Source organism: Methylolobus aquaticus, from assembly GCF_054172105.1.
Map to the genome: position 1 here is coordinate 1 of NZ_JBSYXP010000017.1, position 92,958 is coordinate 92,958.

67 protein-coding genes and 3 pseudogenes are annotated in these 92,958 nt (G+C 62.9%); 31 read left to right on the forward strand and 39 right to left on the reverse strand.

The features are described 5' to 3' along the window. From ACW73L_RS18560 to bla, 3 genes are all read left to right on the forward strand, one after another. The coding region (locus tag ACW73L_RS18560) for a hypothetical protein (protein ID WP_498924068.1) at positions 1–462 on the forward strand (462 nt) is incomplete at its 5' end. Between the two features lie 201 nt (positions 463–663). Next, positions 664–2,334, forward strand: coding sequence for a choice-of-anchor tandem repeat GloVer-containing protein (locus ACW73L_RS18565; protein WP_498924069.1), 1,671 nt, complete (start codon positions 664–666; stop codon positions 2,332–2,334). 632 nt (positions 2,335–2,966) lie between these two features. Then, the gene (bla, locus tag ACW73L_RS18570; RefSeq protein ID WP_498924070.1) at positions 2,967–3,869 is read left to right on the forward strand and encodes a class A beta-lactamase; all 903 of its coding nucleotides are present in this window, start codon (positions 2,967–2,969) and stop codon (positions 3,867–3,869) included. Positions 3,870–4,118: 249 nt separating this feature from the next. Here bla and ACW73L_RS18575 read toward each other — a convergent pair whose 3' ends face one another. From ACW73L_RS18575 to ACW73L_RS18600, 6 genes are all read right to left on the reverse strand, one after another. Further along, positions 4,119–5,174 (reverse strand): NAD-dependent epimerase/dehydratase family protein, encoded by a 1,056-nt coding sequence (locus ACW73L_RS18575; protein ID WP_498924071.1) that lies wholly within the window; start codon positions 5,172–5,174, stop codon positions 4,119–4,121. Beyond that, positions 5,171–6,379, reverse strand: coding sequence for an L-2-hydroxyglutarate oxidase (gene lhgO, locus ACW73L_RS18580; protein WP_498924072.1), 1,209 nt, complete (start codon positions 6,377–6,379; stop codon positions 5,171–5,173). The genes ACW73L_RS18575 and lhgO overlap by 4 nt, the downstream gene beginning before the upstream one ends. 67 nt (positions 6,380–6,446) lie before the next feature. Beyond that, the gene (locus ACW73L_RS18585) at positions 6,447–7,103 is read right to left on the reverse strand and encodes a PIG-L deacetylase family protein (RefSeq protein WP_498924073.1); all 657 of its coding nucleotides are present in this window, start codon (positions 7,101–7,103) and stop codon (positions 6,447–6,449) included. Positions 7,104–7,225: 122 nt separating this feature from the next. Then, positions 7,226–7,624: a hypothetical protein gene (locus ACW73L_RS18590; RefSeq protein ID WP_498924074.1), complete on the reverse strand. Its 399-nt coding sequence runs from the start codon at positions 7,622–7,624 to the stop codon at positions 7,226–7,228. A gap of 69 nt (positions 7,625–7,693) precedes the next feature. Continuing rightward, positions 7,694–9,757, reverse strand: a complete 2,064-nt coding sequence (locus ACW73L_RS18595; protein WP_498924075.1) for a sensor histidine kinase — start codon at positions 9,755–9,757, stop codon at positions 7,694–7,696. Between the two features lie 2 nt (positions 9,758–9,759). Further along, positions 9,760–10,461: a response regulator transcription factor gene (locus ACW73L_RS18600; RefSeq protein WP_498924076.1), complete on the reverse strand. Its 702-nt coding sequence runs from the start codon at positions 10,459–10,461 to the stop codon at positions 9,760–9,762. A 151-nt stretch (positions 10,462–10,612) separates the two neighbouring features. On the opposite strand from ACW73L_RS18600, the gene ACW73L_RS18605 reads away from it, so the two are divergent. After that, the gene (locus ACW73L_RS18605; RefSeq protein ID WP_498924077.1) at positions 10,613–10,918 is read left to right on the forward strand and encodes a hypothetical protein; all 306 of its coding nucleotides are present in this window, start codon (positions 10,613–10,615) and stop codon (positions 10,916–10,918) included. Between the two features lie 99 nt (positions 10,919–11,017). On the opposite strand, the gene ACW73L_RS18610 is transcribed toward ACW73L_RS18605, so the two are convergent. Further along, positions 11,018–12,208: an ammonium transporter gene (locus ACW73L_RS18610; protein ID WP_139559242.1), complete on the reverse strand. Its 1,191-nt coding sequence runs from the start codon at positions 12,206–12,208 to the stop codon at positions 11,018–11,020. A gap of 731 nt (positions 12,209–12,939) precedes the next feature. On the opposite strand from ACW73L_RS18610, the gene ACW73L_RS18615 reads away from it, so the two are divergent. The 3 genes from ACW73L_RS18615 (at position 12,940) to ACW73L_RS18625 (ending at position 21,019) form a co-directional block, all read left to right on the forward strand. After that, positions 12,940–16,500 carry a PAS domain S-box protein gene (locus ACW73L_RS18615; protein ID WP_498924078.1) on the forward strand — a complete coding sequence of 1,187 codons (3,561 nt, stop codon included), beginning with the start codon at positions 12,940–12,942 and terminating at the stop codon, positions 16,498–16,500. Between the two features lie 49 nt (positions 16,501–16,549). Then, complete coding sequence (locus ACW73L_RS18620; protein WP_498924079.1) at positions 16,550–18,025, forward strand: ATP-binding response regulator; 1,476 nt, start codon at positions 16,550–16,552, stop codon at positions 18,023–18,025. A gap of 2,244 nt (positions 18,026–20,269) precedes the next feature. Further along, a complete protein-coding gene (locus tag ACW73L_RS18625; RefSeq protein ID WP_498924080.1) occupies positions 20,270–21,019 on the forward strand; it encodes a LuxR C-terminal-related transcriptional regulator in 750 nt (249 codons plus the stop codon). 869 nt (positions 21,020–21,888) lie between these two features. On the opposite strand, the gene ACW73L_RS18630 is transcribed toward ACW73L_RS18625, so the two are convergent. The 5 genes from ACW73L_RS18630 to ACW73L_RS18650 all read right to left on the reverse strand — a co-directional run bounded on the left by ACW73L_RS18630 (position 21,889) and on the right by ACW73L_RS18650 (position 28,170). Beyond that, on the reverse strand, positions 21,889–22,989 hold the full coding sequence (locus ACW73L_RS18630) for a DUF937 domain-containing protein (protein WP_498924081.1): 1,101 nt from the start codon (positions 22,987–22,989) through the stop codon (positions 21,889–21,891). 83 nt (positions 22,990–23,072) lie between these two features. Then, positions 23,073–23,780, reverse strand: coding sequence for an aquaporin Z (gene aqpZ, locus ACW73L_RS18635; protein ID WP_498924082.1), 708 nt, complete (start codon positions 23,778–23,780; stop codon positions 23,073–23,075). Between the two features lie 665 nt (positions 23,781–24,445). Then, the gene (locus ACW73L_RS18640; protein WP_498924083.1) at positions 24,446–25,456 is read right to left on the reverse strand and encodes a hypothetical protein; all 1,011 of its coding nucleotides are present in this window, start codon (positions 25,454–25,456) and stop codon (positions 24,446–24,448) included. 660 nt (positions 25,457–26,116) lie between these two features. Beyond that, positions 26,117–26,632 (reverse strand): hydrogenase maturation protease, encoded by a 516-nt coding sequence (locus tag ACW73L_RS18645; protein ID WP_498924084.1) that lies wholly within the window; start codon positions 26,630–26,632, stop codon positions 26,117–26,119. A 50-nt stretch (positions 26,633–26,682) separates the two neighbouring features. Beyond that, positions 26,683–28,170: a Ni/Fe hydrogenase subunit alpha gene (locus tag ACW73L_RS18650; RefSeq protein WP_498924085.1), complete on the reverse strand. Its 1,488-nt coding sequence runs from the start codon at positions 28,168–28,170 to the stop codon at positions 26,683–26,685. A gap of 197 nt (positions 28,171–28,367) precedes the next feature. Here ACW73L_RS18650 and ACW73L_RS18655 point away from each other — a divergent pair, with 197 nt between their 5' ends. Next, entirely contained in the window at positions 28,368–28,592 is a 225-nt protein-coding gene (locus ACW73L_RS18655; protein ID WP_498924086.1) for an acetyltransferase, read from the forward strand. A 122-nt stretch (positions 28,593–28,714) separates the two neighbouring features. On the opposite strand, the gene mazG is transcribed toward ACW73L_RS18655, so the two are convergent. From mazG to ACW73L_RS18680, 5 genes are all read right to left on the reverse strand, one after another. Further along, complete coding sequence (gene mazG, locus ACW73L_RS18660; RefSeq protein ID WP_498924087.1) at positions 28,715–29,506, reverse strand: nucleoside triphosphate pyrophosphohydrolase; 792 nt, start codon at positions 29,504–29,506, stop codon at positions 28,715–28,717. Positions 29,507–29,518: 12 nt separating this feature from the next. Further along, positions 29,519–30,451 (reverse strand): carbohydrate kinase family protein, encoded by a 933-nt coding sequence (locus ACW73L_RS18665; RefSeq protein WP_498924088.1) that lies wholly within the window; start codon positions 30,449–30,451, stop codon positions 29,519–29,521. 10 nt (positions 30,452–30,461) lie between these two features. Then, positions 30,462–30,824, reverse strand: coding sequence for a diacylglycerol kinase (locus ACW73L_RS18670; RefSeq protein ID WP_498924089.1), 363 nt, complete (start codon positions 30,822–30,824; stop codon positions 30,462–30,464). A gap of 380 nt (positions 30,825–31,204) precedes the next feature. Continuing rightward, positions 31,205–31,594: a glycine cleavage system protein GcvH gene (gcvH, locus tag ACW73L_RS18675; protein WP_498924090.1), complete on the reverse strand. Its 390-nt coding sequence runs from the start codon at positions 31,592–31,594 to the stop codon at positions 31,205–31,207. A gap of 102 nt (positions 31,595–31,696) precedes the next feature. Beyond that, positions 31,697–32,971, reverse strand: coding sequence for a D-alanyl-D-alanine carboxypeptidase/D-alanyl-D-alanine-endopeptidase (locus ACW73L_RS18680; RefSeq protein WP_498924091.1), 1,275 nt, complete (start codon positions 32,969–32,971; stop codon positions 31,697–31,699). Positions 32,972–33,206: 235 nt separating this feature from the next. On the opposite strand from ACW73L_RS18680, the gene ACW73L_RS18685 reads away from it, so the two are divergent. Together ACW73L_RS18685 and ACW73L_RS18690 are read left to right on the forward strand one after the other, a co-directional pair. Continuing rightward, on the forward strand, positions 33,207–34,742 hold the full coding sequence (locus ACW73L_RS18685; RefSeq protein ID WP_498924092.1) for a hypothetical protein: 1,536 nt from the start codon (positions 33,207–33,209) through the stop codon (positions 34,740–34,742). Between the two features lie 46 nt (positions 34,743–34,788). Next, complete coding sequence (locus tag ACW73L_RS18690; protein ID WP_498924093.1) at positions 34,789–36,954, forward strand: alpha-amylase family glycosyl hydrolase; 2,166 nt, start codon at positions 34,789–34,791, stop codon at positions 36,952–36,954. A gap of 28 nt (positions 36,955–36,982) precedes the next feature. On the opposite strand, the gene ACW73L_RS18695 is transcribed toward ACW73L_RS18690, so the two are convergent. From ACW73L_RS18695 to ACW73L_RS18715, 5 genes are read right to left on the reverse strand one after another with little or no spacing between them, the layout of a single operon-like run. Continuing rightward, positions 36,983–37,297, reverse strand: coding sequence for a YfhL family 4Fe-4S dicluster ferredoxin (locus ACW73L_RS18695; protein ID WP_498924094.1), 315 nt, complete (start codon positions 37,295–37,297; stop codon positions 36,983–36,985). Between the two features lie 4 nt (positions 37,298–37,301). Continuing rightward, positions 37,302–37,805, reverse strand: coding sequence for a pantetheine-phosphate adenylyltransferase (gene coaD, locus ACW73L_RS18700; protein ID WP_498924095.1), 504 nt, complete (start codon positions 37,803–37,805; stop codon positions 37,302–37,304). Between the two features lie 6 nt (positions 37,806–37,811). Further along, on the reverse strand, positions 37,812–38,369 hold the full coding sequence (gene rsmD / locus ACW73L_RS18705) for a 16S rRNA (guanine(966)-N(2))-methyltransferase RsmD (protein WP_498924096.1): 558 nt from the start codon (positions 38,367–38,369) through the stop codon (positions 37,812–37,814). Continuing rightward, a complete protein-coding gene (locus tag ACW73L_RS18710; protein ID WP_498924097.1) occupies positions 38,359–39,678 on the reverse strand; it encodes a M16 family metallopeptidase in 1,320 nt (439 codons plus the stop codon). Before ACW73L_RS18710 ends, rsmD begins: the two co-directional genes overlap by 11 nt. Next, a complete protein-coding gene (locus ACW73L_RS18715) occupies positions 39,668–41,047 on the reverse strand; it encodes a M16 family metallopeptidase (protein ID WP_498924098.1) in 1,380 nt (459 codons plus the stop codon). The genes ACW73L_RS18710 and ACW73L_RS18715 overlap by 11 nt, the downstream gene beginning before the upstream one ends. Positions 41,048–41,137: 90 nt before the next feature. Here ACW73L_RS18715 and cyoE point away from each other — a divergent pair. From cyoE to ACW73L_RS18730, 3 genes and pseudogenes are all read left to right on the forward strand, one after another. After that, positions 41,138–42,028, forward strand: a pseudogene (cyoE, locus tag ACW73L_RS18720) (heme o synthase); the annotation flags it as partial. 218 nt (positions 42,029–42,246) lie between these two features. After that, positions 42,247–43,743, forward strand: coding sequence for a PQQ-dependent sugar dehydrogenase (locus tag ACW73L_RS18725; protein WP_498924099.1), 1,497 nt, complete (start codon positions 42,247–42,249; stop codon positions 43,741–43,743). 185 nt (positions 43,744–43,928) lie between these two features. Continuing rightward, a complete protein-coding gene (locus tag ACW73L_RS18730) occupies positions 43,929–44,243 on the forward strand; it encodes a c-type cytochrome (RefSeq protein WP_498924100.1) in 315 nt (104 codons plus the stop codon). 112 nt (positions 44,244–44,355) lie between these two features. Here ACW73L_RS18730 and ACW73L_RS18735 read toward each other — a convergent pair whose 3' ends face one another. The 3 genes from ACW73L_RS18735 to ACW73L_RS18745 form a co-directional block, all read right to left on the reverse strand. Beyond that, complete coding sequence (locus tag ACW73L_RS18735; protein ID WP_498924101.1) at positions 44,356–47,469, reverse strand: efflux RND transporter permease subunit; 3,114 nt, start codon at positions 47,467–47,469, stop codon at positions 44,356–44,358. Beyond that, positions 47,469–48,554: an efflux RND transporter periplasmic adaptor subunit gene (locus ACW73L_RS18740; protein ID WP_498924102.1), complete on the reverse strand. Its 1,086-nt coding sequence runs from the start codon at positions 48,552–48,554 to the stop codon at positions 47,469–47,471. The genes ACW73L_RS18735 and ACW73L_RS18740 overlap by 1 nt, the downstream gene beginning before the upstream one ends. A 73-nt stretch (positions 48,555–48,627) precedes the next feature. Then, entirely contained in the window at positions 48,628–49,587 is a 960-nt protein-coding gene (locus ACW73L_RS18745; protein WP_498924103.1) for a LysR family transcriptional regulator, read from the reverse strand. A gap of 268 nt (positions 49,588–49,855) precedes the next feature. Between ACW73L_RS18745 and ACW73L_RS18750 the strand changes: the two genes are divergently transcribed. From ACW73L_RS18750 to ACW73L_RS18760, 3 genes are read left to right on the forward strand one after another with little or no spacing between them, the layout of a single operon-like run. Continuing rightward, complete coding sequence (locus tag ACW73L_RS18750) at positions 49,856–50,824, forward strand: phosphoribulokinase (RefSeq protein ID WP_498924104.1); 969 nt, start codon at positions 49,856–49,858, stop codon at positions 50,822–50,824. A gap of 10 nt (positions 50,825–50,834) precedes the next feature. Further along, complete coding sequence (gene ubiD / locus ACW73L_RS18755; RefSeq protein ID WP_498924105.1) at positions 50,835–52,310, forward strand: 4-hydroxy-3-polyprenylbenzoate decarboxylase; 1,476 nt, start codon at positions 50,835–50,837, stop codon at positions 52,308–52,310. Positions 52,311–52,332: 22 nt separating this feature from the next. After that, positions 52,333–53,031 (forward strand): hypothetical protein, encoded by a 699-nt coding sequence (locus ACW73L_RS18760; RefSeq protein WP_498924106.1) that lies wholly within the window; start codon positions 52,333–52,335, stop codon positions 53,029–53,031. A 174-nt stretch (positions 53,032–53,205) separates the two neighbouring features. On the opposite strand, the gene ACW73L_RS18765 is transcribed toward ACW73L_RS18760, so the two are convergent. Beyond that, on the reverse strand, positions 53,206–54,042 hold the full coding sequence (locus tag ACW73L_RS18765) for a Crp/Fnr family transcriptional regulator (protein ID WP_498924107.1): 837 nt from the start codon (positions 54,040–54,042) through the stop codon (positions 53,206–53,208). A gap of 727 nt (positions 54,043–54,769) precedes the next feature. Here ACW73L_RS18765 and ACW73L_RS18770 point away from each other — a divergent pair. Together ACW73L_RS18770 and ACW73L_RS18775 are read left to right on the forward strand one after the other, a co-directional pair. Further along, complete coding sequence (locus ACW73L_RS18770; protein WP_498924108.1) at positions 54,770–55,645, forward strand: hypothetical protein; 876 nt, start codon at positions 54,770–54,772, stop codon at positions 55,643–55,645. Positions 55,646–55,865: 220 nt separating this feature from the next. Next, complete coding sequence (locus ACW73L_RS18775; RefSeq protein ID WP_498924109.1) at positions 55,866–57,593, forward strand: hypothetical protein; 1,728 nt, start codon at positions 55,866–55,868, stop codon at positions 57,591–57,593. 154 nt (positions 57,594–57,747) lie between these two features. Here the strand turns inward: ACW73L_RS18775 and ACW73L_RS18780 are convergent, their stop codons facing one another. Both ACW73L_RS18780 and ACW73L_RS18785 read right to left on the reverse strand, forming a co-directional pair. After that, positions 57,748–57,921, reverse strand: coding sequence for a hypothetical protein (locus ACW73L_RS18780; protein WP_498924110.1), 174 nt, complete (start codon positions 57,919–57,921; stop codon positions 57,748–57,750). A gap of 234 nt (positions 57,922–58,155) precedes the next feature. Continuing rightward, the gene (locus ACW73L_RS18785) at positions 58,156–58,875 is read right to left on the reverse strand and encodes a pirin family protein (RefSeq protein WP_498924111.1); all 720 of its coding nucleotides are present in this window, start codon (positions 58,873–58,875) and stop codon (positions 58,156–58,158) included. A gap of 453 nt (positions 58,876–59,328) precedes the next feature. Between ACW73L_RS18785 and ACW73L_RS18790 the strand changes: the two genes are divergently transcribed. Next, on the forward strand, positions 59,329–60,384 hold the full coding sequence (locus tag ACW73L_RS18790) for a Rieske 2Fe-2S domain-containing protein (RefSeq protein WP_498924112.1): 1,056 nt from the start codon (positions 59,329–59,331) through the stop codon (positions 60,382–60,384). Between the two features lie 5 nt (positions 60,385–60,389). On the opposite strand, the gene ACW73L_RS18795 is transcribed toward ACW73L_RS18790, so the two are convergent. The 3 genes from ACW73L_RS18795 to ACW73L_RS18805 form a co-directional block, all read right to left on the reverse strand. Beyond that, positions 60,390–61,841, reverse strand: coding sequence for a patatin-like phospholipase family protein (locus ACW73L_RS18795; protein ID WP_498924113.1), 1,452 nt, complete (start codon positions 61,839–61,841; stop codon positions 60,390–60,392). Positions 61,842–61,919: 78 nt separating this feature from the next. Beyond that, on the reverse strand, positions 61,920–65,276 hold the full coding sequence (locus ACW73L_RS18800) for a PAS domain S-box protein (RefSeq protein ID WP_498924114.1): 3,357 nt from the start codon (positions 65,274–65,276) through the stop codon (positions 61,920–61,922). Between the two features lie 87 nt (positions 65,277–65,363). Next, positions 65,364–67,007 carry a sigma 54-interacting transcriptional regulator gene (locus tag ACW73L_RS18805; protein WP_498924115.1) on the reverse strand — a complete coding sequence of 548 codons (1,644 nt, stop codon included), beginning with the start codon at positions 67,005–67,007 and terminating at the stop codon, positions 65,364–65,366. A gap of 333 nt (positions 67,008–67,340) precedes the next feature. Between ACW73L_RS18805 and ACW73L_RS18810 the strand changes: the two genes are divergently transcribed. Beyond that, complete coding sequence (locus tag ACW73L_RS18810) at positions 67,341–67,919, forward strand: beta-class carbonic anhydrase (RefSeq protein WP_498924116.1); 579 nt, start codon at positions 67,341–67,343, stop codon at positions 67,917–67,919. Positions 67,920–68,163: 244 nt separating this feature from the next. Here ACW73L_RS18810 and ACW73L_RS18815 read toward each other — a convergent pair whose 3' ends face one another. Then, positions 68,164–68,847, reverse strand: coding sequence for a TMEM175 family protein (locus tag ACW73L_RS18815; protein ID WP_498924117.1), 684 nt, complete (start codon positions 68,845–68,847; stop codon positions 68,164–68,166). A 287-nt stretch (positions 68,848–69,134) separates the two neighbouring features. Between ACW73L_RS18815 and ACW73L_RS18820 the strand changes: the two genes are divergently transcribed. From ACW73L_RS18820 to ACW73L_RS18830, 3 genes are all read left to right on the forward strand, one after another. Beyond that, entirely contained in the window at positions 69,135–70,358 is a 1,224-nt protein-coding gene (locus ACW73L_RS18820) for a molybdopterin-dependent oxidoreductase (RefSeq protein ID WP_498924118.1), read from the forward strand. Positions 70,359–70,369: 11 nt separating this feature from the next. Beyond that, positions 70,370–70,642, forward strand: a complete 273-nt coding sequence (locus ACW73L_RS18825; protein ID WP_498924119.1) for a cytochrome c — start codon at positions 70,370–70,372, stop codon at positions 70,640–70,642. A gap of 142 nt (positions 70,643–70,784) precedes the next feature. Continuing rightward, a complete protein-coding gene (locus ACW73L_RS18830; protein WP_498924120.1) occupies positions 70,785–71,984 on the forward strand; it encodes a hypothetical protein in 1,200 nt (399 codons plus the stop codon). Here ACW73L_RS18830 and ACW73L_RS18835 read toward each other — a convergent pair. The 4 genes and pseudogenes from ACW73L_RS18835 to ACW73L_RS18850 form a co-directional block, all read right to left on the reverse strand. Beyond that, positions 71,981–72,631, reverse strand: a complete 651-nt coding sequence (locus ACW73L_RS18835) for a transmembrane-type terpene cyclase (protein ID WP_498924121.1) — start codon at positions 72,629–72,631, stop codon at positions 71,981–71,983. The genes ACW73L_RS18830 and ACW73L_RS18835 overlap by 4 nt on opposite strands. Before the next feature lie 36 nt (positions 72,632–72,667). Beyond that, entirely contained in the window at positions 72,668–73,630 is a 963-nt protein-coding gene (locus ACW73L_RS18840; RefSeq protein ID WP_498924122.1) for a UbiA prenyltransferase family protein, read from the reverse strand. Between the two features lie 789 nt (positions 73,631–74,419). Then, positions 74,420–74,617, reverse strand: a pseudogene (locus ACW73L_RS18845) (transposase domain-containing protein); the annotation flags it as partial. A gap of 266 nt (positions 74,618–74,883) precedes the next feature. Next, positions 74,884–75,756 carry an EamA family transporter gene (locus ACW73L_RS18850; protein WP_498924123.1) on the reverse strand — a complete coding sequence of 291 codons (873 nt, stop codon included), beginning with the start codon at positions 75,754–75,756 and terminating at the stop codon, positions 74,884–74,886. A gap of 1,089 nt (positions 75,757–76,845) precedes the next feature. Here ACW73L_RS18850 and ACW73L_RS18855 point away from each other — a divergent pair. Together ACW73L_RS18855 and ACW73L_RS18860 are read left to right on the forward strand one after the other, a co-directional pair. Further along, a complete protein-coding gene (locus tag ACW73L_RS18855) occupies positions 76,846–78,363 on the forward strand; it encodes a M10 family metallopeptidase C-terminal domain-containing protein (protein ID WP_498924124.1) in 1,518 nt (505 codons plus the stop codon). Between the two features lie 497 nt (positions 78,364–78,860). Beyond that, positions 78,861–80,063, forward strand: coding sequence for an alkaline phosphatase PhoX (locus tag ACW73L_RS18860; RefSeq protein ID WP_498924125.1), 1,203 nt, complete (start codon positions 78,861–78,863; stop codon positions 80,061–80,063). Positions 80,064–80,172: 109 nt separating this feature from the next. On the opposite strand, the gene ACW73L_RS18865 is transcribed toward ACW73L_RS18860, so the two are convergent. Continuing rightward, complete coding sequence (locus tag ACW73L_RS18865) at positions 80,173–81,444, reverse strand: outer membrane protein assembly factor BamB family protein (protein ID WP_498924126.1); 1,272 nt, start codon at positions 81,442–81,444, stop codon at positions 80,173–80,175. A 1,174-nt stretch (positions 81,445–82,618) separates the two neighbouring features. On the opposite strand from ACW73L_RS18865, the gene ACW73L_RS18870 reads away from it, so the two are divergent. From ACW73L_RS18870 to ACW73L_RS18890, 5 genes and pseudogenes are all read left to right on the forward strand, one after another. Beyond that, on the forward strand, positions 82,619–83,401 hold the full coding sequence (locus tag ACW73L_RS18870) for a ZIP family metal transporter (protein ID WP_498924127.1): 783 nt from the start codon (positions 82,619–82,621) through the stop codon (positions 83,399–83,401). A 271-nt stretch (positions 83,402–83,672) separates the two neighbouring features. Continuing rightward, positions 83,673–85,376: a formylmethanofuran dehydrogenase subunit A gene (locus ACW73L_RS18875; protein WP_498924128.1), complete on the forward strand. Its 1,704-nt coding sequence runs from the start codon at positions 83,673–83,675 to the stop codon at positions 85,374–85,376. A 202-nt stretch (positions 85,377–85,578) separates the two neighbouring features. After that, positions 85,579–85,959, forward strand: a pseudogene (locus tag ACW73L_RS18880) (GTP cyclohydrolase I FolE2); the annotation flags it as partial. A 22-nt stretch (positions 85,960–85,981) separates the two neighbouring features. Next, positions 85,982–87,334: a CobW family GTP-binding protein gene (locus tag ACW73L_RS18885; RefSeq protein ID WP_498924129.1), complete on the forward strand. Its 1,353-nt coding sequence runs from the start codon at positions 85,982–85,984 to the stop codon at positions 87,332–87,334. After that, the gene (locus tag ACW73L_RS18890) at positions 87,322–88,362 is read left to right on the forward strand and encodes a WD40 repeat domain-containing protein (RefSeq protein WP_498924130.1); all 1,041 of its coding nucleotides are present in this window, start codon (positions 87,322–87,324) and stop codon (positions 88,360–88,362) included. Before ACW73L_RS18885 ends, ACW73L_RS18890 begins: the two co-directional genes overlap by 13 nt. Positions 88,363–88,905: 543 nt before the next feature. Here the strand turns inward: ACW73L_RS18890 and ACW73L_RS18895 are convergent. Then, positions 88,906–89,268, reverse strand: coding sequence for a hypothetical protein (locus ACW73L_RS18895; RefSeq protein ID WP_498924131.1), 363 nt, complete (start codon positions 89,266–89,268; stop codon positions 88,906–88,908). A 117-nt stretch (positions 89,269–89,385) separates the two neighbouring features. Here ACW73L_RS18895 and ACW73L_RS18900 point away from each other — a divergent pair, with 117 nt between their 5' ends. Further along, positions 89,386–90,546, forward strand: a complete 1,161-nt coding sequence (locus ACW73L_RS18900) for a sigma-70 family RNA polymerase sigma factor (RefSeq protein WP_498924132.1) — start codon at positions 89,386–89,388, stop codon at positions 90,544–90,546. Positions 90,547–91,281: 735 nt separating this feature from the next. Here the strand turns inward: ACW73L_RS18900 and ACW73L_RS18905 are convergent. Next, positions 91,282–92,637 carry a linear amide C-N hydrolase gene (locus tag ACW73L_RS18905; RefSeq protein ID WP_498924133.1) on the reverse strand — a complete coding sequence of 452 codons (1,356 nt, stop codon included), beginning with the start codon at positions 92,635–92,637 and terminating at the stop codon, positions 91,282–91,284. Positions 92,638–92,958 lie beyond the last annotated feature (321 nt).

The following is a 92,958-nucleotide window of genomic DNA, read 5'->3' on the forward strand; positions in this document are numbered from 1 at the left end:
CAACCGAATTGTCAGCAGGGTACGCCACCCGCTCAAGCCATCACCCCACGCTCGTACACCAGTTCCGACTTTAGCTCTTCGCTGACCGAGCAACAAGCGATAAAGCTTGAAGCTGAACTGATCGCGGCATTTGCAACTGTGGATACGGGTGGCCTGCTCACCAATTCAGTTCTTCCGTCCGGGCTTGGCAGGAAGGAACGCTCATCTGTGGTGCTTCCGTCGGGCGCAAAGGAAAAGGCGCAAATTGGCCTCGCCCTACTCAAGGAAGCCGTGCTAGAACTAGCGAAGGCTAATCCGAAGGGAATTTCTAACTCTGATGCTGCAAGTCTGCTCGGCCTTCGCAGCGACTACGGCGGAGGCTCAAAGGATTATCTGTCCTACAGCGTGATCGGCCTGCTCATGCGCGAAGGGAAGCTTGAGCGAGACAAGTCATCGAGAAAGCACATCGCACGTGTTGCGTAGTTGCTCCGAACCATCGGTGACCCAGGCCGACGGTAAGCGGCACCAGCGGTTTCCCTTACGCCTCGCGCTCCGACAACGACTCCTGAATGCGAAACTTGTGCGTCATGAAGCCCGCGTAGGTCCGATTAGCGCAGCGTAATCGGACGGATGCTGCGCTAGTCGGACCGACCACGCCAATGGCCAGGATTCGCCATAACCGACATGAAACAAATGAAAGAAAAGCGATCTTCAATCTTCGACTTGGCGTGCGCGATGCTTGCGCTCGTAGGCTCGGGCGCGGTGAATTCGGCAACGCTGAGCGCCGTACACACCTTCAAACTCGCTGAGGGAAGCCACGCCAGGGAGTTCAGCATCCTTGCGCAGGGACGTGACGGAAACATCTACGGGACGACGCCCGAGGGTGGCATCTATGGCTACGGAACGGCTTTCAAGCTGACACCGGAGGGCGCCTTCACCAAGCTGCACGACTTCGATGGCATCAGTGATGGACGGCGTCCCGACGGGGGATTGACGCTGGGTAAAGACGGCGATTTTTATGGAACGAGCTCTCGCGGAGGCGCTTTCGATGAAGGCGTCGTGTTCAAGATGACGCCTGTGGGTGCAATTACGGTTTTGCATCACTTTGGTCCTATCGCTCCTAGTGGCCGCGGAGATGGCCGCTTCCCTGCAAGCGCCCCAATCCAAGGGCGGGACGGTAATCTTTATGGGACGACGTTCGGCGGTGGCGCCTATGGTAGCGGGACCATATATAAAATCAGCCGTGATGGCACCTTCGCATTGCTGTTCAGCTTCTTGAACGACCCGTCGGCGGGGCTGGCCCCGCTTGGCTACTATCCAAGGGCGCCGCTGCTTCAGGGCAGGGATGGGGCGCTGTACGGGACCACTACCTATGGCACCAATGCCACGGGCCTTGGAGCGGTGTTCAGAGTCACTACAGGCGGTGCAGCATCAACGCTCTACGCCTTTCGCGGCTCCGACGGAGCCTATCCGCATGGACCATTGGTTGAGGGTACCGACGGCAACCTTTACGGGACCACGTCGAGTGGGGGCTCACTCGGCGGCGGCACTGTCTATAAGCTCACCAAAGCCGGTATGCTGACGACGCTTCACGAATTTGCCAGTTTTTCGATCGCTGGCTACTCGACTTACGCGGGGTTGGTTCAGGCGAGCAACGGTAACTTCTACGGAGTAACCAGTACCAACAGCAAATCAGGCGCAGGGAAGTTATTCGAGGTGACACCGAGCGGAGGCTACACGCAGCAAGCGAGCTTCGGCTACCAGTCCGGGGCCACCCCTTACGCTACGCCCTTTCTGCACACGAATGGCAAGATTTACGGCCTGACTTATGCTGGCAGCAGCTTCGGGCATGGAGCTGTCTACAGTGTTGACCTCGGTGCCCCGGGGTTAATCAACGCGGTCCCGAGCGCCGCCAAGGCAGGAGCCACGGTCGTCTTGTTGGGCGCCGTTGCCGATGCTACGGGGGTGTCCTTTGGCGGGGAGAACGCGACATTCTCCGGCACGGGTAGCACTTATCGCACGGCGGTAGTGCCCAAGGGGGCCGCCACCGGTCACATCACGTTGATGACGCCGACAGGTTCGGTGCAGACGCTGAAGCCATTCCTGCAGTTGCCGACCTTGAGCGCGTTCAGTCCAGCGGGCGGTACGAGTGGTAGCTCGGTCCTGTTGACCGGAACCGGCCTGATGCAGACCACGAAGGTCACATTTGGCGGTGGCAAGGTCGCCACTTTCGTGGTCAACACGGACACCCAGGTCACGGTCACTGTTCCGGCGGGTGCTGCCACCGGGAAGATCAGATTGACCACCCTGGGCGGAACGGTTGGTACGGCAACCGCTTTTGCGGTAACGCCATAGCCCGCGTGGGTCCGATTAGCGCAGCTTGATCGGAGGCAGGCCGCCCATGATTTCATCCTGACATCAAGGAAGATCCGGGGAGTCGGAATCATTGTGGCGAATTGGCCGTCGGTGGCACGGTAACCATTCACCCTGCTGCCTTGTTTAGGTAGTGGGAGCGGGTCGGGACGCCGAGACCGTCTGCGGGACGGAACCCGCAGCCGAGCCTCCAGGGACGGATTCACGGCGTGTCTCGGCCTCCCGGACCGCTCCCGCAAGAGGGGCATGAACGGATACGGTGGCACGAGCCTCATCGCGGTGAGCCGGCTGCAGCGGCGACCAGACAATGGGCTGGAGCCCGGAAACGCTTCCTTTAGTAAAACCACCCGGCGCTTTCGCATACGCCACTGGTTTCTGTTTTACATCGACACTCGGGTCGCCTTGCCTGATCATCTGCGTTTTGTCTTGACGCCGCCGCACTCGCTTGGCGTTGGGGATACGAAGTTTTTCGGGCGGCCAAGCGTATGTCGTGTGACTGGCAAGGCCGAGAGGTGGCGCCGGTCTCCTGTGAATTCCGATGTCTGCCCGGAAATGGGACACGCGCCGAATTCGGGGCTGGTTTTCCGGCGAGTGCCGACCTGGAGGAAGCGCTGATGTCATCGAGCAAGCTGCCTCAGCCATTCATCCACTGCACGCGACGACAGTTCCTGGTCACCGCGGCCGCGTTTTTGACATCGGCACCCGTTCTGTCGCGTGTCAGGCCGCGTGCTCACCCTCCCTCACTGGTCGCGATCGAGGCGAAGGTCGGCGGGCGGGTCGGTGTATTCGCGTTGGACACCGGTACTGGCCGTTCCCTGGCGAACCGGCCGGACGAGCGTTTCGCCCTGTGCTCGACGTTCAAGTGGGTGCTGGCCGCGGCCATCCTCGCGCAAACCGACCGTGTGCGGATGTCCCTGAGCGACCGGATCGCTTACGGTCCGGATGATTTGATCGATCATTCGCCGATCACGAAGGCGAACATCGCCAAGGGTTCCATGACCCTCGATGCGCTCGCGGCGGCTGCTGTCACCGATAGCGACAACACGGCGGCCAACCTGTTGCTGGAGAAACTGGGCGGTCCGGCAGCCCTGACGGCATTCGTGAGGTCGGTCGGCGACCCCGTGACGCGCCTGGACCGCAACGAGCCCGCTCTCAACAGCAACGAGGCCGGCGATGCGCGCGACACCACGTCACCGCGCGCGATGGTAGGGCTGGTGAACACGCTGCTTTGCGGACAGACACTTGCGCCAAACTCCAGGGATTTGTTGCTGGGCTGGTTGCGCGCCTGCAAAACCGGTGGTGACCGACTCCGCGCGGGTCTTCCCCGAGACTGGGTCGTCGGCGACAAGACCGGGAGCGGTCGACGTGGGGCGGTCAACGATGTCGCGATCGCCTTCCCGCCCCATCGCGCGCCCATCCTCATTGCGGCGTACCTGAGCGGTAGCTCCGCCAGGCTCCCGGCCCTGGCGGCTGCGCACGCGGATATCGGTCGGTGGGTGGCACACGAGCTCGCGTGAGCGTTCGGCCGTGGGGCCGCAGATGCCCCCGTCTCCGAACGGCTCCTGACGGTGCGCTCCGGTCTTTGCAGCGGCTCAAGGGAATCGGGGCCCGTTTGCCGATGATGCGGGGGTGGTACGACGCACCGGCGCGTTCACTTCAGGCCTGAGTGTCGTCGAATGCCCGGTCGGCTGCTCGGAGAATGAGGTGCCAACTAAAGCGTGAAGGAAACGGCAGCGAATTCGGATGAGTCCGCTGCCGGGTTGGCGTTATCTGGTGGCAAAGGACCAGCGCAACTGATCGTTGAGTTGTCCACTCTCGCGCAGCCGGTTCAGCGTGTTCAGCCGCATCAGGTGCGACTTGCGGAAATCGGGATCGTCGAAGCCCATTTCACGTAGCCCGATCTCGATGTTTTTCACGGCGGCCGAGAGCGTCACCTGCGGCTGGAAGTCCGGCGCGAGCGACTTGAACAACGTGAAATCGACGCGATAGGAACGCCGGTCTGGCGCGGCCGACGGGTTGACGGAAACTTCGACGCCGGGAATCGCATCGGCCACGGCCATCGCCAGATCCCTGACCTGATAATTCCAGCCGTCGGAGCCTGCATTGACGATCAGACAGTGTCCGCCCTTCGACGTGTCGCGGCGGATCGCCCATTCCACGGCCCGGGCCATGTCCTGAACATGGATAAGCGGCCGCCACGGCGTGCCGTCGCTGAGGATGGAAATCTTGCCACCGGCGATCGCGCCCGCGACGAAGTCGTTCAGCACCAGATCCAGCCGAATCCGGTCGCTCATGCCGCAAGCGGTCGCGAAGCGCAGGCAGGTTACCTGGAAGTCGGGGCCGGCCAGCGGTGCGAGGTCCACTTCGGACTGCACCTTGCTGCGCGCGTAGGCGGTCAGGGGATCGAGCGGTGAGCTTTCGATCCGTGCGCCATCCTCGGCATAGCCGTAGACACTGCAACTCGACAGGAACACGAAGTTCGGCACGCCGGCCGCCTTGGCCTTGCGGGCCAGTTCGACACAGGCGGCATGGTTGATGTCCAGCGTGACCTGTTCGAAGTTGTTGCCCATGGGGTCGTTCGAGATGGCGGCCAGATTCACGACCGCATCGACCCCTTCGAGCAGTTCCTTCGGAAAGTTGCGGATATCCCCGAAATGCTGGGCGTCCAGGCAGACTTCCGGCAGCCGCGACGCATTCGTCAGGCAGTGCGCGAAATAGCCGATGTCGTAGCCGATCAGGGTGGCATTGGGGAACGAGGCTCGCAGCCGGGATTCGACCAGCGGGCCGACGTAACCGAGATTGCCGACGATCAGGATCTTCATGGGAGTGTCCCTAGGTGGTTGTCGATTTGGTCACAGACATGCCGGGCGAACGGCATGGAACAGGTGAAGGCGGGCGAGACGGCATTCAGGATATGCATCGAGCGGGCGTCGCCCTCGAGCACGAAGTCCATTTCCAGTTTGCGGGTGCGGATGTCCATCAACTGCGCGCGCAGTCCCGGCTGTCCCCAGCTCCGATACTGCTTCAGTTGCACGCCGTCGGCCAGCTTCGACGCGAGGGCGACCATGCGCCGCCGCGAATACTTCATCATCTCCTCGACGGCGAGCCGCTTGAAGTCGAAGTTGGCCGAGGCGACGAGTCCGAGTTCCCGCCAGATCAATTCAGCGAACTCGGACAGGTTGAAGTTTTCGAAACCGGTGTAGTGCTCGCGCCAGAAGGCAGGGATGGCCGTCGGACCGATCTTGATCCGGCCATCGGTGCGGATCGTGAAATGCACGCCGAGGAAGGGATTCTTGAGGTCCGGTACCGGGTAGATGTTGGTCTTCAGGGCGCCGGCCGGCTCGTCCGAATACAGGTAGAGACCCTTGAAGGGCAGGATGCGGTAGTGTTCCGAGAACCCAAATTCGCGCGCGACCTTGTCGGCATACAGTCCGGCCGCGTTGACGACGTAGCCGGCCTGGAATTCGCCGCCGCCGGTCCTGATCGTGTCGCCATCGCGCTTCAGGAAGGGCGCGCCGGTCAGGATCTCGATGCCTTCGCGCCCGGCATCCTCCAACAGGGCGGCCATCACGGCCGAGGGGTCGACGGTGGCGGTAGCGGGGGAAAACAGGGCCCGCTCGTAGGTCTTGACGCGGGGTTCGATCGCCCGCGCTTCCTCGGCTGTCATCGGCTGCAACTCGACGCCGTTCGCCGCGCCGCGGCGCAGCAGCTCGTCCATCTGCGGCAGATCGGCCGCATCGCGCGCGACGACCAGCTTGCCGCACTGATTGATCGGAATCGACCGCCGCGTGCAGTAGGCCCGCAGTAGGCGATTGCCCTCCAGCGTGAAGCGCGCCTTCAGACTGTCCGCCGTGTAATAGAAACCGGCATGCAGCACGCCGCTGTTGCGCCCGCTGCCGTGAAGGCCGCAGCGCGCGTCCTTCTCGATCAGCGTCACGCTCGCTTTGGGTCGTCGGGCTTTCAGCTCCCGCGCGACCGAAAGCCCGACGACGCCGCCGCCGACAATCAGGAAATCGACCTTTTTCATGGTGAGTGAGGTGTGGTTTGGGTCTTGGCGCGTGCGCGCGGCGCTCGCTGCGGGCGGCGGTTCTCGCTCACAGGCCCAGCACCGCCTTACGGCAGTGGAAGGCCTCGGCGAAGCCTTCGGCCGCGTTGGACTCGATGCCCCGCAGGCGGGCGATGGCCTCGAAAGTGTTCCGGGTAAACCACTGTTTGTCGTGCTGGCTCGGAAAGCACTCCATCAGCACATCGATCTTGCGGGTCAGACAGGCTCGCGATACCGGCACGAAGACGTTGGGTATGCCGATGTCGCCGTCGTACTTGGGGATCTCGTACTCGAAGATGCAGTGATTCCGGAACGTGTTCCAGGTCAGTTCGTTGGTGATCCGATGGTCCTGATGCAGATCCTGCCGGTAATGCGTGAAAACTACATCGGGGTTGCCGTGCTGCTTCAAGGTCTCGAAGAAACTCTTGATCGACGCGCCTTCGTAAGGGAAGTAACTGCCCTTGAAACGCTCCACCAACACCGTGCTGCGCTGCGCTCCCGCCAGCAGCCGAGCGGCGGCGGCACGTGTCTCGCGTTCGCGGACGTCGTCCGAGCTCAGTGTGGCCCATACGAAATGCGTTTCCGGATAGCGCTCGACCAGCCTGATCACGGTGGCACCCATGCCGATTTCAATGTCGTCACAGTGGGCGCCAAGGAACAGCACCGTTTCGGGGCGCCGACCCCGTGAGAAATCGAGTTCGAGCATTGGACAGACTCCGTCTGTGTAGCAGGTGATCGGAACCGTAGCGCATCCCTCGTCGTTTCGCACCCACGGCGGCGGGGCCGCTGCGTGGCCAACCCCACTCCGTTCTGTTCCGTACTCTACCCTTAGCGGGCAAGAAAGGCCGCGAGGACCAGACCCGCAATCACATTTCCGGCCACGCTGACGACGAGTTCTCGCGAGAAATAAGCGCCGGGCAACATCTTGCTGACCCGAGGGTTGCGGTGCTTGGCCGTGGTCGGAATCTCGCCCTCAGCGATGCGTCCCGCCGTCGCCCTGACCAGGTCGACGACACGTGTCTGAGTTTGCAGTGACGGGTGGAACTTGATCAGCAGCGAACCGGTGACCACGTTGGCTTCGGCATGGTAGATCCCGTGGGCATCGGGGTCCTTCAACAGGCTGTGCTTGAGCACTTCGGCCAAAGTCGCGCGGTGCTTGATCAGGGCGACGTGCAGCCGAATGCGGTCGGGAACCCGGTCGTGCAGGATACGGACACTATCATTCATCGCGCTTCGCATGCCGCGAAGAATAAGGAAACTCGCGCCGGTTTTCAAAGGCGCGCGCGACGCTTGCCGTCAGATGTTCGCGCCTGGCATTCCGGTCACGGTCGCGGCAGCTGTCTCGCTCACGCTGGCGTCGCAGGGTGTGAACCAGACACGGAACTCCGCGCCCGGTTCATGGTTGACCACATCGACGCGGGCCTGCATGGCGGTGGCGAGTTGCTCGACGAGCGCCAGGCCAATACCCGTGCCGGCCGTTTCGCGCACGCTCTCGTTCTCGCCCCGGTAGAAAAGACGAAAGATCTTCTTCATGCGTTCCTTGGGAACGCCCGGTCCGAAGTCGCGCACGCTGAAGACGAGCGCCTCGGGCCCGTGACGGTAGCAGCAGAGTTCGATCCGCTTTACGTCGGTTCCGGCGGCGAACTTGATCGCGTTGTCGACCAGATTGATCGCGATTTGCGCAAAGCAGTCCTCATCGGCGCGGATGGTCGTCTGCCCGGCGGGCTCGTCGCAGAGCACGTGCAGAACGAAACCGGCCTGCTGAATCTGTGCGGCGAGTCGCGGCCGGATCACCTCCAGCAAACGTGCCGCAGTCAACGGCTGCAACTCGATTTCCAGGCCATGGCGCGAGACCCGGGCCAGTTGCAGCACGTTCGTGATCAGCCGCGTCAGCCGTTCACTTTCCGTGCAGATGAAGTCGTAGCAGCTCGCCCGCCGCTCCTCGGACACCCAGCCTTCGCGCAGCATCTCGCCATACATCCGGATGGAGGTCAGCGGCGTCTTCAATTCGTGACTGACCGCCGCGACGAAATTCTGTTGCTGCTGCGCGGCGGCGATCTGGCGCAAGCCCAGCCGGTACAACAGCCAGCAGCCGCCGATCAACACGACGCAGAGGATGGCGCCCAGCCAGCTGACGACTGCGGCGCCGGGTCCGGCGGGCAAATCATCGATCGTGAACACGAGTTCGATGTCGCTCAGGGGTGGCGACAGGCGCGTCCGGTAGAGTGTGTCGCCGCGCCAGCGCCCCGTGTCGGCCAAGTCGCTGGATGAACTCGCGCCGCTGGATTCCAGCAATACCGTGCCGCGGTATTCCACGGCCAAGGCGCTCATGCGCGACAGGGCCGTGTGCCGGAAATCGCGCTCGATCAACACGGCCATGAATCGCTCGGGTTCGATCAACGCCCCTTGTACGGCGCGGTGCCCCTGCTGCCACACGGTGCGCGACAACACCAGGTGGCCCGTATCGAGGCGGTCGAAGTCCATCGGCGCGCGGCGAACCGGCTCGGCCAATCTCTGCAACCGCAGTGCCGGGTGCCCCGGTGCCGGCCCGTCAAGGTCGGGTTCGTCATCGGCGGGGAGTTCGCGTGTGTTGCCGGGCGCGGGATTTCTTCCTTTCGAAGACGCTGGGGCCGGCCGCCCGTCCGAGTCTGCGCTGCGAGCCTCTCCTTCTGCAGGGGTGGCTGGAGCTTCATTCGGGCGCGATTCCGACATCCATGGCTCGTTGGGGCCGTTAGTCCACGGTGGCCGGCCCGGTATTTCCGGCGTCTCCTCGATGGGCCAGGGTCTGGGGCTGCCATAGGGCAGGACGCTCACCGGAGCGCCATAGCGCAGTACGGGACTGAAGGGGAGCGCGGCTCTCCGGCCCAGTTCGGCAAGGGTTTGCCCGCGGGTCAGGATGTCCCGGATGCGCGTCTGTAGTTCCCGCCGGGCCCTGAGCTCCGCGGCCCGGATGCCGAAATGCACCGGGTTTGCCTGCGTGGGCGGGAGTAGCGGTGTCGTCAGCATGCCGCGGTCGTCGATCTGAAAGTATCCGATCACGCCGGGTATGGCCGAGCGGACCGGGTAGCCCGACAAGGGCGACCGCACGACGAAGTTCGCGGACGGATCGCCGCCGAGCGCCAGAAAACCATAATCGGATTTCGGTCGGGCTTCTTCCGATACGATCAACTGCCGCAGCCGGCTGTCGATGCGAGCCCCGAGTTCCTCGGCCAGCACGCGGTGCTGGTGGAAGGATTCCCACTGCAGTTCCTTGTAAGTTTGCCGCAGCAGGATACCGGTCGGCAGCGCCAGCGCCAGGAAAAACGAACCGAGCGCCCAACGCAGCCGCGCGCGGTTGAGTCCGATCCAGGACTCGGCCACGTTCAATCCGCGAGGAGGCGGTAGCCGGCTCCTCGCACCGTCACCAGATAGCGCGGCTCGCTGGGGTTCGGTTCGATCTTGCGGCGCAGCTTCGCAATGTGGATATCCACGGTTCGAGTCTCGATTTCCAGGTGACGGGCGTAGCCCCAGATCTTCGCCAGCAGTTCCTCGCGTGCCACCGGGTGATCCGAATTCGCGTGCAGGTAACGCAGGATTTCCACCTCGCGGCGGGTGAAGGTCAGTGTTTCGGACCCGCGTGTGCCGCACAGGTTGCGTGTGTCGATCGAAATGGAGTCGCCGATACTGATGCAGTCCTCCTGCGCTGCACCAATCCGCGAGCGGCGCAGAACCGCCTGGACGCGCAGCACCAGCTGAGCGACCGAGAACGGCTTGGCGACATAGTCATCGGCGCCCAGGCTCAGCCCCTGGACGATGTCGTTATCGCTGGTGCGCGCCGTCAGCATGATGATGGGCTGGTCACGGTCACGTTCGCGAATGCGCTCGCAGACTTCGAATCCGTCCATCCCCGGCAACATGATGTCGAGCAGGATCAGATCGAACAGACCGCTCAGCGCCTTCGAGAGGCCCTCGGGCCCGGTCGTGGCCGTCTCGACCTCATAGCCATGGAACACGAAGACGTCCGTGAGCCCGGCGCGAATGGCGGGCTCATCCTCGACGATCAGTAGTCGGATCTTGCGGCTCATGGCGCAAGGGTAACAACGCCTCCCGGCCGGGACACGTAAATTTTGCGTAAATCGAGCGGCTCCCGTTTTACCGGTTGCGGCCTGATATCGCCGTTTCGATCGCCCTAGACTGTGCCCACACCTATCCTTGATCAGACGGGAGACTGCAGCCATGAGCCACTTTCGATTCGTACCACGAGCCGCCCTGTGGCGCCACCCGACCGCGACCGGCGTCCGACAGCCGCGCTGGCGCTCGCGGAAGCCGCCGGTCCGGCCGGGCTGGCTGGATTTGCTCCCCACTCGCTGTAGCGGCTGGGTGGAAGCGCCGTATGCCGGTTTGAACAGCGCGGAACTGCCGCTCGAAGAGCCGGTGGAACTCGCGCCCGTCCATCTGGACGCCGACCGGAGCCGGGTCAAGCGTCGCCTCGATCATTTGATCAAGACCTACAACCGGGCGCATCCGGGACAGGTCTGGTGATCGCCCGCTCCCGCCCGGGGTCGAGGGGGCGCGCCGCCCACTGCCGGCGGCGCGCGTGGGCAGCACTGCTTGGGAGCAGGGTTCCGCCAGCAATGCCGGCTACCAGCCGGCTTCCTTCTCCGGCGTTGCCGAGATACGGTGTATCGTCAGGTCGGCGCCATTGAACTCCTCCTCCGGGGTCAATCGGAGACCTACCGCGTAGCGCAGCGGCAAGTAAACCAGCGCGGCGCCGATCAGCGCCACTGCAATACCCAGTCCGGTGCCGAGCAGCTGCGCGACGAAGCTGACATTGCCGAGGCCGCCCAGGGCAGTCTGACCGAAAATGCCCGCGGCGATACCGCCCCAGGCGCCGCAAAGTCCATGCAGCGGCCATACACCAAGCACGTCGTCGATCTTCCAGCGGTTCTGCGTCAGCGTGAACAGCGTTACGAAGAGACCGCCGGCGACGACGCCCACCGCCAGGGCGCCGATCGGATGCATCAGGTCTGAACCCGCGCAAACGGCCACCAGTCCGGCCAGCGGACCGTTGTGAACGAAGCCTGGGTCATTCCGGCCCATCAGCAAGGCTGACAAGGTTCCTCCCACCATCGCCATCAGCGAGTTGAGCGCCACCAGACCGCTGACGGCGTCCAGCGTCTGCGCCGACATCACGTTGAAGCCGAACCAGCCTACCGTAAGCACCCAGGCGCCGAGTGCCAGAAACGGAATGCTCGACGGGGGATGCGCGGCGATCAACCCATCCTTGTGGTAGCGCCCGCGGCGCGGCCCAAGCATCAATACGGCCACCAGACCGATCCATCCGCCGACAGCATGCACCACGATGGAGCCGGCGAAATCATGAAATGCGTAGCCGAAGGTCTGCTCCAGCCAGCCCTGGAAGCCATAGTTCTTGTTCCAGGCAATGCCCTCGAAGAAGGGATAGACGAAGGCCACCAGCAGGAATGTCGCAGTGAGCTGTGGTGCGAAGCGTGCGCGTTCCGCAATCCCGCCCGACACGATCGCCGGGATGGCTGCCGCAAAGGTCAGGAGAAAGAAGAACTTGACAAGGTCGTAGCCGCTATTGGCGGCGAGTTGGTCGGCGCCGCGAAAGAACTCGACGCCATAGGCCAGGTAGTAGCCAATGAAGAAATAGGCGATCGTCGAAACGGCGAAATCGCTGAGAATCTTGACCAGTGCGTTGACCTGGTTCTTGCGCCGGACCGTGCCGAGTTCGAGGAAGGCGAACCCGGAGTGCATCGCCAGCACCATGATTGCACCCAGCAGCACGAACAAGACGTCATTACTTTTCATGATTGCATCCTTGTTGTGGAAGTTTTTTTGGACTTGCACCATAAGCAAGAAGAATGCCTTGTGATGGTGCCTTAATGCCGCGGCACGCGGGCCTCGATGTTGATTTTCTGGTCAGACTGTATCAGCGTGGTGCAATTACGGGGTATCTGTGTCCCTATTTGGTGCGTCCGGGCGGCTTGGGGCTGCTGGTCCGGTACTGACGGTCGGCCCCCTGCGTTAAGGCTCCGATCGTCACTGCGCCGAGACCGCCCGACGTTCCCGGACTGCACAAAACTGTCGGCGAAGGAGGAAACGCAAGGTTTCCGTTTCCGGTGAGACCTCGACTCCCCGCGCGCCGAACCCGTGCCCGAATGGATCGTGTCCTGGGGCTTGCACCCGTGTGACGGGAAGTTCGCACCGGCCCGGAAACCGTCATGCTCGAGTTCCGATCGGCGGGTCCACTTGATTCGAGCGGAGAGCATTCTGGAACGAAATCACAAGGCATAGCCCGGAGTCGATAGGCAAACGTACCTATTCCTCGGCGAGGGCGCGGTAGGCATTATGCCTGCCGGGGGTATCCGAACGATCTGATTCAACTGTGCCTGACCGCCTGAGTTGGTCCAACGAATGAGGGTGGATTCTTGATGCCCCGAACGCGCCCGTCACGTCGATCGCCGGCCGTCCCCGGCCGACCGCAACACTCAGATGGCGCAATGGCCTTTGGTTGTGCGGCCGGGAGCGGCGAGGCTGCCATGCGCCGGGCCCCCGCCGAGTTGCGCGAACAGAAGCAGCCGATCCACGGAACCCCAGCGCTTTGCTACGGCCTTGCTGCAGAGACCGACTCCGTGCCGCGCGACTGCCTAGGCACTGCCCGGTCGAACCCTGGTAGTAAAGCCCGGATCTTGATCATCGACGATTCCCCTGAGGACCGCGCGGTTCTGCGCGCTCGGCTCGGACCGGAATACGACATATTGGAGGCGGTTAGTGCCGCGCAGGGGCTGGCATTGGTGGACGCAGCCCGCCCGGCGTGCGTGCTGATCGACCGACGCCTGCCCGACATGGACGGTCTCGAGTTGCTTGCCGCGCTGCGGGCCAGACCGTCGCAGTTCAGGCCAGCCCTGGTCGTGATGACGGGCCATGCCGACACCGCCACGGTCGTCGCGGCGATGCGGAGTGGCGCGGAGAACTTCCTTGAGAAGGAGCATGCGACGGTCGTCACGCTGCGGCTGGCCGTGGCGAGTGCCATCGAAAAGACCCGGTTGGCAACAGAGGTCGATCAGAAGCGTCAATGGCTGGACGCGACCCTGGCCAGTATGACCGAGGGACTCGTCGCGGTGGATGCGTCCGGGGCGATCAAATTCATGAACGCGGCAGCCCTTGCGTTGGGGGGATGGAACCTCGATGCCGTGGAGGGCAAACCCGTGACCGAGGTCCTTGCCCTGCAAGGCGGTGCCGAAGGGAAGGACTGGCGGCGCCAACTTGTCGGGATTCTTAACGGTACCGAGGCTTCTCAACGGGACCCACAGCCCGCGTCGCTGGTGGCGGCGGACGGCGCTGGTCGAGAGGTCGAATACACACTGACCGCGGTGCAGCGGGACCCCGGGACCGCCGCCGGCGCTGTGATCGTACTGCGTGACCTGAGCGAGCGCAGAACAGCCGAGCAGACGATCCGTGACAGCCGGGCAATGTTCTCGGAGTCGCAACGGATTGCTCGGGTGGGCAGTTGGACTTATCGGCGCGAGGGCGGTGTCTTCTGGTCTGAGGAGAGCTACCGCATTCTGGGTGTGTCGGCGGACGACTTCGAGCCCTCGGTCGAGAACCTGCTGCAACTGATCCACCCGGACGATCAGCCGTCGCTGCGCGCGTGGTTCGAGGATTGCTGGGCCTCGGCGTATTCGGGAGAAGTGTCGTTTCGCCGTCGGTTGTCCACGGGTGAGATGCGCTTTCTGGTCGCCAATGCCGCCCCGCGAAGCGGCCCTGAGGGTGTCGTGACCCGGGTCGAGGGGACGTTTCAGGATGTCACGCTGCGCTGGCTCCACGACCAGCGTCGACGCGAAAACGCCCAGCGACTGCAGACGGCGGTCCGCGCCGGCGGAGTCGGCCTCTGGGAATGGGATATCCGCACCGATCGCGTGCATTATTCGAGCGAATGGAAAGCCCAGCTTGGCTACGAAGACCACGAGATCTCCGATTCCTTCGACGAATGGCGCAGCCGTGCGCATGCGGAAGACGTCGAACGCGTGCTGCGGGATGTGCGCGAATTCATCGCTCACCCCCGACAACATCTGACCGTCGAGTATCGTCTGCGTCACAGGGACGGCTCCTACCGGTGGATGAGGGATCAGGCGGCGTTGGCGCCGGACGACGATGGTCGGATGACCCGCATGTTCGGGGCCCATATCGATATTACCGAGAGCCGGCGAGCAGCGGAGTCATTGCGCGAGAGCGAGCAGCGTCTCAGCCTGTTCATACAGCACGCTCCGGCGGCCATCGCGATGCTCGATCGCCAACTGTGTTACGTCGCGACCAGCCGCCGCTGGTGCTCCGATTACGAACTCGGGGACGTCGACCTGACCGGGCGCTGCCACTACGATGTGTTCCCGGACATACCCGATCACTGGAAGGCCGTGCACCGTCGCGCACTGGAGGGCGAAGTCGTCCGGGCCGACGAGGACCGCTTCGCGCGCCGGGACGGGACCGATCAGTGGCTACGCTGGGAGGTGCGTCCCTGGTACACGGCGGCGCAGGAGGTCGGCGGCATCGTGATCTTTACCGAGAACATCACCGAGCTCCATAACGCGCATCTGAAGCTGGAACAGGTGAATCAGGACCTGCAGGCTCGAACCCGGGAGGCCGAAGCGGCGAATCGGGCGAAGGGACAGTTCCTGGCCAACATGAGTCATGAGATCAGGACGCCGATGAACGCGATCATCGGGCTGATGCAACATGTCCTGGACGGCCAACTCGAAGCGCGACAGCGCCACTATCTGGGAAAGGTGCACTCCGCATCGCAGGCGCTGCTGCGTCTTTTGAACGACCTTCTCGATTTTTCCAAGATCGAAGCGGGTGGGCTGGAACTCGAGCAGGCACCCTTCGAACTGGATCAGGTCGTGCAATCCGTCGCGGATCTGTTCCTGGTGCGGTTGGAACAGAAGGGGCTGGAATGGCGGGTGCAACGCGATCCGCGCCTGCCCCGCTACCTGTTGGGCGATGCCTTTCGGCTGAACCAGATACTGGTCAATCTGGTCGGCAATGCGGTCAAGTTCACGGAACGCGGAAGCATTTCGTTGGCGCTTGAATGGGCGGGAGAGAAGGGTTCCGTCATCAGCGTGCGGACCACGGTGCGAGACACCGGTATCGGGATAACGCCCGAACAGACGCAGCGGCTGTTCAACACTTTCGCGCAGGGCGACAGCTCCACCACCCGCAAATACGGTGGGACGGGCCTCGGGCTGTCGATTGCCCGGCGCCTGGTCAACCTGATGGGCGGTGAGATCACGGTGTACAGCGTCCCGGCGGAAGGCAGCACCTTTGTGTTTACCGCGAATTTTCAGCGTCTCGGGAGGGACGAGGTGCCGCTGCCCGAAGGTCGTGCGCAGCGCGACAGGGAGGCACTGGACCAGATCCAGCGCGCCAGACCGATACAAGGCAAGCGGATCCTTTGGGTGGGCCATGAACCGGAGGCGGTTGCGATGCCCGACTGGCTGGCCGCTCTCGGCCTCAGCGTAACTCAGGTCGCGACGTCGCGCGAGGCTGTGGCGAAAGCCGCGCAGAATGGCTTTGATCTCGCTCTTCTCGCGCTGAACCTGCCAGATCGGCAGGTCGAACGGGTAGCCCAGCAGCTCTGCGAGCGTTCGGGTCGTGCGAAGCCGATCGTCATCGCCCTGGCGAAATCTCCGCCCGCCGACCGCGGGCCGCTGCCCGCGGAAGCCGGGGTGAAAGAATGGATCGTTGCCCCTCAGTCGCCGCCGGTGTTCCTTGACAGCCTGTTGCGGTGGCTCGCCCCGGCGGCAGGCAGTCGCGGCAGCCGCATGCCGGTTGAGCGCCTGCACGGCGCCCAGCGTGATCGTCTGAAGTCCCTGCTTAAAGAGCTCGAGCGGGCGCTGCGAGGCAATCGCCTGTCGGCCAGACAGCTTGCCGAGCAGATCCAGTCGCTATTGGCCGAAACCTCGGCCGCCGAGTCGTTCCAGCCCGTGATGACGGCGGTCTGCAGGCTGAAAACGCGCGAGGCGCAGGCTGCCCTGTCCGTCTTCAAGCGTGCCGTGCCCACGTTGACTGGCTTAACGCAGGCCACGGACCTCCCGCCGGAGTGAGACGGCGCGGATCCGTGGCTGCCGCTTTTCCCACAGAGTGCCCTAGTCCATGAGCCAACACCCGCAGCTCCTAATCGTTGACGATCAAGCTGACAACATTCAGGTACTCGGCGAGTTCCTCGATGACGACCACGAGATCCAGTACGCGTTATCCGGTGAGGAGGCCCTGACCCTGCTCACTGAGAGTTTACCGGACCTGATACTTCTGGATGTGATGATGCCTGACATGGACGGTTATGCCGTGTGTCAGGCGCTGAAGGGCGATCCCCGGACGCGGGAGATCCCGGTCGTGTTCGTTACGGCGAGAAACGATGTCGATAGCGAATCCCGGGCGCTGGCCGCCGGTGCCGTCGATTTCATCCATAAGCCAGTGAGTCGCGCAATCGTGCGAGCCCGTGTCCGGTTGCATCTGACCTTGAAGTCGCGCGACAAGGAGTTGCGGCAACTGAATGCCGAGCTCAGTGCGCGCGTCGCCGAACGCACTCAGGCGCTTCGCGATGCGCTCGTCAGGGAGGAGTCGGCGCACCGCGCCAAGACTCTGTTTCTGGCGAACGTCAACCACGAGTTGCGCACGCCAATGAATGCGATCCTCGGTTTTGCTGGCCTGCTGGCTGGCGAGGTGAACGACCCGCGCGTCCGCGCGCGGGTTTCCAGGATCGAGAAGGCCGGCCGGCAGCTGCTCGGCATCGTCGATGAGATCATCGACATGGCAGACCTGCAGGCGGGCAAAGTGCAGATCGAACCCGCGCCCTTCGACTTGTGCGCGGTGCTCGACAAGGCAGAGTCCTTGTGGCGTGCCCGCGCCGAGGAAAAAGGGTTAGGCTGGCTTCGGGAGAGCGATCCATCCCTGCCGCCGATCTTGTACGGCGACTCCTCGCGGCTCGAGCAGTTGTTGGGGAACCTGCTGAGCAATGCCGTGAAGTTTTCTGAACAGGGCACCTGCACGCTGCGCGTGCGTCTGGGCGACAGCACGCCGGATGGTGTCGTGGTGCGTTTCGAAATCGATGATCAGGGGATCGGTATTGGTGCCGAGCGGCAAGCGGACATATTCAAGGCTTTTGAACAGGCCGACAACTCGCGGTCGAGGCGCTTCGGCGGTGCGGGGCTCGGTCTCGCGATCTGCCGACAACTCGTGGAGCTCATGGGCGGCACCATCGGATTTCGCAGCACGCTTGGTCGCGGCAGCCGATTCTGGGTAGCGATCCCGTTCGGCTGTAGCGACGCAACGGCCATGACGGGAAGGACAAGCTCGGTTCCCGCACCACCTCCGGCCGTCGAGCTGGACTTCTTCCAGTTACTCCAGATCTTCACACCATTGACCCATCAACTGGCGGCAGAGGACGTGCAGGCTTACTTGACGTGGCAGCATGGGCGCGAGGTTCTGGATGCCGTGCTCGGCGACCATGCTGACGATTTTGCGACGGCGATGAAGACGCTCGACTTCCCGAATGCACTCCGTTATTTGAGAGCAGCACGCAACGCCTATCCTGAACTGGCAAGCTCCGATATCGATTCGGCGCGCTGAACCCAAGCTGCCGGCAAGGCCACCACCGTCCCCATCCGCCAGCGCGCTATTTCGGAGTGGCTGACGGGGTAGCGCTGTCATTCCGACAGGCCCCCCTCAGCAAATGGCGTACCGGAATAAGACAAATCGCATACGTTGGCCCCCTCAAGGCAGGCGCATGTGTCCAATTATTCTATGGATGGGCTATATGATTTCTGTTCCCGCCAGTTTATATAGGTTTTACGACTATATAGTGGATTATATAGGGAATAATGCTTAGGAATTCTTACGGATTAAAAATGGTATTCTCCACATCTATAGTTGAACATTAATGGGGTTTTTGAAATATTCTATTGTCGTGCTTGACGTGGCGATATGGTATTCATAATACTATTGCGCGACCATTGCTTTGACCTATGGCATGTTGCCGTCTTCAGATTGCTGGAGCATGTGGAGTATTGGGTTTATAATTGACATTTGTGAAGTAATCGCGATACGGCGGAGAAATAAACTTTTCGTCTTAGTAGGTTCTTCGCGACCGCACGGTAAGGCTTCGTGGGATGAAGGTCCAGGAGTTGATTCGGTTTGTGCCACTGACTTCGTTAGATAATTTCTGAAGGCGGCCCAGGATTGACGATATCCCCGCCGACGACGATGGATAACATCGGCAACAAGATGGATAGGTCGCTTTCTCGTGCCGCTGTTGGATGGTGCGGGAACTGCGTGAATCGATGCCCGACATAGATGTCAGTTTTGGTGGGTCGGTCGGCGTGTATTTGCCCCGCTGGCCGTATCCGCTACATTGGCCGGGAGCGAATCCCCGTCTCGCTCCCGGCATTTTTTTGCTGATCAGATTGTTGGGCCACAATGTTGCAGTGGCTGCCCGGCGCTGAGAGGTCGCGTTCGGTGTTTCAAGACATATGTCATGGCCGAAGGCTCGCGCAACCCTGCTTTCGATGGCGGGCCTGGCTGATCCACCTTGTCGCGGCATCTGCGATGAACTCGCGCTCGGACCCCTTGTTCGGGCCGTTTCCAAGGAAGCATTCGACGGACATGGCGGGTAGTGTGCGTGATGGACGGGCTCGCGGCGCGCGATCGAAGCGTCCGATGTCCCCCGGGTGCATGGCTCGAGGTGACGATCGGCTCCGATCAGGCATCCGTGGCTGTTGCCGGGACAGGGCAGGAAGGGGCATCCGACCGCTGATCGGGCGCTCGCCGTCACCTTGGATGGGAATGGCCATTCCCTCACCGCTTTCGGCACCTCGTCCCAAAAATAAAGGACGGGGTTCGCTGGCGCGCGATGATCGCCTCGCCGGCCTTCGCGCCGTAATGCGGTCGTGGCCCGGCGCTGTCGAGCATGCCTGTCGGTTTTCGATCGAGTCGGCCGGCATGTCCCCGCGCGGCTCTTGAACGAGGCAATTTCGATGCCGTTCGTGACCGGGATGGCCGCCTACATTGTCCTCTGACGCAATCACTCAATAAATCCTTGGTATGTATCGAGATAGCCTTGCAAGACGCGCATGGCCCTGCTGAGCGGGGTATAGTGCTTGTGTGTCGGTTTTGTTTAGTCAGTTGGCGGCAGCTGGTCGAGGTGTGGTCTACCGTGTTTGGTGTCCGCTTCGGTTGGCCGATTTCTTCGCTTGATTTTCTTCCGGAGTAGCCTCCCGATGCCCAGCTGACACCGGAAACAAGCTGGTGGCTGGCAATCCTTAGCCTTTAGTGGAACCTTCAAGAAAAGCTATTTCAACGGCTTGGGGTCAGTTGGTAATGCGGGAATACGGTGTGGTTGGCCTAAGAGGCTTTCTCGCCGACAGCGATGGTGGTATAGGAAAAAGTGCCTATTGATCATTCGATTCTAGCGGTATAGTCTTTGCTGATCGTAATCTAATTAATCATAATTTTGTCAAATTAGGTCGGGAGCCATATTTCTCCTCTGATTTTCCGTTTTTATGAAGTATTCTCCCGGAACTCTCTCTGTATCCTGTCTGCTTTTCTGGGTTATTTCCGGGCTTGGTAGCGGTTGCAGAGCAGGGGGATATAGGGTCGATGCGGTGATTAAGTAGACGATTTTATGATACTGTTTGTGGGTGTCTGTTGCGCTATGGCAGACTTTTCTCCGGCTTGTGGATCTGGATGCCAAAGACGGGCCGGATGGCATGAGCAAAAGAGCGACCCGAATGTAAGCTCGATTGGCTGGTGTTCTGGGTCGATTCAATTTGCCGATATAAAGCTAAGCGCTGAGAACAAGGCGCGGAGGCGACATTCATGAGTATGGAACACAACATTGCCGTTGTTGATCGCCGGCCACTGATCCTGGAATGCGTAACCCGAATGTTTGCAGAACTTGTGAACACCGGACACCAGGCAGACATTGCATTCACGGTTCTGCCGTTCCTGAGTTGCGAGGAACTCTGCCGCAGGATTGCCGCGTCCGATGCCGCTCAGGGCCATATCGATGTGGTGATTTTCGGCATCAGTTCGTCGACGCATGTGCAGGCCGAGATCGACGAAATGCTCAACCAGTTCCAGGACTACCGATGGGACATCCCTGTCGTGATTCTGTCGGAGTGCGATAACCGTAGGGAGATCTTCGAGGCGTTTCGCCGCGGTGTGCGTGGCTACATCCACGCGTCCATGAACGCCGAGCAGGCAATGGACGCCTTGCGTCTGGTGCTCCACGGCGGCACGTATATCCCGGAATGCATCCTGTCCGGTGAGGACGCTGAAGCCGAGAGCCCTATTCTGAGCGGCAGCCTGGGACGTGTCGCGACCGAGGTTATCGACGTCGCGCCCACAACGCGGCTGACGCCACGGCAGCGAGACGTGCTAAACCTGTTGCGCAAGGGCCTGTCGAATCGGGTGATCGCCGAGGAACTGAGCATGCGTGAAGGAACCGTCAAGGTGCATGTTGCGCACATTATGCGTAAGCTGCACGCGCGCAATCGGACGCATGCGGCGTTTCTTGCCGATCAGATTGCGCTGCTCAGCAGCACTGAGGGCGTAATGGCGAGATGATGCCATCTGGCGTGGGTGTTGCCTCAGTGGCGTTTCTGTAGTCGGCAAAGGCTTTGCGCGCGGGGAAGGATGTTCCCCGGAGACTCACGATGTGCCGGTTCGGCGAGCGCTTCGTGATCCCGGGTATCGCCAGCCGATCCCGCGGATGGATGTCATCTCAGGCGCTGTCGGGGCTGGGTGAGGGATCGCATTGAGGTGGACTCGTTCCCTGCCGCACTTCAATCGGGCCAGGGAGTGCTGAAATGCTTTTCACCGCAGCCTGCGCCGTGATTTTCGGTGCGGAGGAAGGTGAGCGTAGACATTGCAATCGCCATCGAACCCGGCGCTTACGGGAATCGACCTTGATCGACCGAGGTGGCGTATTCCGGGGGCTAACAGTAGTCACGAGCTTTGAGGCCAGCGTCCGATCGGGCGGTTGTCTGAGAGTCCCATGGTCGCCTCGAAGGCGGGGGTGTCGGGCGCTTTCAAGGTGATGACGGATCCCGTGGGGCGGCGGAGCGGAACGGTCGGGGGAACGGGCCATACCCGGGTCCGATCTGGCAGGTTGTTGATGATACTGCGAACGGCGCGTCGAAGGGGTGGCAGCGATGGCCGCCTCAGGGGCCTTGCAACGTCGTGCGGCGGCCGTGCCGACCCCGTCTCCCAGAGCTCATTAGAGTGGCTTCGGGGGTCTACTCCGCGCGGTGACCGGATGGGCCCCAAAGCGCAGTGCAGCCCCCCGCCTTGTCCATTGCGATTCGCCCCAGGCCTTTCCTTATGGACTCTTGCCAACACACCGAGCGGGCTTTGCCGGAGCGGGGCGACATTCCATGAGTCGCGATCGCAAAGCCCTCGCCGCGGGGTACATCCTCGCGACGGGCTTTTTGACTTCAATCCACCGGTGAAATATCAACCCGCCGGGCTTCCTCATCCGAACCGCTACCCGTCGTTCCAAGCGACAGCGGCGGCTTCATCTGAATCTGTTCTTCAGCAACGCCCGCGCGAATCAACGCGGCCTGAACGGCCGACGCGCGCTGTTTCGCCAACTCGATGTTTTCGGCGGCGTTGCCGGTCCGATCCGTATAGCCCGTGACGGTCACGCTCAGCGACTGCGTCCGAATAGCGAATATGGCATTGGATATCGTCTGTTGAGCTGTGTCATCGATCGCAGCACTGCCCACCTCGAAGTAGATTCTGGCAGGCAACGGTTCCTGATCCGGAAGGGTTTCAGCTGGAGTGTCACTCGCCCCCTGCATCGGGTCCGAACCTGCCACTTCGGGGCCACGGCCGTCTCGAAACAAAGTGCTAGCGGCCACCAATGCGGCCAACAACGCGAGCCAGGGCCACGGTCTGGATAAGGGTGATGAGGTATTAGCCGCGCCGCGAACGGCGGTCGCCTGGGTCTCACGAGCGGCTGCTTGCGGGTCTGCCAACGGTGAATTGATGAACCGGGGATCCAGTCCGAGGGGGCCGGCAAGTTGGGCATCGACTTTACCCGTCAGGTGTTCCTTCTGATCCTCGAGCAAGTGCGCCAGGCCTGTCGCGTCCAACCCGAGTTCGCTGACGAGCTTCTTCAGGTATCCAAAGATGAGAGGGGTGACCATGTAAAGAAGCGTAGAGACGGAAGATGCCCTGATTCCGCTCAGCGTTGTCACCGTGTCGAGCAAGGGGGCCAGCTCTTCGCCGAATGCAGGTCCGGCGAGACGGGGACCCAGTGCCAGCAGAGCGTCGGTGCGCTCGCCTCCCGAGAACAACTCGGTTAGCTTGTGCGGCAGATAACTGTCTATGTCCGGTCCCGACAGTGTGTTGAGCAAAGCTGATGCGCCATCGGGTGTTGATCCATGCGTCGCAACCCCCCCCAGCAATGCGGGCAACAGCATTCCGAGAGCGGATTCCGTGCCGCTTTCCGATTCCCCGAGAAGCGGCGACGCTTGCTCTACGATCTCATTGCTGAAGGCGGCGGCCATGGTTTCCAACAGATTCGTCGACATCCCCGATCCTCCTCAGATCATTCGTTGAAACTGGACATTTTTCTGGGGTCCACTCGAAGGCCCTTTTCTTCCCGGAGCCTGCGCTAAATCCGATGAGAGTCCGCGTCGAAGACCTTTCGGTAGACGGTGCCGGCCACAATTGCTCCGGTGATCGGCGCCACCCAAAAAGCCCAAAGCTGCCTGACAGCCCAGTCCCCGACGATCAGCGCAGGACCGGTGCTGCGGGCAGGATTGACTGACAGGTTGTCGACGGGGATGGCGATCAGGTGGATCAGCGTCAGCCCGAGGCCGATCGCGATCGGTGCGAAGCCGGCAGGCGCGCGACGGTCGGTTGCGCCGAGAATGACCATCAGGAACATGAAGGTCAGGACGCCTTCGCACATCAGCACTGCGCCCAGGCTGTAGCCGCCGGGGGAGTGCTCGCCGAATCCATTGGAAGCGAAACCGCTAGCCGGATCGAAACCGGGCGTCCCACTGGCGATGCCGAACAGCAACATGGCGCCGAGAATCGCGCCGCTCACTTGTGCGGCGATGTATTGGGGTAAATGTTTGCGGTGAAAGCGTCCTGCAACCCAGAGGCCGATGGACACCGCCGGGTTCAAGTGGCATCCGGAGATATGTCCAATCGCATAGGCCATCGTAAGAACGGTGAGGCCGAAGGCGAAAGCAACACCGAGCAGACCGATCCCACCTGGGGAAAAACTCGCCGAGAGTACCGCACTGCCGCAGCCACCGAATACCAACCAGAACGTACCCACTAACTCCGCCCAATAGGCTTTCGAGCCGATCATTTTTCGTTACCCCTCTCGGTTTCACGTGAATGTTGTTCTTATGGAATGATCCCGTTACCCGGCGGACGGCCGAAGAGGCGAGGCGAAACCCGGTTGTGTCTCGAAGGCCGGCCCGCCAGCGTTCGCCAAGAACGTTGGGCGATGCCCCGACGGCACAGACTTTGGGTCCGACCAGGGTGAGTCAGGTTCATACGTTGGTTTCGCCGAAACCGGAAACGCGGCCCGTCACGCTGGTCATGCCTTCGGCACGGGAGCAGGTTGAGACCTGAATTCGTCATCCTTGGCCTCGTGACGGCAACGAACGGAAGGCCACTCGAAGCGGACACCCAGCAACAAAAGGAGCTAGCCGCTCCCCTGACTTGGCATTAGGGGGGATGTCGTTGCAAGGCTGAGGAAGTGATGCGCTGTATGACATACAGGGCGCCGAACAGGTCGATCTTGGAAAACAACCAACCGGTTTTTGGTGATGGATTGAGCTGCCTTGACTGCCCATGCGGGTATGGCAGCTTATTGGTAGGAAAAAATGGGCCGCTTCGCTATACGCTGCGGCCCAGGTTACAGCGGGACTGGGAGTTTCGGACGCCTATGTCGCAATAACGCGAATCCTTCGCTGAGGTCCTCGATTCCGTTCGAAATTCCCAATGCCCCGCTGCTTCAGAGCGATGCTAATACTCTCCGACTTCCTCGGACTTCGTCGGACCCTCTTCGACTCCGGCGATGGCGAAAGCGTCGGTCTTAGCCACCGTGGCGCAAGCGAGCTTCACGTCTGCGTCGCCCGACAGGTTGAATTGCTCGGTCTTGTAGCCCTTTTTGTGGCCGAATCCACCCATGTTGTATTCCGCCTTCAAGGTGACATAGATGCTGCCTTTTGCCAAAGCGGCAGCAAAGGCATTCGCCAGGGCGTCGGCCGCTGCCAAGTCATAGTCAGCCGACACGTCGACGTGCTTGTCCCCATAGACGCGGTAATACGTCATGGCGGCAGCAAACGTCTTGGCCAGCGCCGTGGCGAAGGCTTCGGCTTCCGCTGTGCTAGCGGCGTAAGTATGGTTACCCATAAACAAGCCGGTTTTGAACTGCCTGATGCCGAAGCTGTTCACCGAGACGTTGCTTAGCGCTTGGGTCAGGGATCCGGCGATGGAACCGGCCGCTGCGCTGCCCGTTGCAGCAGATTCACTTTCCGCGTAGCCAGTGCCGACTGCCTTCGCTTTCGGATACCAGGGGTTTCCCTTGACGCTCACAGCGTAAGAAGCGGAATCGCCCAACCCGACCGCCTCTGCCGTACCCTCAGCCAGGGCCAGCGTCATCGTGCTGGAACTGATAGCCCCATTGAAGTTCACGTTCTTGACGAGCCCTTTCGGCACGTTCCGATAGATCGCGAAATCCGCTTCGGCTTTAGCCTGGACCTTGACCAGTGCCAACGCCGCCGCCCATGCGTTGGCATAGGCCTCCGCCTGCGGTGATCCCCATGGGCCGCCCCAAGTCTGCTCATCGGCATTGGCCAACGAGTAAGCACCTGATGCGCAGTGCGCGACCGCACCGCCTTTCCACTCCTTTTCGTACTTGACGATCAAATGGTCCGTGCCCGCCCAGGTATTGGCGGAAACGGTCGCTGCGATCGCAAACAACATAGTCTTGTTCATAACAACTGCCTCATATAGCCTGCTACTGTTGATCAAACGGTAGGTATCGAGTCGGGCTTTATCCCGCTTTCCTGATACTTGTCCCGTTCGCCTCCGAGGTCATCCTGGAATCCGTATATCCAGGATTCGGGCGAAAGTTTGTTCCCGGTGGTAGGTGCGGTCAATAGGTGCAGTTGCGTATGAAGAAAGAACTATTTCTTAGTAAACAGTGGGTAGTGAAATGGGATTATGGCACAGGAATTATGTGGTCAAATAGGCGCGAAGGTTTCCTGGTTGCCGCATGTTTTAAGGTGAATTTAACTGTCTATAATTCAACTCGATGGCGGATGGAAAATCTCGGTGATCATGGTGTCCGTTGCAGTCCATAATCTCTGGAGGAGGTCGAGCCTGGAGATTGATCCGAATACAAGAGTCGGATGTTTGACCTACCGCGAAATGCGTCGATGATTGAAGTCAGCTTACTCGATCGCGCTAGGTTGTGGGCGGCCCGGGCACGCTGTGTTGTTGTAGGGACTTAGCGCCCCCGTACGATGCTGACCGCTCGGAAGTCGTAGTGCGGGGTTCTTGGCCTGCACCGCTACGCGATGTCCGGTATAGTCAGAGAGCACGATGCGAGTGCGGGGGCGGGGACGGACGTGGTGAGCGCGTCCTTCGATGTCACGCAGATCAGGGGCGCGGCGCATCCAGCCGCGATTCTCAACCGCTGCCGGCCAGTGTCTGCCAGCGAGCGGGCGTCGTGTCGGACAGCAGATCCCTTGCAAACGCGACTGCCGCTTCGAGGTGGTCGCGCGCTTCATCGCCGAGGGGTTCCCCCAACTCGAACTGCTGTCCCCGAATACTGAGCAGGTAGCACGGGGGAGGTGCCCGACCGCACACTTGCCGATAAACGTGCAGCACCGCCGCGGGGCTCATCGCATGGGTGGTGTAGCTGTCGTCGCGAGCCTCCGAGAGGCGGGTGAATGTGAACGGCGCGGGGCAGCTGACGTGTGCGTCGGCAAAGAGCACGACACTGCGCTCCGCAAGGTCGAGCGCGTGCTCGACCTGCAACTGGAAGTCAGTCAGGAATTCGACCTGATCGGACGCTCCCGCGAGCCTGTCGTCCGACCGGAGCGCCTGCAGGAGGAGCGGTGCCAGCGCATCGTCTCCCCGGCTCGGGTTGCCATAACCGAAGACGAGAACAGGGGCTTGGATAGCGGCAGCGATCATCGACATCGGGGCGAGGCGCGTTCCACGGCGGCCGTGGAACGCGTAGGGGCGGCGCGTCAGGCGCGCTGGATGGCGCCGCTGGAATCCTTGGTCAGGCAGTCCACGGGTGTACCGGTCGCGTCAATCAGTTCGATCTGCAGCGGCATCTTGCCGAGCGCGTGGGTCGCGCAGGACAGGCACGGGTCATAGGCGCGGATCGCGACTTCGATATTGTTCAGCAAGCCTTCGGTCAACTCCCGGCCATCGAAATAGCGGTCCGCCACCGAACGGATCGACTCGTTCATGGCCTGGTTGTTGTTGGTGGTCGAGACGATCAGGTTGGCCTTGACGACCAGGTCGTCGTCATTGATCCGGTAGTGATGGAACAGGGTGCCGCGCGGGGCCTCGATGACACCCACGCCCTCGGACCGCCGCTCGCCCTTGGTCACGAGGTCGGTGCCGAGGATCTCGGGGTCGAGCAGCAGGTTCTTGATCTCCTCGGCCGAATGCAGCGCTTCGATCATGCGCGCCCAGTGGAAGGCCAGGGAACCGTGCACCGGCGAGCCGGCGCCGTAGGCGAGGAAAGCCTGTCGGGCTTCTTCGGCGAGCGGCGTCGAGATGAAATCGCAGTTGTTGACGCGCGCCAGCGGGCCGACCCGGTACCAGCCGTCCTGCTTGCCGAGTGAGACGATGTACGGGAACTTCATGTAGGACCAGGGTCTGACTTCCTCGCGCAGATAGTCCGTGTAGTTCCGATAGTCGACGTGATCGAAGATCGTGTTGCCGAACTGATCGCGGGCGCGGAGCCCGCCGTGATACAGCTCCAGAGCGCCGTCGGCCCGCGACAGGCTCATGAAGTTGGTCCGGATGAACGCGAAATGCTGGTGGTACTCCTCCGACGACAGGAAGACCCCCTTGATCAAATCGACCGCTTTCTGCGCCCAGTTGGTCACGGCGTCGATGTCTTCCAGCAGGTAATCGCGATCGGCGACGCTCAACGGCTTGTTCATGCCGCCCGGTATCGCGGCGCTGCCGTGGACGCGTTTGCCGGAGATCATCCGGATGACTTCCTGACCGTATTTGCGCATTCGCACGCCTTCCAGCCCGACCTCGGGGTAGGCTTGTAGCACGGCGACGATGTTGCGGCGCGCCGCGTCGCTCTCGAAGCCGAACAGCAGATCGGGGGTCGCCAGGTGGAAGAAATGCAGGGCGTGGGATTGCAGTGTCTGACCCAGGTGCATCAGGCGCCGCAGCTTCTCCGCGGTCGGGGTGAGCTGATCGACGCCGACGAGTTGGTCGACTGCCTTGGCGGCAGCCAGATGGTGGCTGACCGGACAGATGCCGCAGAGGCGCTGCACGAGTACCGGCAGCTCCCAGTAGGGCCGGCCCTGGATGAAGCGCTCGAAGCCACGGAATTCGACGATATGCAGCCGCGCCTGCTCGACGCGGTTCTGCTCGTTCATCAGCAGTGTGACCTTGCCGTGGCCCTCGACGCGCGTGACCGGATCGATCACGACGCGGCGAAGATTCTCCGGGTTTTGCGCGGTTTCAAGATGTTCGTACATGGTGGGATTCCCGATTCTGGCAGCGGTGTTCCGCCGGCTCTGCAACTATTGTCGCATCTTGTAGGTGAATGCGGCTCGGATGTAAAGTGGATCGAGGTTGACAGTGAATTCCGCACCGCTCCTGTGCGCTCACGTCAACCCGGGACCCCGATCGCCAAGGGGCCCAACAAGAACGTTTAGCCAAGAGGATCGACGCCATGTACCTGAAACGCAAAAGCGATGGTCATCTGATCGAAGTCCTCGGACTGGTCGATCTGTTCAATCCGACGCATCCGCATGTCGTCGGGCGACTCCACTACGGCGAGGAAATTCAGGACGCCGAGAAATTTCCCAAGGGCGACCTGCTGTTCCCCTCCGGCGAGACGCTGCCCCGCTGCTGGGTCGACGTCCACTATCGAGACAAGGAACTGCGGCATTCCTAGGGCATGACCCCCATGTCGCGTAAGGCGGTAACGGCCGGGACTCCAGCCCCCGATTTCTCTTCAGGGCTGCGCAGCCCCGGCCGCCGGGTGCGTGCGGATGCAGTGCGGACGATCTCCCGGTCTCAACCTTCCCGGCGCTTCGCCTCATCCCACAGGCCGTCCAGCGTGTCGAGCGAGGCCTCCTCCAGGCTGCGGCCCTGCGCGGCCAGTTGCTCCTCGATGTAGCGAAACCGCCGGGTAAACTTGCGGCTCCCCGATTTCAACGCCGTTTCGGCGTCGATGTCGAGCTTCCGGGCGAGATTGACGACGGCGAACAGCAGGTCGCCCACCTCGTCCTTGATCCGCTCCGGATTGGCGTCGGCGTGCGCCTGACGCAATTCTGCCAATTCTTCTTCAACCTTTGCGAACACCGGTTCGGCGTCCGGCCAGTCGAAGCCGTAACGCTCGGCGCGTTGCTGCAGCTTTTGCGCTTCCATCAGCGCCGGGAAGCTGGTCGCGATGCCGTCCAGGATGCTGGCCCTTTCGGCTTCCTTACCTTTTTTTTCGCGTTCGAGGCGCTTCGAGTCTTCCCAGTAGCGCAGGCGCTCGGCATCGTCGGCGAAATCGACGCCCTCGAACACATGAGGATGCCGCCGGACCAGTTTGGCTCCGATAGCGGCCGCAACGGCCTCGAAATCGAACAGGTTCTGTTCCTTGGCGAGTTGGGAATGAAAGACGATCTGTAGCAGCAGGTCGCCCAATTCCTCTCGCAAGTCGTCGAAGTCCTCGCGATGCAGGGCATCGACGACCTCGTAGGCCTCTTCCAGCGTATACGGCGCAAGACTCGAGAAGGTCTGCTCCAGATCCCAGGGGCAACCCCGCTCGGCATCCCGAAGCCGGGCCATGATCTCGAGGAGGCGGCGCGTTTGCTCCATGACCGGTTCGGCTCAGAACTCCATGTCGAAGTTTTCGCGGAAGCGCTCGCGGAAGCCGGTCATCGTCAGGCTGTGGTTCTGGGTCCCGTAGGTCTCGATCTTGATGGCGCCCATCAGTGAGGCGACACGCCCCGTGATTTCCCAATCGAGCCCTTCGAGCAGACCAAAAATCAATCCAGCGCGGTAGGCGTCGCCGCATCCGGTGGGATCGAGCACATCTTTGGGCTGCGCGCTGGGAATCTGCAGCACCGAGCCGCCGGTATAGATCAGCGAGCCGCTGGCGCCCTTCGTGACAATAAGCGCATCGACGCGCGCCGCGATCTGTTCCGGTGTCAGCCCGGTGCGGTCCTGCATCAGTTCCGCTTCGTAGTCGTTCACCGTGACCCACTGCGCCGAATCGATGAATTCGAGCAGTTCTTTGCCATCGAACATGGGCATGCCCTGGCCAGGATCGAAGATGAACGGGATGCCGGCGGCAGCGAATTGCGCCGCATGTTGCAGCATGCCGTCCTTGCCGTCGGGGGCGACGATGCCGAGGCGGATTCCCTTGTCGGTAGGGATCGTATTCAGGTGCGAGTGCGACATCGCGCCGGGATGGAACGCCGTGATCTGGTTGTCATCCATGTCGGTCGTGATGTACGCCTGCGCGGTGTAGGTGTCTTCGACGACGCGGATGTAGGTCTGGTCGATGCCGCAGTACGACAGCCATTGTGTGTAGGGCTGGAAGTCCTTGCCGACCGTCGCCATCGGCAGCGGGTGGGCGCCAAGCAGTTTGAGGTTGTAGGCGATATTGCCGGCGCAGCCCCCGTATTCGCGGCGCATTTGCGGGACCAGGAATGACACGTTCAGGATGTGGACCTGCTCCGGCAGGATGTGGTTCTTGAACCGGTCCTGAAAGACCATGATGGTGTCGTAGGCCATCGACCCACAGATGATCGCCGTCATTTGCAATTCCTCAATCGAGCAGAATCAGCAGCCAGACCACGCTGGCCAAAGCCAGCGAGGTTAACACGGCGGCCGAGCCGATGTCTTTAGCGCGCGCGGACAGTTCGTGACGATCGAAGCTGATCCGGTCGACGGTCACCTCGACCGCGGTATTCAGCAATTCGACGATGATCACGATGAACAGAACGCCGACCAGCAGGCTGCGTTCGATGCCGTCCTGGCCCAGCCATAGACCGAGGGGTACCCCGACGAGAAACAGCAGGCATTCCTGGCGAAACGCCTCCTCGTGCTGCCAGGTGGCCTTGAACCCGGCCATGGAATTGAAGAATGCCGCGTACATCCGCGCGATGCCCCGCAGGTTTTGTCCCGCCATCGTTCGCTGTCCTGGAAGAGTGAAGAATCGGAGAAGAGCCCGACGCGTCTGCGCCGGCCGAAGCGTTCCGGGATGGCCGGATGGCAGGCGTCAGCGTTAACTTTTCACGTCCCCGTCGCGGGAGCGGGCCGGGAGGTCGAGACACGCCGTGAATCCGTCCCTGGAGGCTCGACTGCCGGTTCCCTCCCGCAGACGGTCTTTCCCTCCCGGCCCGCTCCCACTAAGAGCAAAGGCTGGGTGAATAGTTACGCGTCAGCGGCCGTGGCTAGCCGGCGGCCGCGCCGAGCGGACATTCGTTCCGACGAGAATAACGGGGCCTGATTGCAAGCGTGTGACGGTAGCCCGCGCGCGGGAGAGCACGGGGGGCGGGGAGAGCGCTGTCAGGCAGCGCCTTCGGCCAGTGCCTGGTAACCCGCGGCATCCAGCAGTGCGTCCAGTTCGGCGGTGTCCGTGCATTTGACGCTGAACAACCACGCGCCATAAGCGTCCTGATTGATCTGTTCCGGCGCATCGCCGAGGGCGGCATTGACGGCGACGATCTCGCCGCTAACCGGACTGTAGATATCGGAGGCGGCCTTGACCGACTCGACGACCGCGCACGCCTCTCCGGCGCGCACCTGGCGACCGACCTCGGGGAGTTCGACGTAGACGACGTCGCCGAGCTGCTCCTGGGCGTGGTCGGAGATGCCGACCTTGGCGGCGTCGGGCTCGCTGGCCTGCACCCACTCGTGAGTCTTGGCATATTTCAGATCGGACGGAATCGTGCTCATTGGGTGAATCCTCAGCGTGTGTTCGTCGGTTCGTGAAGTGTGTCCGCGGCCACGCGCCGGCGCCGCCGCAGAAGATGGCCGGATGATAGCAGAGGCGTGGAATCAGCAGGATGCGCCGGCGCAGACCTGCGACAAGTCTTCCGAATGCGCCAGCGCGTCGGCCACGCGGTGCCGGAAGTCGGGTGCCACTGGCTGGTTGATCATCAGGCTGAAGGGCTCCCAGCGACCATGGCGATGGACGAAGCCGGCATAGCAGCTGACGCCGGTCAGCGTACCGGTCTTCGCCAGCACATCGGCGCCGTGTTCGGGCAGCAAGCTGCGATAAGGGGCGAAGGCCTTCACCGCCTGCAGCAGTTGATGCGCGCTCAGTTGGTTTTCGCGCGACAAACCGGCGCCGTCCTCGATATGGAATCCGTGCCAACCGAAGCTGCGCTGTGCCCATGCAGCGGCGTAGGACTGTGCCCCAGCCATGCTGACGGGCCGTCCGTCACCCCGGTCGCCCAGCAGCAGGAACAGATCGTTGGCGATGAAATTGTTCGAATACTTCAGCATGGCCGACAGCACGGCGCGGAGATCCCGGCTGTTGTGATGCCGATGGACGCGCTCGGCCCCGGTCGGCAACGGGCCGTTGCGCAGTCCGCTGCCGACCTCGATGCCGGCTTCGGTCAGTTTGGCGGCCAGCAATTCGCCGAAGTAGCGCACGCCGAGTTCACGGTCCTTCAGGTTGATGCGGCTTTCCTTGGGTGCCAGCTGGCTGACCAGGCTCCGAGCCAGCGGCGTCAAGGGAGTCTGCGGTTCCGCGCTGTGCAGTTCACCGCCGGCGCGCACGACATTAACGGTGTTGAAGTTGGCCGCCAGGGCGGTTACCGGCGCGTCGTAGGGATTGTTGCTGGCCGAGCGGCCGCTAATCTCCACATCCGGGCCGAAGAACCCGTCGTCGGTGCCTATGCCGGCCACCGAGCGGATCCCATGCTGTTTCAGCGCGGCGACGATGGCTTCCAGTTCCTGTGATACCAGGTAGGGATCGCCATACCCTTTGACCCAAAGCCAGCCGTCCTGGCTGCGGTAGAAATCCGTGTGGAAACGGTGGTCCAGCCCCCAGCGCTGGATGGACGCCAGTGCAGTCAGGATCTTCATCGTCGACGCCGGAATCATCGGCCGTTCTGACTGGTGGGCAATCACCGTCCGCCCACCGTCTTCGGCCACCAGGCTCGCCTTCGGCATGGCCACTGCGGTGCGCAGGGTTTCCGTCGTCGCGGCGACGGCAGCAGGGACGAAGAACAGCGACGTCAGTGCCAGAGCGGGTGACAGGAAGCGTTGTGCGGACACTCGCGCCGACCGGCAGAGATGGCTGAGGGCGTTCGGGTTCCGGGTCATCGTGGGTTCCGGGAAACTGTGGGCGGGATTGAACTGGACGGACCATCGGGGTCCGTACGGCTTCAGTTCCGCTCGCGGGTTGGGCGGCGCCGACCGCAGCCCGTGGAGCGTTGAAGGGCTCGCCTATCGCGCGGCGATGGGCCATGATACCGGCTCCATGATTTATCGGCAAAATGGGCCGTTTCCTGGCGAGTCGACCCGTCTTGCGCCGCTAGCGAACAACAAGGAGAAGACCGTGAACAAGCCGTTATGGCTGACCCTCCTGATCGGCTGGGGAACTGCCTGGGGCGGCGTCCCGGCGACGCCCGTGATGACATTTTACAAATTCAATGGCCCGCTCGACGTGCCCTATTACGACGCGGACAGCGTGGGCCGCGATGGGGCGGGGCTGCCGGCCGGCCGGCTCGCGCAGGGTTCGTCGGTCATCCCGTGCCTGGTCATGCGGGGCGGGCAGCCGCTGACCGATGCCAAAGGGACGCCTTACGTCGGCTTCGATGTCGTCGTCGATGCGCGAACTGCGACAGCGGCCGCCACGGACCGTTTCAAGAGCACGGTGGCGCAGCGCCGCGCGATGACCGTCGAGAACCATCACTGCGCGCCGGGTATGGACCGCGTCATCGACGTGCGTAATCTCTATCCGCTGGACAAGGCGCCGTACTTCGATCCCCCGCCGGCCCGGCTGCCACCAGCGAGTACCACGGCGGGGCGCAGTCAACTGGACCAGATCGTCCGGGCGTTTCACAACTCCCCCGACTGCCGGGACGCCAATGCGGAGCTGATGGGGCGCCGCTACGCCCTGCAGCGTTCGTGGGAGGTGTTCGCTCAGGGTAACCGTGGACGCTGGCCAGCCTCGGCAATCGAACTGGCTAAGCATCTGGACTACACGATGCGCACGGCGATCTTCGAAGGGCACCTGGACCGAGGTTGCAACGCCTATGGCGGCTGCGAGCGCAACATCATCGCGCTGTCGATCCGCAACCGTGGCCGGGAGTCGTGCTCGCGTGGCCAGGGTTGCCGCAGCCCCGGCGATTTCCAGGGGGTTTCATCCGACGTATCGCAGTACAACATCTGGGACGAGTACCTGACCCAGGTGTCGGGTCTGACCAGCTGCTTCCTGCGTGACGATCTGGCGCCCGGCAGGGCGCCGCCCGGCGCAGAGCGCTATGCCAAGCTGCAGGGGATGTACGAGCAGAACGTCGGCGATATCGAACGGATCCTGTTCGGCACCGATGCGGATCTGGAAGCCGTCTTTCCGGACAATGCGCTGAGCGCACTGAGGAGTGTCAAGCACTACTACCATGCGCCCGCGATGGGCAAGTGTTTTCCGCGGCACGATCGCATGGAGTACATCTCGGGCGCGGTCGCGAACCGGGGGGCGAATTTCATTTTGTTGGCCAACACCCGTATCCATGTGGACGAACGCGCCGGCTCAGGCTACTACTTCCGCGACTTCGTGCTGGACGCCCAGGAGGAAGAGGACGTCATCGATCTGGTCGACCGCTACCCCGGCTTCGTCGTCGACGGACGCAAGGTCGATCTGAAACCGTCCGCGGGCTGTCCGCCTTACGGCATACCCCGCGGCTGCAGCTTCGGCGGCGGCGTGGGGCGTTACCGCAAGACGCCGTCCTGGCTGGACGAGGGACGACCGATCGAAATCACCTGCCGTCTGAAGGATCGGGGGGCAAGCTGCCAGGGCAGCGGAACGCCGGCGACGGCGCGGGTCGGTGGCCTTTGCGACACGCAGATGCGGCCGGTCGCGGGTGTCCGGTAGACTGGCCGAACGCGAAAACTTGAACGGAACAGCAGGAGACGTCGGCATGGGCGGCTTTACCGTCTACTTCGAGAGGCCCGCCGCGTGGGCGGAAACGGTCCACGTCCATTTCTGGAACGACGCCACCGGCTCGGTGCATACGGTCTGGCCGGGACTGCCGATGCAGCGGCACGACGGACGCTGGTTCGTCCATCGGTTCACCGAGCCCGTCACCCATCTCGTGTTCAATGACGGTCACGGGCGCCAGACTGCGGATCTGCACCGGTCCCGGGACGGCTGGCTGACGGCCGATCAGCGCTGGCACGACCGGGAGCCTGCTGCCGGCACGGCACCGGCTGCGGTGACTCAGGCCAGGCCAAGCCACGCCCGAGCCGTGCCGGCTTCCTTAAGGCCCGTCTCCGAGCGCACGGACTTCCGCGAAGAGACGATCTACTTCCTGCTGACCACCCGCTTCAACGACGGCGATCCCGGCAACAACTTCTTCTGCCGCGACCGCATCAAGTTCAATGCCACGACCGGGCAGCCGGAGGACCCGCACTGGCGCGGTGACTTCAAGGGGCTGATCGAGCGGCTGGACTACATCCGCGACCTCGGTTTCACGGCCATCTGGATCACGCCGCCGGTCGAAAACCGTTCCGGTCTGGATTACCACGGCTACCACGCCTATGACTGGACGCGGATCGATCCGCGGCTGGAATCGCCCGGCGCGACCTATCAGGATCTGATCGACGCGGCGCATGCCAAGGGCATCAAGGTCATCCAGGATGTCGTGGTCAACCATTCCTGCCAGTGGGGCATACGCGGGCAGGTCCACATCGACCATCTGCCGATCAAGTACTACGTGCCGCAGGGCTCGGAGTCCGGCCGCGTCGACAATGGGCCTTATCGCGGGCATCTCGGCAATTACGCCTGGCCGAATGGCGACGACATCGACAATCCGGTCGCACCCGACTGGTACCGGGAAAGGCATGCCACCGATCCGCAGGGTATCGAGCCGCTGGTGGACCCGAGAACCGGCGAGACCGTGCCCAAGCCTGGCTACAACCCGTGCCGCTTCTTCGGCATCGATGCCAACACGCTCGATCCCGACTGGTATCACCAGGAGGGGTTTATCAGCGGGGGCGACTGGGAGAGCGCCCACCCGCTGCAGCACAAGCATCTGGCCGGCGACTGCATCGATCTGGCGACCGGGCGGCAGAACGTCAAGGATTACGTGATCGGCGCGATCAACCGTTATCTCGACATGGGGGTCGATGCGCTGCGCATCGACACGGTCAAGCACATCGAGCGGGACAACCTGCTCGAATACGTGAACGCCTGGAAGGCGCACAAGCCGGGGCTGTTCGTGTTCGGCGAGAACCTCGTCAAGGGCTACGGCTGGGGCGATCTCGGCGGCGGCGACAACGGACCGTCGGAGATCCGGCCCTGGTGGTACACGCGCCTCGGCCACGATCCGCGAAATCCGCTGTCAGGCGGCGATTCCGGCTTTCCGCAGCTCGATTTCGGCCTGTTTTCGACCTTTCGCGATACCGTCAGCAAGGGTACCTATGGGGGCACCGCGCAGATCCTGACCATGGACTGGATCTACGGCGACGTCACGCAGATGGTGACCTTCCTGCAGAACCACGACGTTGGGCCGGACAACGACTTCAAATACCGCTTTAAGGGCGAGCAATGGATGGCCGCGGCCGCCTACAACCTGATCTGGACCGCGCGCGGCATTCCCTGCCTGTACTACGGTGAAGAGATCGAGTTCATGAAGGGCGCACCGCAGGACGTCTCGGAAGCCAACGACACGTTGGACCGGACCGGGCGCGCGTATTTCGGGGATCATCTGACCGACGATCGCCTGGCCGAGACGCAGTCACATCCGCTGTACCGGCATATCCAGCGGCTGAACCGGATCCGGCAGGCCGTCCCGGCGCTGCAGAAGGCGCGGATGACCCAGGTTGCGGAGTGGGGCAGCGGCATGAGCTTCGTACGGGACTATGCCGAGGGCGGCAGCTATGCCGTGGTAGGCCTGGCGATCGGCAGCGACCAGAGCATACACGTCGGCGGCGTCCGGCCGGGCCTCTACCGCGATGCCGTCACCGGGGCGGAAAGCCACGCGCCTGACGGCACGCTCTCCTTCCACGTGCGCGCCAATTCGGCAGGCATTTACGTGTTGGACGGGCCGGGGAAAATTGGTGAGGACGGGCCTTACCTGCACTGAAGGCCGTAGGGTGATGCTGGCGGTGTCTCTATCCGAATGGAACGCGCATGGGGTCAGCAGTTCCTGATTCAGCCAGGACGGATGCGGTCTGCACGGCATTTTCGGCCAAGCGACGATACTTTCGTTCCAGCGCCTCCCGGTCCTCGACGCGGTCCGGATCCAACGTGATGCAATCCACCGGGCAGACTTCCATGCACTGCGGTTTGTCGAAATGGCCGACGCACTCGGTGCACTTGTCAGGGTCGATCACGTAGATCTCCGGTCCCTCGGAAATCGCGCCATTGGGGCACTCGGGCTCGCAGACATCGCAGTTGATGCAGGCGTCGTGAATGATCAGCGCCATGGAATCAGCAGGTGGTGGTGGATGAGGGGTGTTGGAAAACGCGGGCCAGCGCGATCCGTACCGGGTCCGGTACGAAGCCGGAGACGTCACCCCCCAGCTTGGCGATCTCCCGGATGACCGAGGACGACACGAAGGCGTACTTCTCGGCCGGGGTCAGGAACAGGGTTTCGATCTCGGGGCCCAGGTAACGGTTCATGCCGGCGAGCTGGAACTCGAACTCGAAGTCCGACACCGCGCGCAGGCCGCGCAGGATCACGTTGGCGCCGTGGGTGCGCGCGCATTCGACCAGCAGGTTGTCGAAGCTAATCACATCGACGTTAGACAGTTCCGCAACGGACTCGCGGGCCAGCGCCAGCCGCTCCGCCACCGTGAACAGCGGGCCCTTCGCCTTGCTCTCGGCAATGGCCAGAATCACGCGGTCGAAGATCCGACTGGCTCGAGCGAGCAGATCGATGTGTCCGTTCGTGATCGGGTCGAAGGTGCCCGGATAGATCGCGGTATTCTTCATGCCATGTCATTGCACGCTGCGCTGGCATAGATGGTAGCCGACGTCGCCGGACTTCTGGCTGCGCAGCACCTGCCAGGAGCCGGATACCGTTTCGATCGGCAATTCGGCTTCGGCTTCCAGATAAATCCAGGCCCGCTCGGCCAGCCACCCACGCGTTTCGAGCAGCCGGCAGCAGCGGATCAGATGTCCGCGCCGATAGGGCGGGTCGAGAAAGACGATGTCGAAGGGGCTTCCGGATCCCGCAAGGAAACGGGTGGCTTCGGCCTGTATGATCTCGACCTGCGTCGCGCCCAGAGCGGCGCAGCTTTGTCGCAGGGCGGCACAGACCCGCGCCTCGCGTTCCACGGTCACGATGCGCGCGGCGCCGCGCGAGGCCGCTTCGAATCCCAGCGCACCGCTGCCGGCGTAGAGATCCAGGCAGCGGGACCCTTCGATTTCACCCTGCAGCCAGTTGAACAGCGTTTCGCGGACCCGGTCGGGCGTGGGACGCAGCTGATCGGCCGAAGGAAAACGAATCCGGCGGCTCCGCCACTGGCCGGCGATGATGCGGACTTCATTGCTCACGCTGACCGGCGCCGACCACGATCGTTTGCAGCGCGTCCGGGCGGATGCGCGCCTGGAATACCCTCTGGATGTCGGCCTTGGTGACGGCCTCGACGCGCGGGATGTAGGTGTTCAGCCAATCCAGCGGCAGGTCATAGAATGCAATCGACGCGATTTGCTCGGTGAGCTTGCTGTTGCTGTCAAGCTTCAGCACATAGCCGCCGGTGATGTTTTTCTTGGAGGCCGTCAGCTCCTCGTCGGTCGGTCCCTTCGCGATGAAGTCGCGCAAGGTTTGCTGCAGCACCTCGATGGCCTGCGCGGCCTGGTCGTTGCGGGTCTGAAGGCCCATCATGAACGGACCCGATTGTCGAAACGGGAAGAAATAGCTGTAGGCGCTGTAGGACAGGCCCCGCTTCTCGCGGATCTCCTTGACCACGCGCGAGGCGAAGCCGCTGCCGCCCAGGATATGGTTGCCGACGTATAGGGGGAAGAAGTCGGGATCGCCCATACGCATGCCGATCTGACCGGCAAAGACGTGCGTCTGCTCGGACGCAAAGTTTCGGCGTACCGTCTTCCCAGTGGGTGCGGGTTCGACGGGCGCTAGGGTCGGCGGGACGTTGCCTTCCGGCATGCTGCCGACCAGTTCGTCGGCAATCCCCTCGGCCTGCGACCATTTCAGGTCGCCCACGATGATGACGCGAGCGTTGCGCGCGACGTAGTGTTGTTTGAAGAATCCGACCAGATCCTCGCGCGTGAGCTTCGCAACCGTGTCGGCATTGCCTTCTTTCGGGTGCGCGTAGGGGTGGTTGCCGTACAGCGTTTCGAAGAACAGGATGCCGCCGACGTCGTCCGGGCCTTCCTCGCGCTGCTGGATTGCCAGCAGCGTTCGCTTCTTGTCGCGCTCGAAATCCTGCTCGGCAAAGCGCGGCTGGAGCAGGATCGCCTTGGTCACCGCGAGCGCGGTGCGCAGCAGCTCGGGCTGGGTCAGACTGCGCAGGGAAACCGAAGCCGAGTCGCGTGACGCCCCGGTGCTCAGGATGGCGCCCACGCCTTCGAGCCGCTGGGCGATCGCATCGGCATCCAGGTCGGCGGCACCGCTGTCGAGCAGCGTCGAGGTCAGGGTTGCCAGGCCAAACTTGTCGCCATCACGCGCGCTGCCGGCGTCGAACAGTACACGGATGTCGACCAGCGGCAGGCCCTCGGTCTGTGCGAAATAGACTCTCGCGCCGTTCGTCGTGACCCAGGTCTTGATTTCCGGTACGGCCTGAGCGGCGCCGCAGGCCAGCGCCCAGCACAGCGCGAGGGACAGTCGAAAAATCTTAGCGTACATGGTGGCCTCCATTGCCCGTGCTCTCGTCGCTGACGTGGGCGCCCTCCGGCAAGGGCTGCGGGTCGAGGTGGGCCACCGTGGAATGGTCTTCCGTCAGGTATTTGCGCGCGACCTGCTGGATTTGCTCGGGCGTGACCTGGCCGATCCGGTCGACATACTCGTCGACGACCTTCCAGCTGAGCCCCACGGTTTCGGCGAGCCCCAATTGCATGGCCTGGTAAAAGATCGAGTCGCGCTGATAGATCTTGCTGGCCATGACCTGAGCCTTGACGCGGGCCAATTCGTCGGCAGTCACGGGCTCATCCCGCAGTTGCGCCACTTCCCGATAGAAAGCGGTTTCGAGTTCGGCCAGCGATTTGCCCTCGACCGGTGTGCCTTCCAGCGTAAACAGCGTGCTCATGCGCGAATATAAGTCGTAGCCGGCGCTGGCCGAGGCGGCGAGTTGTTGTCCGCGGATCAGTCGGGACGAAAAACGGGCGCTGTTGCCGCCGTCCAGGATGCCCGCGGCGACTTCGAGCGCGTAGGCTTCGGAAGGGTCGGCCAGGGTCTTCAGTGCGGGCACCTTGTAGCCGAGCACCAGATACGGCAGCTTGGCCGGGATCTTGGCGGTCATCCGGCGCTGCCCGAACTGCTCGACTTCGGCGCGGGACTTCAGCGGGGGCAGTTGACTCGCTTTCAGCGGACCGAAGTGGCGCTTGACGAGTTCGAAGGTCGCCTTCGGGTCGACGTCGCCGACGACGACCAGCGTGGCATTGTTCGGCGCGTACCAGAGCCCGTACCACGCGTTGAGGTCAGCGACCGTCAGCCCGGCGATGTCGTCGGGCCAGCCGATCACCGGATTCTGGTAGGGACTGTTGGTGAAGGCCACGGCCTGGAAGTGCTCTTCCATTTTCGCGTGGGGCTGGTCATCGGTGCGCATGCGCCGCTCTTCGATGACGACCTGCTGTTCCTTGGTGAATTCAGTCGGCGAAAGCTGCAGGTTGCGCATCCGGTCGGCTTCGAGCTCGAAGCTGACCGGCAGCCGGGAGCGCTCCAGGGTCTGGAAGTAGGCTGTATAGTCCTGACCGGTAAAAGCGTTTTCACTCCCCCCGTTTGCTGCAATAATACGGGAAAACTCACCAGCCGGATGTTTCTTCGTCCCCTTGAACATCATGTGTTCGAGCATGTGCGAAACCCCGGTGATCCCGCCGTATTCGTAACTCGATCCGACCTTGTACCAGACCTGCGAAACCGCCACGGGAGCGCGGTGGTCCTCCTGAATCAGGACCTTGAGGCCGTTGTCGAGGCGAAACTCGTGAACCTTCGTTTCGGCCCCGTGAACAGCGATCGGTATGGCCGCGAACCACAGCGCAATTCGGGACAGCGACATTGATGACTTCTCCACTTCGAATGACCTCCCCGCGAGACCCGGTGCCGGCGGTCGGCCGCCCGCATTGTAACCCAAGGGCCTGACGAAGCCATGGCACTCGAAAGTACGGGCGGGGTCGCCCGGCCGCTACCGTGGAGGGCTTACCTTGGCGTCTGCAAGCTGAAGGTGGTGGGGCACATCGTATTCACCGCAGTGATCGGCATGTTTCTGGCCGTGCCCGGCTTTCCGCCGCTCTCCGCACTGATCTGGGGCTCGCTGGGCATCGGGCTGGCCGCGGCTTCGGCGGCGGCGCTGAACCATGTGCTCGACCGTGAGGCCGACGCCGAGATGAAGCGGACCCAGAACCGGCCGTTGCCCACGGGCCAGTTGTCGCCGCGCAAGGTCGTCGTCTTCGCGATCGTGCTGGGCGTGCTGTCGATGCTGATCCTGTTCGGGCTGGTCAACTCGCTGACCGCGGTACTGACGCTGTTGTCCCTGATCGGCTATGCGGTCATCTACACTGTCTACCTGAAGCGGGCCACGCCGCAGAACATCGTGATCGGCGGCGCGGCCGGCGCGGCACCCCCGGTGTTGGGCTGGTGCGCGGTCACGGCCAACATCCACCCGTATTCCCTGCTGCTTTTCCTGCTGATCTTCATCTGGACCCCGCCGCACTTCTGGGCGTATGCGATCGCCAAGAAGGACGACTACGCGAAGGTCAACATCCCGATGCTGCCGGTCACGCACGGCGTCGAGGTCACCCAGTTGCACGTACTGCTCTACACGGTCCTGCTGCTGATCGTCAGCCTGCTGCCGTATCTGACCGGCATGTCGGGCTGGTTGTACCTGCTGGCGGCGCTGGGGTTCGGCCTCGTCTTCCTGTACCACGCGTTCCGCCTCAAGCGGTCGCCCACGGCGAAGGTGGCCATGGCCACCTTCGGTTACTCGCTGGTCTATCTGGTGGGTATCTTCAGCGCCTTGTTGATCGATCACTACGTCGTGCCGGATCGCTTCCATGTGGTGCCGGTCCACGAATCACCCAGCCTGTCCCAATCGTCGCCGCCAGGCGTCTGATCGCAAGGATGGGCTTGTCGGCCCGATCCAGGACGGCCGGTGCGCCGACCGTCGCCACTCGCACCGAGATGCGATTGGTCAATTCAGAGTAATGCGCGTAGCCTCCCGGCAGGTGGAGATCAGCCTCCCGGCCGGAGGTGCTACCCATGATCATGCTCAAACGCCTGTTTGTCCCGCTCCTGATCGGCGCGGGCGTCTTTATTCCGGACTTGCGGGCCGCCGAGGTGTTCTCGGCCAAGCGGGTCATCAACCAGCTCGATACGCTGCCCCAGACCGCGCGCTATCGCCTGGAATATCCGTTCGAGCTCGTTTACGGCCCCGACGATTTCCTGTACGTCACCGAGAGAATCGGTCGCGTCTCCCGCGTCAACCCGGCGACCGGTGCACGCCGTGTGTTGCTGACCATTCCCGATGTCGCTCTGACCCTCAAGCGCAACCCGGCAGGAACGGTGACCCAGGTCGGTCAGGACGGACTGATGGGGCTGGCGCTGCACCCCCAGTTCCGGCAGGGTGTCGGGCAGGATTTCATCTTTCTGGCCTACGTCTACGATAACGATCCCGGCCCCGTCGTCGACCGCCGGGCGCGCATCGTGCGCTACTGGTATTCGGGTGGCACGGCGCCCAGCTTGCGCAACCCGAAGGTGGTGCTGCAGGGACTTCCGGCCAACAGCGATCACAGTTCCGGGCGTCTGGTGTTCGGGCCCGATGCCAAGCTCTACTACACGGTCGGAGACCTGGGCGGCAACCAGTTCGAGAACAAATGCCATGGCGTCCGCTCGCAAACCACGCCCACGGCCGCCCAGATCGCGGCCGGAGACTACGCCGATTACAGCGGGAAGATTCTGCGCATCAACCAGAACGGTTCGGTGCCGGCCAATAACCCGGTGTTCCAGGGCGTGCGCTCGCACGTATACAGGATCGGTCACCGCAACGCCCAGGGTCTGGCATTCCAGACCGCACCGGTCGACGGGTATCCAGCGCCGGTTGCGGGCGGCAAGCTGTACAGCAGCGAGCACGGGCCGCGGGTGGATGACGAGATCAACCTGATCCGGGCGGGACGCAACTACGGCTGGCCGCGGATTTCTGGTTTTGCTGAGGACGGGAGCTACACGTATTACAACTACTCATCAACCGGGTCGGCCTGCAACCCGGCCTGGGACGACAACATCGATCCGGCGGGGCTGGGTATTACCGGACAGCCTGAAACGGGCGTGTTGTTGCCCAACTTCCAGCCTCCGCTCCGTTCGCTGTATCCCGATTGCGCGAGCAGCGCGATCAGTGTGTGCGATCTGACCCAGTCCCGCTCGCTGTATTGGCCCACGATTGCGCCGTCGAGCATCGACTTCTATGGTGGTTCGACGATCCCGGACTGGAGCAATTCGCTGCTGGTGCCGACGCTGAAGAACGGAAGCCTCTATCGCTTCAAGCTGAACGCAACGAACGACGGCATCGTCGGAGACGGTATTCCTTATTTCGTCGACGTGAACCGCTACCGCGATGTAGCCATCAGCAGGACGGGCGATCGGCTGTATCTGTTGACCGATACCATCGGTGCGACCTCGGGGCCAACGGGAGGAGGCAGCAGCAGCGCACTGAACGATCCCGGATCCATACTGGAGTTCACGTATCTCGGGGGGCTGTGAGGGAACGCTCCCGGTCGCGCGCCGGTCCGGGCAGTCGAGGCACCCGGGTCGCCGGGGCAGTGACCCGGAGCGTGCCGGTTGCGCTTTGCCTCGCCCGGACGTTCTGGTACAAAGGGCGCGGCACGGACGTTGTTCTTCGCCCGTGTGCCAGACCTGAAGAATACCGAAACAGAGGAGTGAGTGCTGTGTCCAGATTTCTGCTGTCTATCGTTGGTGCCGCCGCCCTGGTGTTGACTTACGGAACGGCGTCGGCGGGCGATGCCGCGGCCGGCAAGGCCAAATATGCGACCTGCGCGGGTTGTCATGGCGAGAACGGCGTCAGCAAGATGCCGAACGCTCCGTCGCTGGCCGGGAAGGACGAGGCCTACATCAAGGAAGCGCTCAACGCGTACAAGACCGGTGCGAAAGACAACGCCACGATGAAGGCGATGGCCGGCGCACTGAGCGATGCGGACGTCGACAACGTCGCCGCGTACGTGGCCAGCTTCTCCAAGCCCTGATCCTCCGTTCGCAAGCATGCCGCGGAGCCGCCTCGAGCGGCTACGCGGTTTGAGTTCATGCCCCGCTCTTGCCGCCTACCCCCGATGCCGTTCGTTCCGGCATGGTTGGCGGTCAGTCCTCCGTCAACAGGCCCCCGTTCGGGTCGAAGTGTCCCCAGCGGCGCAGCACGGTCGGCAGAACCAGCAGGTTCAGTAGCGTCGACGACACCAGGCCACCGACGATGATCGAAGCCATCGGTCCCATGATCTCCCGCCCGGGATTGTCGCTGGCGATGGCGATCGGCAGCATCGCCAGGGCCGTCACCAGAGCTGTCATCAAGATCGAGGGCAGCCGCTCCTGAGCGCCGCGCAGTGCCGTGGCGGCGTCCCAGGGCAGCCCTTCGACCCCGACCAGATGACGATAATGCGAGATCAGCATGATCGAGTTGCGTACGGTGATCCCGAACAGGGTCACGAAGCCGATCATGCTGCCGACCGACAGCGTCCCCCCGGTCAGATAGGCCGCGGCGATACCGCCGGCCAACGCAAACGGCAGGTTCAGCAGCGTGATCGCGACATGCCTAACGCTGCCGATCGAGATGTACACCAGCAGCAGCACGCCAAGGCCTGCCAGCAACGAGTGCGCCAGCAGTTCGCGTCGCGCGGCCGCCTGTTCGACCGCCGAACCGGTGAATTCGGGATAGGTGTCCGGCGGGAAGCGGAGTTCGGACAGCACGCGGTCGCGCAGTTCGGTCACGAAGGACTGCGCGTCGCGGCCCTGGACGGCGCAGGTGACCGTCTGTACCCGCTGCGCGCTCTGATGCAGAACATTGTACCGGCCACCGTTCTCGCGGACTTCGGCCACCTGGCGCAAGGGGATCAGTGTCCCGTCGGCCGTGGACAGCGGTAGCTCCCGCAAATCCTCGAGGCGGCTGCGCTTGCCCGGAGCCAGGATGGTCGTGATGTCGTAGGCGCGGGCCCCCTCGAAAAAGCGCCCCACGGTCGTGCCGGCAAAGGCCGTCTGCAGGGCGTCCAGCACTTCCTTGGGCTGTAGGCCCACGCTTGCCAGTTGGTCCGGATGCAACTGCACCTCGGCCAACGGGGTGCCGGGTTGGGACCGCAGCTGCACATCCACCGCTCCGGGAATGGAACCGATCAGTGCGGCGAGCTCTCGCGCCTTGTCATCGAGCTGCGAGAGTTCGGTGCCGTAGAGGTTGACGACGACCGGTGCGGTATAGCCGCTGATGGTTTCGTCGATCCGTTCGGTCAGAAAGCTGTTCGCCTCGAACACGATACCGGGAAAGTCAGCCAGCACGGCGCGGAGTCCCTCCAGGATCGTCTGCTGACGGGCCCCGGACGCGCGAACCTCGGGGTTCAGCCGCACTTCGTATTCGCTGTAATGCGTGCCGTAGGTGTCGGCACCGCGTTCCGCCCGGCCCGCCCATTGCGAGGTCGACTCCACGCCCGGCAACGAGCGGAAGCGTTCGGTCAGTCGGCTGCCGATCCGGATCGACTCGGCCAGTGCCGTGCCGGGCAGGCTGGCCGTGTGCACAATGTAATGGCCTTCGCGCAGTTTCGGCAGGAACTCGCCGCCGAAGCCCGGGGTCAGTGCCAGCAGGCCGACGCAGGCCGCCAGGCTGCCGAGTGCGGTGGCTTTCGGATGGAGCATGACCCGGCCGAGGAGGCGGCGATAAAGCGACTGCAGGGCCCGCATCAAGGGGGGAGGGCGGCGATCGAGCCGCTCCGGGTCCAGCAACAGGTAACACAGCGCCGGAGTGACGGTCAGGGCCGTCAGCAGCGACATCAGCACGGCCAGGATGTAGGTGTAGCCCAGCGGGGCGAACAGCCGGCCGGCGACGCCGCCAAAGGTCAGCAGCGGCACGAAGACCAGGGCGATGATGAAGCTGGCATAGACTACGGAACTGCGCACTTCGAGCGAAGCGCGGTAGACGACCTGCCAGGTGGGCAGTGGGGAGGATGTCTGCCGATTCTCCCTAAGCCGGCGAAAGATGTTCTCGGTGTCGATGATCGCGTCGTCGACCACCTCGCCGAGGGCGATCGTCAGTCCGCCGAGCACCATGATGTTGAGATTGATGCCGGCATCGAGCAGCACCGTCACGGCGCTCAGCAGCGACAGCGGGATGGCCAGCGCGGCGATGGCGGCGGCGCGGAGGTCGAACAGGAAGGTGCCCAAAACCGCGATCACCAGCACGGCACCGATCGCCAGATGCCCCGCCAGATTGCTGACCGAACGTTGTATGTAGTCGGCGGGCCGGAACAGCCGCGGGTGCAATGCAATGCCCTGCCGGGCCAGCATCGGCTCGAACTCCGCCAGTACGGCGTCGACCAGCCCCGAGACCCGCAGGGTGTTCGCCCCGTGCTGACCGATGACCATCATCAGGACCGCCGGCGTCTCGCCGATCTGGGCCGCGCTGAAACGCGGCTTGGGGGCTGCGTTGACCTTGGCGATGTCGCCCAGGGTGACGTTGCCCTGCGGGCTGCGCAGCAGCACGATGTGGGCGAGCGAGCGAATCACGTCGGCGCCCGAAGACAGTTGCAAGCTGAGCCGCTGATTGGTGTTCTCGACGAAGCCCAGCCCGACCGGCGAGGCGGCCTGGCGCGCGCTGCGCTCGAGTCCGTTGATGCCGATCCCGTAGCGCCACAGCTTGTCCGGATCGACCTGGATTTGCAGTTGCCGCTGCTCGGCCCCGAAGACGTTGACATCGGCGACGCCTGGCACCGCGAGCAGCCGCGGTGCCAGGGTCCATTGCACGAGGTCCGAAAGTTCCATCAACGGCCGGGTGGCCGAGGTCAGCCCGAGTGTCATGATGGTCGCCGACGAGGACGACAGCGGCACCAGGATCGGCGGGCCGGCGCCTGCGGGCAACTGTCCGGTTACCGTGGCGAGACGTTCGCCGACCAACTGCCGGTTGCGGTACAGGTCGGTCCGGTCATCGAAGACCGCGACAATCACCGAAAGCCCCTGGATCGATTCGGAGCGAAGGTGCCGCAAGCCGACCAGTCCGGCCAGGGCGCGCTCGACCGGGAAGGTCACGAGGTTCTCGACCAGTTCCGCGGCGAGACCGGGCGCCTCGGTCTGGACCACGATCCGTTTGCCGGCGAATTCGGGAAAGATGTCGAGACTGCTCAGCGTGATCCGGTACAGGCCATAGAGCGAGAACAACAGCGCCAGCGCGATCACGAGGCCGCGCCTTCGGACGGCGAAGCGGACGATGGCGTCGAGCACTAATCGTCGTCCTCGCGGGGGATCTGACGCTGCATTTCCTCGGACAACAACAGTTGCCCGCCGACCGTCACGATGTGCTCACCTCCCTGGAAGCCCGTGCGCACGAACCAGTCGCTGCCGTATTCGACGGCGTCGCGCAGCGGTCGGCGCTCGAAGGTGCCCGGCCGGATTTCCACGTAAACCCAGGCCGAGCCGCCATGCCACAGCACCGCCGCGGCCGGTATGAAGACGCCGGCGGCCGCGCCGCCGCGGCTGGCGATCCAGGCATCGACGCGCATGCCGGTCCGGAGCCGCAGTGCGTTGACGTGGAAGAAGTAGGTTTCGCCCTGGACGACGCTATCGGTGTTCGGTGCCGGTGCCAGGAAGTCGGCTACGACGGCGTGCTGACGATCCCGATTGCGGGCGACGTAGACCTGGCGGGTGCCGGCCGGCAGTTCCACATTGGCGGGTAACGCGATCAGCAGCAGTGCTTCACGCCGCGTCAGCAGGCGGTTCCACAACTCGGAGTCCTCTTCGATCGCCAGCCGGAACAGCTCGGGGCCCCAGCTATGCAAGGCCTCTTCGCGGATTTCGCCGAGGCGTTGGCGAGTGGTCGCGGAGCGGACCTGCGCCGAGGTCAGCTCTGAGTCGGCACGGACCAGCTCCTTGTTGGCGATGATGGCCTCCTGGTTGAGCTTCGCCAGACGGTCGCGATTTTCACGGGCGAGGATGCTCGACGCTTCGGCGATCTTGAATTCGGACAATGCGGCCCGGTAGCGGGCGCGCAGTTCGAGCAGCGGGCTGAGGTCGACGATCTTGCCCAGCACAGCCATCTCAGGCTGGATCTCGGCGCGCCGCGCGACGATGATTGCGATGCCCGCCGTTCGCCGCTGAGCCTCGGTCAATTGCACGCTTTGCGGGCTTTCCTGCGGGCCGGGGTCGCGGGAGACGGCGGCCGATGGAGTGGCCGACGGGGTTTCGTCGCGGTCGTCGTCGGCCGCCGCGCCCGCCGGGGTCGGCATGCTCGCGGCCAGCGCCAGGCACAGGACGGCGGACGCGAACTCGCCGCGTCGCCGGCGCGGAGCGCTCGTGGCGACGCGGGTCATCCGGGGAAGCGGAGGTTTGCGACAGGTCCCGAGAGCGGAAATCGCCCTCCGTCAACTGCGGTCGGACAGCCGGTCACGCGGGGCTCGCACCGGGTGCAGCGGTGGGATCAACGCTCTCGCGCGGAGGCATCGCGACCCGGACGAAGCGTCCGGCTTCCTGGCGCACGAACTGCTCGAAGGCCCGCCCGGCGGCCGACAGGCGCTTGCCGCTGCGATGGACGATGTACCACTGGCGCATGATCGGGAAGCTCTCGACATCCAGCGTGACGATCCGGCCGGCGGACAGTTCCAGCTCCACGGTGTGCAGCGAAACGATCCCCAGTCCAAGGCCCACCTCTACGCCCTGTTTGATTGCGCCGTTGGTGTTCATTTCCATGCTGGCATTGATGGCCAGCCCGCGTTCCGCAAAGAACCGCTCGACCGAGCTCCGCGTGCCGGAGCCTTGTTCCCGCATCAGGAAAGTTTCCTGCCGCAGTTCTTCGAGTGGGATGCCCTTCCGGGCCGCCATCGGATGATGCGGTGGGGCGATGACGACCAGGGGGTTGTCCATGAAGGCTTCGGCGACCAGATCGCCGTCCTCGGGCGGTTGTCCCATCAGCACGATGTCCGCTTCATTGTCGTCCAGCATGACCAGCAGACCCTTGCGGTTCGTGACCTTGAAATTGACCCGCACCTTGGGATACCGGGCGCAGAAATCGGCGAGCAGCCGGATGGCGAAATAGTGCACCGTGCTGGCGACGGCCACGACCAGGCGTCCGGCGTCGGTGCCCTTCAATTCCTCGACGATCTGATCGGCTTCCTCGAGTTGCTGCGAGATCGTCCGGCTGAGCCGGTAAAGCTCTTCGCCGGCCCGCGTCAGATAAATCTTCTTGCCCAGGCGTTCGAACAACGGCAGTCCGACGGCCTCCTCGAACTGCTTGATCTGCATCGATACGGCCGGTTGCGTCAGATACAGCTCCTCGGCCGCACGGGTGAAACTGAGGCGCCGGGCGACGCGTTCGAAGACTTTGAGTTGGCGCAGCGTGATGTTCATCGTGGCGCTAGGATAACGATCCCTTATCGGTGACGGTCTGTTTGCCCTGTCGACTTATGTTACCAAAGCCGCCCCGCCGTGGAGCAGAGCCGGTTGGCATCCGGATTCGGTGTTGGCCACCCGGCCAGCGCCGTGACAAGTCCTACCGCGGTAGTGGATAATTCGGAGGCCACTCGGGCGAACCGCTGAGACTTTGCAAAGGTTTATCCCGCTTTGGCGTGCGATGCGTTCGATGAGTGCGCGTCAGAGCGGGACGGGTGACAGGATTGTGGCTTCCTCGTCCCCTGCCCGGCAGCCGGTCGCGACGGAACTCTCCGCACAGCAGAGCGAACGAATCACCGCGGGCAACACGGCCGTCATGTCGAAGAAGCATCCGATCATCGTGACGACCGGCTCCTCCGGGGCCGGGACCACGACGGTCAAAACGGCGTTCGAGCATTTGTTCATGCGGCTGAACATCAAGGCCGCCATCATCGAGGGCGATAGCTACCATCGCTACGACCGCACGGAAATGCGTCGCCGGATCGCCAGGGCGAATGCCTTGCAGGAGCATTTCAGCCACTTCTCGATTCAGGCGAACGTGCTCGATGAACTTGAGGCGCTGTTTCGTCAGTACGGTAAGGACGGTACCGGCCGACGCCGGCACTATATCCACGACGATGAAGAGGGCGCGCGCTTCGGGGGCTTGAAGCCCGGTACCTTCACCGAATGGGAGGATTTGCCGCCGGACACCGATTTGCTGTTCTACGAGGGACTGCACGGTGCCGTGGTGACCGACACGCTGAATCTGCCGCAATACGCGGATCTGCTGATCGGCGTCGTGCCCATCCTGAACCTCGAGTGGATCCAGAAAATCCATCGCGATACGGCCGAACGCGGCTACAAGCCCGAAGACGTGACCGACACCATCCTGCGCCGCATGCCCGATTACGTCACCGTCATCACGCCGCAGTTTGCGCTGACCGATATCAACTTCCAGCGCGTGCCGACGGTCGATACGTCCAACCCGTTCATTGCGCGCGACATACCGACGGCGGACGAGAGTCTCGTGATCATCAGGATCAACGATCCCGAAAAATTCGGCGTGGATTTCCCCGGTCTGCTGTCGATGGTGCAGAACTCCTTCATGTCACGCTGGAATACCGTGGTCGTGCCCGGCGGCAAGGTCGGCATGGCGATGGAAATCATCTTCCGGCCCATCCTCGAACGCATGATGGAGCAGCGTCGCGCGGCATGAGAACGACGGCATGAAATACCGTGATTTGCGGGAGTTCATCTCCCAGCTGGAAGAACAGGGTGAACTCAGGCGCATCGGCATCGAGGTCGATCCCTACCTGGAAATCACCGAAATCTGCGACCGTACCCTGCGGCGCGCCGGGCCGGCGCTGCTGTTCGAACGCTGCCGCGGCTCGGATGTGCCGCTGCTGGGCAACTTGTTCGGGACGCCGCAGCGCGTCGCACTCGGCATGGGCGAGAGCAGCGTCGAAGCCCTGCGCGAGGTCGGCAAACTGCTGGCCTTCCTGAAGGAGCCGGATCCGCCCAAGGGCGTGCGCGACATGTTCGACAAGCTGCCGCTGTTCAGGCAGGTGTTGAACATGCCGGTCAAGGAACTGCGCCACGCGCCCTGTCAGGAGTTGATTCTGTCGGGCAGCGATATCGACCTCGGCCGCTATCCCGTCCAGACCTGCTGGCCGGGCGATGTCGGCCCGCTGATCACCTGGGCGCTGGTCATCACGCGCGGCCCGCACAAGGAGCGGCAGAATCTCGGGATCTACCGGCTGCAGGTGCTGGAACGCAACAAGGTGATCATGCGCTGGCTGGCCCACCGCGGTGGCGCGCTGGATTTTCGCGACTGGCAGGCGGCCCATCCCGGTGAGCCGTTCCCGATCGCGGTGGCGCTGGGCGCCGATCCGGCGACGATCCTTGGTGCGGTCACGCCGGTACCCGACACGCTGTCGGAATACGCCTTTGCCGGTTTGCTGCGCGGTTCCAAGACCGAAGTGGCCAAGGCGCAGCTCAGCGAACTGCGGGTGCCGGCCAGCGCCGAAATCGTCCTCGAAGGGTTTCTGTATCCGGACGACAATGCGCCCGAGGGCCCATTCGGCGACCATACCGGGTACTACAACGAGGTCGAGAGCTTCCCGGTGTTCACGATCGAGCGGATCACGCAACGGCAGGCGCCGATCTATCACAGCACCTATACCGGCCGCCCACCCGACGAGCCGGCGATCCTCGGCGTCGCGCTGAACGAGGTCTTCGTGCCCATTCTGCAGAAGCAGTTTCCCGAGATCGTCGATTTCTATCTGCCGCCCGAGGGCTGTTCCTACCGGCTGGCGGTCGTCAGCATGAAGAAGCAATACCCGGGGCATGCGAAGCGGGTTATGTTCGGGGTATGGTCCTTCCTGCGGCAGTTCATGTACACGAAGTTCGTCATCGTCGTCGACGACGACGTCGACGTGCGCGAGTGGAAGGACGTCGTGTGGGCCATCACGACGCGGATGGATCCCGCGCGCGACCTGACCCTGATCGAGAACACGCCGATCGATTACCTCGATTTCGCGTCGCCGGTGTCCGGACTCGGGTCGAAGGCCGGCTTCGATGCCACGAACAAATGGCCGGGAGAAACCAGCCGCGAATGGGGTGTGCCGATCCGGATGCGTGACGATGTTCGGGAGCGGGTCGATGCCTTGTGGGGCAGCCTGGGCATCGACCCGGCCCCGTAAGCACCTCGAGGATCACCCAGCGATGTGGCGACACCTTCATTCGTTCAGTCGACGGTTAGCGGCGCTTGCGTTCGCCGCGGCGCTTGCGGGTTGTGCCGCAACCCCGGACAAGCCCGCCTGGCCTGACTCCTTCGTGTCGCGCCTCGCGGCCCAGGCGCTGATTCAGCAGCTCAATGCCGAACTCCTCGCCAGCCGTACGGCGACTGCGACGCTCGAAGCCTGGTGCGGCTCCCATCGTCTCGCCGACCCTCCGCGCGTCTTTGTCCATCGCGTCAGGTCGGGCGACGCCGCGCCCACTCCCGAGCAGCGCGAGCGGCTGCGCGTCGAGCCGGAAACCGAGATAAAGTATCGCCGCGTCCAGCTGCGCTGCGGGGACCGGGTGCTGTCGGAGGCCGAGAACTGGTACGTGCCCAGCCGGCTCGAGCCGGAGATGAACGGGCTGCTGGAAACCACCGACATCCCATTCGGCAAGGTCGTCAAGCCGCTGGACCCGTCCCGCCGAACCTTCGCGTCGAAAATGCTGTGGTCGCCGCTGCCTGCCGGCTGGGAACTCGAGCCGCAGCTGACCGACCGGGATTCCGAGCAGCCTCTGATTATGCCCGCGGCCTTGTTCGAGCACCGCGCACTGCTATTCGACCGTGCCTACCGCCCCCTGGCTGAGTTGCATGAAGTCTATCGACGCGATCTGCTCGATTTCCCGCTGATGCCGAGCGAGGACTGAGCACGCGCACCTCCCTGCGCCGCTCTCTGCAGCGCAGGCCGTCGGCCACAGGCGAGGCCGAGCGTATTACCTGCCAAGTTCGTGGTGGGGCGGTGTCGAGTGCCTGCCCGGCGCATCCATCGCGACCTTCGGCGTGCCGCCCGTCACCCGTGCGGACCAAGCCCCTCAGGACGATCATGAAGGAGCCCGTATCCGAGCCTTCGTGACCCTTCCTTTGCCTGTTTCGTTATCAGCCTGGATCGCCAGCGTCTTGACCAGATTCCTGAGCTGCTTCAGGTCACAACGGTAAACATCCCGCTTCACCTTGCGCAGCAGCTTTTTGCGCCGAAATTCCGCGATGGCTCTGGATATGTTCTCCGGAGCCACTCCCATCACGGCCGCCATGTCCTGCCGCCGCAACAAGTTGATCTCGAAATTGTCGTTCGTGGGTTCTGTGGATACCTGGTCGGCAATCAGCCGCAGTATGCGCAGCGCAATCGGACCGCTGGAGTAGCGCGACAGGCTCCGGTCGGCAAATTCGAGATTGGCTTGCCACAGGGACATCAGTTGCCGGTAGACACCGGGATCAGTGCTTGCCAAGGTCGTTAGGACAGCGACGGGAATCCGGCAGATCTGGGCGGATCGGATGGCGACCGCGCCGTAACGCATAGGCTGCCCAATTACTGCCTCCAGACCGACCGCGCTGCCGCGGCCTGCCAGCAGCACGATCCGTTCCGTACCGCCTTCCGAATAGTCGACCAGTTTCACCAGACCCGAGCGAATGATCACGATCGCCTTCGGGTTGTCGGTGGAACGAAAGATGGGCTCTCCCGAAGTGACTTCCCGATGCTTGAGCGTCCCTATCGGGTTGATCAACTCGGAGCGGCAACGGCTGGCAGCCGAAGGATCCAGCAGACACTGCAGGCGGCAGCAGCCAGGACAACACTCGGGGTGTGCCCGCGCTCCGCCTATCCCATGGAGTACCGCTCGAGAGTCTTTTGGGAGGATTGCCGGACCGGTCGTCGCATCCATCTGTTGCCCTCACGTCAGGAGTGCCATATCAGTCTTCGCTGATGTGTAGTCTGCGGTCCACTCATCCGGCAGAAAATCGGCAGAAGTACCTAGGACAGAAGCCTTACCTCTCGTTAAGGCAGTGGTTTTGTAGCTCACGCCAGGCGGGACTCCGGCGCCCAGTGACGGGGATGCTTCGGCTTCGCCATCCCTGGGCTTCTCGGTTCCGGGTTCCGACCCGGAACGACGGATTAGCGACACGGGTTGCTTTACGCACCTCAATTGACGCGGTACCCGTGGTCACTGCCTCGCGGAAGCCCAGAGCGCACAGGGCTTGGAGGGCGATCAGGACCCGGAAGGCGGAAATGCGCCAAGGCGGGTTCACCATGGTTATTCCAGCCATCACCCGCGCAGTCCCTTACCCCGGTTTTCTCTTTCATGGGGAGGACGTTGCAGTCGCACGCGTCAACGCTCTCATCCATCGTCGGTCGATGTCGGGCTCGGCCCTCGCTGCCTCCTGTGCCAGACCAAGGCCCCGTACGTTGTTCGATAGCGGTTGTTCCAAAGAAGTGACGAACGTCAGTTACAGGCTGCTTTCCACTGACATACAGTTGCGCTGAGTCTTGTGTGGGGGTAGAGCGAAACCGGCTGTTTCTGAGGGCAGGAAACCTCCTCGCGGACACAAGGCGATAACGGGTAGACAAAAAAACAGCGAAGGGACTTCGCGATTCAACGAAGGAAAGCAGTCATGAAAACCAAGACACTCAATCGAACCATCGCGCTCATTCTGAGCGGTGCGATGGCCACATCGGTCGCTTTTGCCGCACGGCCGCCGGGTGTTGGCGGCGGCGGAGGTGGCGGTGGCGAGGAGACGGCCGCCCAGAACCTGTCGGTTCCGGCCATCCTGGTCGGTTCCCTGGGGACTCTGGTCTGCGGCCCATCAGACTCGGCACCGTCCGACTTGGTACCGCCCACCGGGACCCCGCAGACCGGGTATGAGCTCCCGGGCTATTACTGGGTCCAGAAGGTGAACACCTGGCAGGCGCAGTGCTTCAACGCAGCCGCAGCATCGGTATACGGCAACTGGGGCGACAACCTCACGGGCGACGCGAAGCTGAGCACGGGCAGCCCGATCCGGGTCGAGCTCGTCCTCACGAACATGACCGACTTTACGGCGACAATTTCGGACGGGACCTTGCAAGGCTACAACGTCGTCAAGCTGCAGCCCAGCACGCTCGACCGGCTTTCCGCCTATGGGCACCTGGCCGGCGGTGACGCCATCACCGGCTGGAACGACATCCCGGTCGACGTAGGACAGGCGTCGTGGGTGGTGCATGACGCCGGCATGCAGATCAGCGTGCAGAACCTGGGAACCGGCGCGTTTGCCGTACCGCTCCAGCCGATCGCGCCCGAGATCAACGCCACCGGCAAGATCGTGTACGGCTACAACCTGCGCGTCACCGCGGCGGGAGACTACCAGATCCGGTTCAACAGCACACCCGCTGTCACGTTCACGGGTTGTGACGCTGGAACCTGCACAGCGAATGGCAACGACGCCTACCTCAATATCAAAGTGACCGCGAAGGCGAGCGGCGGTGGCAAGACAGGCGGGAAGCCAAAGTAGTTCTCGCGACGAGCATCGACGCACATCATCGAGGGCTGACGAAGACAAGTCGATTCCCCTCGTCACCGGCCGGCCAGGGCAGCGCCTTGGCCGGCCCGAGCCGGGCCCCTTTCCCGCGCCGCGCGCGTCATCGCTGAAACGTTCCACCTGTTTTGTGTCCCACGTGCAGCGCAGAAATAGGCGAAGCGCAAGGACCCCAACTCGCCCCAGGAGAACAATAATGAAACGACTCCGCTATCCAATGGCCTTGGGCTGCCTGGCCGCTGCCGCATTATGGTCAGTCGACACGACGCCCCTAGCCGACCCGTTACCCCCACCGAAACTCAACTGGCAGACGGTCGTCAACAACAACGACCCGATACCCGATGCCGGGGGAAGAACGTTCAACAGCTACAACCAGCCCTCGGTCAATCTCCGCGGGACGGTGGTGATCCGGGCGCGCAGCCGGGGTGGTCCGCCACTGGGTCCGGCGACGCACGGTATCTACATGCGCGAAATGGCTCGGCGCGGTGGCTCCATCGTCAAGATCCTCGATCGGAATACGGTCGTCCCGCAGCCGAACAACCTCGGCAGTCTGTTTGCCGAAACGCCGTCCTTTCCGCGGATCGACGCATATTCGAATACGATCGCGACCCGCGGGAACCATCAGCCTGTGTGGCGGTATTTGGCGGCCGATGGCTCCGAAACCCGCGCTGGGACGACGGGTATCTACACGAATCCCTATGGCGCCCTGATCACTGGCGCTGCCAAGCTTGGCGTCGTCCCCGACTTCGGGTTCTTTGCGGTGCCCGGTTCACCCGGGATGTCCTTCGACGTGTTCCCCGGTTCACCCTCCGTCACGGATCGCGATACCGTCGTCTTCAAAGGCAACTCGCCCGACGGGAGGACCGGAATTTATTTCCGCAAACTGCGCAATGAGCCGATTCCGTTGGCGGAGGGCGCCGCCCTGGCGCCGGCGGGCGGCAGCAGCCCGGTGATCGCGATTGCGACCAGCCGGGAGACTCTGATCCCGGGCACGATGACGCCCTTTGGATCCACGGCACCGCCCAGCGCTGCGGGGCGCCTAGTGGTGTTCGCGGGCTTCGACAACGAGGAAGCCCCGACGCTGGGGGGGCTCTTTCTGGCGCCGGTCAGCCCGAATCCGCGCCTCCGCTCACTGATTGCGGTGGGTGCCCAGGGTACGCCGGTCGTGGACGAACAGGGTGTCCCGCTCGCCGGCCAGCCCAGGTTCGCAAGGATAGGCGAGGCCGTGTCGTTCGACGGGCGTTTCGTGGGGTTCTGGGGTTCCTGGGGCACGGAATCGGCGACGAAGACGCTGCAGTGCCCGACGGAAGGCAACCAATGTCGGATCGCTTACTGCCGTAGCTTCGCCAACGATACGACAGTCAATGTGCCAAGGAATCAGGGGATCTTCGTCCTCGACACCCAGGCGCGGAAGAATGGGCTGCGTCTGGTTGCCCGGACCGGGACGGAAAGCTCGCCCTTCGACGATTTCGTGTACTGGAACTACTCGGGGGCGCCTCCGGTGGAATGGTGCGCAGCCAACGGCATTCCGACTGGCGGAGAAGGCGAGGGCGATTCCGATGATGGCGAACCGCCTCGCTGGCGATCGACAGCTTTCGTTTCGGCTTCGGCGCTGGGTAGCGGCGCTTCGGTACGGACGGTGTTCAAGGCGACGACACTCGCAGGAACAACGGGCATCTATTTGGCCAGCAACCCGGGCCGTGCGGTCATCACAACGTTGCTGGATACGTCGATGCCCGGTCGAACGCTCGATCCCGAGGCGCCTGAAGCTTCGATCATCTCGGAGCTCGGTCTGGAACGTGAAGGGTTGCGGGGCGGCTGGTTGGCGGTCAGCGCAAAAATGAGCGCAACAGGCACCGTGGCCGCGGAAGAAGAGGATGATGATATGGCTGGCGTCTATATCACGCGCCTCCCGGGGCTCTAACGCGATATTTCGGTGACGTTCAGATCTAGCCTAGAGCCGTGAACGACGCCGGTTGACAGTCGGCTTGCAGAGGCAAGGGGAGGATAGGGTCATGGGTCGAGGGAAACTCGTCCCGGTAACGCTTGCTATGTTGGTGACGTTGTTCACTGCGGGATCAGCCGCAGTCGTCCTGGCCGACACGCAACGCCCGCAGGAACAGCAACAGGAACGCGAGCGCGTCACTGTAGAGCAACGAGATCAGGCAAGACTTCGGGAACGCGACCGGCAGCAATTGGAACAGCAGCAACAAATGGAACAGCGCCGCCGACAACAGACCGAGTTTGGGCAAGGGATGGGCGGTGGTGGCTACCCTGGCGGAGCGGGACGAGGCAGCGGTCGGCGCGGCGGCCGGTAGACTGCGGCTCGTCAGAGACGGAGAGCCAGGGCGCGGGCGCGGCGGGTCCTTAACGATGATGATGAACAAGGCTTGCGAGCCTGGTACTGCTGGCGGCTGAGTCCGTTGCACATCGGACGTGCAACGGCTCTCCCCGCGTCTCTGGAAGACGGATTCCTTGTCCCGCCCTCAAGTTTCCGGAAGTTCCCGCGGCCGCAGATCGAACAGCAGCACTTCGGCCGCGACGCCGCGGCGGAAAGTGAGATTCCGTTCGTCCCGGATGCGCACACCGTCGCCTGCGGCGAAGTCCACCCCGTTGACCTGCAGCGAACCTCGCGCCACGTGAACGTAGGCGTAGCGGGAGGGCGGTAGCGCATGGGTTGCCTCTTCGTCGCCGTCGAACAGCCCGGCGTAGACCCGGGTGTCCTGATAGACCGACAGCGATCTCTCGGCACCATCCGGCGAGATGATCAGGCGCAGCCGCCCGCGCTTTTCCTGGTCGCCGAAATGCTCCTGTTGATACCGCGGCGTCACGTCCTTGCGGTTCGGCACGATCCAGATCTGCAGGAAGTGCACGATGTCCTGCGGCGAAGGGTTGAACTCGCTGTGGGTGATCCCCGTACCCGCGCTCATCATCTGTACGTCGCCGGGCCGGATCACCGAGCCGGTGCCCATCGAATCCTTGTGCTCCAGCGCACCGGACAGCACATACGAGAAGATCTCCATGTCGCGATGGGGGTGTGTCCCGAAGCCGCGGCCCGGTTGGACCTTGTCCTCGTTGATCACGAGCAGATCTGAGAAGCCCTGCTGCTCCGGGTCGAAGTAATGGCCGAACGAGAAGGTGTGGCGGGATTCGAGCCAGCCCAGTTGAGCCGTGCCGCGTTGCGATGATTGCCTGGGTTCCAGCATGGGATGACCCCCTTTTGGTGTCGTGGAGCATATTCCGGTACGGCGGGACGCCGAGCGCGTCGTCTGGCGCCTGCCGCGATCGAGCGAGTGACCTGCGTCGCGGTGCGGGTTCGTAAGACTTCGACCGACCATGTCCCCGATTCCCGCATGCAGCGCGGTGGTGGTGGGTGGCAGTCGGACGGATGGATATCGGTGGCACTGGTGTCGGCGACCGGTCTCCTCGCTCGCGACAGCATAACCGGTCGCCCCGGTTTCGCGGTACCCGTATGGCACGGATCGTACCTGAGGGCCGCTGCGGTGACGGCCGCCGGTGACCTGAGTCCGGCCCCCTGTTCCGGCCTGGCGCCACGCCGGATTCGGGTTCCCTTTGCATCGGCATTCGGTTTAGCATCCGGCGTCGGCCGTTGTTTCCTGACCGCCGCGGCTTCTGCTTTCCCTGCTGATCCGTAGCCAATGCGTCTCCCCGAAGATTTCTGGTATCCCGTGCTGCAGAGTCGCGAAGTGGGCCGCAAACCGCGGCGCTTCGAGCGTCTCGGCCAGTGCCTGGTGTTCTGGCGCACCCGCGACCGGCAGCCGCACGCGCATCTCGATCGCTGTCCGCATCTCGGTGCTGCCCTCAGCGGCGGCAGCATTTACGATGACCGGCTGGTGTGTCCGTTCCACGGTTTTGAATTCGATGCGGGCGGGCAGTGTCGCCACATCCCGGCGATCGGGCGTAATGGCCGGGTGCCGAAGGGAATGGCGGTCCGGACGTTTGCCCTACGGGAAATCGATGGCCTGATCTGGCTGTGGTGGGGCGAGGCGCGCGCGGAGTATCCGTCGGTACCGCAGTTCGCGCAGTTGGCAGAAGGCTGGCGGCATGGCACGATCGCTGTCGACTGGCCGGTCCATTACACCCGCGCGATCGAGAACCAGTTGGACGTGGCACACCTTGCCTTCGTGCACCGCACGACCATCGGCGCCGGCAGCCGCAGTTTCGTCGAGGGGCCTCATGTCGAGGCCGATCTACAGGGTATCCGGGTCTGGGTGACCAATTCGCGGGACGAGGGTCGGGTCGCGCGCAGTCCGGAGCAGTTACGGGAAGCGGCGGCCGACCGACGGGCCAGTCTGAGCTTCATGTTTCCCGGCATCTGGTTGCTGAACATCGCACCCCGCCTGCAGCAGTTCGTCGCCTTCGTGCCGATCAACGGGCGAAAGACGCGCTACTACCTGCGCGTCTATCACCGCCACCGCAATCCGCTGGTGGCGAAAATTTTCGAGGCCATGATCGGCCTCAGCAACCGTTTCATACTGAACCAGGATCGGCGCGTCGTCGTGACGCAGACGCCGGCCGACAGCGCGGACGCACATGACGACCGGCCGATCGGTGCGGACCGCGCCATCCTCGAGTTCCGCCGCCTGCACGCGGCGCTGCTAGCGCGGGGTGGTTCCTCAACCCAGGCGGGCGCTGAACAATGCCGGGATGGCTTAGGTTCAGATGTTTCCCGGGTGGGTGACCACCTGCCATAGCGGCTTCAACGCGCCCCTCCGGCAGGGGTGGGAGCACTGCTCGAGGTCGACGGGGCAACTGCTGTTCGCTGGCCATTATTCACGGCGAGAAAACCCTTGAAGCCCGGGTCTTTACGCAGCAGGTCACGACCGGCGTCGATCAGCATGTCGACCTCGATGTCGGACAATTCAAGCGTCGTGGGCAGATTGTTGAAGTAGGATTTGAGGGTCTTGGCCTGAATGGACGCGAACGACACCTCGGCGGTGTGGAAGCGCACGTTCAGTCCGCGTGCCGTCAGACTGCTTTCGAGATCCTTCAGCTTGTTACTCAACAACAGCTTGGTTTCGTTGTTATAGAGGGACATCTGGACGTCCGAGAACGCGTTGATGGTATCGATCACGGAGGGTTTGGCTGCCGAGCGGTCGATGCCGCGCTCCGGGTCGACCTCGGCGTTGACCGAGATGACCAGGACGTCCGTGGGCGGTCGGCCGTTGGTGTTCAACAGCAGGCCGCTGCCGATCGTCTCGATGCGGTCTGTCAGCGCGCGCAGGCCGAGGTTGTCCGACAGGCCACCGTCGACCAGGTGGATGTAGGGGTGCTCCTTGCGATCGGTATAGGACTCCAGTCGCTTCTGCAATTCGGCCAACCGCGGATCCTTGCTGTTCTCCGGCTGGTTGAGAAAACGCACGATACCGGACTGGCTGATGTCGCAGTCGCCGGAAAAGTTCTCGAGTACGACAGTGGGGAAGGCCACGGGTACCGCCGACGATGCCGTCACCGCGCGGGCTACCGAGAACGCGTTGAGATCCGAGCAGATCAGGTCGAAGTACGCCTGGATAAAGGAAAACCGATTCGCGTTGCCGAGGTCGGTCGCATTGATCTCGATGTAGGGACCATTCTTAAGGTCGAAGTCGGCAAAGGTCTTGCGCTCGAAGATATGGCTGTCATAGAACTCGATCGCCATCTCGGTCCGGTCGAAGGCGCTGAACAGGCTGTTCCACCAGTAGGCCGGATTGAACAGCTGGCCTATCAACGTGCCCTGAATGCCCTGCCGCAAGAAGACCTTCTCGTAATCCGTGAAGGTCCGGTCACCGAACAGGCCGTAGTAGGCGGCGGTGAAACTACCGCCGGATACGGAACTGATGTTGTCGACCTCATCAAGTAGCCGGACCCGCCGGCCGCGGCTGTCGACCTGCGTGTCCCGCAGTTCCTGCAGTACGCCATAGCTCAGCGCGGCAGCGCGTGTGCCGCCGCCCGAAAAGGCCAGGAATACGAGATGGTCGCCGTAGTCGCCATTGCGACTCTTCATCAGGCGATAGCCCTTGGCGTTGTCGATCGCGTGAATGCCACGGTTTTGCGGTTTGTAGACGGTCGCGCAGCCCTGGAGGACCAACGTGCCGATCAAAAACCACCGCCACAGTCCGGTCCATCGGGTACGCCAGGGAGTCGTCATGCCGAGTTCGTTACAGGATGCCATAGAGGCCTTTGATTATATTGCAAAAATGGTGTCTACCGGGATCGGGTATGCCGGAAATGGACCGTTCCCCTGCGCGTCTCAGGGGGCTGAGCATTCGGATTGCGCCGGAGACTTCAGGCTGATCAGCAGTGCCTTCAGCGCATCGAGCCTGACCGGTTTGGTCAGATGGCGATCGAAGCCCGCCTCCCGGGTGCGTTGCTGGTCTTTTTCCTCCCCCCAGCCGGTGACGGCAACCAGCAGGATGCGCGCCCCTGACGGTAACTGGCGGATCCGTCGCGCCACTTCGTAGCCGTCCATTCCCGGCATGCCGATGTCGAGTAGCACGATGTCCGGCTCGAAGGCCGGGAGGATCTCGAGCGCGGCCGCGCCCTCATAGACCACCCTGACCGTCGATCCGAGGCCTGTCATCAGCATCGCAAGCGTGTCCGCGGCGTCGCGGTTGTCATCGACCACCAACACGCGGAGCGGTGAGGGAGTGCCTGGTAACGATGCCGCGCGCGTCGGAAGCGGATCCGGCACCGGTGCCGAGAGTGGCAGATGAACCACGAACTCGCTACCGAGGCCCAGCCCTTCGCTGCGGGCGTCGACCCTCCCGCCGTGCATTTCGACCAGCCGGCGTACCAGGGCCAGACCGATCCCCAAGCCGCTTTGCGCACGATTCAGAGAGCGGTCGATTTGGCCGAAAAGCTCGAATACGCGCGGCAAATTCTCGGCCGCGATGCCGATGCCTTCGTCGCGGACGCTGAGCATGGCTTCATCGCCACTTCTTTCCGCCCTTACGTGGATGCTTCCGCCCTGGTCCATGTACTTGGCCGCATTGTTCAGCAAGTTGGCAATCACCTGGGTCAGTCGCACCGGATCGGCCTCGACGATCAGCGGTTTGGATGGCAGCGACACGATTAGCCTGTGGTTTCCTCCCTCGATCAGCGGCTGGCTGGTTTCAAGGGCATGATCGACTGCGGTGGCCAGGTTGACCCTCTCCTTGCGCAACTCGATCTTGCCCCGGGTGATGCGGGACACTTCCAGCAGATCGTCGACCATCCGGACCAGGTGCGTAAGCTGTCGCTCCATCATGTCGCGGAGCGCCGGCGGCGTGGGCGCAGCATCGCCCGCCGTCCGCATGATTTCCAGTGCCGCCGACAGCGGTGCGAGGGGGTTGCGCAATTCGTGCGCCAGCGTCGCGAGGAACTCGTCCTTGCGCCGGTCCGCGTCGAGCAGCGCCTCCTCGTTCCGCTTCCGCTCGGTGATGTCGCGAGAGATGCCGACGAGTTGAAGTTGTTCGTGCGCATCCTTGCTCACGCTGCCGACCGAGTGTATCCATCGCTCCTCGCCGTCGGGTCGCCGGATGCGGTATTCGGCGTCGTAACGGCCTGCACCCTTTAACGCCGCGGCGAAAGCGGCGCCGATTCGGTCGCGGTCGTCGGGGTGTATCAGGGCGCCATAGATCTCCGGCGAAGTCTGTGAGCCGTCGTCGGGCAGACCGAACAAGCGATGGTTCTGAGCGGTCGCTTCGAGCGTGCCGTGTGCCACATCCCACTGCCACAGCCCGGTCTGCGTGTGGTCCAGCGTAAAGCGCAACATCTCCTCGCTGGCCCGCCGCTTGGCCTCGACTTCCTTGCGTTCGGTGATGTCGATACACAGGCCTGCCATACGGACGGCGCGGCCTTCCGCATCCCGCGTCGTGCGTCCCAGCGCATTGATCCAGCGCACGGAGCCGTCGGGAAGTACGATGCGGTACTCGCTGTCCAGCAGCGAGCCGTCCCGCAGCGCAGCCGCAACGCGCTCCTCGGCCGCGCCGCGGTCATCCGGATGCAACGCGCGCCGCCACGATTCGAATCCGGCTTCGTCCCGCTGCGGATCCAGCCCGAACAGTTTGAAGGTCTCCGTGGACCAATCAAACCGGTCGTCCGCAATATCCCAGTCCCAGGAACCGCTGCGGGCGGCCCATTGCGCGAGTTCGAGACGCTCGCTCGTGCGCCGCAGGGTCTCCTCCGCGCGCTTGCGTTCGGTGATGTCCTCGACGACCACATTGATGGCGACGATCTGCCCGTGGCTGTCCTTGAGCGGCAACCATTGCTCGATCCACGTTCGGATCACGGCCGGTTCGGTCAGGGTTGCGCCGCTGAGTTCGACTTCGGTCACTTCTTCGCCGGTGCGGAAGATGTGTTCCACCAGTGCTCGGACCTTGGGGGCAATGGAAGGAATGATCTCGTCAACCGTCTTGCCGATGTGATCGGCTGCCGGTACCCCGTTGATTGCAGCCAGGCGGGGGTTGATCCGCAGGTACCGCACTTCCCGGTCCAGAACGCACAAACCCAACGGGATGGAGTCATAGATGGCCTGCAGTTCAGACAGCTGACGCTGGGCGCGCGCCTCGCTCTCCCGCAGCGCTTCGGTCGCTCGCATCCGTTCCGTGATATCGGTGAACAGGCTCAGCAGGCAAGGGCGCCCGTCGATTTCGATCAGGGCGTTGCGAATATCGGTCCGGAACACGCTCCCGTCGGCGCGCGCCAGCGGGATGCTCTCGTCGATCGGGGTCTTGCCTTGCAGTGCCTGTTCGAGCTTCGATACGACGTGGTCGAACTCGGCCGGCGGAATCAGTTGCGAGGGCGGCATGCCGATCAACTGATCGTGAGGGTAGCCGAACATCCGGCAGGCCGCGTCGTTGGCGAACACGATCCGCCCGCTTTCCCGGTCAGCCGCGCAGACGCCTGCCGGCATCGTGTTCAGCACCGACCGGATCTGCTCTTCCGCCGCGCGCAGTGCGGCATTGGCCTTGCGGCCGCCGGAGAAATCCCGCCGGATCAGCACGAGCGCGATGACTGCCAGGAGGACCGAACAGGCGCTGCCGGCCACGACAGCGACGATGGCAGTGTTTCGGTTCCGGCTCGAACGATCGAGGCGCCGGTGCAACGAGGCCGCTTCGGCGCTGCGCATCGCCCCGACCTGAGCCCGGATGGCGGTCAGGTTGGCTTCGCCATCGCCGGTGGCTATGTACGCTTGAGCCGCCTCGAAGCCGCTGCGTTGTCGTAGTTCCAGAAGCGCTTGCGCCCGGGTTATACGTTCACGCAACAACTGCTCCAGTCTCGCCGCGCGCTGCGCTTGCGCCGGGTCATGAGCGGCCAGTACCGCGGTTTCGCTCAGCCGTTCGTCAACCTGCAGGGCAGCCGCCTGGTAGGGGCCCAGAAAGTCATCATCAGCGGTGATGACATAGCCACGGATTGCGGTCTGCACTTCAGTGGCTATCGTCAGGACCGCCTCGACTTGCGCGACGACCTCATACGAATGGTTGATGGCCGCGGTGTCGCTCGAAAAGCGCGACATCTGCCAGATCGAGGCGCTGGTTGCTGCGATGGTCGTGAGTACACCGATGGCAAGTGCCGCGAGAATTTTCGTGTGACGCTGTTGCGTCTGGCGCGAGGGCTCGATGCTCATGGTGGCGGGGGGCGAGACGGAGGCTGTGGCAGTGGATGCGCGCCGTCTATCCTACCGGCTTTTTAGGGTGGATTCCGGCTCGGTCGATCAGGGCAGGCTTTTCCCGTTGCGACGGCCCCGCGCCGGGCGGTGCGGCGCGGGGTCCAGGCCCAGTGCGCCGAGCTTGAGGTAAACGGCGCGCGGCGTCAGTTCCATGGCTGCGGCAACGCGCGCGACATCGCCGTGAAAGCGGCGCAGGGCGTCCTCCAGATAGTCCCGTTCCAGGCGGTCCAACACTTCCCTGCGCAGCGCCTTGAAGCCCGGGTCGGTCGCCGGGATCGAGGGCTCTGTTGCGCCCAGTTCGACGTTGTCGAGTTGGGGGCCGGTGGCAAACAGGATCGCTCTTTCCAGCGTATTCTCCAGTTCGCGCACGTTTCCCGGCCACCGATAGGTCCTGAGACGCTCCATCAGTGCCGGCGTGACGCCGCGAATCGGCTTGCGGTAGCGTGCGGACAGTCGCTTCAGGATCAACTCGACCAGGCGTGGAATGTCCTCGGCCCGCTCGGCCAGCGGCGGGATGTCCAGCCTGACGACGTTGATGCGGTAGTACAAGTCCTTGCGGAAGGCGCCATGGGCGACGCTGCGTTCCAGGTCGCAGTTCGTCGCGGCAATGATCCGGACATCGACCGACAGGTTCCTGTGCCCGCCGACCCGTTCCAGTTCGCCTTCCTGCAGTACCCGCAGCAGACGGACCTGCAGCGATGGGGTCAGCGCATCGACTTCGTCCAGAAACAGCGTGCCCCCGTCGGCCCGCTCGAAATACCCTCGATGCACCTCGAGGGCGCCGGTGAACGCGCCTTTCTCGTGACCGAACAGCAGGCTCTCGACCAGCCCTTCCGGAATGGCGCCGCAATTGACGGCGATGAAAGGCTGGTCGGCGCGTTCGCTGAGCGCATGAACGGCGCGGGCTGCGAGTTCCTTGCCGACACCGGTCTCGCCCCGGATCAGCACGGTGGCCGGCGTCGGCGCAACAGTCTCGATGGCGCGCAGAACTGTCCGCATTGCCGGGGATTCGGCGACGATGCTGGGTTTCTCGAAGTCCGGCAGCGCCGTGCGGCGCGTATTCATCTGGCGCCACAGATCGTGCATCCGGGATTCGATGCGGCTCTGCAGGGCTTCGATGCCCTCCGGTTCGGCTGCGGGTTCATCGCCGCCGCGGTATTCGATGCCGTCCTGCTTGCCTGCGATGGTGCCGGTCAGGTGGATCGCGACCGTGCAGCCGGCATCGCCGAGCGCGATGCGTTCCTCCAGCACGACGCGCGCATAGCCAAAATTGCGTGCAGCGATACCGCCGAACACACTGGAGGTCATCCGGCACAATTCGGGCGCGTTGCGCACACCCTCGCCGAACGGGCAGCGGCTCGTGACCACCCGGAGACACGTCGAATCGCTGGAAACCAGAGCGAAATGACCTCCGATCCGGTTCTTCAGGCCGACGATCAGGTCGGCGTAGCCTTCCCGGTCGAGGTTCCCTTCCACGCCATATTCGGCGCGAAAGGCTTCTTCGAAAAAGCGGCCGGCACCGCGGGCGATCCGTTCGATCAGTTGCTCGGTCGGGCTGATCCCGGCTTCAGCGCACAGGTCCATCAATTCCAGCACGAAGGTCTGCAGGAAACCGATGGGGGTCAGGCGCGAGAACGGCGCCGAGCTCATCGTGGCAGGGACGCAGCCGCTGGCGGAGGATGTGGGCATCATTCGATTCGAAAGTAGGCTTCAATTAGTGAAGTGAAATTTCGTCGCGCTGTCGAGGGGTTTCCGGCAAGCCGTTGTTATGCCGCATGCGAGCCCCCGGTTTAGGTCTGGCACGCATGCTGCTGTGCAGAACGGGTCCGCGCGCGAGTGCCGCGCCAGCGTGAACGGCGGTTTTGCCGACCGGGATCCTCGGGCATTGCCGAGGCGATAAGGAAGGCTCACAATCCGGCGTCCACGCTCGGTGAGGCGGCTGACGTATCCGCGCAGTCCGCTGGCTGCATTGACCGTGTGGGCCGCACACTTCCATTCCAATAACGAGATTCGAGGAAGAACATGAGTAAGATCTTGACCGAGGTACTGAAGGCGAACGACGGCTACGTGTCGAGCTTCGACAAGGGGCACCTGCCGCTGCCGCCCGCCCGTGGCTTCGCGATCCTGACCTGCATGGATGCGCGGCTCGATCCCGCCAAGTATGCCGGCCTGTCCGAGGGCGACGCCCATGTCACGCGGAATGCGGGCGGCCGGGCCAGCGACGATGCGATCCGTTCGCTGGTCATTTCGCACAAGCTGCTCGGAACCAACGAATGGTTCGTGATCCATCACACCGACTGCGGCATGGAACTGTTCACCAACGACATCATGGGCGACCTGCTGTCCAGCAGTCTGGACACCGCGACGATCGATGCGAACGGCTGGCACGATGTCGGCAAGGGCCCGGGCTCGGCCGACGGCAAGTACATCAACTGGCTGACGATCAAGAACAACGAGCAGAGCGTGGTCGAAGACGTGCTGCGCATCCGCAATCACACACTGGTGCCGAAGTACATTCCGATCTACGGCTTCATCTATGACGTGAAGACCGGCAAGCTGGTCGAAGTGCCGGACGCCATGAAGGCGGGTCGCGCGGCCTGAGCCGGTTCGGGGCGGGCCGGGGCACTCGGCTCGGGCCTGCCGTTCCGTCTGCTTCTGTCGCTCAAGGCGCGATTCGCTGCTCATGCTCGCGTCTGAGCGCCTCGATCCGGCGCATTACCGCGTCCAGCCTGATGCCGCTTCCAGTCGCCAGCGCTGGGGAGGCGTGAGCACTCAGCAGGATCTCGGCCGTCAGGCTGTCGGCCGCCACCACAGCTAGGGATCCGTGTGAAGTCACGGCCACCCGTCAGTCCGCCGGTTCGTCATCGGCGGTCGGCGCCCATTCGAAGCTTGAGAAAAGCATCACCAGCGCGAAGGCGACGGCCAGCGCCATGAAATAAACGAAGCTCCACATCGGGTTCCAGATCGAAAAGAATGGGCCGATCGCATAGGCCGCGATGCCGGCCCAAACGCGGAGCCAGATGAGTTGGAGCAGGACCTGATTGTCCATGCGCTTTTCCATCAGACCCGTCTTCACCGCGTATCGAAATGACCACCAGGTCGTTAGATAGGCGGCGAGCATGTTCAGGCCATATAGGCTTTCGACCAGCCAGTGATCCGGGTGCTCGCCGATCAGCGTGGCCGAGAACCCCATGAAGGTCACGGTCAGCAGGTACAGCAGCTTGATCCACAGGTAACGCACGTCTACGTAGCGGATGTCGTCCAGCAGCACGTTGTCGCCGATCCACAACGCGCCGATGACGAGGAAGCTGATGAAGAACGCGACGAATTTGGGCCAGAGCGTCACCAGCGAACGCGCGATGTGATGGACGTCGAAGGCTTCCGACGTCACATCATCGATGACGCTGAGCAGCATCAGGGTCATGACGACGGCGAAGACCCCCTCGCTGAGCGCGTTGAGACGCTCCTTGCCGAGTTGGCGCGGCTTGCGGGGCCTGGCGTGAGGCTTGGTTTTGCCGATCCGCAGCATGGTGATACCCGTCCTCTTCCAGTCCATCGAGATGAGCGGCCCGGACCCCAGCACTGACGTTGCGGTTTACGATGAGTCGGTCGCGCCGACCGCTCGACGCGCGATTATAGGTTGTGGATTACCGCCCGTCTCGTGTGGGTTAGGCCATCCGACAGATCAGTGGGGTGTCTGATTCCAGGGTGTCACGACCGGCGGGTGGGATTCGCAGCAGTTGACCCGGGCCCGGCGTAATGCCATAAGGGTCCAGGCCTTGTCTTGAAGTCCGGGTAAGCCGAGGAGGCACACATATGTCAGGCCGCCGACAGTTTCTGAAGACCCTCGCGGGCGCAGCTGGCGGTGCCCTGCTGCCTGCCGGTGCCTGGTGCAGCGAGTCCCGCGTCCGGCCGGCAACCTTGCCCGCGGGCACCGTCGATTCGGCCGTGATGGCCGCGTTGCCGGGCAAGCAGGCGCTGATCAAGCGGACCTACCGGCCCCCGAATTACGAAACGCCGCTGGCCGAGTTCCAGGCGTTCTACACTCCGAACGACCGCTTTTTCGTGCGCTATCACCTCTCGGCCATTCCCGAAGTCGATCTCGCTCAGTGGCAGCTAAAGATCGGCGGCGATGCGGTGGGTAAGCCCATGGCGTACACCCTGGCCGAACTGCGGCGCAACTTCGAGGTGATCGAGCTGCCGGCGCTTTGCCTGTGCGCCGGGAACCGTCGCGGGTTCTTCCAGCCCCATGTGCCCGGTATCCAGTGGGGGCAGGGCGCCATGGGTAATGCCCTGTGGCAGGGCGTGCGTTTGCGCGATGTGCTGGCCAGGGCCGGCCTCGCTAAGGATGCGCTGGAAGTCACCTTCGAGGGCGCCGATTCCGGTGTATTCCCCAGTACCCCGGACTTCGCCAAGAGTTTGCCGCTGACCAAGGCGCTGGACGAAGACACCCTGATCGCCTTCGCGATGAATGGCGAACCGCTACCGCGCTGGAATGGCTTTCCCGCCCGTCTGGTCGTGCCGGGCTGGGCAGCCAGCTACTGGCTCAAGCACCTGACCGGCATCAATGTGGTATCCCGGCCGCTCGACAGTTTCTGGATGAAATCGGCCTATCGCGTGCCGAAGGGACTGTTCGTCACGGACGCCCGGTTCCCTTCCCAGGAGACCGAAACCACTGCAGCCATCACCGAACTCCTGGTCAATTCGCTGATCGTGTCGCCCGAAGAGGGCCAGGGCTTCAAGCCGGGCCAGCCCATTGCGGTGAAGGGGATGGCTTGGGATGGCGGACACGGCATTGAACGGGTCGACGTGTCGACCGATGGCGGCGCGACCTGGCAGACGGCGACCCTGGAGCCAGATCGCGGGCGATTCGCCTGGCGTCCCTGGGGTTTCCTGATCACGCCGGCGCGGCCGGGCGATGTCACGGTGAAGGTCCGGGCCACAAACCGGGCTGGGCACGCCCAGGTGCCCGAGCCCGTCGCGAACCCGGCCGGATACCATCACAACGCCGTGCAGAGCGTCACGGTCCACGTGGCTTGACAGGGCGGACGATGAAGCGACTGCTACGCCTGGTGCTGGTCCTACCGATGCTCGCCTCGGCCGATGAAAGCCTGATCCGGCTCAAGGAGGGCGACGGAAAGGAACTCGTGATCGGGAAATGCGCGATCTGCCACAGCCTCGACTACATCCCGATGAACTCGCCCTTTCTGGACGCGGTGGGCTGGGAAAAGGAAATCGAGAAAATGGTGAAGCTCGGCGCGCCCATCCAGAACGATGAAATCCCGGTCCTGCTGCGCTATCTGAATTCCAATTACGGTCGCTGACGAAACCCCGCAGCACGGGTTCGCTCAGGCACCGGGGATCTCTGCGACCCGACCGGGTGACGGCCCGGTGTCACGCTGCTAGCCTTCCTTTTCCGAATCGCCGTGTCCCGCCTTCCCGTTTCTCAGCCGTCCTTTTGCCACCGTGGCAAACATCCTCCATCTCTTCTGGCGCCCCGATCCCGAACCGGGCTTCGTTCGGGCCGGTGAGTTCCGACTCTGGCTGGAGACCGAACAGCCGGTCAAGCGCCGTTCCGGCACTGCGGACTTCCACCCGCGCCATTTGGATAGCGGGAGCTTGTCGGCCTGGCTGGCGGAGATCGGCGATTTCCCCGTCGGAGCTCCCCACTTCGAGCCGCAAGCCCTGGTGCTGCCCAGTGCGAACGGGAGCCCCCTGGCCTCTCCGGAGTTGCGCGACCTGGGCGAGGACGATCCGGTGCCAAGCTGGGAAAGCTGGCAGGTGGATTGCTATCGCCTGACCGAGAGGCCCATCCAGGCGATCAACGATCTGCATTTCCGGCTGATCTTTCAGAACGACGCCACGCGGGCGGGGCGGGATTTCCTGTTCTGGTATTGGTTCACGCAGTCCCTCCGCCATTTGTTGCTCCGTGACCAGTACCTGCCTGCCATCCGTTACCGGACTCCATCGACCGGCAAAGACCGCTACGACGTTTACGCCGGCTGGGAATTTGCCCCGGACGATTTCGAGGCCCTGATCGCGGACTCCGTGCCGCGGATGCCCGGTAGCGCGGCGCCGGGGTTCGACGCCGAATCGGCGCTGCGCCACTGCGCCGAGGTGGTGTCGCGGCGGGTCGTGACCCTGGCGCGGCCGACTCAGGCACTGCAAAAGAAGCTGGACGATACGCCGCTCGCGCCGGCCTGCCGGCCCGCCCGGGACTCGCTATGGCTCACGACCGACACGCTGGAGCCAGGCAAACAATGGGCGACGTGGCGCCGTCGCGTGATCGGCGGCGAGGGCCGGCGGAGCTTTCAACTGGGTCTGCAACTGCACGAGCCCGATGCTGCGAATCCGGATCACTGGGCCCTGGAATGCCGCGCCATCGCTCGCGCCGACCCGCCGGCACGAAGAGCGCTCGGGGGTCGCCTCAGTGCCGGCGGTCGCTTCCCCCCGATCGATAGCCACTGTCCGGCGCGCTCGCCCGATTATGCGAGACTCAGCGGCAGCCTGACGAACGTGAGCGATCGCACCGTTCGCGACCGCGAATGTGACGGCCGCAGTGCGGTCGTAGCAACGATCCGCATAATGCTGGCTACACCGGGGTCATCGTACCCAGTGACCCGGATGCGACACTCGAAGGTCTGTTGGGCGATCATTGGCGCCTAAACCCGCCGCCATGGGTTGATTCCCTCCAGGCGGCACTGCCGCAACAGCAGGGTGAGATAGATCAAGTCGAACACGATGAACGCCACGTAAATGAACACCAGCAGGACCGAATCTGGTGCCTGGAGGTACTGTGCCGGAATCAACGCGATCGAGCCAAACATCCGTGACAGCAGAATGTACACCGATTGGCCTCGGAGGCTCTGGCGGCGCGCCAGCAACGCCACGTAGCTGATCGAGATCAGTAACTGGTCACCCCAACCCGAGTAGTTGCCGTTGACGTCGTGGAACTCGACCGTCATTGCAACAACCCCTACAAAGGCTGTGACGATCCCCAGCACAACGGATGGGAGAAACCAGTTCCTGGGAAACAGGGCCGGGAATTCGTCCCGGCCGAAGCGGAGGTACTGGTAAACGATCACGAGGTCGATGAAAAACCACGCGATATTCGCGTAGTTCATCGGTGGCACGTCCGGGAAGACGAAACCGAACGTGAACTCGTAGGCCACGTTGACGCACATCGGCGCGAAGGGCATGCCGTAGCTTCGATCCTTGAAGGCGCGCCGAATGATCAGCAGGTACGCCATCCCCCACAGCAACAGGGTGGTGGTCCCCGAGATCTGGAAGATGAAGGTTTCTTGCGGATTCATGGAAATCGACCGGTTGGCAAGGAAGAGTGATCTGGTTCAGCAGCCAAAATTGAGACCGATAAAGGCCAACGGCAACCACAACATGAAGGCCGCATCCATCGGACCGTCGCCCGGATTCCCGCCCCGACGTACCAAAGTGGCCCCTTGAGCGACCACCGCCCCGATATAGAGATGCACGGGCGTCAGCGCGATCAACCAGCTTGGAACCCAGTGCATCATCACCGCACCCCAGAGGACCGCAAGTGCCGCCAGATTCACGCGATGGAGCCATAACGTGGTCCGCTCCACGCCCAGCATTAGTGGCAATGTCACGACCCCCTCTAACCGATCCCTTTCGAGATCTTTGAAATCGCAGAAGATCGTGTTGACGAGGTCGGACAGGAATACGTACGCGACAAAGAATCCGGTGACTCGCGGCTCAATCGCTGCCATGAAACCAGCGGCGTAGACGACCAGTAGGGCCCAGAAGAACGCTGTGTAGAAGGCCTTGATCCCGGGAATGTCCTTCAATCGCCGGTACGGCACGAAGCGCCCCGCCAAAGCTCCGAACAGCGGCGTGCCGTACAACGCGACCGCGACTGGAAAACAGAGCAGCAGCAAGGCTGACGCGAGTCCGGAGTAGGCATAGGAAATCGCCAGCGCACCAATGAAGGCCGCCTGACCCAGGGCGGAAAACAGCGCGCGATTCGATAGGGCCTTGGTGCGATCCGATTCATGTTCCGGAGCCAGTTCGCCGACATCGGCCAAATGATCGATCAGATAGCTCGAATAGACACACAGGAAGGTCGCAACCGCGAGGGGCCACGCGAGCGCACCCGTCAGCGCCAGCGCCACGACACCGGTTATGCTGGCTGCCCCGATCGGCAACACGAGTCCGAAGCGAGCCGCCCTGTCGATCACTGTCGCCAGCCGACGCCATGCTCCCTGCATGATGTCGCGAACGTCTCGCGTGATCGGCAAAGAGAGCGGCAGATTCAGGGCAGTTGGCTTCGCGATCATGATGGAGGACCCTCGGTATCGGATGGAAGTGACGTTTACTCGGCTACCTGCCGGACGTTCCCGGCGCGTGGTGCATACGATAGGGTTCCTTGTGCAGCGAGTAACGGAATTACTTCATGCCCGGTTTGGTAACTTTTCACACTTCTAACTCTCGCCCAACAAGCACCCGCTCGAATGCGAGCCTCTGAACCCCGTATGTTTCCTGGATCAGCCCTTTTTTCAGGCCGTTGCCCGACAGATAGGCGAGGCACGTTGGCTAGCGATCAGCCCAAAAGAGGCGAGTCCGGCGACGAGCCGTCAACCGGCACTCGCTGGAAACCTTGCCAGCCGTGCGGCGCAGAGCGCGAGCGAAAAACCTAGAGAAGATTCTGCAGTTGCAGAGTCGCGAACCAGAAGAGGATCAGACCGGCGAAGAGAGGCATGGTCCTGGCCGAACTCGAGCCTGATCCGCAAAGAGGCCGTTCGATAGGAGTTGGCGGGGCGTCATGAACGTCCGCCGGGGCCGACGACTTGCGGTCCAGTTTGCGATGCACAATGACCGCTTCAGTCTGAGCCGAGCCATCCGATGTCATTCCTGTCGACCGACCGCTTTGGGTCGGAAGTACACCGTCGCCAGATCACACAGCTGCCGTTCTGCTCCCCCGACGCCCGTACGGCAGCAATGCACCACATTGCCGACTCACACGGACCGGAAGTCGAACGTCAGAACTGGCCGACAAGCAGTCGCTCACGGGGCTCAGCGTGAGAAGTTGGCAAGCAGTCCAAGAACTGCAGGTTATGCGGTGCGGATCAGGTCGTGATCGAATCCGCGGGTGGGCAATTCCAAGGTAAGAGGGCTTCGAAGAGTTCGGCGGTGGTAGCGTTCGGCAAGTGGCGCAAGACATGGCGCAGCCACAGGTACGGTTCGAGGCCGTTGGCCTTGTCGGTCTCGACCAGCGAACAGATCAGCGCACTGGCGTGAGCGCCGGCGGGGGTATCGGCAAACAGCCGGGATTCCGCAGGTCGTCGCACACCCACCGGAAGGCACTCAGACCGACCGCCACGACTTGGCGCGGACACGCGTGTCCTCGGACGAACGGACGCATCAGAGATGCAAGGGGATCGATGCCCTCAACGAAGCGGGAGACGCCTTCATCGCCAGTCCTCGCCTGGAGGGCTGGATCCCGGTGACTGCGAACTGGGAAGACAGCGGAGTCTGCTGTCCTGTCATGGCCCAACCGAAACAGCCGTGCCCGACGTTCTGTGGTCGGCCCTCAGGCCATGAGTACCAGAGAGCTGCCGGCCATCATCACCGATCCGGCGAGCAGCCGTCTGATGAACTGCCCTTCGTTGAAGAGGGTATGGCCGAGAACCACTTGCAGGAGCATGCCTAACTGAAAGAGTGCCAGCGCGTAGGCGACAAGCATCCGCGACAGCAGAACCAGCGTCAGGTATTGCATCAGAAACACCAGAACGCCGGCCATGACGATCGTGTGGAGGTGGGGGTAGGACGCTCTGACGCTTTGGATGAAGCGGTCGCGGATAAACCAGGCGTTACCCAGGAGGATCAGCGGCAGCCCGAAGAGCGACCAGAAGATGAGCGTTTCGAAGGGGCCGGCATACATAACCGAGTTCTTCAAAAACACGGTGCCGACGGAAAACAGGATGATCGACAGAAAACGGGCCTGTACGCCGCGGTCTAGAAGCAGACCGAAGGCCCGGCCCCTGTCCGTCGCGGCAGAGGATTGCGTCAGGAAAAAGCTCCCGACCATGATCGCCGCCACACCGACGATGCCCTGGGTGCTGGGAATCTCACCGAGAAAGAACACGCCCAGCACCGTCGAGATCACGACCTTGTAGGCATTGAGCGGCCCGAATACCGACAGGTCTGTCTTCGACAACGAGATGACCAGAAACATCCAGCCTGCCACATCCAGCAACGAGGCCAGGCAAACATTGATCCAGAAGGCGCCGCCAAGGAGGGGCGCATCGATCAGGCCGATCAGCGGAGCGGCCAGTAGGCTCAGAATGAAATAGGTGGTAGCGACGATGTAGAACGGGTGCAGCCCGTGATGGGATAGCTGCTTTTGAAAGACGCTGGAAAACGACGACGATAGGATTCGTCCGAAAATGAACAGCAACTCCACTCGCTTGAAAACCTCTCGATAGCCGTAAAGGCAATGTCAATGTGATCGGGCGGCCCATGCTCCTTACCACCCGGGAAGTGCCACAGCCGACGACCGGTGGCGGGGCCCCACCGATTCGCCTAGTCCGCCCGAATCTGATCGGGAACCGGGGGCGGGACAAATAACAGCGCGCCGCGTGGGTTGCGTGCCGTTAGGTGATGGAGACTGAGTAGCGCGCCTTGGTTGGCTGCAGCGGCGCTAATGGGCGCAGACGTCGGACTGCACGGCGCGACCGCCATGCGATTATACGTGTTGGCGGTGGACTACGTCCGGCATCAGGTTCGGAATCAACGTCCTGCCTTCGGGTTTTCCGCATGCGTTCGGGCCAGTCCGGGGCGCGTCGTAGCGTCGAGTCCGCCCTCCGCCCTCCGTGCTCCGAGGTGGGTATTGCCGGCGGGATCAGGACGGAGCCGCGTTCGAGGCTGGCGGAAAAGCTGTTCGATTGCGAACGCAAGCAGTTCATTCCGCCAGAGCCTCAGCGCGCGGCTGGCCGCATTCTTCGGAGTCCGCGATGCTCACCCCGGCCTGCCGCCCGATTTGGATCGTCCGGGAATGACCTCCGTTGCATACACCGGTTGCACGGATCCGCTTTACCCGCAGACCAGACTCCGACACACCGCGCCTGCGGTGTGATATCGTCCGGGCGCTGCCGATTGGCCGAGTGTTGTTCGGTTAGCGCGGCCACACTCGCGGCAAAGAGGTCGCTCGCCCGCCATTCCCTTTACCACGGGGGCAGTAAGTCGGCGCGTTTCTCGGAAAAGCCAACCTGAACCATTGCTTCGACCTCTTCGATCGACGCATGGAGTATGGAGACGTCAGCGCATTATGAGTGTCGGCGCCGCGATGCTGATCAGCGAAAAATTGATTGCCCCAGTCGCTGAGAAGCCATGACGTCAGCACCAGTTAGGTTCATGCTCATCGACCAAGAGAAAGGCCTAAAACATTGAATAATAGAATTGTTTCTCTAGCGATATCCGCCATATTTGGCCTGGCCCTCGCATACGTACCCAGCCCCGCTGAATTTCACCCCCAACTGACAAGGGATTACCCATGACAACTATCCCAGGCAACGTCACCACCTCTGGTGACGCGTTCTATACCGAGGTCGGCGACACGCTGATACAGGGCGGTGCTCTCGTGAGTAGTACGACTGGTTATGCGATTCATCTAGCGGGCACGGGACAGACTTATGATCTCACGACGAACGGAGTGCTTAGCGGCGGTAGTGCAGCGCTTGGTCTGTGGGGCGAGGGAAATATCTACGCGATCCATCTCGTTGCCGGTGTTTTGAGTGGTGGCGCATTCGGTGTATTGGGTCAGCAACTACCCACGAATTATTCGGGATCGGTCGACATCACGGTGGGGACGACTACCGTGGTGAGCGCGTCGGTCGCGGGTATGCAATTCCAAAACCTCCTCGACGTGCGAATCGCCAACGCCGGTCGCATCATCGCAAGCGGTGAGAGATTCTTCATAAATCGGACAGGGCTGGTTCTTGTCGGTAGCGCGGCTCCCACGGGTCCCGGAGCCTATCACCGCGAGGTCATCAACTCCGGCCTGATTTATGGCGACGACGTCGGTATCCAAGTGGGTGGGCCTGGAACCAGTGTCATCGAGAACTCAGGTGCCATCATCTCAGGCGACACTGTCGGCGGCATTGCGATCCGTTCCGGCAATATCACCGTCGATAACGTGACAAACTCCGGCCGGTTGATCGGGGACGTCTCTCTCGGCGGCATGGACGATGTGCTGACCAACCAGAGCGGGGGCCGCATATTCGGCGATGTCTCCATGGGCGATGGCGACGACCAAATGACCCAGAATGGGCTGGTATTCGGCCAGATCGATCTGGGCGCGGGCAACGATATCTTCGTCGGCGGCAGCGGCGAGGACAGCGTTGATGGCGGCACCGGTGATGACCAGATGGCGGGCGGGGGCGGCAACGATAGCTACATCGTCGACAGTTCGTCGGACCGGATTGTCGAACGCTCCGGAGAGGGCTTTGACACCATCAGCACCAGCGTGAGCTACCGACTTGCCCGGTCGAATAACAATATCGAAGTCCTGCAGACGAACGATCCTACCGCGACGACCGCCATCAATCTGACCGGCAATGCGCTGTCGCAGGAACTGATCGGTAATGCCGGGGATAACCGCCTTTCGGGCGGTGGCGGCAATGACATCCTGACCGGAGGCCTGGGTAAGGATGTGCTGGTGGGCGGCCTCGGCCAGGACGTATTCGCGTACGAACAGGTGCTGGATTCTGGCCTCACCTTCAAGTTCGATCGGATCCTCGACTTCAAGGCCGGAACCGACAAGATCGACCTCTCAGCGATCGATGCCAACGAGGCGACCGCCGGGATCGACGACGCCTTTACCTTGGTGAGGGTCCCGGTGAACACCGGGTCGGTAGAAGTGGGGACCATCGGCTGGTACCAGCAGGACCGCGCCAACGATGCGCGGGATACGACCTATCTGATCATTCTGACCGAGGAAGGTTTGGGTGCCAACATGGTGATTCAGCTCACCGGTTTGGTGGATTTGACCACGAACGATTTCTACCTCTGAGGGTAAAGCACCGTGCGACCCCGCTGCTCCAGCGGGGTGCCTGCTCGAGTTCTCGGCAAGTGATGCTGCTGGTCCGTCGTGCTTTCCTGGCAGCCGTCCAACCGGATGGCCACCGAGTTTTTGCCGTGATGCGGTCGCGCACTTCAGTCACTGTGATTGACAGGCGATCGCCTGCGTTTGCCGGTCCGTTGTCCACGGGTCTGGGCTTATTGGAGCCCACGATGATGGGACAGCACGAATCGATGATCTCGCTGCCCCCGTCGGCTCAGGTTCACGCCCATGTTGGCGGCGCGTACGTACGCCTCGCAGCAGCAAACCGCCTGAGCATCGCGCAGTGTCCTGGGTATCCTCGGAGAAGCCGCCGGAGCAGGCTGTCATGGCGCGATCCATACCCGAATGGAAATTGGCAGGCATGCATCACGGATCCATGCATCTTCTCCGCCATATAGAATTCCAAAGTCTCTGCATTCATTACCTCTTAATTTCTCAGGATGGCCATGAACAGACGCACCGCAATTAAGCTTGGCGCCGCCACTGCTTTGAGCTTCAGTTTTGGTTTCTGGCGTGAGGCGCTTGCCGTGCCTGTGGTTCTGGGCGAGGGCGTCTACGGACCCTTGGGCCCCGCTGACCGTTTCGGCGTCCGCCTACCGGCGGGCTTCTCGGCCCGGCTCATCGGTTTCACCGGCGACTGGGTTCCCGGCACGAACTTCGAGTGGGTGGGCGAGCCCGACGGCGCTGCGACCTTCGCCATGGCCGACGGGGGATGGATCTACGTCGCAAACTCCGAGGTCAACGGCACGGGCGGGGGTGCCGCAGCGATCCGCTTCGACGCTGACGGTGAGATCGTCGATGCCTACCGCATCCTGGGCGGCACCAAGTGGAACTGTTCGGGGGGAGCAACTCCGTGGGGGACATGGCTGTCGGGCGAGGAATTTCGCAACGGTCACGTGTGGGAGTGCGACCCAACCAGGGCCGGGCAGGGTGTGCAGCGTCCGCTGCTCGGCGAGTTCCCGCACGAGGCGGCGGTCGTCGATCCCCTCACTGGGTACGTTTACCTCACTGAGGACGACGGGAACGGACGGCTGTACCGCTTCCGCCCGACCACGTTCGGTGACCTGACGATGGGCACGCTCGAGGCCGCCAAGCTCAACGCGGCCGGCGACAAGGTCAGCTGGGTTCAAGTCACGCACCTGCGCCCCGAGCGATCCAGAAGGACCACGGCGTTCAACCGTGGTGAAGGGGCGTGGTTCAGTAACGGTTACCTTTACTTCACCACGACCGGCGACGACAAGGTGTGGGCCCTCGAAGCGACTACCGACAAGATCGAGGTCATTTACGACGCTGCGGTCCTAGGCGACGCTGCTCCGCTCCGAGACCCGGACTGCATCACGGTGCACCGCACGTCGGGGGACATTTTCGTCGGCGAGGACGCGGACGATCTGCAACTGGTGCTCCTGGCAGACGGAGGCCGCAACCGCGTGGCCGCGCCGTTCCTGCAGTTGGTCGGCCACGGCGGGGGCGAGACTGGCTCCCCGGGCCAGGACGGAGACGTGGTGACGTCGTCCAGTTGGAAGCCCGAGTCGGAGATCACCGGCTTGGCATTCAGTCCGGATGGCACGCGGCTGTACTGCACGTCGCAGCGCGGCACCGATGGGGTGCGCGGCATGACCTTCGAGATCACCGGTCCCTTCCGCCAGTAGTGCTGCTTGGGGGAACCGCCAGCGAAGCTCGACGGGGCGCGAAAACGACTGACGGCCAGGCCCGTGTTGCCCAGGGCCAATTTCGGACCCCCGCGCGGGCTAGCCCCCTTCAGGGTGATAGGCCGAACGCGTACACGTTGCCGGAAGACGAAATCGCGTAGAGGCGACCGTTGACCACGATCACTTCGGAAGCCGCGAAGTTCTCGTCGTCGGGACTCGGGTGTGTCCATGCGGGCGTGCCGTCCGCGAGCTTGAAGGCGGCGAGCCCTTGTCCCGCGACAAACACCAAGCCGTTTGCCACCGTGGGCTTGCCAAAATAGCCCGCCTGGGTCCAGGCATCCGCTCCGGTGCGGCTGCTTACGGCCTTCAGCTCCGCGAGGCCGGAATCTCCATCCCAGCTAAAGAAAACCTTTCCTGGCGCCATGGCTGGCTGACTGGCACCCGCAAAGGTATCGGGCGCGGACCAGGACCAACCCTCCGCTCCATCCTTGGCACCGTACTGGGACACGGACGCCACATAGGACCAGTTACCGCCCAGGTAAACCGCTCCGTTCCCAACGACCGGCACCGCGTCAAATTTGGCGTCGTCCTTGCGCCACAGGGGCATGCCGTTATCGGCCATGAACGCCTGGAGAGGCGATAGACAGCTACGTTCGGTGCATGGGAATCTGGCGTAAATCAAACCATTGCGCTCCGACAACGGGCCAGCTGCGTAGCAGAAAAAGGGAGAATCCGCAGGGACGGGCGGGGGCCCGATGCGGCTCCACACCGGTTTTCCGGTGACTGGGTTGCGGGCGGAAACCGTCGCTCGACAGGTGTAACCGGGACTTGCCGTGAGTTTGGTCACCGCGGTGTAGAGGGCATCGCGCGAAGTCAGAACGTAGCGGAATTCGGCACCTCGCCGCAGTTTCGTCCACAGGAGCATGCCGTCATCTGCGCGAAGCGCCGTCAGTGTGCCGATGTGCTGGCTGCCTGTGCCGTGGTTCGCCGCCACATAGACACGGCCATCCCGAATTGCCGTTGAGGCCACGTTCCCTTGGAAGGACTTCGTCCATGCGGGCGCGCCGTCGCCAGCCCGCAACGTCACCAAGCGGTTCCCTGTGGTCAGGTATACCCGGCCACCGGACACGGCTCTGAGGACCGCCCCAGCCCCAATCGGGGCCTTCCAGACGACGGACAGTTGCGAGACATTCCCTTCGTTGATGAGCGTCTCGTAAGGGTTGTAGCTACTGTGCCTGGCGTCGAAACCCGCCTGGTTCCAACCGACCGCCAAGCTTGAAGAGTTGGGTTGTCGATTCGTGTCAGCGGAACCGGCTGTCGCCTGGCCCATCGAAAGCAGCCCGGTGATCAGCGCTATTCGTCGGATCAGCAATCTGTGCATCGCGTTCATATTCCATCATCGAGTTTGCTGCAACGGCAATAACTCACGCTGTGCGAAGTCTGAGCCGCCAAGTGACTACCAAAATAGCACCCAGCGGATGTCCACTCGGCGCCGGGACATACGCAGTTTGTCGCGGGGCAGTTGGTCGCACAATCGGTAGAACTACCTAAACTCGCGTCGACAAACGATGGTGGCCTAAGCCAATTAGGGGCTTTCTGTGTCTGCGTACCCCTTAACCTGTGGGGCGGCGTTTCCCTTTCTCACCGTTTCTCACCCCGACCCCATTTCTCGGTCTGGAACGAGCACCACAGCACAGCCCCATTGCTACCGCAGTCTCACGGCCTATTCCTCCGCCCCCATGGGACCTCGACGAACCGAACCATTCATCAACAATCACGTGGTTCGTGTCCAAAGCAACACGTTGACGAGAGCTGCCGGTAAGAGCAAACCGCTTTGACCGGTGCCCCATGGCACGGATGGCCATGCCCTCGTCCGGCCGCTGATGAGGATTCAATTGACCGTCTCGCCCCGAATGTGATGTTATAAAGTTACTTTTATGGCAGGCCCTGCGGGATGACGGAATCTTTGGTCCGGGCCGGGCTGCGGGATCAAACGGATCTTCCGAGGAACTGCCTGGGCGAGGCAGCGCTTCCCCGGCACATCGATGCGGGGCGTTACCCAGCCGCAAAGCCCACGCAATGTTCGATAGGGTCAAACAGCGAAAGCGCTCAATGCAATCCTTCCAGCCAGCCACAAATGACCAAGTGCACCGTTCACACCTGAAGGTGGGGGGATTGCGCCGAGTGCATGGCGTTTTTGTGCCTTTCGTGGTCAATGACGGCGCGAGGCCGACCCCACTCCCTGCATTGATGCGCTGTAAGCCACGCCACCGAGCCCAGGGTAGCGCAGCCTCTGTGGCGATGAGTAACCCGCTAACGGAGGAGGAGCCGCGATATCGGGTGATCGATGGTGCTTGGATCGCCGATGCCGGCGGCTCGGGGTGGGAGCCTTGCCGTGTCGGGTGGCGCGATTGGTGGCCGCAAGCAAACGCCCACATTTTTGTGTTGTGCAGAGAACGGTGCCTTGCACAGCTGCGTGCAGCGAATCCGGCACTGATTCAGCCCGTTCGACGTCAGTTCGAGGCTTCACCGGTCAGGCCGGTCGCCCGGGGCAGATGACTACGGAGCTGACTTCCTTCGCGTCGGTTGGCCTCTACGCCTTCGGCGCCGGTGTCGCAGTCAGTCTCGTGGCTTTTTCCGGGGCCTTCGTGCTGTGGCTGCCGCCGCATCGCCTCCAACGTTTGGTCCCCGCACTGGTCGCCTTGGCCGTAGGCGTACTGCTGGGCGATGCCTTCATCCACTTGATCCCCGATGCGATCAGCCGGCACGGCGACCCAGGCGAGGTCTGCCTCGCGGTGCTGGGCGGGTTGTTTCTGTTCTTCGTGCTGGAGAAAGGGGTGCGCTGGCGTCACGACCATGCGCTGACCAGCGCTACCGTCAAGCCGATGGCTCGGATGAACCTGATCGGCGATGCGGTGCACAATTTCGTTGACGGGATTCTGATCACGGGCAGTTTTTGGATCGACCCCTGGATCGGTGCGACTACCACCCTCGCCATCATCGCCCACGAGATTCCCCAGGAGATCGGCGATGTGGGAGCCCTGATCCACGGCGGTTACCGGCCGGGGCAGGCCATACGCTACAACTTCTACTGCTCCCTGACCGTACTGCCCGGCATTGGTGCCACGCTGTTGCTGGGACAGTATGCCGAAGCCTCACTCACCCTGCTGTTGCCGGTCGCAGCCGGCGGTTTCATCTACATCGCCAGTTCCGACTTGATCCCCGCCCTGCATGACAAAGGTCTCGGCGCGCCATGGGAGCAAGTGTTTACCTTCGCCACAGGAGTCGGCTTCATGCAGTCGGTGGCGGCTTTGGAGCAGTTCGTTGCCGCCTATTGATCGTCGTGGCGGCGCATGTCGCTTGGCCGTTCTCAGTGCGCTTCCCCCCGCGCGTCATGACGTAACGCGCCGCGATGATGCAACGGGTCTCGGGCGTCGGAGTGAACGATCTTCCCGGTTTGACCGTTCGCCCGATACGTTGCGGCCAGCCGGGCGGGCCGAGCCCGAGCTTCCGAGGCCCGTTGCCAGCGGCCCATCGCGCGCCAATGCCAGCCGTCCCGTCAACGCCCGTAGCGCCCGCTACGAATAGCTTTCCTGCTCCTGGAGAATCATGCGTATCAAACTAAGCGGCGGCCGGCTCTACGACCCCACTCAAGGCTGGAACGGCGAAGTCCGTGACCTGTTCGTCGAGGATGGCCGGATCGCCGCGGACCCCGGACCGGACGCGCGCTTAGACGCGGACTACGACGTGTCCGGCAAGGTCGTCATGGCCGGGGCCATCGACATCCATAGTCATATTGCCGGGGGCAACGCCAACACCGCACGGGTACTGCTGCCGGAACAGCACCGGAACTTCATAGCCCGGCGGTTGGGCCATCCGCACGAGACTGCCCGCTGGTCGACGGTGGACACCGGCTATCGTTACGCCCGCCTGGGCTACACCACCGTGGTGGAGCCGGCGGTGCTGCCCGCCAACGCTCTCGATGCCCACCTACAGATGGCCGACATCCCCATCATCGATACGGCGGGCCTGGTCATTCTGGGCAGCGACGATTTTCTGCTGCGGTTGTTGCGCGACGGGGCCAGCCAGACCCAGATCAACGATTACGTGGCCTGGACCCTCCATGCCACCCGCTGCCTGGGGCTCAAGGTCATCAACGCCGGCGGCGCGAACGCCTTCAAGTGGAACGTTCGGAGCTTCGGCCTGGACGATGTGGTGCCGTTCTACGGGGTGAGTTCCCGCCGTATCCTCGAAGCCCTGCAACGGGCGGTGATCGAACTCGGCGTCCCCCATCCGGTGCATGTCCACTGCAACAACCTGGGCATGCCCGGCAACGTCGAGACCGCGCTGGCGACCATGGAGGCGGCCCAGGGGCTGCCCATGCACCTCGCCCATATCCAGTTCTACGGCTATGGCGCCGAGGGGCCGCGCGGCTTCTCCTCCGCCGCCGCCCGGTTGCTGGAGGGATTCCGTCGCCATCCCAACATCACCATGGACGTGGGCCAGGTGCTGTTCGGTCAGACCGTGACGATGTCCGGCGATGTCATCGCCCAGTTCGGCCGGCGCGGCGACGCCAGCCCCGACAAGTGGGTCATGTGGGACGCCGAATGCGACGGGGCCGGTGGCGTGGTGCCCTACCGCTACCGCGAAAAGAGCTTCGTCAACAGCTTGCAATGGGCCATCGGGCTGGAAATCTTCCTGCTGGCGGACGATCCCAGCCGGGTGTTCTTCACCACCGACCACCCCAATGGCGCGCCCTTCACCCGTTATCCGGAGCTGTTCCGCCTACTGATGGATTACCAATACCGGCTGGCATGCCAGGAAAGGCTGCACCCGGACGTGGCCGCCCTGACACTGCTGAAGGATTTGAAGAAGGAATTCTCGCTCTACGAGATCGCCATCATGACCCGCAGTGCCGCCGCCCAGGTCCTGGGCCTGGCCGATCGCGGCCGGCTCTGCCCCGGCGCAGTGGCCGACATCGCCGTCTACACGGAACGCGACGACAAGGCGGCCATGTTTGCCGCCGCTGATTGGGTGTTCAAGAACGGCGAGTTAGTGGTCAGGAACGGCGCAGTGATCCGCCGCCGACCGGGCACGACTCAGATCGTCCGGCCCGAGTTCGATCACCGGATCGAGCGTCACCTGCAAGCCTACTTCGACCGGTTTTACAGCCTGTCGCTCGATCATTTCGCGCTGAACGATGCGGCCTTCGAGACGACCCAGGGTGAACGCTTCATCCCGCATGCCGTGGATCAAGTTCGGCGACCTGCCGGACAGACTCCGCAGGACCAGTCAGGCCCCGGGATCGGATGAAGACGTCGGCCATCAACGCCAAGGCTTCGTGCCGATCACCCTCAACCGGATGGGGCTGAACCGCATTTCTCCGAGAGACTTGAACGACGTGAGCCTTCCCCAACCTCGATTTCCCGCCGTCGAAGATGTGCAAGGCCGTGCCGATCTGCGCCGCATCCCGATCGACAAGGTGAGGATCAAGGAGCTTCTTCATCCGGTGCGGGTGGTGGTGGCTGTGACCCGCCTGTGTCCTTGCTCCAAGGCGATTTCCGAGCGCGGCGCCCACAACCAGCGCTCCGATGTCACGGTGACCGTGGCGACCCGCGGCTTCGTGCGGATAGAGGAGCTGATCGAGTGGCTTGAGGCCGGAGCCTTGTCACCACTGTACGCACTGCTCAAGCGGTCCGACGAGAGATACGTGACCGAGTATGCGTAGGACCATCCCAAGTTCGTCGAGGACATGGTGCGCGACGTGGCTGCCCGGCTCCACGACGAGCCCCGCATCACGGCGTCTAGCGTGGAGTCCGAGAACTTCGAGTCCATTCACAATCATTCCGCCTATGCGCTGATCGAGCGCAACAAGGCCCAGTCCTCTCTCTCCTGACGATCCAAACCGGAGGCATCCCATGAACCCCGCGACTTCCGATCGCATTCCCGTCACCGTGCTCACGGGCTTCCTGGGCGCGGGCAAGACCACGCTCCTCAACCGCATTCTCGGCGAGCATCACGGTCAGCGGATCGCCGTGATCGAAAACGAGTTCGGCGAGATCGGCATCGACCACGCCCTGGTCATCAACGCCGACGAGGAGATCTTCGAGATGAACAACGGGTGCATTTGCTGCACGGTGCGCGGTGACCTGATCCGCATTCTCGGCAATCTGCTGAGACGCCGTGACAAATTCGACGCGATCCTGATCGAGACGACCGGCCTCGCCGACCCCGGACCCGTGGCGCAAACCTTCTTCGTGGACGACGAGCTGGCCGAGCAGTTCCGGCTTGATGCGGTGGTCACGGTGGTCGATGCCAAGCACGTGCAGCTTCACCTCGACGACAGCGCCGAGGTGCGCGAGCAGATCGCATTCGCCGACGTGATGCTGCTCAATAAGGCGGATCTGGTGTCGGACGCCGAGCTGGATGCATTGGAGAAGCGGGTGCGCGGCATGAACGCCCTGGCCCGGGTCCACCGTACCCGTCACGCCGAGATCGACCTGGACGCCGTGCTGAACGTCGGCGGCTTCGATCTGGAGCGCGCCCTGAGCGTCAAGCCCACGTTCCTGGAACCGGAATATCCCTTCGAGTGGGCCGGCCTGTTTCGCCTCGAAGCGGGCGACGATTACCAACTGGTGCTGCACGATGGCCCGGATCCCACCTTGCGCCTCGCGTGGCTGCGGGTCGATCCTGGCGGGGAGCCGATCGAAGCCAGCCTGGAAGCTGCTGTCCGACGATTCGCCGAGCCGCCTGTGGCGGTGTTGCCGGAGGCTAGGCTGACGGCCGATTCGTCGCTGGTGGAACTCGACCTCGATGTCAACGGCCCGAAGCGCTTTGCCGTCAGCATCACGCGGCCGGGAGACTATGTCCTGTACACCCAACATCACCCGGGGGAATTCGAGTTACGCTTGCGCCAGAACGGCAACGACATTACGCCGTTGGCGGCGCGCGAATTCGATGCGGGGCACGAGCACGACGACGAGGTTACCTCGGTCGGCATCGAAGCACCGGGCGACCTCGATCAAGACCGATTCAACGACTGGATCGGCAAGTTGCTGCGGGAGCGGGGTGCCGACATCTTCCGCAGCAAGGGGATCGTCAGCCTCCAGGGAATGGAGAAGCGGTTGATCTTCCACGCCGTGCACATGCTCATGGACATGCGTACCGACCGCCCGTGGGGCGACGAGGCGCGGCACAACCAATTGGTGTTCATAGGCCGCAATCTCGATCGGGGCCAATTGCAGCGGGGATTCGAGGCATGTCAGGCCTGAACGAAGACGACGGCATAACGCTGGTCGACCCGGCGTGGATCGTCCCCGGCAGCGACTATGTGACCGCCATGGCCTGGTCACCGTATGGCGCGCGTCTGGCGGCCGCGTTTGCCGACGGCGCCATCCGGTTGGTGGAGCCGGTAGCCGGCGCCACCGTCCACGAACTGGCCGGTCACGGGATGGGTACGCTGACCCTGGCATGGTCCCCCGAAGGCAGGTTGCTGGCCAGCGGGGGCCAGGACGGACAGGTGCGGCTGTGGGATGGCGAGACCGGGCAGCAAATCGCCGTCATGAACGGTGGGGGTGCGTGGGTGGAGCACTTGGCCTGGTCGAGGCGCGGCCCTTTACTCGCCGCGGCCGCTGGCCGCTCGCTCCGAGTGTGGAATGAGGACGGCGCAAGCGTGTTCGAGGTGACGGCGCATGCCAGCACCATCACCGGCCTTGCCTGGCTGCGCGACGGCCGGCGGTTGGCAACCGCCTGCTACGGCGGTGTGAGCCTGTGGAAGATGGGGCAGAGTCGAACGGAGCGGCGCTTCGACTGGAAAGGTTCGTTGCTGTGCCTGGGCCTGTCCCCCAACGACCAACAGGCAGCCGCCGGCTGCCAGGACGCGAGCCTGGTCGTCTGGAATGTGAAGACCGGCAAGAGCCTGGGCATGACCGGCTATCCCGGCAAGATCACGCGCCTCGCTTGGGATTCCCGATCGCGATTTCTCGCCAGCGCTGCTGCCGCTGACGCCGTCGTTTGGGACTTCTCCGGCAACGGACCGGCCCGGAGCGCACCCCGGATGCTTAGCCGGCATGTGGACCGTATCGTCGACCTGCGTTTCCATCCCCGGCGACCAGTGCTCGCGACCGCGGGCGATAAGGGCATGCTCGTTGTCTGGCAGCTGCCGCAAGGCTCAGTCAGCCATCTCACCTTTCTTGAGCAGCCCCTCTCGGTGCTGGCCTGGCATCCCACCGGCGCAGCCTTGGCCGTCGGGTCGGCGCAGGGTGAGGTCGCCTTGCTGCAACTCGCCTGCGCCGCCTGAGACCAACACGGGGAGAACTCGGCAACGCCTATCTCCCTTTGTCATTGTCCGAGGCCGCCCATTTCGCGGTCTGTTACCAGTCCTTGACCAAGCGCTGCGGTAAGCCCGTGATGGGTACCATGCGCCCATACTGCGAGCCGCTTCAGGCCCCGACGGCGCCGGTTCGCCGTTTTCCGGCTCAGCGACGAGGATCCGATCCTAATCGAAAGCGAGAAGTGCCCCGAGCATTACAGCGGCTGGCTCGTGTTTTGGTGGTCTCGGGCGCGGGGGAGAGCCGGTCTGGGGAAGTGAGAGCGAAAATCGGGGCCGAGCGCAGTCCTGTAAGTTGAGATTCGTCGGCGTTGCCAGCAGCTGCGCCACTGCCCCAAGTTGGTTTCGCAGGACCGGCCAGAGAATCCGAAATCAGGCACTGATAAGTAACCCGACCATGCTGCCGCTAATGGGGGGTCGACCGCTCCGTCTGCGCGGCGTGAACGTACCGTGCAGACGGAGCGGCCAGCACTAAGCGGCGGAACCCGAGCTACCCGACCTGGGTCGCCGCTGTCACCGCGATTCTTTACCCATCTGTCGGTGATAGGCCGCCATGCGCCGGCTTTCTTCTGCGGCGTGTTCGAAGTCGCGAATCATCGCCCCGGCCTGGGACTTCAGATCCGCGAGGCGCTTGCCGTACTTGTGCGGATTCGCCTCGTACTGCTGGAGCATCGCCCGCTCCTCGGCGGCATCCGCATCCATGGTTTGGGCTATCTCGTCGTAATGGGCGGCCAGACGTTCATGCGCTTCGCGCGTCTCAGCCGTCTGGACGGCCACTGCCCAGCTCTGTGGCTTCAATTCGGTGCGCGAAGCGCAGCCGGCTCCGGAAAGTACCGTCACTATCGCGAGAGCGACCCCGTGCGTTCTCATGTTCATTTCCTGTCTCCGTGTTGAATGGCTGTTTTGGATTCGGAGTCATGACCATCGTATTAGAAACGTTTCGGAGCGAAAAGTTCCGTATCAATACTGCTCGCCACGTCGGAGACGGGTGGGATGCTGCGTGACACCGATTTACCTGGACTGGTGGAGACCCCAATCCTGTTTCACCTCCGAGGCTTCCTCCTCCTGTCGTGGCGGCAACGATCCACCCTTCCTGGCCACCCGACGCACCCGCCGACGTGTCTGCGTGATTCTGTGATCCAAGTCGCAAAACTGCCCCTCGTGTTTTCTGCACGCGTGCCGATCCATAGCACGAACCGAACAGAAAACTGTGACCGACTTGGGGAGACTCTCATGGACGCCATCACTGACAACACTGCCGACCTCTTCGAGCAGGACGTTGTTGTAACGGCTTTCGCACCGGAACCGATCAGCGAGACGGTCGAGCGGGATCTCACCCAGGTCTACTTCCACGAACTGGCCAACGCCCGCTTGCTGACGGCGGACGAAGAGAAGCACTACGGCGCCTTGGCCCGCGAAGGCGATGCCGAGGCCTTCCGTATCATGGTCGAGTGCAACCTGCGCCTGGTGATCAAGCTGGCTCGCCGCTACATGAACCGCGGCCTGGACCTGTTGGACCTGATCGAAGAAGGCAACCTGGGCTTGATGCATGCGGTCACCAAGTTCGAGCCCGAGCGCGGCTTTCGGTTTTCCACCTACGCCGCGTGGTGGATCCGCCAGGAAATCGAGAAGGGGCTGATGAACCAGTCGCGGACGATCCGCCTGCCGATCCATGTGGTGAAGGAACTGAACACCTACCTCCGCGCCTACCGCGAGTTAGCCATGAAGCTGCCGCGGGATCCGGAGCCGAAGGATGTCGCGGCGCACGTCGGCGCATCGGTCGAAGCGGTAGAGCAGCTGCTGCACCTGAACGAGAAGCTGACCTCGCTGGACACGCCGGTGAAGCTGGGCTCGGACCAGATGATGGTGGATACGGTTGAGGACGAAGCGCAGGTAGATGTCACCGAGCAATTGCACGAGACGGCGGTCGAGCGTCAGCTACCGGTCTGGCTGGCCAGCCTGACGCCGGTACAGCAAGAGATCCTGAGCCGTCGTTTCGGTCTCAACGGCGGTGACGGCGAGACGCTGGAAGCCATCGGCGCCACGGTCGGGATGCCGCGTGAGAAAGTGCGCCAATTGCAGAACGCCGCGCTGAAGCAACTGAAGCGGCTGGCGCAGGAACAGGGCTATGACGCCGAGGTGCTGTTTCATTAAACCACGAGGTGGCTTAACTCTCGCCGACAGAGAATCTCGGCACCGACTTAATGACAGTTGATGCGCTGCGTAGACCGTGCTGCGGTCCTTAAGCGTTGGAGTGATGGAGCACCCGTTCAGTAGGAATCACTACGCCGCCGGGCCGTTTTTGGTCGCGTTCAGCGGCACCGACGTCAGTTGATGCCGCTCCAGCAAGCGCCGGAACGTCCGGCTCGTCGTCTCTTCCGTATCGCGTCCTCAAGCGGGTCCAGCCTCGCGAGCCGCGGCAACGATTCGATCTAGGCCAGCGCTTTCTCGGCCGCCGGAGCGGACAGCGCATTCCACTGCGGCAGGTATGAGCTCCGCACCATCCCCCAAAGGCGTCGGCGGCCGCACGCGTCGGCCGGACTTCGGCCCGCCCAGCTCTAGCACTGCCATCAGCGCTTTTCACGACACCACCTGCACTGTCGTTGCCGGAAGCTTCTAACCGGAGCGTTTGCTTCTTTTTCGCATGATGCGTCGGTGAGGCTGAAGTGATCTGATTCATGGGTTAGTTTTTTTTTCGTCATCGGCACTTCAGCCTCGTAAGCGGTGTCCTCGGGGTGGAGCACCGCGAGAGAACTCCGAGAAAGCCATCCTGGCCTTGTTCCTGCATTATGGGAAACCCTAAGTGAATCAGAGCTTCCCTGGAAAGGGACGACCCGCCCCCGGAATTTCTTCGTTTCGGAATGGCCCGGATCCAGGGTATGCCCGAAATCACGGACCAACTGCCGTCGACGGCGGTTTAGGCAGTTTGGAGGCAAACATGTCCGTCACGTCTTGGTAATAGATCAACTTATAGTCTTCAAGGTCGGGACGTGGGTCGACGAACAGTTTCTTGCTGTAACTTGCAGGATTGCCTTTGAACAAGTCAGCCAAATGGATGCGTCGCAACGCCGGATTGTAGACACCCCTGACATAGAGATTTAGGTTTGAGTGATCCCGTATTACGGTGAACTGGGTATGGAAATAGATCCCTGTCTTGTATCCGAGAAAGGTGACTGGCGCCTCGCCGTAGACTTCCTCCACGCGAGCCATGATCCGGTTGGCCAATTGAACCCGCCAAAGCCTTGGGGTCAACGTTTTCGTTGGATCTGGATAGACCGGCCAGTATTCATGGACGTCCTTCGTGATTGCGCTGCTGAGCTTCTTTGTGGTGATGAAGCGGGAGCCGGATGAGGAGTCACCCGGTAGCAGATTCATGAATGGCTGAGTCAGATCGGAATCGACTTCCTTGAAATGATTGGTGGATGTGAGTCGCCTGAAGTCGGGGTTTCTGAGTGCGGAGAGTTGGTCAGGCAGGGGAGGCTCGTTCGTGAGGACGTGATGGCTGTCTGTTCGTGCGTAGATGAATTGCTGCTTGTCGTGCCATTCGATAACGGCCGAGTGGTTTCTCGCGTCATGTAGTACCAGGTGTAACCCAAGTGGGATCTCGATGGATAAGGGCCTGAAGTTCAGACCCTCGCCCCAAACGACTGGGCGAGGGTTTTCCTCGAAAAGGTTCACTGCGCAACGGACGCTGTCACACATTGAAAGGACAAAGTTGACCACAAATTGAACGGAAAGATTGCGGTCACCCTCCTGTGGCTCTGGGTATTGGCTTTTGCTATCTTCCTTTAATGGCCACGCATCCTCCAGCCAGAGCATGGCAGCGGAGAGGCCCTTTTCGTTCATCCCGTCAAAATATCGTCCGTTTCCCTTTACGATGCCTGGTGCACCACTGAAGCCCACGAGGTTATAGAGACTGGTCCACTGCATTGGCTGCATATTCTTCTGTCGCGGATTGGTTGCCGTCACCGTCTGGCCTTTCGCCTGATTTTCCATATACCAGGCCAGGTTCGGATCGAAATCCATGGTCCGTGCAGAAATTGCGGAGGCATCAATCTCTTCGCTTGGTACCGTCGTGGTCCGTACGATTTTTTTGAATCCGGGAGGGGGCGGCAGCATGATGTCGCTGCAGGCGCGCCCGGTCGTTGAGGCTGCTGCCAAGATCAGGGTACATACGGCCGACAGCGCCGCTTTGGTGGCTCTGCGGGTTATCGCTCTTGGCGGCGTCACTGTTGATGATTTCATTGGATACTCCTGCGCGCGGGTGAAAGTATGTCCTGGGTTCGATCTGCGACTCGACAACACTCTTGGCTCGCCAAAGTATAGAAATTGCTGGCATCGCCATCGCGAGTCTTTGGCTGTGGTGCTTGTCGCCACGGTGGGCGACACTACAGACGCCGTGGTCGGTTCGTCTCCGTGCCGCAAAGCCTCGCTGCTGCACTGCCGCAGTGTGTCACCGAGCCTTCCATCTTCCGGTGTGTCGAATCCGCCCTATCCTTGAGTTACCGCCGGAAATCAATCTCGCTCGGCGGAATCACTTCAGAACGCGAGTCACCGCCACGGCTT

Bases quoted from the DNA above. Each gene is read 5' to 3' on its own strand.
- ACW73L_RS18905 (WP_498924133.1), bottom strand. From the start codon at position 92,637: ATGAAATCATCAACAGTGACGCCGCCAAGAGCGATAACCCGCAGAGCC.
- ACW73L_RS18855 (WP_498924124.1), top strand. From the start codon at position 76,846: ATGACAACTATCCCAGGCAACGTCACCACCTCTGGTGACGCGTTCTAT.
- ACW73L_RS18680 (WP_498924091.1), bottom strand. From the start codon at position 32,971: ATGACCCGGAACCCGAACGCCCTCAGCCATCTCTGCCGGTCGGCGCGA.
- ACW73L_RS18565 (WP_498924069.1), top strand. From the start codon at position 664: ATGAAACAAATGAAAGAAAAGCGATCTTCAATCTTCGACTTGGCGTGC.
- ACW73L_RS18890 (WP_498924130.1), top strand. From the start codon at position 87,322: ATGTCAGGCCTGAACGAAGACGACGGCATAACGCTGGTCGACCCGGCG.
- ACW73L_RS18900 (WP_498924132.1), top strand. From the start codon at position 89,386: ATGCTGCGTGACACCGATTTACCTGGACTGGTGGAGACCCCAATCCTG.
- mazG (WP_498924087.1), bottom strand. From the start codon at position 29,506: ATGGAGCAAACGCGCCGCCTCCTCGAGATCATGGCCCGGCTTCGGGAT.
- ACW73L_RS18585 (WP_498924073.1), bottom strand. From the start codon at position 7,103: ATGCTCGAACTCGATTTCTCACGGGGTCGGCGCCCCGAAACGGTGCTG.
- aqpZ (WP_498924082.1), bottom strand. From the start codon at position 23,780: ATGATCGGCTCGAAAGCCTATTGGGCGGAGTTAGTGGGTACGTTCTGG.
- ACW73L_RS18885 (WP_498924129.1), top strand. From the start codon at position 85,982: ATGAACCCCGCGACTTCCGATCGCATTCCCGTCACCGTGCTCACGGGC.
- ACW73L_RS18725 (WP_498924099.1), top strand. From the start codon at position 42,247: ATGATCATGCTCAAACGCCTGTTTGTCCCGCTCCTGATCGGCGCGGGC.
- ACW73L_RS18740 (WP_498924102.1), bottom strand. From the start codon at position 48,554: ATGACCCGCGTCGCCACGAGCGCTCCGCGCCGGCGACGCGGCGAGTTC.
- ACW73L_RS18875 (WP_498924128.1), top strand. From the start codon at position 83,673: ATGCGTATCAAACTAAGCGGCGGCCGGCTCTACGACCCCACTCAAGGC.
- ACW73L_RS18870 (WP_498924127.1), top strand. From the start codon at position 82,619: ATGACTACGGAGCTGACTTCCTTCGCGTCGGTTGGCCTCTACGCCTTC.
- ACW73L_RS18785 (WP_498924111.1), bottom strand. From the start codon at position 58,875: ATGCTGGAACCCAGGCAATCATCGCAACGCGGCACGGCTCAACTGGGC.
- ACW73L_RS18620 (WP_498924079.1), top strand. From the start codon at position 16,550: ATGAGCCAACACCCGCAGCTCCTAATCGTTGACGATCAAGCTGACAAC.
- ACW73L_RS18715 (WP_498924098.1), bottom strand. From the start codon at position 41,047: ATGTCGCTGTCCCGAATTGCGCTGTGGTTCGCGGCCATACCGATCGCT.
- ACW73L_RS18745 (WP_498924103.1), bottom strand. From the start codon at position 49,587: ATGAACATCACGCTGCGCCAACTCAAAGTCTTCGAACGCGTCGCCCGG.
- ACW73L_RS18860 (WP_498924125.1), top strand. From the start codon at position 78,861: ATGAACAGACGCACCGCAATTAAGCTTGGCGCCGCCACTGCTTTGAGC.
- bla (WP_498924070.1), top strand. From the start codon at position 2,967: ATGTCATCGAGCAAGCTGCCTCAGCCATTCATCCACTGCACGCGACGA.
- ACW73L_RS18650 (WP_498924085.1), bottom strand. From the start codon at position 28,170: ATGTACGAACATCTTGAAACCGCGCAAAACCCGGAGAATCTTCGCCGC.
- ACW73L_RS18805 (WP_498924115.1), bottom strand. From the start codon at position 67,007: ATGCCCACATCCTCCGCCAGCGGCTGCGTCCCTGCCACGATGAGCTCG.
- ACW73L_RS18695 (WP_498924094.1), bottom strand. From the start codon at position 37,297: ATGGCGCTGATCATTCACGACGCCTGCATCAACTGCGATGTCTGCGAG.
- ACW73L_RS18765 (WP_498924107.1), bottom strand. From the start codon at position 54,042: ATGGATGCGACGACCGGTCCGGCAATCCTCCCAAAAGACTCTCGAGCG.
- lhgO (WP_498924072.1), bottom strand. From the start codon at position 6,379: ATGAAAAAGGTCGATTTCCTGATTGTCGGCGGCGGCGTCGTCGGGCTT.
- ACW73L_RS18605 (WP_498924077.1), top strand. From the start codon at position 10,613: ATGAGCCACTTTCGATTCGTACCACGAGCCGCCCTGTGGCGCCACCCG.
- gcvH (WP_498924090.1), bottom strand. From the start codon at position 31,594: ATGAGCACGATTCCGTCCGATCTGAAATATGCCAAGACTCACGAGTGG.
- ACW73L_RS18840 (WP_498924122.1), bottom strand. From the start codon at position 73,630: ATGATCGCGAAGCCAACTGCCCTGAATCTGCCGCTCTCTTTGCCGATC.
- ACW73L_RS18820 (WP_498924118.1), top strand. From the start codon at position 69,135: ATGTCAGGCCGCCGACAGTTTCTGAAGACCCTCGCGGGCGCAGCTGGC.
- ACW73L_RS18770 (WP_498924108.1), top strand. From the start codon at position 54,770: ATGAAAACCAAGACACTCAATCGAACCATCGCGCTCATTCTGAGCGGT.
- ACW73L_RS18645 (WP_498924084.1), bottom strand. From the start codon at position 26,632: ATGTCGATGATCGCTGCCGCTATCCAAGCCCCTGTTCTCGTCTTCGGT.
- ACW73L_RS18795 (WP_498924113.1), bottom strand. From the start codon at position 61,841: ATGGCATCCTGTAACGAACTCGGCATGACGACTCCCTGGCGTACCCGA.
- ACW73L_RS18575 (WP_498924071.1), bottom strand. From the start codon at position 5,174: ATGAAGATCCTGATCGTCGGCAATCTCGGTTACGTCGGCCCGCTGGTC.
- ACW73L_RS18630 (WP_498924081.1), bottom strand. From the start codon at position 22,989: ATGTCGACGAATCTGTTGGAAACCATGGCCGCCGCCTTCAGCAATGAG.
- ubiD (WP_498924105.1), top strand. From the start codon at position 50,835: ATGAAATACCGTGATTTGCGGGAGTTCATCTCCCAGCTGGAAGAACAG.
- ACW73L_RS18665 (WP_498924088.1), bottom strand. From the start codon at position 30,451: ATGACGGCGATCATCTGTGGGTCGATGGCCTACGACACCATCATGGTC.
- ACW73L_RS18810 (WP_498924116.1), top strand. From the start codon at position 67,341: ATGAGTAAGATCTTGACCGAGGTACTGAAGGCGAACGACGGCTACGTG.
- ACW73L_RS18815 (WP_498924117.1), bottom strand. From the start codon at position 68,847: ATGCTGCGGATCGGCAAAACCAAGCCTCACGCCAGGCCCCGCAAGCCG.
- ACW73L_RS18615 (WP_498924078.1), top strand. From the start codon at position 12,940: ATGCGCCGGGCCCCCGCCGAGTTGCGCGAACAGAAGCAGCCGATCCAC.
- ACW73L_RS18590 (WP_498924074.1), bottom strand. From the start codon at position 7,624: ATGAATGATAGTGTCCGTATCCTGCACGACCGGGTTCCCGACCGCATT.
- ACW73L_RS18825 (WP_498924119.1), top strand. From the start codon at position 70,370: ATGAAGCGACTGCTACGCCTGGTGCTGGTCCTACCGATGCTCGCCTCG.
- ACW73L_RS18610 (WP_139559242.1), bottom strand. From the start codon at position 12,208: ATGAAAAGTAATGACGTCTTGTTCGTGCTGCTGGGTGCAATCATGGTG.
- ACW73L_RS18790 (WP_498924112.1), top strand. From the start codon at position 59,329: ATGCGTCTCCCCGAAGATTTCTGGTATCCCGTGCTGCAGAGTCGCGAA.
- ACW73L_RS18835 (WP_498924121.1), bottom strand. From the start codon at position 72,631: ATGAATCCGCAAGAAACCTTCATCTTCCAGATCTCGGGGACCACCACC.
- ACW73L_RS18800 (WP_498924114.1), bottom strand. From the start codon at position 65,276: ATGAGCATCGAGCCCTCGCGCCAGACGCAACAGCGTCACACGAAAATT.
- coaD (WP_498924095.1), bottom strand. From the start codon at position 37,805: ATGAAGAATACCGCGATCTATCCGGGCACCTTCGACCCGATCACGAAC.
- ACW73L_RS18760 (WP_498924106.1), top strand. From the start codon at position 52,333: ATGTGGCGACACCTTCATTCGTTCAGTCGACGGTTAGCGGCGCTTGCG.
- ACW73L_RS18690 (WP_498924093.1), top strand. From the start codon at position 34,789: ATGGGCGGCTTTACCGTCTACTTCGAGAGGCCCGCCGCGTGGGCGGAA.
- ACW73L_RS18895 (WP_498924131.1), bottom strand. From the start codon at position 89,268: ATGAACATGAGAACGCACGGGGTCGCTCTCGCGATAGTGACGGTACTT.
- ACW73L_RS18670 (WP_498924089.1), bottom strand. From the start codon at position 30,824: ATGGCGGGACAAAACCTGCGGGGCATCGCGCGGATGTACGCGGCATTC.
- ACW73L_RS18600 (WP_498924076.1), bottom strand. From the start codon at position 10,461: ATGAGCCGCAAGATCCGACTACTGATCGTCGAGGATGAGCCCGCCATT.
- ACW73L_RS18655 (WP_498924086.1), top strand. From the start codon at position 28,368: ATGTACCTGAAACGCAAAAGCGATGGTCATCTGATCGAAGTCCTCGGA.
- ACW73L_RS18710 (WP_498924097.1), bottom strand. From the start codon at position 39,678: ATGTACGCTAAGATTTTTCGACTGTCCCTCGCGCTGTGCTGGGCGCTG.
- ACW73L_RS18625 (WP_498924080.1), top strand. From the start codon at position 20,270: ATGAGTATGGAACACAACATTGCCGTTGTTGATCGCCGGCCACTGATC.
- ACW73L_RS18775 (WP_498924109.1), top strand. From the start codon at position 55,866: ATGAAACGACTCCGCTATCCAATGGCCTTGGGCTGCCTGGCCGCTGCC.
- ACW73L_RS18865 (WP_498924126.1), bottom strand. From the start codon at position 81,444: ATGCACAGATTGCTGATCCGACGAATAGCGCTGATCACCGGGCTGCTT.